The following is a 111,742-nucleotide window of genomic DNA, read 5'->3' on the forward strand; positions in this document are numbered from 1 at the left end:
TGGGATTCCTCGGCGGCACGCTGTACGAGTGCGAAGGCCCTGGTCTTCCCGAGGGCCTCGGCGAGCAGGGTGGTCACGCGTTCGCTGAAGACGAGCCCGTCGGTGAACTCGAGGTTGACCCGCATCCGCCCGGGGTGGACGTCGAGGCGCCCGGCGAGGTCGGCCGCTCCGCTGACCGCGGAAACCGCGAGCCGCTCGAGCTCGCGCAGGGTCTGCCACTCGGCGTGCCAGGCTCCGCTCGGGCGCTGGTCCTCGGCGAGCAGGCTGCCGTAGAGCGACGCCAGCAGAGCAGGGGTCTGGCGCGCTGCGGCCGTGACGAGCACGGCCGTCACCGGGTTGCGCTTGTGCGGCATCGCGCTGGAGCCGCCCTGTCCCGCACCGAGCCGCTCGTTCACCTCGGCGATCTCGGTGCGGGACAGCACGGACACGTCGAGGGCGAACGCCCCGGCGACCCCGGTCACCGCGGCGAGCGCGGATCCGAGTTCCACGACCGGCAGGCGGTCGGTGTGCCAGCTGAGCAGCGGGCGGCGCAGCCCGAGCCGGGCGGCGAACCGGTCCGTGACGACCTCGACGGCCGGGGTGCCCGACGTGGATGCCGCCGGCCCGGCGACCCCGGAGCGGGCGTTGGCGATGGCGGTGAGCACGGCGAGGTTCCCGACAGCGCCGCCGAGCTGCGCTGGCAGCCCCGCGCGCACCCGGGCGAGCGCGGTCGCGGCCGTGAGCACGGCGTCGAGCCAGCCGGCCGCCACGAAGCCGAAGCTCGTGGGCGAGGCCTGCTGGCCCAGGGTGCGGCCGGCCATGATCGTGTCCCGGTGCTGCCCCGCGAGCACGGCGAGCGCGGCGGCGAATTCCCCGAGCCGGTCGGCGAGCTCGCCGCAGACCCGGTCGGCGACGAGCATCGCCGCCGTGTCGAGGACGTCCTGGCTCGTGGCGCCGACATGGATGTGGTCGGAGGCCCCTGCACGCACGCGTTCCGCGGCGAGCCCGAGGTGCTTCACGAGCGGGATCACGGGGTTGCCGCCGCCGCGTCCCTCCCGCGCGATCGCACCGAGGTCGAGCGCACCGGCGTCGGCGAGAGTGTCGCAGACGCCGAGCATCCACTCGGGGGCGAGTGCTGCGTCGACGAGCGCCCTGGTCAGGGCGAGCTCGGTGTCGACCATCGCCTGCAGCCAGGCCGCGTCGCTCGTGAGCGCCCGCGCCCTGCTGCCGTGGTCGAGCGGAGCCAGCAGCCCGACGTCGAGAATGGGCTCAGGCATCGAAGACTCAGGCAGCACTGACTCAGGCATCGAAATCCAGGAACACGGTCTCGTTCTCGCCCTGCAGGCGGATGTCGAACCGGTACGAGGCAGCGCCCGTCGGCCCGGTCCCTTCCTGCACGCAGACGAGGGTGTGCCGCCGGTCCGCCGGGACCGCGGCGAGCACGGCATCCGTGGCATTCAGCTCCGCATTCCCGGGGAAGTAGGCCCGGGTGAAGAGGTGGTGGATGAGCCCCCTGGCGAACACGGTGACGAGCACGTACGGCGCACCGCCCGCGACCGGGCCGGGCTCGACCGTCGTGAAGGTGTAGTGACCGCCGAAGTCGACGGCCGCCCTGCCGAAGCCCGTGAAGCCGAAGCCGTCGCGGGCGAGGGAGCCCCGTTCGGTCCGCAAGGCGCCGGTCTCGTCGGCCTGCCAGATTTCGAGGATGGCATCGGGCACCGGTTCCCCTGCGCCGTCGAAGACGGTTCCGTGCAGCCGGATCGCGTGCGGGTGGTGGCCGGGCACGAGCTCGGCTCCCCCGTCGTACGGCAACGCGAACCCGTAGAACGGGCCCACGGTCTGCGCGGGGGTCTGCACGTACCGGGCGGCAGGCGACTCAGTCATGGGCTTCTTCACTTTCCATCCAGGTGGATTTCGGACCGGTGAGCACGATGTCCCACCGGTAGCCGAGCGAGAACTCCGGCACGCTTAGGTCGTGGTCGTACACGCCGATCAGCCGGGCGCGCGCTGCGGGGTCTGTGATCGACTGGTAGATCGGGTCGAGCGCGAAGAGCGGGTCGCCCGGAAAGTACATCTGGGTGATCAGGCGCTGGGTGAACGCGGTACCGAAGAGGGAGAAGTGGATGTGTGCCGGCCGCCACGCGTTCAGGTGGTTCCGCCACGGGTAGGGTCCCGGCTTGATCGTGGTGAAGGAGTATTCGCCGTTGTCCCCCGTGATGACCCGGCCGACGCCGGTGAAGTTGGGGTCGAGCGGGGCGGGATGCTGGTCGCGCTTGTGCACGTAGCGTCCGCCGGCGTTGGCCTGCCAGACCTCGACGAGCTGGTGCCGCACCGGGCGGCCCTCGCCGTCGAGCACCCGCCCGGACACCGTCATCCGCTCGCCGAGAGGTTCGGCGTTGTGCTGGATGGTCAGGTCGCTCTCGAGGGGGCTGACGTCGCTGTGCCCGAAGGCGGGCGAGTGCCGTTCGATCTCCTCGGGGTCCGCCCGCACGAGCTCGTGGGTCGGGTGCCGCAGGATCGAACTGCGATAGGGAGGGTAGTCGCGACGCGGGTGCAGTTCCGGGGCGTTGCCCTCCGCGACGCGGGCCCTGGCTTCCGCCTCGATGGCCTGCATCTCTGCGGAGATCTCGTGTTGTGACGTGGTATCGGTCATGTCGCTGATTCCTCTCGGGAGTATGGGGTCGGGAGTGCGGGGCTAGAACGGGAGTCCGGAATACTGTTCGGCGAGCTCGCGCTGGGCGTGCACCGAGCCCGTGACGTAGTCGAGACGGCCGAGCTGGCTCTGGTAGTCGAACTCCATCGTCTGCAGGTCGGTGCGGTTGCGGTGCAGCAGGTCGGTCATCCACTGCGAGAACTGCTGCACGCGCCACTGGCGGCGGAGCGCCGCCTCGCCGTAACCGGAGAGGAGGGCGTCGTCGTCCGCGTAGTGGGCGGCGAGGGCGGCGGCGAGCATGGTGACGTCGGCGATGGCGGAGTTGAGGCCCTTCGCCCCGGTCGGCGGCACGATGTGTCCGGCGTCCCCCGCGAGGAAGAGACTGCCGTACGCGAGGCGGGACGCCACGAAGCTGCGCATGGGCGTGATCGACTTGTCGGTGATCTCGCCCTCCTGGAGGGTCCAGCCCGGCACGCCGAGCCGGGCGTGCAGGTTCTCCCAGATCCGTTCGTCCGGCCACTGGTCGAGCGAGTCCGCGGTGTCGACCTGCAGGTAGAGCCGGGAGACGTGCGGCGAACGCATCGAGTGCATTGCGAAGCCGTCTTCGTGCAGCGCATAGATGAGCTCGTCGGTCGACGGAGCCACGTTCGCGAGGATCCCGAGCCAGGCGTACGGGTAACTCCGGTCGTAGAGCGTGATGGCTTCGCGGGGGATGCTCGCGCGGCAGACGCCGTGGAAGCCGTCGGCGCCGACGACGAAGTCCGCCGTGATCTCGTGGGCCTCGCCCGCGTGGGTGAACGTCACCCGCGGCGCGCTCGACTCGAGGTCGTGCACGGCGACATCCGCCGCCTCATAGTAGATCGTCGAGCCGGCGGCGTTGTGCGCCGCGATGAGGTCCTTGACGACTTCCTGCTGGCCGTACACCGTGACGCTGCGGCCGATGAGCTCCTGGAAGTCGACGTGGTGGCGTTCGCCCCGGAACTGCAGGTAGATGCCGTCGTGCTCGAGGCCCTCGGTCCTGATCCGCTCGCCGAGCCCCAGGCGGGTGAGGGTCTCGACGGCGCTCTGCTCGAGTACGCCGGCCCGGATCCGGGCGAGCACGTAGTCCTGCGAACGGTTCTCGACCACGATCGAGTCGATTCCGGCGTCCCGCAGCGCCCAGCTGAGGAGAAGACCGGCGGGGCCTGCGCCGATGATGGCGACGCGGGTGTTTTCTGGGGACACGGGGTTCTCCTAGCGACGATGACAGGTGATCGCACCATCTTGCGGAGTCAGCAACCCTCCAGCGCAGCCGTTTCCACTGAGTGAAAGATCGCGGGCTGGACTCACGGCAAGCAGATCTTTCTAAGAAAGCTCTCACACGCGTCTCGCGTCTGCCTCATCGAGGACAGGCACACTGTCGGATGATGACCCCGACGCCCGGTGACGGCACACTGGCTGTGGAGCCTTCCCCCGCTGAATAGGAGCAGATCAATGCGCGAGCCCATCCCAGCACCTGACAGTCGTCGGCGGCGGACGCGTGCCGGCCTCGCCGGGGCTGCACTCATCGTCGTCGTCGCCACCGCCGGCCTTGCCGCAGCCATGGTGAGCTCCCTCGCGCTCGCGGACCAGGCGGGGACGCCGCTCACCGTTCCCGGGGTCACGGTCGGAACCCAGCCGCCCGCCACGGGCGACGCCCCGGTCGTCGCGCCGAGCGCGGTCTCCACCGGCGCGCCGTCGGTGGGCACGGTCCCGGCCACGATACCGACCACCGCACCCGTGCCCGAGCTGGTGCCTGCCCCGACGCCGGTTGTCGTCGACGACCACGGCGGTAACCGATCGGGAGGAAGCGGTGGCAGCGGCAGCAGTGGGAGCAGCGGTAAGGACTGAACCGCCCGAACGCTAAGAGAGCTCTCACCGGCGTCTCCTTCCGGGCTTAGAACCACACCGCAGAGTGGAAGCACTCAGTGACATCCGCTGAAGCGCCGGTCCCGGCGCCGTCGAAAGGACATCTCATGGCCCACCTGACAAAGAAGAGTTCCCTCGCACTCGCCACCCTCGGCCTCGCCGGGCTCCTGTCTGCGGGTATCGCCACCGCACAGGCAGACACCGGCAGGCACGGCGACGTCATCCCGACGCCGACCAGCAGTTCCAGCACGACCACACCCGGCACCATCGTCGGCACCGACGACCCGGCGACCCACGACCTCGGCGACGATCACTCGACCGACCCCGCCACGCCGACACCGACGACCCCCGCCGTCACGACCGACGACAACGGAGCCGACGATCCCGCCACCCACGATGTCGGCGACGACCACTCCGCCGCCCCGGCCGTGCCCGCCACGCCTGCGACTCCGGTCCGCACCGATGACCACGGCGTCGACGACCCCGCAACCCACGACGTCGGCGACGACCACGGAACGGACACCTCCGGCTCAGGCAACTCCGGCCACGACAACTCCGGCCACGACAGCACCGGGCACGACAACTCCGGGCACGGCAGCAACGGCTAGAACTCCCCGAACACCGATATCCGCCCGGGCTCGTCGCCGGGGACGGGAAATGGGCTGCCGGCTCAGCGCGATCAGCGCAGCCGGTAGCCCATTCCCCTGACCGTTTCGATGCGCGAGGCGCCGAACTTGGCCCGGAGATAGCCGACGTAGACGTCGACAACGTTCGAACCGGGATCGAAGTCGTACCCCCAGACCCGGCTGAGCAGCTGCTCCCGACTGAGCACCTGGTCGGGGTTGCGCAGGAATTCCTCGGCCAGAGCGAATTCCCTGGCCGACAGGTCCACCTGGTGATCACCGACGATCGCCCGGCGGCTACGCAGGTCGAGCTGGAGCCCAGGGACGCCCAGGACGGGTTCGAGGACTCTGGCGGCATCTGCCAGACGCAGGCGCACGCGGGCGAGCAGCTCATCGAACCGGAACGGCTTGGCCATGTAGTCGTCGGCACCGCCCTGAAGGCTGGCCAGGGTGTCTTCTGCAGAGTCCCGCGCCGTCAGCACGATCACCGGTAGCGCAGAGTCCTCCGCGCGCAGTCTGCGGAGTACTTCGTAACCGTCGATGCCCGGAAGGCCGATGTCGAGCACCATCAGGTCGAATCCGCCGGTGAGGGCGAAGTCGAGTGCGTCAGGTCCGGTGCGCACGACCGACGTCGCGTACCCGGCCGCCGAGAGGCCCTTGTCGACGAAGGTCGCGATCCGCGCTTCGTCCTCTGCGATCAGGATGCGGCTCATGGGGTGACCTCCGTGGTCTCTGGCGCTTCGACGCTTCGGGGCGGGAGCGGGATATCGAGCGTGAAGGTCGCGCCCTGTCCCTGCTGCGACGTCACCAGGACCGAACCGCCGTGGGCGTCGGCGATCGCCGCGACGATCGCGAGGCCGAGTCCGGAACCGGTCTCTCCCCGTCCGACCGCTCCACGCGTGAATCGTTCAAAAATGTGTTCCTGCGCCTCGATACTGATCCCTGGACCGTCGTCCCTGACCCAGAGCCGCAGCCGGGATGAGCCGTCCGCCGCCCGGTCGACCGCGCTGCCGATGTCGACCGTTCCTCCGGGCGAACCGTGACTGACAGCGTTTGCCGCGAGCTGGAGCAGGGCCTGGGTGAGCTTGTCGGCGTCGACGGTAGCCATGACAGCGGCACTCCGGCTCGACACCCAGTGGTGGTCGGAGAGCGCAGCTGCCTTGGCGCGCACGAGTTCGGTGAGGGCCGCGATGTCGGCAGGCGCCAGGTTCAGGCTCACCGGCCTGTGCACTTCTGCGAGCGCGGAGATGTCCCTGACCAGGCCGTTCATCCGGTCGAGCTCGTCGATCGCCAGTGCCCTCGTCGCTGCAACGTCGGCGGGGTCGGATTCGTTCATGAGTTCCAGGTGCCCGCGCACGATGGTGATCGGAGTCTTGAGCTCGTGGCCGATGTCGTCGAGCAGGCGACGCTGGCTGGTGATCGAGTGATCGAGCCTGTCGAGCATGCCATTGACGGTTTCGGTCAGGAGTGAGACATCGTCCCGGCCATAGGCCGGTATGCGCTCACTCATGTCGGACGCGGTGATCCGCGCGGCCGCCTCACGCAGGGCACGGATGGGACGCAGCAGACGTCCGGATACCAGCCAGCCGACGAGGCCGAGCAGGACCAGGGTCAGCGCGGCGACTCCCAGGTAGGTGCGGAAGGCATCCGTGACGGGCCGCAGCTCGGCGTCGAGATCGAAGGCGGCGCTGAACACCCCGGCGGCGGGGTCCGTGCCGACGGTGACGGGTGCCGCGACGTAGCGCACAGCCCGTCCGTTCCCGACCGCGGTGCCGAGCACGACTGCTCCGCCCGACGTCTCGGCTGTGATCCGCGTGACGAACCCGGCGTCGTCTTCGAGGCGGAAGGCGACGTCCCCAGCGGGGGCGAAGGCCGCAGCACCGTCGATGACGGCGAGTGTGGACTCATTCGTTCCCGGCCGCACCCGCTGCACGACGGCACCGAGCACGCCGGCCACCGTGGTCAGCCCGGAGTCCCCTGCGATGAAACGGGCGTCCTCGACCGTCACCTTCAGTGAGGCGTCAAGAGCATCCAGGGTTCGTTCGCGCTGCACCAGATACGCGGTCGTCCCCGCGGTGGCCATGCCGAACGCTGTGACGACCAGGATGGCGGCCAGGATGCGCACCCGGACCGACAGCAGGGGTCGCCATCGACCACGGGGAACGAGCTCCTCAACGGGCATTCCCCCATTATCGACTGCCGCAACCATCGAGCGGGCATCCCCGCGCGATCAGTCCGCAATCAGTCCGCAGCTGATCCGCACTCAGCCGGCGGCGCGGCGGTACCCGAGCGCCCTGCCGACCCCGTGGGCCGCGACGCGCACGGCCTGTTCCTGCTCGGGGCTCGACCGGGGCGTTGTGCGGGTGACGATAGACACGGCCGCAACCACCTGGCCGGTGCGGTCCCGGATCGGCGCCGCGATCGAACTCGAACCGGCTGTCATCTCCTCGGACATGCGGGCGATGCCCTGGGCGCGGATGCCGGCCAGGCGCCGCCGCAATTCCTCGGGGTCGGTCACCGTCTGTGGCAGGAACCGCGGCAACGGCCCGGCCAGGTAGGTCTGGATCACCTCGTTCGGAGCGAAGGCCAGCAGCACGAGTCCGACCCCGGTCGCGTGCAGCGGGAGGCGGCCGCCCACCCGGGAGATCACCCGCACGGCCTGGTGCCCGGACAGCTTCTCGAGGTAGAGGGCGTCGCTCCCATCGAGGACGGCGAGGTGCACGTGCTCGTGGGTCGACTCGTACAGGTCTTCCAGATAGGGCAGGGCGATCGTGCGCAGGTTCCGCGCCGTCGGGGTCTGCACCCCGACCTCCCAGAGCCGCATCCCGAGCGCGTAGCGTCCGTCTTCCTGGCGGGCAAGGCCTCCCCAGCTCGTCCATTCGCCGACGAGGCGATGCACCGTCGTCAGCGGGATCCCGGTGCGCTGCGCGATCGCGGTGAGGGTGAGCGAACTCGCCGGCGGCGCGGTGAACGCGTCGAGAATGGCGAAGAGCCGGGCGGCCACGCCGCGGTCATCGACCGGGAACGCCGCAGCGTCCTCGGTTCCCCTCGACTGTGCGGGCTTCCCTGACATCAGCACCACGCTACTCGCCCGCGCACCGGCGGGCAGCATATTGTGGGGCCATGGCGAATTCCCGCTCCGGCGACTCCCTGCTGTCCCGGCTCGTGACGATTCTCGACGCCTTCGATTCCCATCGCTCGTCCATGACGATCTCCGCGTTATCGCGCCGGGTGGGCATCCCACTCGCCACGACCCACCGGCTCGTCGTGCAGCTCCTCGACGAACGGCTCCTCGAGCGCGACGCGGACGGAGGAGTTCGCCTCGGCATCCGGTTGTGGGAGCTGGCCTCGCGGGGCTCGCGCACCACCGACCTGCGCGAGATCGCGCTTCCCTTCATGGAGGACGTGCACGCCGTCGTGCAGCAGCACACGACCCTGAGCCTGCTCGACAGCGAGAACGTGCTCTACATCGAGCGGCTCACGACCCGCGGTTCGGCGGTGAACATCACCCAGATCGTCGGCCGGCTGCCGATCCACGCGTGCTCGTCCGGGCTCGTGCTCCTGGCATACTCCCCGCCGGAGTTCCAGGACGACGTGCTCGGCAGGGAACTCGTGCGCTACACGGAACACACCGTCACCGAACCCGCAGCCCTGCGCCGGCTACTGGCCGGGATCAGGCAGCTCGGCCACGCTTCCGTGCCCGGGATCATCGTGCCGAACACGACCGGGATCGCCGTTCCGGTGTTCGAACGCGGCGATCGGGTGATCGCCGCGCTGAACGTGATCGTCCCCTTCGGCGAGGAGGACCTCCGGGCGACCGTGCCCGCCCTGAAGACCGCGGCGCACGGCATCTCCCGCGCCCTCGGCTCCGACCGGCCGCGCGGCGGCACAAGCCGGATGCCGCGGGCCGTCTGACCGGGACGCCCCGATTCCCCGGCGAATATTCCTCCCATTGAATGGGAGGGGCACGATGAGCGACCCCGACCGTTGGCAGTCTTCAGAAACGCAAATTCTTGTGTCAACGACGACGGGAGTGGGATTCGATGCGAATTCTCCAGGGCAAGCCGCAGGACCGATTCGATGTCGTGGTGGTGGGGTCCGGCGCCGCGGCGCTCACGGCCGCCGCGACGGCGGCCAACGAAGGCAAGAGCGTGCTGGTGGTCGAGAAGTCGGCCCTGCTCGGCGGGACCTCGGCGGTATCGGGCGGGATGCTCTGGGTCGCCGCCAACCATCTCGCCCGCGGCGCGGGCATCGCGGATTCGCCGGAAGACGCCGCACGGTACGTGCGAGCGGTCTCCAGGGGCCGGGGCAGGGACGAGCTCTTCGATGCCGCGATCGACAGCGGCGATGACATGCTGCGCTACGTCGAACGCGAGCTCGGCGTGGCCTTCCTGCTGCTTGATAACTTCCCGGACTACCGGATGGATCTCGACGGCGCCCTCGACGGCGGACGCACCGTCGAACCCGAACTCTTCGACGCCGCTGCCGCGCTCGGCCCCGTGCGGGCACACGTGCGCACCGACGGCCGGGCGCCCTTCACGATGCAGGAATACGAAGCCTGGGGAGCCTTCACCCACTTCCCCTGGCCAGAACTCGCGGCACGGGAAGCGGCGGGCCTCGTCGCCAAGGGGCAGGCGCTCGTCAGCATGCTGCTCGCCTCCTGCCTCGGGAACGACGTGACCCTCTCCGTCGACGCCCGCGCCGAACGCCTCGTCGTCGAGAACGGGCGCGTCACGGGCGTCGTCGTGGACGGACGCACGTTCCACGCGAATGACGGCGTCGTGCTCGCCTGCGGCGGCTTCGAGTGGGACAAGGAACTCGCCGACGGGCTGCTCCAGACCCGGCTGCACGTCGTCTGCTCTCCCCCGTCGAACACCGGAGACGGCCTCCGGATGGCCCAGCGCATCGGTGCACGGACCGGTGGGACCAGGGAAGCCTGGTGGGCGCCGATGTCGGTCATCCCCGGCGATCTCCGCGACGGGGAACAGGTCGGCACCCTGCTCCGCTTCGAACGCCAGGGTCCCGGTTCGATCATGGTCAACCAGCACGGGCGCCGTTTCGCGAACGAATCCCAGGATTACAACGACCTCGCGCGTTCCCTGCACTCGTGGGACCCCGCGGCCAATGCCCCGCTGAACACGCCGTCCCACGTCGTCTTCGACCACGCCTTCCTCGAGCGCTACGGCGTCCTGAGCCACCGCGCCGGCCGGCCGACGCCGGCGTGGCTGCTCGAAGGCGCCACCCTGGCCGACCTCGCCGCGCGCATCGACGTCGACCCGGCCGCCCTCACGGAGACGGTCGGCCGCTTCAACCACTACGCCGAGCTCGGTGAGGACCCAGACTTCGGCAGGGGCCGGAGCCGCTACGACACCTACTGGGGCGATGCGGGGAACGTCTTCCCCAACCCGAGCCTCGGCCCGCTCACCACCGGGCCGTTCTACGCGCTCCCGGTCGTCAACGGCGCCTTCGGCACGAGCGGAGGCGTGTCGACGGATGGCGTCGGTCGCGTCGTCGACGTCGACGGCGCCGTCATCGGTGGACTGTTCGCCGCCGGGAACACCACCGAGAGCGCGTACGGGGCCGGTTACCCCGGCGCAGGCGCGACCCTCGGGCCGCTGATGACGATGGGCTACCTGATCGGCCGCACCCTCGCAGGCAGCCCGATCGGCTACCCCGACCTGGCCGACGCTGCGGCGACGGCGGTCGTCCGATGATCCGCCACGTGGTGCTTTTCCGGTTCGAAGACAGCTTCACTCCCTCGATCGAACACGACTGGCGTGCCGGGCTCGACGGTCTCGTCGGTCACGTGCCGGGGCTCCGGTCGCTGAGCGTCGGCCGCGACCTCTCCGGACAGGCCAGGTCCTGGGACTGCACGATCGTCGCGGACTTCGACACGGCCGCCGACGTGGCCGGGTACGCAGGGCATCCGCTGCACACCCCGCTGATCGCCCTCTCCAGCCCGCACACCCGGCAGATCGCATCCGTCGATTTCGACGTTCCGGAACCGGCCACGACGCACGCGGAGCAGAGGAAGGGGCGGGTGCACGGCAAGATCGCCATCGTCACGGGAGGGAGCGGCGACCTCGGCAGCGCCTGCGTGCGGCTCCTCGCCCGCGAGGGCGCCGTGGTCGTCAGCCTCGACGTCACCCCGCCGGCCGAACCGTGGCACGAGCCGGGAATCACCTCCCTCGAACTCGACATCACCGACCCGGAACAGGTGGAACGCGCCGTGGCCCGGGTACTCGAGACGGTCGGCGTTCCCGACATCCTCGTGAACGCCGCCGGTATCATCGGGCGCGCGGCGCCCTCGCACGAGTCGACCCTCGCCGAGTTCGACCGGATCTTCAACGTGAACGTCAAGGGCACCTGGCTCATGACGAAGTACGTGGTCCCGGCCATGATCGCCGCGTCGCGCGGCAGCATCGTCAACTTCTCGTCGATCCACGGCATCACCGGCGGCAGGAGCGTGCCGCTGTACCACGCCACGAAAGGCGCGGTCCGGCTGCTCACCAAGTCCGACGCCGCGACCTACGGTGAGCACGGCATCCGGGTGAATTCGATCCACCCCGGCTCGATGAACACGAGGATGAGCCGCACGGCCGCCGACATGAGCGCTGTCGGGCCAGAGGCGTACTACCGCCAGCTGGTCGAGGGCAATCCGCTCCGCCGGCAGGGGGAACCCGACGAGATCGCCTACGGCGTGCTCTACCTCGCGAGCGACGAATCCCGCTTCAGCACCGGTTCCGAACTGGTCATCGACGGCGGATACACCGCCGTCTGACCCAGGGCAGACCACCCGCACCACCCGAACCACCCGCCCCAACCCCACCAGGCACCTTGTCAAAGGAGACAGCATGTCCAGCACGGTTCCAGCGTCGACCATCCCCCAGCGGATGCCTCGAAAGGCCGCGGCAGCGGCATTCGTCGGCAGCGCCCTCGAGTACTACGACTTCTTCATCTACGGCGCCGCGGCCGCCCTCGTCTTCAACCACATCTTCTTCTCCGCCGCCGACCCGGCGATCGCGACCATCGCCTCCCTGGCGACATTCGGCGTCGGCTATGTCGCCCGGCCGTTCGGCGGGCGTGATCTTCGGCCACTTCGGCGACCGTATCGGCCGCAAGCGGGTGCTGATCCTCACCCTCGTGATCATGGGGGTCGCGAGCCTCGCGATCGGCTTCCTGCCCACCTACGACCAGATCGGGGCCTTCGCCCCGGCCCTCCTCGTGCTGTGCCGCCTCGCGCAGGGGTTCTCGGCCGGCGGGGAAGCGGCAGGGGCGAGCACCCTCGCCATCGAGCACGCCCCCGAACATCGCAGGGCGTTCTTCTCCGGTTTCACGATGACCGGGTATGCGGCCGGTATGGTGCTCGCCACCATCGTCTTCATTCCCGTCGCGGCCCTACCGGAGGACCAGCTGTATGCCTGGGGCTGGCGGGTGCCGTTCCTGTTGAGCGCGGTCGTGCTCGTCGTCGCATACATCGTGCGGTCCCGTCTCGACGAGACGCCGGTGTTCGCCGAGACGAAGTCCGTCGCCGCCGTCGAGAGGTTCCCGGCCGCGCAGGTGTTCAGGCACCAGTGGCGCGACGTCGTGCGCGTGCTCGTCTGCTCTCTGTTCGCTGTGACGCAGACCGTGTTCACCGTCTTCGGCCTCGCCTATGCGACGAGCCCCGCCGTGGGCATCGATCGCGGCACGATGCTGTGGGTCGCGACCGTGTCCATCGCGGGTTCCCTCGTCACCATCCCGCTGTTCTCGGCTCTGTCGGACCGCATCGGGCGCCGGCCGGTCTGGATCATCGGCACCCTCGGTTCCGCGGCGACCATCTTCCTCTACTTCTGAGCGATCTCGACCGGTTCGATCCCGCTCATCTTCCTCGGCGGCTTCCTGAACATGACGCTGTTCTATTCGATGGTCAACGGGCTCTGGCCGTCGTTCTTCACGGAGATGTTCGCCGCGCCGGTGCGCTACTCCGGCTTTGCGATCGGCACCCAGCTCGGATTCCTGCTCGCCGGCTTCGCTCCGAGCATCTGTTATGCCCTGCTCGGGAGCGGGATCGACGGCTGGGTTCCCGTCGCCGTCTTCACCGCAGCCACCATGGTGCTCTCGGCGATCGCCGCCGTCACCGCGCGGGAGACCTTCCGGGTGCCGACCGCCCTGCTCGGGGCCGACGCGCTGCGCGTCGAGGCACCGGAGCGACCTCGATCGACGGTCGGCGCTGGCTAGTGTCGGCGGGGTGACGTACACTCCCAATATCGAACATTTGTTCGATCATTACGGAGGAGCCACCGAATGCCCCAGATCATCGACATCCGCGTCGACGTCGAGCTTTCGGCCGACGGCGACCCCCGCGCCTTCACCTGGGACCGCTTCGAGCACACCATCATCGGGCAACCGCAGGCGGTGTTCACGCGCACCCGCTGGTGGGAGAACGACGGGGTGCCCACCCGCATCGACACCGAGCTGTGGCGGGTCGACGCGGCCCGCGGGGGCGAGGAACAACACCGGTACGACCTGCGACGCGACGTCGACGGGTCGTGGGTGCTCGCCCTCGACTGGGGATGAACGAGCCGGGCACGGGCCGGTCGCGCACTGCCGGGCCGGGCACCGGCTTCCCGCACCTGCACGTCGCGAGCGCATACTCGACCCACTACGGGGTGACGCTTCCCGAAGCGCTTGCCGGCCAGGCGAGGGCCCAGGGCGCCTCCTTCCTTGCACTCACCGACCGTGACGGGCTCTATGGGGCCGTCAAGCACCTTCGGGCGTGTGGGGCGGAGGGCATCCGCGCCGGCCTCGGGGCCGACCTCGCGGTGCACGACGACGACCGGCTGCCGCTCGGCCGCGTCGTCGTTCTCGCGCACGGAGGCACCAGCGGCCGTGGGTATGCTGCCCTGTGCCGCGCCGTGTCCGCCGCCCACCAGGCCATGTCGACCGGAACAGGGCGCGAGCCGAGCATCGGCCGGTCAGAGCTTGCCGAACTGGCCGGGCTCCGGGCGCTGACCGTTCTGCTCGGGCCGGTCTCAGACGTCGGTGAGGCGATCGGCCGCCGCGCGACGAAGGAAGCCGGCGCCCGGCTCACGGCCTGGCAGGGATCGATGCCCACCGGGTCGGTGTGCCTCGAAGTCGTCTGCCATCTCGCCGAGCCCGGCAGCCGCGGCAGCGTCACTCCCGCGACCCGCATGCTCGCCCTCGCCGAGCAGAACGGCCTGCCCGCCGTGCTCACGAATGCGGTGCGCTACGGCGAGCCGGAGGACGCGGTGACCGCAGACCTTGCCGACGCCGCCCGCACCCTGACCCCGCTCGCCGAGCTCGAGCAGCCGCAGACGAACGGACAGGCCTGGCTCAAACCGGCAGGCGCGATGCGGCAGGTGGCCCGCATGGTCGTCGATGCCGGCCTGCACGACGACGGCGCGCTCAACCGGCTGCTGCGCGATACGGACATGCTCGCCGACCGCTGCACCCTCGACCCGCAGGCCGACATCGGCCTCGGTACCCCGCGGATGCCGGAGGCACGCGTGATCGGGGTCACCGGCGACCCGCTCGCCGAACTCTGGAAACGCGGACGATCCGGCGTCGACGAACGCTACGCGGCATCCGGTCGGACGGCGGTCGAAACGGCGCACGCCCGCCTCGAGTACGAGATGGCGACGGTCGAGCATCTCGGCTTCGCGAGCTATTTCCTCACGGTCGCCCGCGTCGCCGACCTCGTCAGGGGCATGGGCGTTCGTATCCAGGCCCGTGGCTCCGGCGTCGGCTCGGTGCTCAACTACGCCCTGCACACCTCATCGGTCGAGCCGATCGCGAACGGCCTGCTCTGGGAACGGTTCCTCTCCCCGAACGCCAGACCCTGCCCGACATCGACCTGGACGTGGAGTCAGCGCGCCGCCACGATATCTACCGCGCCATTTTCCAGACCTTCGGTGCCGACCGGGTCTCGCTGATGTCGATGACCAACGCCTACCGCGGCCGCGGCGCCGTCAGGGACGCCGGGCTGGCCCTCGGCATGGATGCCGGGCAGGTGTCGGCGATCGCGAAGCAGATGTGGCGGTTCAACGCCCGCGACTTCCGCCGTGCCCTCGAGGAGAAGCCCGAGCTCGAACCGCTCGCCGCCGAAGTGCGCGCCTCGCAGCAGCTCGATCAGCTGGTCGACCTCACCGCACGGCTCGACCGGCTGCCGCGGCACATCTCGGTGCACCCGTGCGGCGTGATCCTCTCCGACGCGAGCCTGCTCGACCGCACCCCGGTGCAGGCGTCGGGAATGGGACTGCCGATGTCGCAGTTCGACAAGCACGACATGGACCCGATGGGCCTGATCAAGCTCGACATCCTGGGCGTTCGGATGCAGTCTGCGATGGCGCATGCCGTCGAGGAGCACCGACGCCTCACCGGAGAGAGCATCGACCTCGACCGGATCCCGCTCGACGACGAGCCGACCTTCGAGCTCATCCGCTCGACGCGCACCCTCGGCATCTTCCAGCTCGAGTCGCCAGGCCAGATGGAGCTCGTCGGCAAGCTGCAGCCCGAGGTCTTCAACGACCTCACCGTGGAGATCTCCCTGTTCCGACCCGGCCCGATGCAGAACAACATGCCCCTGCTCTACCTGCAGGCGCGGCACGGCGAGGTCGTGCCGGACTACATCCACCCGCGTTTCGAACCGATCCTGCGGGAGACCCGCGGCGTCGTCATCTTCCACGAACAGGTGATGCGGCTCTTCGACGAACTCACCGGCTGCGGCCTGGGCAAGGCGGATGTCTTCCGCAGGCACCTGGGGAAACCCGAGCAGCTGCCCCTCATCGAGGCGTACGTCCGTGAGCAGGCCCTGGGCCGCGGATTCCCCCGGCGGTGATCGACCGGATCTGGACCGTGCTCGCCGGATTCGGCAGCTTCGGCTTCGCCAAGGCGCACGGCGCCGCGTTCGCCCTGCCCACCTACCAGTCCGCGTGGCTGAAGACCCATCACCCTGCGGTCTTCCTTGCCGGTCTCCTCACCCACGACCCGGGAATGTGGCCGAAGGACCTGCTCGTGGCCGAAGCCCGGGCGCTCGGGGTGCCCGTGCTTCCGCTCGACGTGCAGCACAGCGTGCTCGACTACCGGGTCGAGGATCTTCCTCCTGGCCACGCCGGGCCTGTCCAGGTCGAACCGGTGACTGCCGGGTCTCCCGGGCCTGCCGGGCCGCGCAGAGGCATCCGCCTGGCGCTGCCAGAGCTTTCGGGCAGCACCGCCGCCGAGAGGGCCCGGATCGTGCGGCACCAGCCGTTCTCCTCGCTCCAGGACTTCCGGGACCGGGTGCGGCCACGGCGGTCGAGCTTCGAGGCGCTCGCACGGGTCGGCGCCCTCGACAGCTTCATCGGCTATGACCGTGAGCGCCGGCATGAGCTGCTCGCGCACATCCAGTCGCTCCGCGGCACGGCCGTCGCCGTGCACGACGACCAACTCGCCTTCGACGTCGACCTGCCGGTCCCCCGGTACACCGGCGACCGGTTCACCGCCGTCACCTCCCTCGAGCTGCGCGGCCGAACCCAGACCGAACTCGAGCTGCGCGACCTGAGCCTCGCCGTGTCCGGGCACCAGCTCGCCCGTTTCTATCCGCTCTTCGCCGAACTCGGCGTCACCCCGGCGTCGGCCCTCGCCGACCTGCCCGGCGGCACCGAGGTGCTCCTCGCCGGCGTGCGGCGGGCGACGAACACCCCGCCGATGCGCGGCGGGCGACGCGTCGTGTTCGTGAGCCTCGACGACGGCACCGGGCCGGTCGCGAACGTGGTCTTCTTCCACGACGCCCAGGAACGCATCGGCGCCCTGGTCTTCCAGACCAGGCACCTGCTCGTCCGCGGCCGCACCAGGCGCTCGGGTGCGAAAGGGGTGTCGGTGACGGGCGACTCGCTCTGGGACCTCGCGGATGCCGCCCGGCTGGTCAAACAACGGCACAGCGCCGAGCGCGCGGCCGAGAACGCTGCGGGCGACGAGGCCCGGGCCGAGGCCCTGGCGGCCGAGCTCGCCGCGGTCGCGCCCACAAACGTGCGCCACCTCTGGTCCGCGCGCTCCGCCTGATCCGACACGCGAACCCGGCCCACGAACCCGGCCCACGGAACGGCCGCGACCCGTCCGGGCAGGCGAATGCCCGGTGCCGCAGGCGCGGCACCGGGCATCCGATGGATCCTTGTACCGGCCGTCCGGCGGTAGATCCGGACGGCCGTTCGACTATCCGGCGGCTACTGGGCCACCTGGCTGGTCGTTTCCACGTTCAGCCACGGGCCGGCGGGAACGGCGGACCGGTCCACGAAACGCCAGTTGACGTGGTCGTTGTCCCCGTCGAGGTCGGTGAAGCCGAGGCATCCGTTGAGGGCGGGCGACACGTCGGTGCCTGCGCCCTGGCTCGGGTCGCCGCTGAACTGCTTGTTCACCGGACGGGCGTCGTTGCTTCCGAACACGTAGGCAGCGTCGTGGTACAGCGAGCCGCTCGAGGGGCCCGCGTCCTCAACCTGTCCGTAGCACGTCTGGCCATTGGGACCGGTGAGCTGGACCCAGTGGTTCTTCATGTACGAGTAGTTCGAGTCACCATGGTGAGCGCTGTACGGGGCCACGTTCGCCCACGGTACGACGGTGTCGCGGTTGGCGAACGCCGTCGCGTCGTTGACGTCGTCGTAAGGAAGATCCAGGTAGAACGGGTTCTCGAGCGGCTTGGGCTGGCTGGTCGGGAAGTAGCCGTTGGCAGCGGTGCGCTTCTCTGTCGTGCACGTGAAGGTCGCAGCGGTCGCGCCGCTGGACGGGCCATCGCACCCGCCGACGGGCGAGCCGCCGCAGCCGGTGTCCGTTGAGGACCCGAGCTGAACGCCGGTGTGGTGAAGCGCCCACTTGCTGTCATAGGTGCTGCAGACCTGGCTGCCGTCGCTGAGGTTCGCGTTGAAGATCTCGCCGACCCAGAAGGTCGTCGACACGATATTGGTGTGCAGCGGGGACGTTCCGATGGCGATGGGGGGCGTCGTCGGAGTAGGCGTCGGCGTCGGCGTAGGAGTAGGCGTCGGCGTCGGCGTAGGCGTGGGCGTAGGCGTCGGAGTCGGAGTCGGAGTCGGAGTCGGGGTGGGCTTCGGCGCAGGCGTCGGAGCCGGCGTGGGCGTCGGCGTCGGCGCAGGCGTCGGCGCAGGCGTCGGAGTCGGAGTCGGAGTCGGAGTCGGAGTCGGAGTTCCGTTGTGGTGGTTCTTACGGTGTGACCACACCCCGGTCACGGCGAGCCAGCCTGACGGTGCGCTCACGGACGATGAACCGGACGACGAGCGGGACGACGAAGACGAGGAGTCGCCGGAGGCGAACGCACAGGAGGCCGTTGTGCCGACGACGATGCACAGGGCCGCCGTTGCGGCCAGGACACCGCCTGCGAGTTTGCGACGCGCGGTTGTACTACGCGGCGAGGACTTCTCGGCGCGACGAAAGAGCTGTTGCATGGAGTTTTTTGCCTTTCAAATGACCGGAACGCGCCGATCACAAATCCATCCACAGAACCTACGACACGCATTTTCGATGGGTTGACTGTAACCCATTCGAAGTACACGGCTCCGGAAAATACCCCCAGTTTTACGGCTGCGCTAGGGGCTTGACAAACAAAAAAACTGAGAGATCGCCGTAATCACGGGGAACTCACGACACATTCATAGCTGAGAAACTCTCAGGAAAGAAAACCCTCAGCGCTGTGTTTAACGGGGCGTCGGAGTCTGAGTCTGCGCCGGTGTCGGTCTCGGTGTCTGAGTCGGCGTCGGATTGGCTTCGATGAAGTCATCTCCACCGTACTTCGCATTCGCGACCGACATCACCGCCGGCCACATCCGGTGCCGGGCGGTCGCGGCCTGGCCGCTGTCGAAGTATGTGGTCCGCTGGTTCGCATCGCCGGTGAGGCTGACCACCGCGACGACGGTTGCGACCTTCGTACTCGACCCGGTCATCCAGGTGTCCTTATTGCCATCCGTCGTACCGGTCTTTCCGATCACGGGCACCTGCGGCGCCATGCCCCGGTTCGACTGCTGCCCTGTCCCGGTCGTCATGACCTTGTGCATGGCGTAGGCCATGCCCGCCGCGACCGTGGGGTTGACGGAAGCCGCGCACTCGCTGGTCGGCACGGGAACCTCAGCGCCGGTCGGGCCAACGATGCGGTCGATCACGACCGGACTGCACGTCACCCCCTGTTCGCGATTCCCGCGAACGCGACGGCCATGCTCAACGGCGCGATCTCATTCGTGCCGATCACCGACGCAGCGCTCTGCAGGAGAGGGGTCGCATCAGCGCGGTGCATCCGGAATGCCTCAGCCGTCTTACGGATTCCGCACAGGTCGAGCTTCTTGGCCATCCCGATGTACCCGGTGTTGATCGAACCCACGGTGGCTTCGAGGGCGCTGTAGTGCGCCCCACTCTCGTTGGCGTCGTTCTTCGGGTTCCACTTCTCCTTGTCGTAGTTCTGCGGGCCGAGGCAGCTGTCCTGGAAGGTGCCCCAATTGGCCTTGCGGCGGGAATCGACGCGTTCGTAGAGAGCGTGACCTTCCGTGAGCCACTCGGCGAGGGTGAACACCTTGTACCCGGAACCCGGCTGGAAGCCACTCGAACCGCCATCGGCATAGTCGGTGTTGTAGTTGATGCTCGTGTAGTTCGCTCCCGTGGCCTCGACGACAGGATCCTGGCTGTAGTCCTTGTTCTGCACCATCGCAAGCACACGACCGGTGCCGACCTGCACGCTCGAGATGACAGCGCCGACATCCCAGCCGGGGAAGGTCGACGGTACATTCTGCTTCATCGTGGCCTCCGCGGCATTCTGAAGGTCCAGATCAATGGTTGTGTAGACGTTGTAGCCACCCCGGCGGAAGTTGAGAAGCCGGGTGTCGGCATCCGCCCCGAACGCCGGGTCGTTCCGAAGCACATGGGTCACGTAGTCGCAGAAATAGGCGCTTCCGCCCGCGGTCTGGCACCCGGTACTGGGCTCGTGGATGCTGGGTTCGACCGGTGCCGCGACCGCCGCCGCATAATCGTCCGGTCCGATCGTGCCGTACTTCAGCATCGTCCCGAGGATATAGTCCCGGCGGTCCCGGTTCGCCGCGTAGCCGTTCGCCGTACCGTTGGAGGCGCTGTTCGGGTCGTCGAGCTGGAACTTGACCGGGTTGTTGATGATGGCGACGAGGCTCGCGGCCTGCGGCAGGCTCACGGCCGCCGCCGTCGTGTTGAAGTAGTACTCGGCGGCCGCCTCGATTCCGTAGACCGTTCCTCCGAAGCCGGTGATATTGAGATACTGGCGAAGGATGTCCTTCTTGGAGTATTTCTTCTCGACGCCGATCGCGAGCCGCATCTCCTTGAGTTTGCGCTCGGCGCTCGTTCGGGTGGCCGTCGTGTAGCAGGAGTCGCGCGCCACGGGGTCGGAGAGTACCTCGCACTTCTGAACGAGGACATTCTTGACATACTGCTGAGTGATGGACGACCCGCCCTGAGTTTCCCCGCCAAGGCTCACCCTGAGTCCGGCCCTGATCGTGCCCTGCATGTCGATGCCGCCGTGTTCATAGAAGCGCGGGTCCTCACTCGAGACCGCGGCATCCGTCACAAAGGGGCTGATCGAGTCCGAGCCGACCTCGATCCGGTTCTGGTCATAGAAGGAGGCAAGCAGGTAGGGAGAGCCATCACCCCGCATCGCGTAGATGTTGCTCTTCTGGGAGAGCCTGTCGATCGACAGGAATTCCGGAAGGCTTTGGAAGGTGTTGATCGTGTCCGTCACGGCGAGTCCCGACAGCGCGACGACGGGCGTCACCGACGCGGCGATCAGGAGTCCGGCAACCCCGCTCATGGCCACAAGCCCGACCAGCCCGCCGATCACACCCCGAGGCGTGCGCCGCTCCTGGAATTCCGTCGTCCGCATCTGAACCCCCCATCACGGTTCATGGAACCCCGGCGCCGACAGAATTGCTAGGGGCGTCTCACGATCGTTATCGGAGCGATCAGGTCTGGGCAACGGATGTCGAGCTGGCCCGCCGGGGAGCTTACCTGGCGGTGAGGATCAGCGCCGGTGCTACCGGGGCCTTGGTCGCCTCGACCTGAAGGCCCACCCAGACGCTCTGCCCTGCGGGAATGGTGCTCGCCCAACCCGCTCCGGTGCACGTGATCGAGGTCCTGACCTTGACCGTGCACGTCATCCCCCACGCGTTGGTCACCGCAGTCACGGTCGGATCGGACCAGGTCACGCTCCAGGCTTTGGCACCGGTCGCACTCTTCACCTGGAAGTCGGCGACGTAGCCGGCGCCCCACGCGCTCTGCAGGTTCCACGTCGTGGTGATCGAGGCCGTGCCGGGGACGGGAATCGGAGTGGCGGTCGGAGTCGGCGTCGGAGTAGCGGTCGGCTTCGGAGTCGCCGTCGGAGTCGGCGTCGCAGTCGGAGTAGCGGTCGGCTTCGGAGTCGGTGTCGGAGTCGGAGTAGCCGTCGGAGTCGGAGTAGCGGTCGGCGTCGGCGTCGCAGTCGGCGGAACGACGATCGGAGTCCCTGCACCGAGCAGCGGCGTGAGGGCCGTGAGCTTTGCCGCCTCCGGGGTGACCCAGTCGTCCTTGACGATGCCGCCGGTGTCGCCGCTGTTCGGGTTGAACGACCAGTACGCGAAGCTCATGCCGTTGCTCGAGAGGTACGGTACGAGCTTGGCAAGCCATTTCTGGTCGGATTCGGTCGCAAGCTTCGTACCGAACTCGCCGAGCAGCACCGGTGCGATCCCGGTCTTGCTGATGTAGCCCCAGTTCTGGTCCCAGACGGTGGCGAGGTTGTCCGGGTAGTTGGCCGCGCTGAACCAATTCTGCGCGTAGACCGTCGCCGGGTAGTCGTGCGGCGAGTACACCACCTGGTTCGCGACGGAGAGGATGACAGGCTTGCCCTTGACACCGCTCAGGCCGCCACCCCACCAGGTGGATCCGCCGGTGGCCTGGTTCTCGATGCCCTCGACGAGGATCAGCAGCCGGGGGTTCACGGCGAGCACGGCGTTCCCACCGCGGGTCGCGGCCGCCTGCCAGTCGATCGCGGGGTTACCGCAGCCCCAGCATGCCTGCCCGTGCGGTTCGTTGTGCAGGTCGAAGCCGATCACGGTCGGATCATTCTTATACCGGGTGGCGAGTGCCTGCCAGTCGCTGATCCACTTGGCTTCACTGTATTGCGCCGTGTACCAGAGCTCCGATTGGGCTCCGGAATCCGGACGGTGCCGGTCGAGGATGACATTGAGTCCGGCGACCTTCGCCCGGGCGATGACCGTGTCCATCAGCCGCTGCGGGGTCAGTCCCGCGAGGGTCGGATTCACCGCGTAGTTGATCGAATTGCTGGGGGCCCCGCCGAGGCACTCGTTCGAAAACGGCAGCCGCAGGGTGTTGAATCCGAGCGACTTGATCTGCGCGAGGCCGGCGTCGAGGCCGATCGTCCAGAGTCCGTGCGGGGCGCAGTTGCTCGTCTCCATTCCGAACCAGGAGATGGCCTTGACGACATACGTCTGGTTGGCGGAGTTCTGGATCGTGCCACCCGCGGTGTGCAGCCAGCCGGACGGCGCACTGACGGAGGATGCCGCGAATGCCGCCGGCTGCGGAGCCGCCGTCACGAGGCCGCCCGTCAGGAGCAGGGCGGCAGCCACGAATGCGACCAGGCGTCCGGTGGCGCCTCCGCGCCGCGGTCGTACCGACGCCGTTGGGGAAATCTGCCTCGTGGCATAGCTGTCGCGAGCACTCATGCTGGTCCCCCAGTATTCCGCGGACGTGGTTCCCGATGGCCACCCCTCGGGGCGGCAAGATCGTCCGTTAGCCCCATCGTAGGGGTTCCCGTGTTTCGGCACGGTAACAAGCTGCGCCGGGCACAGAAAACGGGCCCCGCGACTACCGCGAGGCCCGTTCGATACTGCCGGATCGGATCAGGCGACGGCCGGAACCGCGGTCTTCTTCGAAGCGTGCGGCGTGAGGACGAAGATCGCCCAGCCGAACAGGCCGACGAGGATGCCGAGGCCCATGGCGAAGAAGGAGACGCCGAAGGCGACGATCGAGGTGAAGAGCGAGGCGCGCAGCAGCGACGCGGTCATGACCGTCGGGCGGACCTTGTCGTCCTGGGCGAGCTCGGCGTACGTCTTGCCGCCCGAGGCCTCCATGGCGTGGTGGTTAATGATGTTCGCCTGCGCGAGGGCGGAGAGGGGTTGTCGACGGTCGTTCCGGCGAGGAACGATGCGTCGGCCGCGACAGTAATCTTCTCGCCGGCCAGCTGGCTGCTGACGGTGCCCCAGACGACGCCGCCGACGAGGAGCATAACGAGGCCGCCGATAATGCCGAGGAGGCCGATAATCCGAAGAATACGCGCCTGGCCGGAACCGGCGATCAGGGGCTGGGCAGCCGTTGTCGTAGCGGTTGTCATGAGATACCTTTCCTGGTGTCGCGCCTGTCGTGACACTCGTGTTACCCCCAGTCTGCCAGTAATGAAAGCGCATTCATCACATTTTCTCTGCCGATTGCAACATTGGTGGTAAACGTTTGCACGGTGGCGGAGGAAAGGCGCGGCATCCGTTGGATGCCGCGCCTTTCCCAGCGTCTGAACGCCGGTTTCGCCTAGAAAACGGTCAGGCCCCTCGCGCGGAATTGCTCCCGCACGCGCTCCTGCAGATCGTTGTCGGGGGCGTCACCCCGTGCAGCGGGTACGGGATCTCGAGCCGGTCCCACTTGTCCTCGCCCATCTGGTGGAACGGGAGCACTTCGACGCGCTCGACGTTCGGCCAGCGGGAAATGATTTCCGCGACGGCGTCGACGTTGTCGACGGCATCGGTCAGTCCGGGGACGAGCACGAAGCGGGCCCAGACGGGGATTCCCTTTTCCGCGAGGCGATCGCCGAAATCGAGTGTCGGCTGGAGCTCACGCCCGGTGACCTCTTTGTACGTGTCGTGAAGACCGGACTTGACGTCCAGAAGCACGAGGTCGAGGTTGTCGAGCAGCGTCTCTGACGCGCTCTTCCCGAGGAACCCCGAGGTGTCCAGGGTGGTGTGGATGCCGAGCTTGTGGCATTCCTCGAAGATGCGCTCCACGAAGGCCGGCTGCATGAGCGGCTCACCGCCGGAGATGGTGAGGCCTCCCCGGTTGCGTCGAAGACGCCCTTGTAGCGCTTGAGGCGCGTGACCAGGTCGTCGAGGGTGGTGATCAACCCGTCGCGCATCTTCCAGGTGTCCGGGTTGTGGCAGTACTGGCAACGCAACAGGCACCCGGACAGGAACAGGGTCATCCGCGTTCCGGGACCGTCCACGGCCGTGACGAGTTCCCAGGAATGGACGCTCGCCACCGAGCCGTTGTGAATCGCGGCCATCTCGAGGTGATGGAGTTCGGCAAGTTCAGCTTGTTCGGTGCTGGGAGTCTTGCCGTCCTCCAGCGCGACGAGTGCGATGGCGGGGCCGACGCTGGGTAGGCCGAGGTTTATTGCGGGCATTGTCTCGTCCTACTCAGCGTCGCCGCCATCTGTTATCGGTGGATATTAGTGCTGGTGAATCTTCGGTGCTGGTGAATCCTTAGCGCTGGTGAATCCTTAGCGCTGGTGGAACGTACGGCTGATGACGTCCATCTGCTGTTCGCGCGTGAGGCGCACGAAGTTGACCGCGTAGCCGGAGACGCGAATCGTCAGCTGCGGGTAGTTCTCCGGGTGCAGCATGGCGTCTTCAAGGGTTTCCTTGTTGAGCACGTTGACGTTGATGTGGTAGCCGGTGGCTTCCGTGTACGCGTCAATGAGTCCGACGAGGCTCGTGATCTGCTCGTCCTTGGTGTGACCGAGGCCACTGGGGACGACCGTGTTCGTGAGCGAGATGCCGTCCTGCGCCTGGCTGAACGGCAGCTTGGCGACGCTGAGCGCCGACGCGAGCATGCCGTGCGTGTCGCGGCCGTTCATCGGGTTTGCACCCGGAGCGAACGGCTCACCCTTGCGACGGCCATCGGGCGTGTTGCCGGTTGCCTTGCCGTAGACCACGTTGGACGTGATCGTCAGGATCGACTGGGTGTGGATCGCGTTGCGGTAGGTCGGGTGCTTGCGGATCATGTTCATGAAGCGTTCCATGACGTCGATCGCAATGGAGTCGACCTTGTCGTCGTCGTTACCGAACTTGGGGAATTCGCCCTCGATCGTGTAGTCGATGACGAGTCCGTTGTCGTCGCGGACCGGACGCACCTTGGCGTACTTGATCGCGGACAGGGAGTCGGCGACAACGCTCAGGCCGGCGATGCCACAGGCCATCGTGCGAACGATTTCCTTGTCGTGGAGAGCCATTTCGAGACGCTCGTACGCGTACTTGTCGTGCATGTAGTGGATGCAGTTCAGCGCGGTGACGTAGGTCTCGGCAAGCCACTCGAGCGTGACGAGGTAGTTCGCGAAGACGGTGTCATAGTCGAGGATCGTGTCCAGGTTCGGCGCGGTCGCCGGGGCGACCTGCTTGCCGGAAACCTCGTCCTTGCCGCCGTTGATCGAGTAGAGCAGCGCCTTGACGGCGTTGACGCGAGCACCGAAGAACTGCATCTGCTTGCCGACGCGCATCGGGGAGACGCAGCAGGCGATCGCAGCGTCGTCACCGAGCTCGGCGCGGATGAGGTCGTCGGACTCGTACTGGATCGCCGACGTGTCGATGGAGACCTGGGCGCAGAAGCGCTTGAATCCATCGGGAAGGCCGTCGTTCCAGAGAACGGTGAGGTTCGGCTCCGGTGCTGCGCCGATGTTGTACAACGTCTGGAGGAAACGGAACGCCGTCTTGGTGACGAGCGGGCGACCGTCTTCGCCGATGCCGCCGAGGGACTCGGTGACCCAGGTCGGGTCGCCGGCGAAGATCTCGTCGTATTCCGGGGTACGCAGGAAGCGCACGATGCGGAGCTTGATGACGAGGTCGTCGATGAGCTCCTGGGCGCCCTCTTCGGTGATGGTGCCGTCGGCGAGGTCGCGCTCGATGTACGCGTCGAGGAAGGCCGAGTTACGGCCGAACGACATTGCAGCGCCGTTCTGTTCCTTGACGGCACCGAGGTACGCGAAGTACAGCCACTGGACGGCTTCCTGGGCGGTCTGGGCCGGCTTGGAGATGTCGGAGCCGTAGGACGCGGCCATCTGGACGAGTTCCTTGAGGGCCCGGATCTGCTCCGAGTTTTCCTCGCGGGCGCGGATGATGTCCTCGGTCGAGGGCTCCATGTCGAGCTCGGCGCGGTCGTTCTTCTTGCCGGCGATCAGTGCGTCGACGCCGTAGAGGGCGACACGACGGTAGTCGCCGATGATACGGCCACGGCCGTAGGCATCCGGAAGACCGGTGATCAGGTGGCTGTTGCGGGCACGACGCACACCGGGAGGGTAGACGTCGAACACGGCGGTGTTGTGGGTCTTGCGGTAGTCGGTGAAGATCTTCTCGAGTTCGGGAGAGACGGGGTAGCCGTAGGTCTCGAGGGAGTTGACGACCATGCGCCATCCACCGAACGGCATGATCGCGCGCTTGAGCGGCGCATCCGTCTGGAGGCCGACGATGACTTCATTGTCCTTGTCGATGTAGCCCGGCTTGTGGGCTGTAATGGAGGACGGCGTGAAGGCGTCGATGTCGTAGACGCCCTTACGACGTTCCTCGGGGAACATCGCGGACAACTTGGCCCAGACTCCCGTGGTGCGGGCAGTCGGCCCGGCCAGGAAGGACGCGTCGCCGATATACGGCGTGTAATTGCGCTGAATGAAATCGCGAAGGTTAATCGAATCCTGCCACGGCCCGGAAACGAATTCCGCCTTGCCGTGCTGCATCGAAGTGTCGCCGCTGAGGACGCCCTCTGTAATTGTCATGTGGACTACTCTCCTCGTGGGATTGAGCTTTCCCGCCGCGGAAGATCCCGCGCTCGGGGTAGTGAGCGGGGGGACACGAGGCGCCAGACGTGCACCGATGCACCGTGGTCCGCTCTCTTTTTCCAACACTACTCCCCGGCAAGGGCCGGTCGGGGGTTCTTCCGCCGCGTCTCTCGCCCGCGCGTTTAAAAGGACTCGCCTAGCACAGCCAAACCCCGGTAATCCACTGCGGGGAGTGACGATCCTGAGAATTCTCAAACCTGGCGGCTAGGAGCGTGAGTCAGTAACGCCTATTCGGCTTTGATGCCAATGAATGCCTCCGATGTCGTCGGGTTGGGTTGGGGCGTTGCCGACGCGATCGTCGTGGGCTGGGGCTCTGTATCCGTTCGCGTGCCGATCGAAAATAGGGCCACGGCCGTGTTGACGACGCAGGGCAGGATCGCTGTCGCCCGTCAGGGCGGTCTTGCCTGGTCTTTAGGTTGCCGGGTGGGGAGTGCTTTGCGTGGCGAGGCGGGCTTTGGTTTGCAGGGTGTGGAGTTTCATTAGGTTGTGGCAGGCGGCGATCAGGTCCCACTCGTGGGCTGCTTGCTCCAACCCGCGCAGCAGCAGGAATTTTCCTTGCCTCGTGTGGATTTGACCGAACACGGGCTCCACGATCGCTTTGCGCCTGGCGTAAACGGCGCGGCCTTTCTTCGTCTTCAACTTCCGGGCCATGCGTTCCCGGAGCGTCGCATCGGCGGGGATCCGGCCCCGAGGAACCTCGGGAACACGTTCGCCATGCTTGACCCGGCCGGTCGCGATGAAGAACTCGGTCCCGCCGTCGCTGGCCGTCTCAATGGTCTTGGCGTAGTCCAGGTTCGCGGCTGAACAATACCCGGCATCGGCGAGGACCTGCCGGGGCAGAACGCCCGTCGTGGTGTGGAGTTTCTCGACCAGGGGCACGACCTGTTCAACATCCACGCCAATATTCGTCAGCGTCGTCGCGACGATGATCTGATGATCCGCATCCACGATGGCCTGCGCGTTGTAGGCGTAATGGAAGGACCCGTCAGCGGTCTTCATGATCCGCGCGTCCGGGTCGGTGAAGTTGCGTTGAGCCTTCGGATTCACGACCGCGTTCTCGGCCGCATCCTCACCCTTCGCCGTGACAGCATCGTCGTCATCGCCCTTATCCCGGGCTTTCTTCTCGGCCTCTTTCCGCGCCCGGGCGGCCGCGTCCGCCTCCAAAGCGGCGCGCGCCTCGGCCAGTTTCACGAGGCGTGATTCCCGCCTCGCGAGCTCCGGCGGCAACTCATCACCGCGTTTGTCTTTCCCGAACCGGGCATCCTCGGCCTCATCGATCGCATCGGCGTCCGCCAGGAGGGCGGAGACTTCATCGGCGAGGACTTTCTGCTTCTCCGTCAACCGGGCGTAACTCATCGCTTTGCGCCTGGACGCGTTCGCCCGGACCTTGGTGCCGTCCAACGCGACCTGCCCCAGCGACACCATCCCAGCCGCACGACACAGTTCCAACGCCTGCAAAAACACGTTCCCCAGGCTCGCGAGGTGCCGTTTCCGGAACCGGGCGATCGAGCGAAAATCCGGTGCCTGCTGCGCGGCCAACCAACGAAAAGCGACCACGTCCACACAGACCCGCTCCAACTCCCGTGACGAGCGAACCCCGACGCAATACCCGTAAAGCAGCACGCGGACCATCAGCCGAGGGTCATAAGGCGGCTGGCCCTTCGACTTCGCGTAGGACGCGTAGAACTTCTTCAGGTCAATTTGAGTTTCGACGATGTCGGCGATGAAACGAGAGAGGTGGTTCTGCGGCAGCCACTCATCCAAAGACGGTGGAACCAACATCACGGCCGCCGGCTCGAACGCCCGGAACCGCTTGTTCACGCCGGCGCCAGCCTCGACTCCGTCGTCCATGACCAGGTCAACATGTTCGAGTTCTGTCGCGGGAAACAAACCATCAAAATCGCTCATAAGCAATTTTCCCAGACCAACAACCCCAGCCCAGGAAATCCGTCGGCGTTTTAAACTTCGCCGTTACTGACCCACGCTCCTAGAGCTTCTTTCCGGGGTTCAGCAGGCTGGCGGGGTCGAAAGCGAGCTTGACGCGGCGCTGCAGCTCCCGCACGGCGAGGCCGAGTTCGTCGTCGAGGTGCGCCTGCTTGAGCAGGCCGATCCCGTGTTCCCCCGACGCGGACCCACCCAGCGTGACGGCGAGCTGGATCACCCGTTTGAACGCGCGGTGGGCGGCATCGACCTCCGCGGGCAGGTCGGGGTTGAAGCCGATCACCGGGTGCAGGTTCCCGTCGCCGAGGTGCCCTCCGGTGCTGATCGGAATCAAGAGTTCGCTGGAAATCTCCTGAAGGCCGGAGAGGAGCGCCTGCAGCTGCGACCGCGGAACGGTCACGTCCTCGTTGAGGCTCGCACCGCGCGCGGCCTGCAGGGCCGGCTGGAGGAGGCGTCTCGCGCTCATCAGCTGGTCGAGGTGCGCGGCGTCGTGCGCGATGACGATCTCGCCCGCTCCCCGGCCTCGAGGATGCGCGCGTATTCTGCGACGTCGTCGTCGGCCTGCCCCGCGGCATCCGACTGCACGAGGAGAAGTGCTGCAGCACCCTCCGGGAGCGTGGACGCGGGGTCGAAGGCGTTGATCGCGGTGATGCAGGATCCGTCGAGGAATTCGAGCACGCTCGGACGCCGGTTGTTCGTGACGATCAGTGCGGCGGCGGCGAGGGCCTCCGCGGTGGTCGAGAACGTCGCGGACACGCCGGAGGCCGGGGCAGGGGCAGGCAGCAGCCCGACCGTGATCTCGGTGATGATCCCGAGGGTGCCCTCCGACCCGACGAGGAGCGCCGTCAGGTTGTACCCGGCGACACCCTTGATGGTGCGCTGCCCCGTGTGCACGATGGAGCCGTCCGCGAGGACGACCGTGAGGCGGCGCACGAAGTTACCCGTCACGCCGTATTTGACGCACAGCATCCCGCCGGCGTTGGTGGCCACGTTGCCGCCGATCGTCGAGCCCTTCCACGAGCCGGGGTCCGGCGGGTAGAAGAGGCCGGCGGTCGCGGCGGCCCTGGCCAGGGCGTATGTGCGCACGCCGGCCTCGACCGTCGCGGTCTGGTCTGCCTTGTCGACGGAGACGATCCGGTTCATCCGGGTGAGGTTCACGACAATGGCTCCGGTGATCGCGTTCGCACCGCCGGCGAGTCCGGTGCGGGCACCCTGCGGCACGAGCGCAATGCCGTTGGCCGCTGCGAGGGTGACGACCGCCGCAACCTCGGCGGTGCTTTTGGGGAACACGACGGCGAGGGGCTCCCCCGCAGCGGTGCCGTCCGACTGGTCCGTGAGATACGCATCGGTCGCCTGTCCGGTCACGAGCTGCACGGGCGGCAGTATCGTGGCGAGTTCGTCGAGGATCGTCTGCGGGGAAAGCGTTTCAGTCACGGGGGCCTCTGGGTCAGAGTGGACGAGCCGGCACCGGGCGAAAGGCCTGCGGCCCGGCGGTGGGTGTGCCTCAATCGGGGCGTTTGCCCAGTATATGAGGCGGTATATTCCGCAGCCGACTTGTAGTTATTGATGTATCTATGGCTAGGCTGGGGGTATGCCGACCGAATCAGCCTCCCTCATGCCGGCCGGGGCCTCCGCCGTCGAGCGGGCATACACGCACGTCGCGGACCTGATCATCTCGGGGTCCCTCCCTGCGAGCTCCTTCCTGACCGAGGGGAGATCGCCGGAGCCCTCTCACTCAGCCGCACACCGGTGCGCGAAGCCTTCCTCGCGCTCGAGGCCCGCGGGCTGATCCGGCTCTTCCCGAAGAAGGGCGCCGTCGTCACCGCGCTCGACGAGGCGGAGACCGCCGAGTTGCTCCAGGTGCGCATCATGCTCGAGACGACCGCCGTCCGGCTCCTGGGCGAACGCGAGGGCGGGACAGGCGGGGTGGACACCGACCTCGCCGCCCTGATCGAGATCCAGGCGGATGCCGCTGCGAGCGGTGACCTGCTCACCTTCGCCAGGGCAGACCACCGCTTCCACTCCCGGATCGTGGACGAGAACCGCAACCGGGTGATCGACGGTTTCTACGCCCAGCTCGGCCCGAGGCTCGAACGCCTCACCCACCGGGTCGCTTCCCGGGACCCCCGCAACCTCGAACGCCTTCTCGCCGAGCACCGCACCCTGGCCGGTCACGTGTCCAGCGGAGACACCGCAGCGTACGACCGTGCCCTCCGCGAACATGTCGAGGCCGGGCATTTCTCCACCAGGGTCGCCTGACCGCCACGGTCCCCTGACCACCACCACCGTCCATCCCCGATCGCGTTCCGAAAGTCCGATGATTCCCCGTACCATTCCCGCCTGGCTCCGCGCAGCACCCGCCATCTTCGTCATGGCCTGGGGCGGCAACCACTTCACCCCGCTGCTGCACATGTACGAGGCGCTCGGCCACTACACGACCGTGATGGCGGATGTCTTCCTCGGGGCGTACGTCGTCGGCCTGATTCCCGGGCTCCTCCTCGCCGGGGCGCTCTCGGACCGGTATGGACGCAAGCCCCTCGCGATCGCGGGCGTGATCACGGGACTCGTGGCCAGCATCCTTCTCGGTTTCGGTTTCTCGAGCACGGTCATGCTGTGCCTCGGCCGCTTCCTGGCCGGGCTGAGCGTCGGCGTTGCGATGTCGGTCGGAACGGCGTGGCTCAAGGAACTCTCCGCCGCGCCGTTCGACAAGCGCGCTGACACGGTGGCAGGCGCCCGGCGCCCGGCACTGACCCTCACCCTCGGCTTCGGACTCGGTGCCGGCGTCGCCGGCGCACTCGCCCAGTGGGGCCCGATGCCGACGCTCGCCCCCTACCTCGTCCACATCGTGCTGAGCCTTGCCGTACTGCCCCTGCTCGTCACGACGCCGGAGACCGTGCCGCGCTACCGCGCGCACCGCCCGTTCTGGCGTGACCTTGCGGTTCCTCTCGCCGGGCATCGCCGCTTCCTGCGCGTCATCGCGCCCTCAGCGCCCTGGGTCTTCGGCGCGGCCGGGATCGCGTACGCGATCATGCCGAAGCTCGTCGACACCCAGCTCGGCGAGTTCAACCTCGCATACGCGACCCTGCTCACGGTCGTCACCCTCGGTACGGGGGCCCTGGTCCAGCCGCAGGTCGCCCGGATCAACACACGCACCAACGGGCGAGCGCTCGTCGTCGGCATGGGCATGATGCTCGTCGGCATCCTGCTCTCCATCTGCGCCGCGGCGACCCTGTCCCCGATCGTCGCCCTCGTCACGGCGATCGTGCTCGGCGCCGCGTACGGCGTGTGCGTCGTCGCGGGCCTCGTCGAGGTGCAGCGCATCTCCACCCCTGCCGACCTCGCCGGCATCACGGGCGTGTACTACAGCCTCACCTACCTCGGGTTCCTGCTGCCGGTCCTCTTCGCGGCGCTCAACGCCGTCGCGAGCTACACCCTGCTGATGTCCCTGCTCGGTGTCGTCTGCGCGGCGTCCCTCGCCGTCGTGGCCTGGGGCATCCGCCGCGTCTAGCCCCGCCCGGGTAAAGGGGCGCTGAGGTACGGCGTGAGGACGGCGCGCAGGTAGCGCGTCCCGCCGGTGGAATCTGTAGTGGAATCCGAAGGCCCTCCGGTGTCCGCCCCGTCGAGCTCCTCGAAGGCGAACCAGGACTCGGCGAGGATCCAGAGCGCCCGCACGAGGTCATCGAGCTCCCGATCGCCGAGCGGGCGGATCTCGCCGTGTTCACGCCAGCCCCTGGCGATCTCGCTGAACCTGACGAGGCGCCGGGCGCGCACGAGCCGGTAGTGTTCGGCGAGCACCGGGTCCGCGTGCAGCAGGCCGAAGAGGTCGCGGGCCAGGAACGCGTACTGCCGCGTCAGCGCGACACCGGCACCGAGGCGGTCGAGTACCTGCTCGGGGTCCAGGCGTTCAGGCCCGTCCCCTCCCCCGGCAGCGGATGCCTCCCAGAGAGATTCGTAGGCCGTCACGCGCTGGGCATGCAGCTCGCGCACGATCTCGTCCTTGCCGCCGAACCAGTAGTACAGGTTGCCCGGGCTGATTCCGGCGGCCGCCGCGATCGCGTTGGTGGTCACGGCGGCGGTGCCGCGTTCGTTGAAGAGGCCGAGGGCGACGAAGAGGATCCTGGCCCTGGTCTCCCCCGCCGTCACCGTGGTCGGGACCCGGCTCACGAAAGCACGACTTCCCGCGCGGGGCGTCGAGGGCTCGGCAGGGCCGAGCCGGTCGGATGTCCGATCCGGAAGGTCATGATCGCGTGGCGGCCGGCGGGCAGGAGCGCGGCCAGCGCGTCGCCGAAGTCCGGGTTGAGGCCCGTCGAGCGTTCCCTGTCGATCCGTTCCGGAAGCTGGCAGAGCGGTTGGGCGCTCACCCCGTCGACCGTCATGCTCAGGTGCAGGCGCTGCCAGGCCCTGCCGACGGCGAGACGCTCGCCGGTGTCGAGCGGGTCGCGCACGACGAGCGCTCCGAAGGCCGCGGCCGTGGGGACCTGGCTGTCCCTGGTGCCGGCGAGCCAGCCCGCGTTGTTCTGGGCCGTCGAAACGGGAATGACCTTCGAAACGGCCCTGATGAATTCCGACTGCCCGGACGGGTCGATCGTGATGCCGTCTTTCTTCGACTGGATCTCGTGCCAGTCGGTGCGGTACCAGGCGGCGTCGTCCGCCACCTGTTGCGGGTCTGCGATGATCGCCTCGGTCGCGCGGACGGTCAGGGCACCGAACGCATTCTTCTCCGCGGGGTCCGAGAACCAGACGAGTTCGGCGACGGTCTCGTCGATGAGTCCGCTGAGCCGTGCCAGCTCCGCGGCGCTCACGGGCCGCGTGAGGTCATAGGAGTTGCGGTCGGTGTGTCGGGATGCGATCGCGGTGAACAGCGGTGAGACGGATGCCTCCGCCGCCTGAAGGTCGATCCGTGCGACGTGTGTGGGGTCCGCGGGGTCCGGCAGCAGGGTGACGGCGGCCTTCTTCCCGTTCGCGGGTGCCGCGACGACGATGTTCTCGATCGCGCACCCGAGCGAGACGTCCATCTCCCGGAGCAGCGGGTCCATCGTCCCGAGGTTCCTGGTCGTGTCAGCGAAGACGTCGATCCGGTTGTCGGCGACCCTGAACTGCCAGGGCTGGGCGTTGTGCGCGTTCGCGGCGAGCACGGCGGCCCGAACGAGGCCGAGGGCGTCATGCGCCTCCGGGCCGGCCTGCGCCCATGCGGCGAATGCCTCGCCTGTCCCGCTCGCGAACACGCCACCGTCGACCGCGCGCCAGGTGAGGCCTGCGGCGCCGGCGATCGCGATCGTCCCCAGGCCGATGCCGGCGACCTTGAGGAACGAACGCCGGGTCGACGTCCGCCCCTTCTTGTCGTACCGGCCTTTCGGCTCGTTCCGGTCGTTCCTGGGTGTCCTGTCGGGCGTCATACTCCCATTAGAGTCTTTACTCTAATGTTTGTCGAGCCCGGCGGTCATCAGGCGAGCCCGGCAGTCAGGCGAGTTCGGTGAGTCGTCCGGCCTTGATGTGCAGGCGGCGCTGGGCGCGCCTGGCGACGGCACTGTCGTGCGTGACCACGATCAGGGTGAGGCCCTGTGCCCGCCAGAGCCCCTCGAGCAGGTCCATGATCTCGTCCCTGGTCTCCTCGTCGAGGTTGCCGGTCGGCTCGTCGGCGAGGAGCACGGTCGGGTCCTTGACGAGTGGCCCTCGCGATGCGCGACCCGCTGTTGCTGGCCGCCCGAGAGTTCGGCGGGAAGGTGGCCGAGGCGGTCCCCGAGGCCGACGGCCTCGAGGGCGGCCGCCGAGCGCTCCCGGCGCGCGGCGTTCGTCCCGCCGAGCGGCGCGAGCGCCGTCTCGACATTCTCCTGGGCGGTCAGCGTCGGGATCAGATTGAAGTTCTGGAACACGAAGCCGATCTCGCTGCGCATGCGACCGAGCTGGGAGTCCCCGAGGCTCGACAGGTTCGAACTGCCGAGGTGCTCCGTCTCGAGCACCACGGATCCGGAACTCGGGCGGTCAAGTGCCCCGAGCATCTGCAGGAGGGTCGACTTGCCGCCACCGGTCGGCCCCTGGATCGCGACCATCTGGCCATCGGGGATCGAAACGGTGACGTCCTGCAGCGCGGTCACCGAGCGCTTGCCCTGGTCATACTTTTTGGTGACATTCGTCAGCTGGTACATGGTCTGGTTCCTTTTGGAAGCTGAAAGTGAGAATCGGAGCGAATCGAATCGGGTGACGCAGGCAGTGCTACGCGATGCTGCGCAGGGCTTCCGCCGGCCGGAGCCGGGAGGCTCGCCACCCCCGATCACTCCGGCGAGCAGGCCGCCGAGAACGGCGAGTCCGACCGCGATCAGGATCACGGATACCGTGACGGGCGCCGTCAGGACGATGTTCGACTGGGTGGCCGCCTGGGTTGCGGCACCGAATCCGCCACCGCCAGGGCCGAAGCCTGCGCCTCCCGCACCTCCCGCGCCGCCGGCGGCCCCGGCCCCGCGGCCCACCGCCTGCACGGCCGTCGAGGCCCCTGCGGTCAACGTCGGGGCGATGATGTTGATCACGAGGATCCCGGCGAGCCCGACGGCGATCCCGACGACGCCGCCGATCAGGCCCTGCACGAGCGATTCGCCGCCGACCTGGCGCACGATCCGGCCGTTGGACCACCCGATCGCCTTGAGCGTTCCGAACTCACGGGTGCGCCGGGTGACCCCGGAGATCGTGAAGAGGATCGCGATCAGGAACGCCGCTGCGAGGACGATCAGGGAGAGCCACAACCCGAGGTTGGAGACGAGGCTCGATGCGCTCGCGAGCGACCCGGATACGCTCGACGCGAGGTCCGCCTGGGTCTTGACGGTCGCTGCGGGCAGTGCGGTCCTGATGTCCGCCTGGACCTGGTTGATGTCCGTCGACGACGCCGCCTGCACGTAGATGTTGGAGACCTGGCTCGGCAGGGCCGCGAGGGACTGGGCGACGTCGAGCGGAATGTAGACATTGGCCGCGGTCGCGCTGTCCGAGGTCGTCGCGGAGACCAGCCCGACGATGCTGAAGTCGGTGCCCGCGATAGCGACGGTGCCGCCGACGGCGAGGGAGGCGGTCGTCGCGTAGCTCGCGTCGAGGACGGCGACGTTCGCACCGGCATCCGTGCTCGCGAGCGAGCGCCCGGCTGTGAGCGTCACGGCGGAGAGCGGGCCGACGGCTGCGTCGGCCGGGTTCAGCCCGAGCACGGTGAAGGAGTCGACGCTGAACGAGCTGCCGCCCGCACCGTCGGGGCCACCCGTCGGCGGCGTCTCAGCGCTCTGGCCTGACGGAGCGCCCTGGCCGGTCGATGGCCGGGTGGCGCCCTGGCTGCGGGTCGGGAGGGCGCCGCTGAAGGTGGAGTTGCTCAGCAGGAGCGTCGCAGCGGCCGCACTGACGTTCGGAACCGCGCGCACCGAGTCGAGACCGGTCGAGGCGAAGGTCTCCGTCCCGCGTTCAGCCGTGAGCCTGCTGCGGCTGATCGTCGTGGTTCCGTCCGCTGCGGCACCGTCCGCCGAACCGAAGTCGAAGCGTTGGCGGCGCGCCGTTTCCGGTGCCCGGCGTCGCGGCGGCAGCAGGGGCCTGGCTCACGGTGATGTCGGTGCCGACGCCGTACACGGACTCGAGAACGGATGCCTGGGCGAGCTGGACTCCGCTCGACACCGAGTTGACGATGATGACCAGCGCGATGGCGAGGGCCATGCCGATCGCGACGATGGCGGTCTGCTTGCGACGGCCCGCGAGTTCCCGACGCAGGTAGGTATAGAACATGAGTCTCCGGTTCCGGGGACTCTCCGTGGGGCCCACCGGGATCGAAGTTATGGATCAGGGCTTTCCGGACGCTATCACTTTCCTGTGAATACGCCGTCAAATGACAGTTCTGCCCCATGAACATCGGCTGGGCACTGGTGTTTCCAAGCTGATCAGGATGTCTGCGGGCCACACTCTGCCGCTGGCGTACGCTGGCGGCATGACTGGGAATGGCCTCGGATCCGCAGTGCCCGAAGATGTGAGCTCCTGGGCCGCCCGCCAGCGCTGGTTCGCGGACACGGGCCGCCCGGTGGCGCTGGCGCGCGTGGGCGGCTGGTCGCTGCCCTCCGGCGAGCCGGGGTGCTGATCCGCACCGACTGCGTCGTCGACGCCGGCGACCCTCGCCGGACGGTCTACCAGCTTCCCGTGACCGAGCGGGAGGTGGCTCTCCCTGGCGGCGAGGCGGCCCTCATCACGACCCTTACCGGAGCGGACGGGCGGCGAAAGTTCGTCTATGACGCTCCGGCGGATCCGGCCTATGCGCGGGCGCTGCTCCTGTTGATCCTGCGTCGCGGCACGTCAGGCCCTGGTGCAGACGGATGCTCGGTCGCGGAAGGCGAGACCCTTCCCAACGGCCTCGCCGGCGGTGTACCCGGAGGTGTACCCGGCGACGGAGTCGCGCCGGAGGGTGTCGAGCCGACCGTCGTGTCGAGTCACGTGCTCCGGGGAGAGCAGTCCAACACCTCGATCATCTACGAACTCGCGGGTCCTGACGGTCGCGCACTCACTCCCGTGATCTGCAAGGTCTTCCGGGCGCTCCACCACGGCGACAACCCCGACGTCACCGTGCAGTCCGCACTCGCCCGCGCCGGCTCGCACTTCGTTCCCCTTCCCGTCGGTTGCATCGTCGGGGACTGGGCGGACCCCCGCGCGCCTGGCGGCACCGCGCGCGGCCACCTCGCTTTCGCCCAGGAGTTCCTGCCCGGCGTCGAAGACGCCTGGCGGGTGGTACTCGGTGCGGCACGGAGAAACGAGGACTTCACTGCGCGGGCGCGGAGCCTCGGCGTCGCGACCGCGGCAGTCCACGCCGACCTCGCTGACGCGATGCCGACGGCGGAGCCGACCGCTGAGGTCGTCGGCACGGTCCTCGACGGCCTGCGCGCCCGCGCCCGGCGCGCGATCGCGGAGGTGCCTGCACTCGACCGGTACGCCCCGGCGATCGAGGCGGTGTTCGCCGCAGCGGCCGAGGTGTCCTGGCCGAGGCTGCAGCGCATCCACGGGGACCTGCACCTCGGCCAGGTGCTGCTCGTTCCGGGCAGGGGCTGGGTGCTCGTCGATTTCGAGGGCGAACCGCTCACTCCTCTCGAGGACCGGACCCGTGTCGACGTGCCCTGGCGGGATGTCGCCGGGATGCTGAGGTCGTTCTCCTACGCGGCCGGAACCGTGGCGCGGGAAGCTCCCGAGCGGACCGGTGTCGTCACCGGGTGGGCACAGGCCTGCCGTCGGGCGTTCCTTGCCGGGTACAGCGAACGTTCCGGCAGGAGCCTCGGAGAGCAACGCCCGCTGCTCGGCGCCTTCGAACTCGACAAGGCTCTCTACGAGGTCGTCTACGAAAAACTCAATCGGCCCGACTGGCTGCCGATCCCCCTCGCAGCGATCGACGCCCTGCTCGCCCCCGTTCCCGTCCCCGCCGCCGTTCGCGAAAGCGGGTGAGTCGTCGGTATGCCGAGCTCAGTACGACGTTTCACCCGCTTTCGCGGGCGCGCGGATCAGCTCTTCGACGAACGCTTAAGCTCGGGGAACTGGTCGTCGCGCCATTCCTCCGGAAGCCGGAGCTGCTGCTCTGCGGCATCGTTCTCGCGCGCCCGCAGCTCGACCCTGCGGATCTTGCCTGAGCTCGTCTTGGGCAGTTCGAAGAACTCGATACGACCGCACCCGCATGTACGGCGGCAACCCGTTGCGGGCGTGGCGCAGCACGGCGAGAGCGGTCGCGCTGTCGGGTGCCCAGCCGGCCGCGAGGTGGATGTACGCTTTGGCGATGTTGAGTCGGGTGTCGTCGGGGGCGGGGACGACCGCGGCCTCGGCGACGGCGGGGTGTTCGAGCAGCACGCTTTCGACCTCGAACGGGGAGACCTTGTAATCGGAGGACTTGAAGATGTCATCCGTGCGGCCGATGAAGGTGATGTAGCCGTTGTCGTCCCGGGTGGCGACGTCGCCCGTGTGGAAGTAGCCATCCCGGAGCGCGGCCTGGGTCCTGACCGGGTCGCCGTGGTACCGGGCCATGAGGTTGACGGCGGGCTCGGCGAGGTCGAGGCAGATCTCGCCCTCGTCTGCGACGCCTCCCGTGATCGGATCGACGAGGGTGATCGCGACACCGGGCAGGGGCAGGCCCATGGACCCGGCCTTGAGGACGGACCCCGGCACGTTGCCGACGATGGCCGTCGTCTCGGTCTGGCCGTACCCATCGCGGATCGTGAGCCCCCAGGCACGCTGGATCTGGCTGATCACCTCGGGGTTGAGCGGTTCACCCGCCGAGAGGATCTCGCGGAGGCCGACCGGCTTCTCGCCCACATCGGACTGGATCAGCATCCGCCACACCGTCGGCGGCGCACAGAACGTCGTGACCTTGGCGCGGTGCAGCTGGGCCGTGAGCGCCTGCGGGTCGAACCGGCCGTAGTTGTAGACGAAGACGGTGGCCTCAGCGATCCAGGGCGAGAAGAAGCTGCTCCAGGCGTGCTTGCCCCAGCCCGGTGAGCTGATGGCGAGGTGCACGTCGCCGGGACGAAGCCCGAGCCAGTACATCGTGGAGAGATGGCCCACGGGGTACGAGGTCTGGGTGTGCACGACCATCTTGGGCTTGCTCGTGGTCCCCGAGGTGAAGTAGATGAGCGACGGGTCGTCCGAACCGACGGCCACGGGAACGGGCGCCGTGGACAGCAGGGCGGCGTCGGCGTAGTGAGCCCAGCCGGGAACCGTGCCGCCGACGCAGATGCGCCGGAAATCGCCGTCGATCTCCGCGAACTTGGCGGCGTCACCCGCATTCGCGATGACGCAGTCCACCTCGCCGCGCTGCACGCGGTCGGCGAGGTCGCCGGCGGCGAGCACGGTCGATGTCGGGAGGATCACGGCGCCGATCTTCATGATGCCGAGCATGAGCTCCCAGAGTTCGACCTGGTTGCCGAGCATGAGCATCACGTGATCGCCCTTGCCGACGCCCTGCTGGGTGAGCCACGCCGCGACCTGGTTGGAGCGTGCGGACATCTCCGCGAAAGTGACCTTCAGCTCACGGCCGTCCTCCTCGACGATCCACAGGGCGATGTTGTCGTTGCCGGCCGCGATCACGTCGAACCAGTCGACGGCCCAGTTGAATGACGCGCCGACATCCGGCCAGCGGAATTCCGCGGCGGCACGGGCGTGGCCGTCCCAGAGGCGCAGCAGCTGATCGCGGGCGGCACGAAAATTGGAGGTACTCGTCGGAAAAGTCACTTCTCCATCATCCTCACTCATAAATGCCTGTAACTGCATGCATCCGGAAAACACGTCGCGGCGCGTTCCGGGGGCAACCCACACCCGGATGTGGTTAACCACATGGGTCGCCCCATCCGGGTGACAGGGCCAGCGGTCCCCTCCGGCCTCGGGTAGCTTCGTGCACGTCAACACCGACAGTCTCGACGTGGCGTCTCCGGTTCCAGTGTGGGACGTTCGATTTCACCCCGGGGGCACAGATGGTTACGTTCTTCGTCATTTTCATTCTTGTTGTGGGAATCAACACCTTGCTCTGGACCACGGTCGGTCTCATCCGTGCCGTGGTCGAGAGCAGCCGCCGCCGGTCGCCCGATCGATCGCAGGACCCGCTGATCTCCGCGGACGAGGTCGCGGTCCTGGTCGCCGCCCACGACGAAGAACAAGTGATCGCCGCGACGATCGGTTCCGCAACCGGCCAGGTGCCCGTTGGACACGTCTTCGTCGTTTCGGACGCCTCAGCAGACCGGACCGCGGACCTCGCGAGAGCCAGCGGAGCGAACGTGCTCGAACTCGAGTCGAATCACGGAAAGGCCGGCGCGCTCGTCGCGGCAATCGACCATTTCGAACTGGCACGCCGGTTCCCGGTCGTGGTGCTCCTCGATGCGGACACGGTGCTGGCCCCCGACTACCTGCTGACCGGCCTGCCGTGCTTCCAGGATCCGGGGGTCGTCGCGGTTGCAGCGTGTGCGTCGACGATCGCTGATCCTCCCCCGCGACGATGATGGGCCGATTCCTGGTCGCATACCGGGAACGTTTCTACGTCATGGTGCAGTACCTGCTCAAGTACGGTCAGGCCGCCAGGCTCGCGAACGTGATCTCCATCGTTCCCGGTTTCGCGAGCATGTATCGCAGCCGGGTCCTCGGAAGCATCGACATCGATCCTCCCGGGCTCGCGATCGAGGACTTCAACATGACGTTCGAAGTGCACGCGCGCAAGCTCGGCCGGATCGCATTCCACCCCTCGATCGCGAGGGCCTCGACCCAGGATCCGGACAACCTGCACGATTACACCCGGCAGCTCCGGCGTTGGACCCTGGGGTTCTGGCAGACGCTGCGCCGCCACGGATTCCGGCTCGGCTGGTTCTGGGGTGCGCTGGCGCTCCACGTGTTCGAGCTCGTGACGAGCAGTGTGATGATGCTGCTGTTCCTGCCGCTGCTCGTCGTATCGGTCGGCGCGGTCATCTGGGAGGCGACGTCGACGGACCCGTCCGGCATCGCCACGCGGCTGACGGACGCGATTCCGCCGACCCTGATCCTGCTCGGCGTGCTCGTGCCCGATTACCTGTTGACCGTGCTCGTCGTCGCCGTCACCCGCCGGCCGAGTTATCTGCTGCTCGGGTTCGCCTTCCCACTCGTACGTGTGGTCGACGCGGCGATCTGCCTGGCGACCCTTCCCCAGGCATTCCTGACGCCGTCGAGCGGACGCTGGAGGAGTCCGGAACGCCGAGTCACCGTGGCGCCCGTGGCTCCCGCGCTGCAGGAGAAGCCGGTGCCGCCGGAGACGTCAGCTCGTGAAGAGATGTCCGTGCCCGAAGAGACGTCAGTTCCGCGGAACCGGCCGCTCGTACCCGACAAAGCGAAAGCGGATGCCGGTCCTCGAGACCATCCATTCCGAGGCGTGGGCACGCGTCCACTCCCCGTCAACCGCGGGGGCCCTCGTGTCGCCGGGCACGGCGAGGTCCAGCTCGGTGACCTCGAGTCGTGAGGCGCGGGCCAGGGCTTCGCGGTAGACCTCGCCTCCGCCGATCACCCAGATCGTCGTGGCCGGATCTGTGGCCGAGTCGTCCGCAGCGAGGGCATCGTCCACGGACCCGGCGCGTTCGGCTCCGGCAGCGGCCCAGTCGGCGTCCCTGGTGACGACGATGTTCCGTCGCCCGGGGAGCGGCCGGAATCGTTCGGGGAGGGAATCCCACGTGCGACGACCCATCACGACCGTCGCGGCATCCGTCACGGCCTTGAAATGCGCGAGGTCTTCGGGAAGGTGCCAGGGTATCGAACCGGCGCTGCCGATGATCCCGTCGTGCGCCTGCGCCCAGACCAGTGCGATCACGGGAGTGTGACGGGCGGGATCAGACGGCAACGGGTGCCTTGATCGCGGGGTGGTGCTGGTAGCCGACGACCTCGAGGTCCTCGTACCCGTAGTCGAAGATGCTCGCGCGTTCGCCCGTGATGCGGAGCGTCGGGAGCGGATACGGGGCACGGGTCAGCTGCTCCGTGACCTGGTCACGATGGTTGTCGTAGATGTGGCAGTCCCCGCCGGTCCAGATGAAGTCGCCGACCTCGAGGCCGGCCTGGGCGGCGACGAGGTGGGTCAGCAGCGCATAACTCGCGATGTTGAAGGGGACGCCGAGGAAGAGGTCGGCGCTGCGCTGGTAGAGCTGGCAGGACAGGCGGCCGTCGGCGACGTAGAACTGGAAGAGCGCGTGGCACGGTGCGAGGGCCATCGACGGGATGTCCGCGACGTTCCAGGCCGACACGATCATGCGACGCGAATCCGGGTCTGTCTTCAGGGTCTCGATCACCTGGGCGATCTGCCTCGATGTGACCACCGTCGGGGGTGGGCCAGGAGCGCCATTGCACTCCGTAGACGGGACCGAGTTCTCCGGTTTCCGATGCCCACTCGTCCCAGATGCTGACGCCGTGTTCCCGGAGCCATCCGACGTTGCTCTCGCCGCGCAGGAACCACAGGAGTTCGTAGGCGATCGACTTGAAGTGCACGCGCTTCGTCGTGATGAGCGGGAAGCCCTCACGAAGGTCGAAGCGGAGCTGGGCGCCGAAGATGCTCGTGGTTCCGGTCCCGGTCCGGTCGGCTTTGGCGGTGCCCGTCGCCAGGGTGTGGCGAAGCAGGTCTTCATACGGGGTCGCGAGTGAGGTTGGCATTCGTAGCAGTTTATTTGGTGGCGCAGCTTATTCGGTGCCGAAGCGCCGCACGAAGGCACGCATCAGGTTCGCCGGTTGCGTCACCGTGGCCGCCGCGATGCTCGCGATGACTCCGGTCCAGGCATCCGGCTTGACATATCCGTTGTCGCGGTAGATCCGGAGGCGGGTGAGGATGCTCGCATTGGTGAGCTCCGGGTGGAACTGGGTCGCGTAGACGTTCCGTCCGACCCGGAAGGCCTGGACCGGGCAATCCTCTCCGGTGGCCAGGAGTACGGCGCCGGGCGGGAGGACCGTGCATGCCTCCTTGTGTCCGACGAAGGCCTCGAAGTCGGGCTCGAGGATACCGAACAGGGGGTCGGCGGCTCCCTCCTGCGTCAGCCGCACTCTCGTCGGGCCGGCGTCCTCCGGCCACGTTCCGTCGACGACACCCCCGCCGTGTGTCGTCAGCAGCCCGATGCCGTAACAGGCTCCGAGAAAGGGAAAATCACGGGCGACGACGAGGTCGAGGAGCGACTGGAGTTCCCGCTCGACCCGGAGCTGGACGGCGGACTTCGTCGCCGCGGGGTCGCTGGCGTTGAAGGGGCTGCCACCGACGATGATGCCGGAGTAGTCGTCCAGCCGGATCGGCGGCAGTGGCGCCGCCTCGAGCCTGACCCGGTGCAGGTCCTCCGGGGTGAGGCCGCCGGCGCTCAGGAAACCCTCGTACTCGTCGTCGGCGGCTTCGTCCTCCGGACGGCTGGCCAAGAGCAGGTAGGGCTTCACGCCGCCATGATACGCGGTGCGGCGCCCATTCCGGTGCGCGCTTCCCGATCAGTACAGGAATGACCTCGCGAAGGTGTTCACATCGATGTTGACGCCGTTGAAGACCCGTTCAAAATGCTGCTGAACACCGACTCGGAGATTCCCGGACGCGTTCCAGCCACCGAACGGAATCGGTGCAGGCGAGAGGAGATCGACGGGGTCGTCAGGGAGGCCGGCCACGGCAGTCGAGCCCGGCTGGACGGGCACGGCATCCCAGAGGGCGACGTCCGAGAACTCCGTCGTTCCCGCGCCCATGATGTCGTCCCACATCCGCGCGCCGGTGTAGACGACGGGGCGCACTCCGGTGGATTGGACGCCCGTGATCATGGCGCGGGTGAGCGGCGGGCCGCCCGTTTCGATGTCGAGGGCGAAGAACTGGAGCCGGATGCGGAAGGAGCCCGTCGCCGCGATCCCCTCCCGCCAGCAGCGCGGATCCCTGGTGTACGCGGCGATCGCGAGACCGGCGTCGATGGCCATCGCGAGCTGCGCCTGGGTGCGGGCGAGAGGCGTGCACGTGCCGAACTCGGTGGAGCTGAGGATGTAGAGCCGGAACCCGGCTTCGTATGCCTGCACGAACCAGGCAGGATCGGAAATCGGATTGTCCGAATCCAGCGCCCTGATCGCCGGTGACGGTTGGGCCCGCGACGATTGGGCCGGTACGGTCGGCACCGGAGTGGGGCCGCGGTCGGGGAAACCGCTGGGATGCCGGACGGGGCGGATGCCGCCGGGTCCGGTCGGATCGCACCTGCTACCTGGATGGCCGCGAGGGGAAGGCCCACTGCAAGGATCACCAGCAGCGCGGCCCCGAAAATGGGCGGCGCAACCGGCCCCTTTCCCGGGTGTCTCGTGACGGAAAGCCTGCGCATTCGCTCAGTGTGCACCGGCATCGCGGTGAAGAAAAGGGACCCACCGGGGACTCGTCCAGACTGTCGGACGTGCCCTCGGACCCCGATGGATGTCTGGGGGGCGTACAGTGAGGCAGCACCGCTCAGTCTCAGGTTCCAATGTCGCCCTGATGAAACGGCTGCCGCCGGGGATTCCTTTCCCCAAGCTCTTGATCACATCACTGGGGGAATGGCTTTCATGCGCGACCTTGCACCAACCATTTACCGGCAGCGTCTTGTCATCGAGGCCTACCCCGCCGAACCGATCAGCGCAGTGCAGATCACGGACTACTTGTCAGGGCTTGCCCCGGTGCTCGACATGAAAGGCCTGATCGAACCGGTCACGCATCGCAGCGATCTGTACGGCTGGGCCGGGTGGACTCACTGGGAAACGTCGGGGGCGCATTTCTACGCGTGGGAACAACCGGTGCTCTTCTACAGTGTCGACATCTACACCTGCAAGCCGTTCGACCCCCTCGTGGCCGTCGAATACACCACGCGTTTCTTCGGCAGTGCCAGCGCCGAATACAAGGAGTTTTAGTGCCGACCCGCGACACCGATACCGTGATCGGCGCCGAGGTGTTCAGCCCCCGATACGACCTGAGCGATGCCGAGCTCGAGGACCTCACCGTGCGGCTGCTCGCCGCGCGCACGCGTGACCTCCCGGAGCACTACCGGCTGGTCGCGATCGAGGTCGACGGCCGGAGCCCGTTTTCGAACGTCGGCCGGCACGTGGAACGTGTTGTCTTCGAGGCGACGTTCGGCAACGATGCCGCGCAGATGACGGACGAGTACGGCGCGTACGAGGGCACGAGCACATTCTTCATCTCCATCGACAGGGACACCGGCACGCCGAGCGGGGTGCTGCGGATCATCGAGGATTCCCCGCATGGACTCAAGAGCCTCAACGATGCCGCCCAGGAACCGTTCAATCTGGAACTCGATGAGGCGTTCCGCTTTCACGCGATCACCGATCCGACCGAGATCTGGGACATCGGCACCGTCGCCGTCCTCCCCGACTACCGTCGCGGCGAAGCAGCGGTGAGCGTGCAGCTCTACCGCGCCATGTACCTCTCCGCGCTCGTGCACCGGATCAAGCACATTGTGTCCATCGTCGACGACCGCCCGCTGCGCAAGATGCGGGACTTTCTGGGCATCCCGTTCGTACCGCTCGCCGACACTCCCCCTGGTCCGTACCTCGGCTCGAAGAAGAGCCACGCCGTCTACGGGTACGTGCCGCACTTCCTGCCGAAGGCGCGGGCGCACCGCGACACCATGCGCGGCCTCCTCGTCCGCAACGCCCTGCAGCGCCTTGTCGACGGCACGGAAGACGACTCGATCAGCCTCGACGTCCAGCCCGGCGCCTGAACGTCACTCGGGCGCTGTGCTGCCCGATCCGGAGATGTTGACCAGCCAGCTCACGCCGAACGGGTCCACGAGCATCCCGAAGCTGTCTCCCCACGGCGCCTTCGCAAGCGGCTGGAGTACGGTCCCGCCGGCAGACAGTTTTTCGAAGTAGCCGCTCAGTTCCGCCTCGTCGTCGCCGCTCAGCGAGACCGACATAGTGGTGCCCGGTGTCAGATCCATGCTGTTCGGTGTGTCCGCCGCCATCAGGACCATCCCGCCGTCCGTCGTCAAAGCGGAGTGCATGATCTTGTCGCCCTCCGCAGGATCCTCACTGGCGTGGAGCTCCGCGAAGGTACTGCGCGTGACCGTGCCGCCGAAGACCGACTCGTACAGGTCCATGGCCGCCCTGGCCGAATCACGGAACGAGAGATAGGGGTTGAGCGTTGTCATCTGAGACCTCCAGACCGGGGCGTGCCCGCCGTCGGGCCCGCGCTTCCGAGACATTATCGACCCCGGAACGGCAAAAGACGAGGCGGTGGATCCAGTCCTCGCACCTGTGAATGGCCTCGCGTGAGGCACTAGCCTTGCTGAATGGAACTCCGCCAGCTCGAACATTTCGCGATCGTCGCCGAGGAACGCCACTTCACCCGGGCCGCCGAGATCCTGCAGATCTCACAATCCGGTCTGTCGGCATCCGTTCGGGCGCTCGAAAGCGAGCTCGGGACGTCACTCTTCATCCGCAGCACCCGCAGCGTCGAACTCTCGGTCGCCGGACAGGCCTTCCTGGTCGAGGCGTTGCGCACGCTCGCGAGCGCCACCGCGGCCCAGAACGCCGTTGCGGCTGTGCGCGGCCTCATGCTGGGGAGCCTGACCGTCGGCGCCGAGCCGTGCCTGGGCTCGGTGGACCTTCCGGGAGAGCTCGCCCGCTTCCGCATGACGCATCCAGGGGTCGACGTACGTCTCAGGCACGCCGGATCGCTCGAGCTCATCGAGGGCGTCGCGAACGGCCGCACGGACGTCGCCCTTGTCGTCTCGGTCGGCGACCAGACTCCCGGCGTCCGACTCAGTCCGCTCAGCACGCAGCGGCTCATCGTGCTCTGCCATCCCGATCACGCGTTCGCGGCCAGGGGCTCCGTCGACCTCGCATCCCTGCATGCCGAGTCACTCGTCGGGTTCCCCGCAGGCTGGGGCGCACACGTCCTCGCCCGCCGCGGTTTCGCTGCTGCCGGGTTCGATTACCGGGCCGCGCTCGAGGTCAACGACGTGCATCCGATGCTCGACCTCGTCGGTTACAACCTCGGTGTCGCGATCGTGCCGGAGAGTTTCGCAGCGAAGCGCCCTGACCTCTTGCGAGCCATTCAGATCGAGGATCCGATGCCGCCGTGGACGGCCGCGGTCGCCGTGGCGGACGAGCCCAGCCCGGCCGCCACGGCGTTCCTCACCCAGCTCGCGGGGATCAGCCCAGCAGCGCCAGTTCCTCAGTCGTGAGCGTGATGCCGGCAGCGTGAACCGAATCCCGGATGCTCTCCGGCCGCGAGGCGCCGGGGATTGGGATGACCACAGGGGACTTCGCGAGGTGCCAGGCCAGGCAGACGACCTGCGGGCTGACCCCTCGGTCTGCTGCTACCTGCTGGAACGGCGCGAAGCGTTCGCCGAGCCGGGACGCAGAGGAGATCCCACCGAGCGGGCTCCAGGGGATGAAGGCGATTCCGAGTTCGGTGCAGAGCTCGAGCTCCGGTTCGCTGCTGCGGAACGCAGGAGAGAACTGGTTCTGCACGCTCGCGAGGCGCCCGCCGAGCAGTTCGCGGGCGAGCCGGATCTGATCGACGTTCGCATTGGAGATGCCGGCGAGGCGGATCGTGCCGGCGTCGAGGAGCTCGACGAGCGCCCCGATGGAATCGGCGTACGGCACCGCCGGGTCCGGCCGGTGGAACTGATAGAGGCCGATCGCGTCGCCGCCGAGCCGCGCGAGTGAGGCCTCCGCGGCCTTCTTGAGGTGTTCAGGGCGGCCGTCGACATACCAGGTGCCGTCACCGGGGCGCAGGTGCCCGCCCTTCGTCGCGACGAGCAGGTCGCTGGTGTCCCCGCCCCACGACGCGATCGCTCCTGCGATGAGGGTTTCGTTGTGGCCGACCTCGTCGCGCAGTGCAGGTGGTACGCGTCCGCGGTGTCGAACAGGGTCACGCCCTCGTCGAGGGCCGCGTGGATCGTCGCGACGGACCTGGCCGCATCCGGTCGTCCTTCAATCGACATCGGCATTCCGCCGAGTCCGATCGCGCTCACGGTTCGGTCGGCGATCATTCGGGTTTGCATCATTCGGGTCGGCATGGCTTCCTTCGTTGAGCGGTTGACGGGGCTGGCGGTTCTGCAGTGTTCGTTGCGGGATTCGTTGCGGGATCTGTTGCGGGATCTGTTGCGGGACCTGTTGCGGGGTTGGTCACCAGGCATAGTCCTCAGGGGCCGGCTTGTGCCCGGGGAAGATCTCATCGAGACGGGCCAGAGCTGCGGCATCGAGGGTGACGTCGAGCGCCCGGAGACCGTCGTCGAGCTGGGCCTGGGTGCGCGGCCCGATGATCGGCGCCGTCACTCCCGGCTGGTGCAGGAGCCAGGCCAGGGCCACGTCTCCCGGCTCGTGCCCCAGGTCTGCGGCGAAGTCCTCGAAGGCCTGGATGGCCGGTCGGTGCGCGGCAAGCGTCTCGGCAGAGCGCCCTTCGAGGCGCCGTCTGCCGTCGCGCTCCTTGCCGAGCACTCCCCCGAGGAGGCCGCCCTGCAGCGGGGACCAGGCGATCACACCGAGCCCGTTCGCTCGCGCCGCCGGGAGCACTTCGAGCTCGAGGTCCCGGGTGAGGAGGTTGTAGATCGACTGCTCACTCACCAGGCCGGTGAAGTTGCGACGTCGCGCTTCCGCCTGGGCCGTGGCGATGTGCCAGCCGGCGAAGTTGCTGCTGCCCGCGTAGAGGATCTTTCCCTGGGCGACGGCCGTCTCCATGGCCTGCCAGATCTCGTCCCAGGGCGTCTCCCTGTCGATGTGGTGGAACTGGTAGATGTCGATGTAATCCGTCTGCAGTCGCCGGAGGCTCGCGTCGAGGGCCCGGCGGATGTTGAGGGCCGAGAGCCTGCCGTTGTTCGGCCAGTCCGAGGTCGTCCCGTAGAGCTTGGTGGCGAGCACGGTCCGCTCCCGGCGATCGCCGCCGCGCGCGAACCACCGGCCGACGAGGGACTCGGTGGCCCCGGGCCCGAGGTCGCCGCCATAGACGTTCGCCGTGTCGAAGTAGTTGATTCCCGAGGCGAGCGCCGAGTCCATGATGGAGTGCGCCTCCGGTTCCGGCGTGAGCGGCCCGAAGTTCATGGTGCCGAGGCACAGTCGGGAGACGGAAAGACCAGAGCGACCGAGGTGTGTGTATTCCATGACTTCAGCCTCCTCCAGGACCACTGATCTGTCCAACAGCCGTCATCGCTGTGATTGACCAGTTGGGGTTCTCAATCGCTTACCCGGAAAGCTGGGTACAGTTTCGAGCATGAAACTCACCGATATCGACCCGCCCGGTCGCAGTTTTTCGCGCTGGCTCACCGAGGAGGAGATCGGACGCGTGCTCGCGAGCGATCGCGGCTGGCGACTCGCCGAGGACGGCAGTGTCGTGGCCGGAAAACTCCGGAAGGCCCGGATCGCCGACTCCCTCGGGGACCTCGGTCGCGCCGCCATCGCCAACCGGTGGACCGCGCGGGCCGCGGCCCCCGGAAGCGACGGCAGCGGCCCGACGCACATCATGTGGGGTGTGTTCAATGCCCGCTCCGACACGGAGATCGCCGCGGAGATCGCCGCCGGGATCGCCGCCAGGGGCTGAACCAGCCTGGCGGCGACTCCGCAGCGACTCCTTACGCGGCCAGGGGCAGCGGCTGCGCCGGCGCGGATGCCGCGGCCGCGACGACGAGTGCGCCGTCAGCAACCGAGACTTCGACTCCGGTACTCGCCAGCAGGTCAGAGCCGACGAGGAGGTCGGCGATCTTGTCGTCGAGTTCCCGCTGGATCACGCGGCGGAGCGGCCGGGCACCGTACTCGGGTTCGTAGCCCCGCGTGGCGATCCAGTCGATCGCGTCCTCGCTCACGGTCAGGGCGAAGCCCTGGGCGGCGAGCCGGGTGCGCGTCCCGGCGAGCAGCATCCGCACGATGTCGTGCAGTTGCGGCGCGTCGAGCTTGCGGAACAGCACGATCTCGTCGAGCCGGTTCAGGAACTCCGGACGCATCGCCTCGCGGAGCTTGCCCATCACCCGGTCGCGGAGCGCTTTCTCCGAGCCGAAGCCGTTGTCGGCCCCGCCATCGATCTGGGCGGTGAAGCCGAGGGCGCCGCTCCGGCTGGCGAGGAATTCGGAGCCGAGGTTGGAGGTCATGATGATGACCGTGTTCCGGAAGTCGACGGTGCGACCCTGGCCGTCGGTCAGGCGGCCGTCGTCGAGCACCTGCAACAGCAGGTTGAACACGTCGGGGTGGGCCTTCTCGATCTCGTCGAGCAGGATCACCGAGTACGGGTTCCTGCGCACGCGCTCGGTCAGCTGCCCGGCCTCGTCGTAGCCGACGTAGCCGGGAGGGGACTCGACGAGCCGGCTCACGGTGTGCCGTTCGCCGAACTCGCTCATGTCGAAGCGCACCATCGCGTGCTCGTCGCCGAACAACGATTCAGCGAGGGCCTTGGCGAGCTCTGTCTTACCGACGCCCGTCGGCCCGAGGAACAGGAAGCTGCCGACGGGTCGGCCGGCATCGTTCATGCCCGTGCGATTGCGGCGCACCGCCTTGGCGATGAGCGTGACGGCGTCGTCCTGTCCGACGACGCGTTCGTGCAGCTCGGCCTCGAGCAGGCCGAGGCGGGAACGGTCGTCCGCGGTGAGCCGGGCGACGGGTATGCCCGTCGCGCGGGCAATGACGCGGGCGATCTCGGCCTCGCCGACGACGGCCTCTGCTGCAACGGCCTGGGCGGGGTCTTCCTGGAGCTGCAGCTGTGCCTGGACCGTCTCGATCTCGTCCCGGAGCCGGGAGGCCTCCTCGTACTGTTCGGTGAGGACGGCGGCGCTCTTCGCCTCCTCGAGTGTCACCACGCGCGCACGCAGGGCCTCGAGGGCCTCACGGTCGGGCAGGGAGCCGAGGGTCAGGCGCAGCCGGGCACCGGCCTGGTCGATCAGGTCGATGGCCTTGTCGGGCAGGAACCGGTCGGACACGTAGCGTGCGGAAAGCTCGACGGCGGCACGCAGCGCCTCGTCGGTGTAGCGCACGCCGTGGTGCTCTTCGTAGCGGCCGCGCAGCCCCGCGAGGATGCTCACCGCGTCGTCGATGCTCGGCTCGCCGACCCGCACGGTCTGGAAACGGCGTTCGAGGGCCGGGTCCTTCTCGACCTTGCGGTACTCCTTGAGCGTCGTCGCGCCGATCACGTGCAGCTCACCGCGAGCCAGCCGCGGCTTGAGGATGTTTCCGGCGTCCATGCCGCCGTCGCCGGATCCGCCGGCGCCGACGACCGTGTGCAGCTCGTCGATGAAGATCACGAGCTCGCCGCTGTGCGCGGTGATCTCGTCCATGGTCTTACCGAGGCGTTCCTCGAAGTCGCCGCGGTACCGGGTCCCGGCGACCATCGCCGCGAGGTCGAGTGCCACGACGCGCTTGCCGCGCAGTTGCTCCGGCACGGTTCCCGCCACGATGGCCTGCGCGAGCCCTTCGACGACGGCGGTCTTGCCGACGCCGGCCTCGCCGATCAGAACCGGGTTGTTCTTGGTGCGCCGGGAGAGGATCTCGATCGTCTGTTCGATCTCGTCGGCACGGCCGATCACCGGGTCGAGTTTCCCGTCGCGGGCCCGGGCCGTGAGGTCGGTGCCGTAGGTGTCGAGCATCGGCGTTTCCGAAGCGGATGCCGGGGCAGGGTCCTGGCCCGTCGCATCCGCCTGCGGCTCGCGTGCACCGGCCTGCAGGGATTCCTGGGTGACGCCGGCCGCAGCGAGGACCTGGCCGGCCGGGGAGTCCTCGTTCACCACGAAGGCGAAGAAGAGATGTTCGGGGTCGATGTAGGTCGACCCGAAGGCGCGCGCGATCTGGTGCGCGTCGAGGAGGGCGCGCTGGGCGGAGGGGGTGAGTCCCGGCGTCGCGTCTCCGGTCGGGGCGGAGCGCTCCGGCAGGCGCTGCTCGGCGGCCAGGGCGAGGGCCGCGGGGTCTGTGCCGGTATTCCGGATCGCCTGGGCGGCCGGTTCGCGCAGGACGAGGACCCGGAGAATGTGCAGGACGTCGACGTGGGAGTGCCCGTGCTCGACCGCGTACTGGGCGGCCTCGGCGAGCACCTCGTGGGTGCGGCGGTTGAGCAGCCGGGTGATGTCGATCGGGCGCCCTGTGGGTGCAGCACCCTGCTGGCCCTGCAGGTAGCGGGCGATGAACTCGTCGAACGAACCGTTACCGGAATCCGCGGGACCGAAGAATGTAGGCACGAGACCTCCTGATCTTGAAACTTGAGTGCTATTGACTCAACTCAACGTCAGGCCGTGGGTTTCATTCCCGCCTCATGCTGGGAAACCCCCGGTTACGCGGTCGGCGAACGGAGTGCGAACAGGCCCAGAGGTTCAGGCCCCGAGGATGCCGCGCGCCACGACGACGACGACGGTCACGGCCGCGACGCCCAGCGCGATCAGGACCAGGCCCCGGCCGTGCACGCCGGCGGGCATGACCCGGAGCGCGCGCATCGAGTATGCGAGCCCGACGAGGACAGCGATGACTCCCCAGAACGGGAGCACGAGAGCGAGGACGAATCCGGCGAGGGTGATCCAGAATCCGAGCGAGCGCCCGGGTGTCTTCGTCCAGTCGGCACGCGGCGCGCCGAGGGCGATCAGTCGGTTGTCCTGCATGTTCGCGCGCGGATCGTCCACTGTCAGCCCCCGTTGCTTCGAGTACCAGTCTGCCACGCGGCGGGATCGTTCAGCGCGATCGTTCAGCAGGATCGTTCAGCTGGGCTCAGAGCCACCGAGGCGGGTCGGCCGGAGTCCCGGCGCTCGAACCCACGCCGGAACCGCCACGCCCGGTCGCCCACTGGACGAGGCCAGCGAGGCTGCCGGACACGACGATGGGATGCGCGGAATGGAGGTCGCCGAACCTGCGCTCGTCGTGGGAATCAGTGACGGAGAGCACGAGGTCTCCCCCGTCACCCCGGGTCGCCCAGGCCGAGGTGATCTCGGTGAGCAGGCGATCGAGCACCTCGACCGGCACGTCGGCGAAGGATGCGCCGGTCGCGAGGTCGATCGTGTGCACCCAGAGTTCCTGGTTGCGCATCCACACGGTCTCGGACACGGCAATCTCCCGGCCGCTCGGGGTCCGGACCGGGTGGCTCCACGTCTCGGGGGTGAGCCGGCGCCACGCGGCGTCGAGCTGGATGGTCGCGACGTCGAAGAGGGTCCGCAGGGCGTCGCGGTCGAGCTCGGCCCCGGCGGCGATGTCGCTGTCGCGAGCCGCGTTCGAGACGTACATCGGCGTTTCGACGTCGGTGCGCGCCCAGGTCACGAGTCGTACGATGCCCCTCGCGTTATATGCGACATGGGCGATCACGTGACGGCGGCTCCAGCCGGGCAACAGCGAGTCGCCGTCGAGGTCGACGTTCGACAACCCGTTGAGCTCGTGCGCGAAGAACGCGGTCGCGCGACGAGCGAGCAGGAGTTGCGCGAGCAGCTCGGGATCAGCGGGGAGAGCGGTAGGTGCGGGCATTCCCCCATTCTCGCAGGGAACCGGTCAGATCGAGGGCTGGAATCCGCCCGTCGGACTGAAGGACGCGTCGATCGTGAACGGGTCGCGCACGGAATTCGAGCGATCGGATGCCGCGATGAGAGCCGCGAGTTCCCCGGCCGCCCTGTCGATGCGGTCGGGCAGCGTCTTGACCGTGTCCGCGCCGCTTCCCCAGTCCTCCGATGCGGCGAACACCGCGGTGGTGGCGACGACCGCGTGCAGGTAGGTGAACATCGGGCGGATGGCGTAGTCAAGGGCCAGGGAATGGCGTGCGGTGCCCGCCGTCGCCGCGATGACCGTCGGCATGTCGGTCAGCGACCGGTTGTCGATGACGTCGAAGAACGACTTGAAGAGGCCGCTCGCGCTGGTCGTGAAGATCGGGGTGACGGCGATGAGCCCGTCCGCGCCGGTCACGGCTTCGATCACCGCATCGAGCTTCGGGCTCGGGAACCCGGTGAGCATGTTGTTCATCACGTCGAGGGCGACGTCGCGCAGTTCGAAGATCCTGACCTCGGCGGGGATGCCTTTCTCGGCCAGGCGGGAGGAGGTCGCCTCCGCAAGACGGTCGGCGAGCATCCTCGTCGAGGACGGCTGGCTGAGTCCTGCGGTGACGACGGCGATGGTACGGGTGCGTTCCGTCATGGCTAGGCCACCTCGACCGGAGCGCCGACGGATGCGCCGACGGGAGCCGCGGCCGCCGCAGCAACGAGCGACGCGTGGGTGGGGGCATCCGGAACCGTTGCCGGACGGTTCTTCGCGAACTCGCGGCGCAGCACGGGCACAACCTCTTCACCGAGCAGATCGAGCTGTTCGAGAACGGTCTTGAGCGGCAGTCCGGCGTGGTCCATCAGGAACAGCTGGCGCTGGTAGTCGCCCACGTAGTCCCGGAAGCCGAGAGTGCGGTCGATGACTTCCTGCGGGCTGCCGACGGTGAGCGGCGTCTGCGAGGTGAATTCCTCGAGGCTCGGGCCGTGGCCGTAGACGGGCGCGTTGTCGAAGTACGGGCGGAACTCCTTCACGGCGTCCTGCGAGTTCTTGCGCATGAAGACCTGGCCGCCGAGTCCGACGATCGCCTGCTCGGCGGTGCCGTGGCCGTAGTGCTCGAAGCGCTGGCGATAGAACCCGACCATTTTCGCGGTGTGCGAGGCCGGCCAGAAGATGTGGTTGGCGAAGAAGCCGTCGCCGTAGAATGCGGCCTGCTCCGCGATCTCCGGGGTGCGGATGCTGCCGTGCCAGACGAACGGCGCGACGCCGTCCAGGGGGCGGGGCGTCGACTGGAAGCCCTGCAGCGGGGTGCGGAACTGGCCCTCCCAGTCCACGAATTCCTCGGTCCAGAGCCGGCGCAGGAGCGCGTAGTTCTCGAGCGCGAGGGGAATGCCCTGGCGGATGTCCTGGCCGAACCACGGGTAGACCGGGCCGGTGTTGCCGCGGCCGAGGGTCAGGTCCACCCGGCCGTCGGCGACGTGCTGGAGCATCGCGAAGTCTTCGGCGATCTTGACCGGGTCACTCGTCGTGATCAGGGTCGTCGCCGTGGAGAGGATGATGCGCTCGGTCTTGGCCGCGATGTAGCCGAGCATCGTGGTCGGGCTCGAGGGCACGAAGGGCGGATTGTGGTGCTCACCGGTTGCAAACACGTCGAGTCCGACTTCTTCGACCTTCTGGGCGATCGTCAGGATCGCCTTGATGCGCTCCTGCTCGGTCGGGGTACGGCCGGTGGTCGGGTCGGTTGTCAGGTCCCCGACCGAAAAGATTCCGAACTGCATGGTCAGCCTCTCTGAGTGTTCACTGCATTTTCTCGGGCAGTATTTTCAATGCATTTGCATGGATATCGTACCCAACCTCGATCGGGGGTTTCCTATTCCCGCACGACAGAGACCTCGCCTGAGACACGGTGATACTCAGAAATATCTCATGGATCGCCGATATCCGGCCGTTGACATCTCGGAGTGAATCACATAACGTTCCTCCAAAGCTCCTCCGCCCGATGAAGTGCTTCAGGATCCCCGTCGGCCGTTCGGTAACCCGCCGTACTGCCGCACCCGAGAAACCGCTTCATCACGGAAGGACCACTGATGCGGGAACGACTCCAGGCTTCGCCTCACGTCGGTTCGCGACATCATCCGCTGCGCCACCCATCGGCCCACACCACGCGCTGAGAGCGCTCACCAGGAACGCCCGGCACCACTGCCGGTTGTCCCCGGTTCGCTCGCCGCCGCAGCAGTTCCCCCACACTCACCCCAGAGAAAGAATTGGGTATCCCCATGAACCACGAATCCTCCGACCTGCCGCAGAAGTCCGAACACGCGGAGAACTACGAGCACACCGAGCACACCGAGCGCACCGAGCGCACCGAGAACGTCGCGTACACCGAGAGCCTGAAGCACGCCGACGAACCCGAGCACGGCCAGACCCTGGCACCGTCGGAGGTGGGCAGCATGTTTTCCGAGTACCGGCGTCGCCAGCTGAACATCTTCCGCGAACGCGAATCGACCCTCGAGCTCGACGACACCGCGATCTAGCACACAGCGATCTGGCGGGGCTCAGCAGGCCCGGTCACCGGGCTCCGTGCACCAGGTCCAGGACGGCCCGCAACTCGCTGGCCTCGATCTGGCCCGGGGCGCTCGAGGCTCCGACGGAACCGAAGGTGACACAGGAACCGAAGGTCTCCCCGGCCAGCCTCGACACCACGCCGAGTCCCCCCATGGACATCGCGATCACCGGGCGCCGGGCCTGCTCGGCGACGAACTCGGCGGTCGCGTCCATCAGGGTGAGGACATCGCGCGGGCTCGACGGCATCACCGCGAGCTTGAGCACATCCGCCCCGAGTGCCTGCTGCTCCGCGAAGCGTGCGAGAATCTCGGCCCGCGGCGGCGTGGACTCGAAGTCGTGCGAGGACATCACGACGAGGACGCCCGCCTCGTGGGCCGCGCTCACGATGCGGAGCAGGCACGACCGCTCGGTGAAGAGTTCGACGTCGACCGCATCGACCCCGGCGGCGATCGCCAGCCCGAGCAGGTCGGCGTAGGCCTCCGGGAGGATGTCCCGCTGCCCGCCTTCCCGTTTCGTGCGGAAGGTGAAGATCACCGGGACGCCCTCCGGAAGGGCAGCACGCACGACGGCGATCGCTTCCCGGACGGCCGCTGGGATATCCGATTCGGAGAAGAAGTCGATCCGGAGTTCGACGAGGTCATAGTCCCCGGCGATGAGTCCGGAGGCGGCCGCCGCGAGTTCGGCGATCGTCGCCCCGACCAACGGAACGCAGATCTGCGGCCTGCCCTCGCCGAGCACGATCGAGCGCATCCGCACAGAGGACCGTGCCGTCGCGCCGGTCATGAGGCCTCTCCCCTGCCGGGGAGTGCGCGGGCGCAAGGCCGACGGCCGACCGCATGGCAGCGCGGATGCCCGCCTCACCGTGCAGGGGTTGGTCCTGTTTCCCGCCGGTGAAGATGCGCACCTGGCTGATCGCCTGCTCGACGAGCATGTCGAGCCCGCTGAAGACGACGCCGCCTGCGGCACCCCAACCCTCGGCGATCGGGCTCGGCCACGGGTCGTACGCCACGTCGAAGAGGATGGAACCGGCGTCAAGGGGCCGGAGGTCGAGGCCGTCCGCAACCCCGCCCGGCAGCGTGCTGATGACGAAGGAGAGCGGGCCGGCCGCGTCCAGCTCGTCGAGCCGCCGAACCCGCACGGGGACCCCGAGCTGGTCGCCGAGGGCCGACAGGTCGGTGGCCCTGGCGGGATCCCGCAGGTAGACCGTGATCTCCCCCGCGCCGAGCGCGTGAGCCGCGTAAAGTGCCGAGGCTGCCGTCGCACCACCGCCGAGGATCGCGGCAGAGGAGGGTCGAGCAGAGTCCAGCGTCGAAACCGTACGGACGATGCCGTCGACGTCGGTGTTGAAGCCGTGCAACCGGCGCGTGCCATTGTCGGCCGTGAACAGCACGGTGTTCGCGACGCCGAGGTCGTCGACGAGCGACGAGGTCGTGTCGAGCAGCGGGACGACCTCGCGTTTGAGCGGCATGGTGAGGCTGAGCCCGAGCCAGCTGTCGTCGAGGGAGACGAGCCACGAGGCCAGCTCGCCCGAGCGGACCTCGGCCCGGGAATAGTCGAACGGGAGACCGAGCAGGGTGTACGCCGTCGTGTGCAGCAGGGGCGAGCGCGAATGACCGATGGGAGACCCCAGTACCGCGAGGCGGCGGCGGCCGGCCGGGGAAACGGGTTCAGACACGAGCCCCTCCGATTCGATTCTTCGACAGATCCAGCGATAGCGGCACGTGAGATGCGGCAGGCCGCTGCTCAATGGTAGTGTCCCGAATATGTCACTACACGCAACAAATAGTCGCCGCAATGTCGCGGCCCGTGGGTCGGTGCGCTGATGCTCAGGATCGGAATCCTCGGTGCCGCCGGCATCGCGCCGTCCGCGATCATCCGCCCCGCCCGGCGACGAACCGATGTCGTGATCGCCGCGGTCGCCTCGCGCCGGGCATCCGCTGCCGCCGCCTATGCGCAGGAACACGGCATCGACCGCTCATACGGCGACTACCGCGCACTCCTTGCGGACCCGGAGATCGACCTCGTCTATGTCGCGCTGCCGCCCTCGGAGCACGCCGAGTGGTCGATTGCAGCGCTCGAGGCCGGCAAGGACGTGCTCTGCGAAAAGCCCTTCGCGATGAACGCCGCCCAGGCCGGGCTGATGCGCCAGGCGGCCGCCGAGACGGGGCAGCGTCTCATCGAGGCGTTCCACGACCGCTACCACCCGCTCAGCCTCGAGCTCGACGCCATTGTCGCGTCCGGCCGGCTCGGCGACGTCGTGTCCCTGCGCGGCGAATTCTCCGGCAGCAACCCCTTCGACCCGACGTCGATCCGGCACATCCCGGCCCTCGGCGGTGGTTCGTTGATGGACCTCGGGTGTTACCCGCTGCACTGGGTGCGGGCCCTCACCGGCGAGGAACCCCTCGTCACGAGCGCCGTAGCCACCCTGAACCCGCTGGGGGCCGACATGAGCATGGATGCCGCACTGGTGTTCCCCTCCGGCGTCACCGCCCGGGTCTCCTCGAGCATGATCGCGGGCACTCCCTCGACACCTCGTTCGACATCGTCGGGACAGAGGGCACCGTGCACGTGGACAACATGGTTTTCCCGTCCCGCGGCCACAGCATCCGCGAAGTCAGCCGGGGAATCGAACGCTGGCTCACCGTTCGCGGCAACGAGACCTACGATCACCAGCTCGATGCGGTCGTGCGCGGCCTTGCGAGCGGCGAGCCGCTCCTCACCGAGGGGGACGATTCCGTCGGCAACATGGCGGCCATCGATGCCATCTACGCCGCGGCGGGGATCGAACGCGCCGTCGGGTAGCGGTGCGGCGGGCTCTCGCGGACACAGGACGCGGGGGAAGCGGGTTACCGGAACGCCGCTGCGAGCGCGTGCAGGTCGACCTTCGGGTCCAGTAACCCGTGATAGATCGGCGGGATGGGCTTCTCGACGTCGAAGAGCGTATAGACCGCCTGCATGGCGCCGTGCACGGAGTACTCGACCGTGAAGACGACGTCCTCGGGTAGTGGGGTGAACTGGCCGAGGAAGGCGAAGTTCTCCGCGCCGTCCGGGAGCACCTTCGGCCGGTCCTCCGGCACGCGCCGGCTAAAGAGGGCTGACGCATACGGCATCATGACCGTTGTCACGTCGGTCGACGCGAGCACCTCGTCGAGGATGTCCTCGAAGCCGAGCTGGTGCACGAGCTCCGTCAGGATCTCTTCGCCCGTCGCCTCGGACATCTTCTTGTCAGTGATCGAACCGATTGTGATGAAGGTGTTGTCGTCGAGGTCGAGAGCGGATGTCCCCTCGGCGTTCTCGAGGTGAAGCCGGGTCGCCCGGCGTGGTTCCAGAGCCGCGGCGAAGTCGACGTCGGCACGACCATCGAATCGTATTGGTTGTACGTGGTCCGGCTGACGCCGGACAGGAGGTGGATCCGGTCGAATTCCTGGATGAAGCGCTTGAAGTACCGACGCAGTTCGGCGGCGGAGTGCCAGTTCTGGAAGGCGAACGTCGTGCGCCACATCTGCCAGAAGTTGGTCGCGAAGAAGTGCTCGCCGAAAAGCTCATCGATTCTCGGTGGCGTGCGCCATGGTGCACTCCTCACGGTCGGGGCGACACCCCCGTAGTGGGGAGTATGCCCTAAAACTGAGCGTACTCCGTTATTCGGCGATCACGGCGTTGCGAACGGAGTGCGGATCGCGTCGAGGGTTGTCCCGAGTCCGCGCGCGGCGGCAGCACCCGCGATTTCCCGGCGCCGACGGGTGAACGGGTCAAGTCGGGCGAGCCGCCCCGGATCGGTGAGGTCTCCGACGCAGGCGAGCTTCACGGCGAGGGCGATCGGGTCGGCGAGCAGGAACCGGAACGAGATCTCGTCCGTTTCCTCGAAGCCGTGCCCAAGCGCAGTGACGGCCATCAGCAGCCGGTTGGGTACGAAGCCGCGCAGTCCGGCCAGGCCGGGGCCGGACGACGCGCAGGTGTCGTGCAGCAGGGCGACGACTTTCTCGTCCTCGCGTGCCAGTGCGGCCATCACACGAAGCGGATGCTCGATGGCCGCCTCCCCTGCCTCGTCGCGTTTCCCCGCGCAGGCCGTCCTGGCGAAGCGGAGAGCATCAGCAAGGAGCAGCGACGAATGACTGTCGTCTCCCTGCCGCTGCCCGCGCTGTGAAAAGTGGGTGAGGCTGAGTGTGTTCATGGCGCTGTCCTTGCTGAGCTCGCGAACCGAGGGATTCGCGCGCACGTCGCTGTGCGTCCTTTCACGCTACGGGCTGTCAGTTCCGGCAAAAGGGGGTTGACAGTGCCACCCGGATCTGTGTGGGCGGCCGGGTATTCGCGGATGGGGCCTAACGGCGCGGCGTCCAGCCGAGGGCGGGGGCGATGCGTTCGGCCACGGCCGTGAGAATGCGGTGCAACCCCGCCGGCGGATGGTCGAAGGGAAGGGCGATCACGAGCTCGTCGGAACCACGGAAGGCGACGTCGGCGAGGAGGGCCTCGATGATGTCGTCCGGATCGCCGGAAGGCACCTTGCCGAACTGGAACGGCAGGGCGGCTCCGGGAGTGCCGTGGGCGCGCTGCCGCTCCTCGTCGCGCTCGATCAGCCAGGCGAATTCGTCAGCGTCGTCCCTGCCGAGGATCGGCAGCACCTGACGTCCGACGAGTGCGTAGGACGGTCGCTCGGTGACAGCGGCATGGGCGGCACGGTACGCGGTGATCGACTCGAGCTGGGCTTCCTCGAAGGAAAGCTCGCTCGGTTCCGTGTTGAGGGTCGAGAGCTGCAGGCGGAGGCCCTGCTGGCCGGTGCGCACTGCGCTCGGGGTCGCGCCTGCGCCGTAATAGAGGCGGTCGGAGAGGGTCGGGCTCAGCGGCTGGGCAGTGAGTGGCGTGCCGGCAGGGAAGGCGGGAAAGCTCGCGTCGGCGATGGCGAGGGTGTCGCCGCGGAGTGCCGAACGGAAGGAGGCGAGCCGGGCATCCGCCTCTTCTCGGAGCGAGCCGGTGATGGCACCGTAGACGGGGCCGAAGATGCCTTCTGACTGGGCGTAGCCGGAGCTCAAGCCGACCTCGAGGCGTCCATCGGTGAGGAGGTCGGCGGTGGCCGCCTCCTCGGCGAGTCGCACCGGGTTCTCGAACCGCAACGGGGTCACGGAGGTGCCGAGCCTGATGCCCTCGGTGTGCTGGGCGACGACCGAGAGGAAGGTGAGCGGCGAGGAGAGGTACTTCTCGAGGTGCCGGTGTCGCACCCAGCCGGTGTCGAAACCGAGTTCGTCGGCGTGCCGAAACAGGTCGATTCCGTCCTGCAGGCCCTGCGACGTGGCGCCGGCGACACCGCCGTGTTCGACGAACGCGAGGAAGCCGAGACGGAACGGGGACGGCGTGGGCGCTGATGCTGGAACTGAGGCTGGGGAGGTCATGTCCGGCAATCTAGCGTCCGGCAACACGGTGAGGGAATCGGGCAGGTCATGAAAGGTAAAGCGGCGTCACAGAGCCGCTTCGAGGCTCTCCCGCCTGCTGCGAATCAAGGGCAGGGCGCGTGTGACCGCGAGATCGATGCGCTCCTGCAGGTCGAGGCTCGAGACCCGGTAGTTGGTGAAGTCGGAATCCTTCGCGTAGACGCCGATCGGGAGGGTGAGCGCCTGGAAGAATCCGAACAGCGGGCGGAGCTGGTGCTCGATGATCAGGGCGTGGCGGTCGCTCCCCCGGTGGCCGCGAGCAGCACCGGCTTGTCGACGAGGGCGTACTGGTCGACGAAGTCGAAGAGGTGCTTGAACAGTCCGGTGAACGACGCCCGGTAGACCGGGCTCGCCACGATGAGCAGGTCGGCGCCCTCGATCCGGTCGAGTTCGGCCTCGATCGTTGCGGGCAGCTGGTCGCGTCGCAACGCGCCGGCGAACTGCTCGCCGATCTCGTGCACGCCGATGAGATGCGCGGCGATAGGGAGTTCCCGGCCGACGGAGGCGAGGATTTCCTTGAGGAGAACCGTCGTCTTCGAGGGCGCGTGCAGGCTGCCGGACACGGCGACGACGCGGAGGGGCCTGGCCGGCGTCTCGGTCGGCGTCTCGGTCGGCGTCTCGGTCGGCGTCTCGGTCGGCGTCTCGGTCACGTGTGATTCGGTCATGGTTGTCCTTCAGTCGGTGCGGGTGGTGGGGGCGGTCGCGGCGGCGAGCGCCGGCAATGGCGCGGTCGGCAGTGGAGAACCGAGGTGACCGCGGAGAGTGGTGGCCTCGTACTCGTCCCTGATGAGCCCGCGACTGCGGAGTTCGGGCACGACGAGACGGGCGAAGGTCTCGAACTGTTCGTGCAGGAAGGCGTTCAGTACGTTGAAGCCGTCGACCGCACTCGCCCGGAACCAGGTTTCGAGGTGGTCGGCGATATCGGCGGGCGACCCGACCACGATCGGGGACCTGATCAGGTGGGCGACGAGGAGGTGCCGATAGGTGACCGGCCGCTTGCCGCCGATCGTGCGACCGGAGCGGCGGGTGACCACGTCGACGAGACGGGCGCCCGCCGCGGTGAAACGGCTCGCGGTGCCGGGGGTGACGGCCTCGTCGAAGCGTCTCTCGACGAGCGGAAGCCCGATGACCTGGCGCAGGTGCCGGATGTTCCGGTTGGCGGGCAGGTCGAGGTCCGCCGCTTCCGGGGTGCCGTCGTCGACAGGGAACAGGTCCACGAGCCGGTCGTAGACGGCCCAGGCATCCGCTCGCGTCTCGCCGACGATCGGAAGGACGAGGGCGACGATGGTCAGGGCGGATGCCGCACGGCCGGCCGCCTCGACCCTGGCCTTGGTGTCGTGATAGAACTCGGCGGCGTCGCCCAGGCTCGTCGGTGCGACCACGTAGATGTCGGCTTGCTCGGCCGCGAACTGCTGGGCGCGACGCGAGGTGCCGGCGTGGACGAGCGGGACATGGCCTTGGACGGGTCGTTGCACATTGAGGGGACCGGCCACCGCGAAGGCCGGTCCGACGTGCTCAAGGGGCGTGACCCTGGACCGGTCGATGATGGCGGCGCTCGCGACGTTCCTGGTGAAGGCGTTCTCGCCCCAGGTGTCCCAGAGGCCGCGGAGCACGGTGACGTATTCGTCTGCGACGTCGAAGCGGTCGAGGTGGGTGCGGGCTCCGGGCGGCCCGAAATTCGCCTCGACCTTGGCATCGGATCCGACGGTGAGGTTCAGCCCGAAGCGCCCTCCGCTGAGCCGGTCGATCGACGCAGCGGCCCTGGCCGTCGCGTATGGCTCGGAGTGGGCGGTCTCCACTGTTCCGACCAGACCGATCCGTCGCGTGATCGCCGCGAGGTAAGCCGCTGTGCTCATCGAGTCGACGCGGGAGAGCAGGTGCGGGTCCGAGAACTCGAGCTCCGGATCCGTCGCGAGCCAGTCACCGAGGAACAGGTAGTCGAAGCCGGCCTTCTCCGCGGCGAGCGCGAGGCGCTTGAGCGCGCGGGGATCGGTCGAAGGGTCGTTGTGCGCACCGGGATACCTCCAACCGGACGGGAAGGACCCCAGGGTGCGCACCATCGCACCGAGCACGAGGTGGCCGTCGCGCTCCGACCAGTCGGCGTCGAACGCCGGGGAGGTGTGATTCGTCATGGGTCGACGCTAGGCCGGGTCGATTCGGGCCGGGGTCCTGGCCGACACATCCCGTCGCGGACGGAAACATGTCGTAAAGAATGCGTGATCGCTGGCATTATCGCGCGCCAGTGCCTAGCGTCGACGGGTCGTGACGCGACGGCAGGATTCGAACCTGCGATTACCGGAATATGAAACCGGTCCCTTCGTCCTCTCGGGCACGCCGCGGTGCAATTCAGGTGGTGAGCTCGTCCTTTCTGTCGAAGGGGGCGACGCCGTCATCAACGAGACGCAGGACATAGGGCGACGAGGTCGCAAGCAGAGTCTCATCGGCCGGCACCGGGCAACTCGCCAGGAACGCCCACAGCGCCCGGATCATCGGGTGCTCGCGGCCAGGTCGGCCGGCAGCCGAGTGCGCCCCGGGTCGCCCACGAGGCTGTCGAGGTGGACCAGGAGCGCCCTGGCGACCTTGTCGTTCTCGCGAAAGGAGATCGCATTCGTGCGCGGGCGGGAGAAGGCGCCGACGAACGGCGAGTTCGTGTACGGCCCGATGGCGAATCGTCGCGGGTGGTGGTCTCCGTCCGGCGTCAGGACCCGGGTGTCGGCCTGGCGCACCGCGAGACGTCCCGTGCTCCCGGTGAAGCCGGCATCCGTCGCCTGCTCCTCGACACCGGCGCCGGAGTCGAGGAGCGACCTGAGCAGCGGGTTGTCGCTCGCGGAGACCACGGTGTCGGGAAGTCGCGCGTCGACGAGTGCGGTCGCCGTGACGACCCGGTCGAGGTTCGCGCTTCCGGCCCGGAACAGGCCCGTCACCTCGTCGGTCTCGACCCAGAGGTCGCCACCGAGGAATTCGACGATGCCGGCTTCGGAGAGCGCGAGGAGTTCCTCGAGCCGGTGGCCAGGTGGACCGCTCGCGATGAAACTGAAGTAGCCGAGCCACCAGCCGTGGATGTCACGCACCCGTGACTGCGCGCTCCATTTCGGTGAATCGATGATGTCCGAAAGCGCGAAGAGGCTCCGGAGCAGGGCGATGAACAGGGCGAAGGTCGCGCTGTGCTCCGGCGTGGTGCGGAGGGTGAGATCGCGGCGGATATAGTCGCGCAGGGCATCCTGGAGCTCGGCGACCGACTCGAACCGAAGGCCGTCGAGGGGACGGTCGAAGTCGGGCAGGAACAGCCGGTCGATCGGGTCGGTGACGGTTGACTCGACGAGGGCGCGGAAGCGTGCCGCATCCTGCTCGATGAGGAACGTGTCGGCACCCCACTCGGTGAGCGGATGACTCGCCGCACGTTCCCCTGACCGTTCCGGCCGTGCGGCGGCGACCGGCAGCGCCCTCGGGTCGATCGCGTCGAAACGGTCGGAGAAGTCCGCCCAGGACGCGGACACCCGCTCGGGGTGTCCGGTGAAAAGCTCCCGGTAGTATCCCCAGACCATTTCCTGCGCTATCAGTGGCCAGACATCGCTCGTGAAGTCGAGGCTCGAGCTGTCCCTGTCGAGGGCCGCGGCAACGTCGGGCGTGAAGAACCGGGGAACCGGTGGCTCCCCGACGATGGTCGAGCTGATCTTGGAGTGGTACGGCACTCCCCTGCGCGACCCGATCAGTACCCGGGGTTCGAGCCCGGACGGCGCGTAGTGCAGCCGCCCATCGGGCAGCCGGGTGAAGCGGCCGCCCCTGCCCTCGGTCAGGAGCACGGTGAGGTCCACCGCGGCCAGGCCGAAGCCGCGCACGATGACCCGCTCGCCTGGCTCGAGCGCGCTCGTGTCGGCATCCGCCGTGAAGGCGGGCGGCAGGTAGTAGCGGTCATGACGGCGGGCGAATTCGGTGAGGGCCGCGTGCTCTGGGGACGGGTCGGCACCGTTGTGACCGAGGGAGTAGAGCACGAGATCGACGTTCAGGGTGACCCCGGTCGAGAGGACCACGATCTGGCCGGCGGCGTCGTCGATGTCGTCGACCCGGATGGCGGTGGCCCGGTGGGACTCGACGGTCACGTTCGGCCCCAGTGCGGCGGCGGCCTCCTCATGGAACCAGGCGAGATAGAGGCTCTGCAGGCGACGGGTCGGGAAGCTCGCCCCGGTGAGGCCGGCGATCTCGGCGGCGAGGACCGCATCGATCTCGCCGGCACCGTCCTTTCCGGCACCGTCCTTTCCGGCACCGTCGATCGCGGGGATCTCGATCGTTCCGGCCCTGACGCCGGCGGCCCACTCGATCAGGGATGGTCCGGGCAGAATCGGGCCCTCGATGACCGACGTCTCGTCGGTGAACATCGTGACGTCCTCGGCGAGGGAATTCAGTTTGAGCAGCGGGGATTGGTCGTGCCGCCAGATCCGGCCGGCTCCGGGTGGGAACGGGTCGATCACGTGCACGACCAGGGGCCGGTCCCTCCCCCACGTTTCGTCGAGGTTTGCCGCGAGGCGTTCGAGCACGCCGGATCCGCGGGGCCCGCCGCCGATGATCGCGATGGCCGGGGCGCGGTCGGGTCCCGTGGGGTCAGTGCCTCTGGAGTCGCTCATGACACAAGAGTCGTCTCGACGGCGACAAATCCCGCCCAATGTGTCGCGCCGTGACGAGGTGACGAATTGTGAAGCGGATGCGTTGGCGCCGCTTCGGAGACCCCCTTAGGTTTCAACTCCAGCGGGGTCGTCCCGCTTCCTGGCTCCCCATCGCTTCCCACCGCCACCCACGAGAAAGGAAGGCACCCCGTGAGCATCGAATTTGCCGGCACCACCACCACGCGAGACACCTTCGTCTACGTCGCCGCCGACGACCCGCTCGCCCAGCCGCTGCTGACGGACCTCGCCGCGGAGTACCACTCCCGGTACGGCTCATACTTCGGCGAGAGTGCTTCCACCGAGATCTCCCGGTACCCGGTCGACGCCTTCGCGGCGCCCGACGGAGCCTTCGTCGTGCTGGTGCGCGACGGCATCCCGATCGCCGGTGGCGCGTTCAAACGGTTCGACGAGCGCACCGCAGAGCTCAAGCGCATCTGGACCGCCGCGACCCATCGGCGTCAGGGCCTGGCCCGGCTCGTCGTCGCCGAACTCGAAGCCGAGTCCGCCAGGCGCGGCTACGACCGGGTGTTCCTGACGACAGGCCCCCGCCAGCCCGAAGCGAAGAACCTCTACCTCGTCACCGGCTACACGCCGCTCTTCGACACCGCGCTCACCCCCGATGAGGTGGTCATCCACGCCTTCGCGAAGAGCCTCGACGCCCAGGAACTCGACGTTGCCGGCATCACGGCGGCGCACCATGCAGCCATCCGGCGCGAACACGCTGACAACCCGCGCTTCGTCGCACTGATCCCCGAAAGCGACTGAGACCATGACGGACACCGTGAAGGAACACCGGTCGGCGGCGCCGACCGAGGACTCGTCCGCTTCTCGCCGAGACGTGAACCAGGTCGTGAACCGGAAGTCGCCCGATTTCGCCGCCCTCAAGGTCGTGCACACCCGCCACGTTGTGCGCTGGATCTTCGGCGCCCTCGTGCTCTTCGTCGTGCTGCAGTTCCTCTGGAGCCTCGCCACGAACGACAAATACGGCTGGCCGATCTTCGCGACCTACTTCTTCGCACCGGCGATTATCAAGGGCATCCAGCTGACACTCGCCCTCACGGTCGTCTCCGGGACGATCGGGTTCGTCCTCGGCACACTGCTCGCCCTCGCCCGGCTGTCGAAGTCGCCGATCCTGAACAGCGTGTCCTGGTCGTTCATCTGGTTCTTCCGCTCGGTTCCGCTGCTCGTCCAGTTGCTCGTCTGGTACAACCTCGGCTACCTGTACCCGCGCCTCGGGCTCGGCGTCCCGTTCACCGACAACTACTTCTGGAGCTTCGACACCGTGACCCTGGTCAGCCAGTTCGCTGCCGCGGTGCTCGGACTCTCGCTCAACCAGGCGGCGTACTCCGCCGAGATCATCCGCGGCGGCATCCTCTCGGTCGACCAGGGCCAGCTGGAAGCCGCTGCCGCCCTCGGACTCCCCCGGCACGTACGGGTGTTGCGGATCATCCTGCCGCAGGCCGCCCGGGCGATTCTCCCGAACGCCTTCAACGAGATCATCGGCCTGATCAAGGGCACCTCGATCGTGTCGGTCATCGCCCTCGGCGAACTCTTCTACGTAACCCAGGTGATCTACAACCGCAACCAGCAGGTGATCCCGCTGCTGCTGGTCTCGGTGGTCTGGTACATCATCTTCACCACCGTGCTGAGCGTCGCCCAGTTCTATGTGGAGCGCCACTTCGCCAGAGGTGCCCTCAGAGTGGTTCCGCCGACGCCCATCCAGGCGGCACGCGGCTGGGTGAAGACCCAATGGGCGCGGCACGACGAGAAACCCGAAACACCCGAAGCACCCACCACCCGGATCGGCGGAAACGGATCATGAGCATCGCAGTAACCCAGGCCTCCGGCACGCTGACCGCACCGGCGACCCGCGGCCTCGTCGAAATTCGCGGCGTCTCCAAGAGCTACGCCGGCCACGAAGTCCTGCACGACGTGAACCTGACCGTGCAGCCCGGGGAGGTCGTCGCGATCCTCGGGCCGTCGGGGTCCGGCAAGTCCACCCTGCTCCGCACAATCAACCACCTCGAGAGCGTCGACAGGGGCTGGGTCACCGTGGACGGCGAGCTCATCGGGTACGAGCAGCGCGGTGACCGGCTCTTCGAGCTGAAGGAACGCGAGATCCTGAAGCGGCGCACCAACGTTGGCGTCGTCTTCCAGAATTTCAACCTCTTCCCGCACCTCACGGCCGCAGAGAACATCGCCGTCGCTCCCGTCGCTCTCGGGCGCCTGGGCAAGTCGGATGCCCGCGAACTCGCCCTCGGACTCCTCGCGAAGGTGGGCCTCGCCGACAAGCCGGACGCCTATCCCCGCCAACTCTCCGGCGGCCAGCAGCAGCGCGTCGCGATAGCGCGGGCCCTGGCCCTGCAGCCCAAGGTGCTGCTCTTCGACGAACCGACATCGGCGCTCGATCCCGAGCTCGTCGGAGAGGTCCTGGACGTGATCCGAGACCTGGCCAAACTCGGCACGACGCTCATCATCGTGACCCACGAGATCGGATTCGCCCGCGAGGTCGCCGACCGGATCGTGTTCATCGACGCCGGGCACGTCCTCGAAGTCGGTCCCCCCGAGCAGGTCTTCGGTTCGCCGAAGCACCCGCGCACCAAAGAATTCCTGGGTCGCGTGCTCTAAACGCGTTCCGGGCCAATCAGCCACCACCCACCCTGCACAGCAGCATTCACAAACAGAACCCCACAGAAATAGAGGCACACAATGGCAATTAAGAAGAAAACCGCGGTCATCATCGGAGGCATCGCCGCCGTTGCTCTCGTCGCAGGCGGCATCACCGCGGCCGTCCTGGCCGGCACCGGCAACAGCTCGGCCCAGGCCGCAGGCGCGGCCTCTCCCTCGGCGTCCGCCGCACCTGTGACGTTCAACCTCGGCCCGAAGCAGGACCGGATCCGTCTCGACAAGGTGCCCGAGGCCATCGCGGCCATCAAGAAGAGCGGTTTCACCCCGATCGAGGCCGGCAAGCTCACGGTCGTCGTCAGCCCGTACGTCGCTCCCTTGGCCTGTTCGCGACCGACGACACGACCCTGATCGGCAACGAAACCGACATCGCCCAGCTCATCGCCGATGGTCTCGGCCTCGAGCTCAACCTGCAGCCGGCAGCGTGGGCGGACTGGCCCCTCGGCATCCAGTCCGGCAAGTACGACCTGATCACGTCCAACGTCACGGTGACCGAGGCCCGCAAGGACCTCTACGACTTCGCGAGCTACCGCGAGGACCTCCTCTGCTTCTACGTGAAGAGCGACTCGAAGATCTCGTCCATCAAGGAAGCCAAGGACGTCGCCGGCCTCAAGGTCATCGTCGGCTCCGGGACCAACCAGGAGAAGATCCTCCAGGGCTGGGACAAGGAGAACATCGCCAAGGGCCTCGCCCCCGTCGAGTACCAGTACTTCGACGACACCGCAGCCGCGAACCTCGCCCTGCAGTCCGGGCGCGCCGATGCCAACTTCGGACCGAACGCGACCTCTGCCTACGCAGCAGCCCAGAACGGTGAGACCAGGCTCGTCGGCACCTTCAACGGCGGCTACCCGGCGCACGCCAACATCGCTGCGGGCACCAAGAAGGGCAACGGCCTCATCGAGGGCGTCAGCATCGTGCTCAACAAGGCGATCACGGGCGGTCAATACGGCGACGTTCTCGCCCGCTGGGGCCTCACGTCCGAGGGCGTCACCGAGTCCCTCGTGAACCCGGCAGGACTTCCGCGCGAGTAGCGCGAGTAGCCACCACTCAGTGACCGGAAGAGCCGGGTCGGGAGAGACACTTCTCCCGGCCCGGCTCTTCCGGTTTCACGCCTGTCTCCTGCCCGCCCCCTGCCTAGGATGTCTCCATGGTGTTCATTCAGGACCTGCACCTTCGCGACGGTCGCACGCTCCGCGTGCACGACAGCGCCGCCGACCACGAACTCGACTCGGCCTTCACCGTGCTCTGGCAGCACGGTTCACCCCAGACGGGAGCCCTGCTCGAGCCGTTGCTGTCCGCGGCGGCCGCTCGCGGCATCCGTCTCATCTCGTATGGCCGGCCCGGCTACGGCGGTTCGTCTGCGCTGCCGGGTCGTGACGTGGCCGCCGCGGCCACCGACGTCGAACAGCTTGCCGACGCGCTCGGCATCGCCCGATTCGCCGTCATGGGCGCGTCCGGCGGCGGTCCGCACGCCCTCGCTTGCGCCGCCCTGCTGCCGGAGCGAGTCTCGGCAGTGGGCTGCCTCGCGAGTCTGGCCCCGCTCGACGCCGACGGTATCGACTGGTTCGCCGGCATGGCCACGGACGGAGCCTCCCTCCGCGCGGCACTGCTCGGTCGCGCGGAGCGCACAACGTACGAGGAAACCGTGGACTTCGACCCGGACAGCTTCATCGAGGCGGACTACGACGCACTGGCGGGCCCGTGGGCCTCCCTGGGCACCGATGTCGGCCTGGCTTCGGAAGCGGGGCCGGAGGGCCTGATCGATGATGATCTCGCCTTCGTGGCCCCGTGGGGCTTCCCCGTTTCCGCGGTCTCCGCCCCGGTCCTGCTCCTCCAGGGCGTCAGGGATCGGGTGGTCCCGCCATCTCACGCCGACTGGCTGAGTCGGCGCCTTCCCCGAGCCGAGCTCCGGCTGCGCCCCGACGACGGCCACATTTCCGTGCTCGAGGCGTGTCCAGCGGTCATGGACTGGTTGTACGCGCGGCCGTGATCGCGGCCCCGAGCGCCTCGGCAATCACGCGATCCGCCGAGTCCCGGTGAATCGAATGCCCTGCACCCGCAACGAACGCGTAGCTGAGGTTCGCGTGCCGGGCTGCGAGGCGCTCGCCCTGTTCGGGAAGCACCGATGCGCTGCCCGACGCGGGGTCCGCGCCGAGGAGCCTGACCGGCACCCGGACGTCGTCGAGGTGCGGTTCGAGATCCCAGGGGCTGGTGTCGCTCAGCACGCGCTCGACCGTGAACGGGCTGACCACACGTGCGGCCTCCACCTTCTGGTGCGCGTCTTCCGCGTGCCAGCCCGGGTTCTGGCTGAGTATTCCCGCCGTTGTCGGATCGGTGATCTCCGCGATCGTTTCGGCGAGGAGCGGTGCGACCGAGTCCGGTCCGAGGGTGAGCGGTGGGTCGAGAAGCAAAACGCTCCGAGTCCAGTCGTCGCTGCCCGCCGCGGCGAGGAGCGCGACAGCGCCGCCGAGCGAGTGCCCGATGACCAGGTCCCAGGGCTTCCCCGGCGCCGGGCGGAGCCGCAGCGTGTCGGCGACGAATCCCTCCAGCGGATACGAGGTCGTGCGCGGGGCCCGACCGTGGCCACGCTGGTCGGGAGCGACCACGAACCATCCCTCCGCAGCGAGTCCGCTCGCGACTCGCCACCAGACCGCTCCCGCGGACGTGAGTCCGTGAAGCAGCAGCACGCTCCGCGACGCGGCGGGATCGCCCCAGGTCAGCACGGGCAATTCGACGGAGATTCCGGTATATGTGGCGGTCACGATGTCCTTGCGGGATCGGAAATGAAACGGGGAGGATGGAGCCGAGAATACGGCAGCGCCGTGACACTGCAAATCCGGCCCGTAACAATTAGAGTCGTGTGGGGGAATCGGCACAGGAAACGAAGCGGAGCAGGTGTGAGCACTGGAATTGTGGTCATTGACATCCAGAAGGACTACTTCCCCGGGGGCGCATATCCCCTCTCCGGGAGTGAGTCCGCCGCGGTGGTTGCCCGGGGCGTCCTCGACTCTGCCCGTGCAACCGGCACGACCGTCATACACTTCCAGCACATCGCCACCGAAGCGGATGCGACGTTCTTCGTCCCGGGGACCACAGGCGTCGAGATCTACCCGCTCGTGGCACCGGTGACACCGGAGCGCCACTTCACCAAGGGCTCCGCGAACGCCTTTGTGGACACCGGCCTCGAACGGCTGTTGCGCGCTGAGAACATCGACCACCTTGTCGTCATGGGCATGATGAGCAGCATGTGCATCGATGCGACCTCGAGGGCCGCCCTCGACCTCGGCTTCGCCGTCACCATCGTGCACAACGCCTGCGCGGCGCCTGCCTTCGAGTTCCAGGGCACTGAGGTTCCGGGGGCATCCGTTCATGCCGCCTTCATGGCCGCACTCCGCGATGCCGGTGCCGATGTGCTCGCCGCAGCCGACCTCGACCTCGAGTCGCTCCCGGTCCGCTGACGGAGGCCGTGCCCCGTCACGGTTGGTCACGTCACGGTTGGTCAGTCGCGGTTGGGTGGTCCGGTGAGGACCTGGTGGGCGCGGTGCCTGTTCGGTGGCCGCCAGAGTCGTTGCGGGTCGATCAACCCGGGGGCCCGCACCTGCGGTGAGCCTTTCACCATTCGGATCTCCCACCCGGAGGTATCGATGCTGTGGTGGTGGAACCAGCACAGTAGGACCCCGTTGTCGACGGTCGTGGGCCCGTCCTGCGCCCAGGGCTTCACATGGTGCACTTCGGCCCAGTGCGCCGGGGCCTTGCACCCGGGAATGATGCACCCGCCGTCCCGGGCGGTGATCGCCCGGCGTTGGGGCCGGTTGAAGTAGCGTCGTTCCGGCCCGAGCTTGAGCACTTGGTTGTTCGCCCCGAACAGGACCCCTTGGAAGCCGCCGTCACAGATGCGCTGGTGCACCGTCTTCAACGACACGGGGGCCTCGACCCCGTCGACCCACCCCACCCCGACCCCCGAGGCGAGGTCCGCAGCGTTGACGTGCACCATCACCGTCGGCGCCGACCCGCCCATGCTGGGCGTGTCCTCGTCGCGGGCGGCGTGTTCGAACAGGGCCCGGAGGATGTCGGCGCGTTTCTCCCCGCCCGTGCGGGTATCCGCCCGGCGCTCCCGGAGCTCTGCCTCGATCACGTCCAGATCCGGGCCCGTGTCGCTCTCGCCGTCCGCGGTCTCGGCGCCGGGGATCAGCTGCCCCGAGTCCATGAGGGCCTGTTCCTCGGCGGTGGGGAACGCCGGGCGGGCGTGGAAGCTGAGGAAGGCGTCGAAGAGGGTGTTCATCACCCCGTAGAGTTCCGGCGTGACTCCGCCCTTGACGGGGTAGAGCCCGTTCTTGAGTTGTCCGAAGCCGATGTTGGACTTCGCCTCGAACAGGTCCTCGGTCGGGAGGACCCCGTCGGGGTCCAGGGCCGCCTGCCACTGCGCGACCATGCCCCGGATCAGGTCCGTGGTCACCGGCACACCGGCCCCGGCCAAATCCTCGGTCTCCGGGGTGATCAGCCCGGCCGCAGAGGCGACCAGGGCCCGCTCCGCCGTCAACAGGTCATCCGGCGCCACCCGGTGACTGATCACCTGCAGCCCGGCCACGATCAACTCCGCCGTCTCCACCCCGATCTGCCCCGCTGCCAGGGCGGCCCCGACGGTCGGGAACAAGGGCGGTAACCAGCTGCTCCCGCCGCACGGCCGCGGCAACACCGCGTCGCCGAGCTTCGTGCGGCGTTTGACCTCCCGGGCCGAGACCCGTGTCACCCGGGTGAGGACATCCCACGGGCCCGTGCAGCCCATCCGCCAGGCCAGGCCCTCCCGGCCGAGGACCCGGGCCCGCCGGTCCGCATCCGTCGCCGTGTTCACCCGGGCCGCGTCCACCGTGCGCCCGATGGCCTCCACTTCCTTCAGAGCAGTGACCGCTTCCGCATCACTGAGCAACCCCACCGGAATCGCAGCCAGAGCCTCCGCGAGAGCCGCCCGGGCTCCGGCGAGCCTTGCGACAGCATCCGCATGCACCGACGGCACCGAACCGGCCAGACCCTCCGCGCCCTCGAAACCCTCGGCAACCGCAACCGGATGGGCCGACTCCGCCGATGGGGCCAGCTGGTCGCCCGCTGCGGTGGGCTGGTGCCCCGCAGCCCCGGAACCGGGTGACTGCGGGGTGTGTGACTGGGGATCGGAAGCTCCTGCCATACCCCGATTCTACCCCGAATCGAACACGAATGCGAGACTTACTCACATAATTTTGGGCCTTTCAGCCCAACTTTCATACCTGAGACGGCCTTACGATTCCAGTGAGATAGGAATCGTTCGATCATGGCCGAACAGCTTGGGTTCAGGGGCAATTCAGATTTGGTCATCTCACTGAAATCGTAAGGCCGACCTGAGAACGAGTGCTCCGACCCCGTGGTGGCTAACTCAGGAGATCCGCCCGGGCGAGCAGCACCGGCCCGCGGACCAGTGCTGCCGATCCCGCCCGGCCCAAACAATCTCCTGAATTTGCAACCACCGCTGCCCGAATCTCCTGGGGCTACTGAGTGAGGCCCAGCGTCTCGCGCAGGGTCGCGCCGGCTTCATACTCGGTGCGGTAGACGCCGCGCTCCTGAAGCTCCGGGATGACCCGGTCGACGAACTCGTCGAGGCCCGTCGGATTCGTGTGGCCGACGATGACGAAGCCGTCTGAAGCTTCCTCCTGAACGTGCCGGTTGATCTGCTCGGCGACGTGCACCGGCGTGCCGACGAAGGTGTGCTTCGCGGCGAAGCGGATGACCAGGTCGCGGATGCTCAGCCCTTCGGCCTCAGCAAGGCCGCGCCAGGACTTCGCGACCGCAACCGGGTCCGCGACATGGCGCACCCGGCCGCGGGTGACGCCCTCGTCGGCGAGGACGGGGTCGGTCTCCGGCAGTGGGCCATCCGGGTCGTAGCCGCCCAGGTCGGTGCCCCAGAGCTGCTCGAGGAACGAGATCGCGGTCTGCGGGCTCACCTGCAGGAGCGCTACTTCGCGGGAGCGTTCCCGCGCTTCGGCCGCGGTGTCGCCGAGGATGAAGGTCGCCGCCGGCAGAATCTTGAGGGAGTCGGGGTGGCGGCCGACGGCCGGAAGGCGGCCCTTCACATCGCGGAAGAACCGCTGGCCGTCCTCGAATTCGGAGTGCAGGGAGAAGATCACTTCCGCGTTCGCCGACGCGAAATCACGGCCGTCGGCAGAGTCTCCGGCCTGCACGATCACCGGGTGGCCCTGTGGGCTGCGCGGGAGGGTACCGAAGCCCTTCACGTCGAACTGCTGGCCGTGGTGGTCGACCGCCGTGAGCGCATCGGCGGAGAGGAACTCCCCGTGTCCTTGTTCGCGGCGAGGGCCCCGGGCGCCCAGCCATCCCACAGTGCGCGCGCGACGGCGACGAACTCCTCGGCGCGCACGTAGCGGTCCTTCGGGTCGAGGAAGCCGCCGCGACGGAAGTTCTCGCCGTGGAAGGCGTCGGAGGTCGTGACGATGTTCCAGCCGGCCCGCCCCCGCTCAGCAGGTCGAGACTCGCGAGCTGCCTGGCGAGTTCGTACGGTTCGTTGAAGGTCGAGCTGAGGGTGCCGACGAGGCCGATGTGTTCGGTCACGGCGGCGATCCCGGCCAGGATCGCGAGGGTGTTGGGTCGACCCACGACGTCGAGGTCATGGATGAGCCCCTTCTGTTCCCGCAGCCTGAGCCCCTCGGCGAGGAAGAGGAAGTCGAACTTGCCGCGCTCGGCATTCTGCGCGAAGTGCCGGAAGGAGGAGAACGCGATCTGGCTCTCGGCCTTGCCGTCGCTCCAGACCGAGGTGTTGTTCACCCCGGGGAAGTGCGCGGCGAGGTGCACCTGCCGAATCGGACGCCCGGCGGGATCCTGGGCGATCGGGTGGACGGTCGTGCTGGCGGTCGTGGTCATCAGCGGATGCTTCCGGTCAGGTCGAGTTCGAAGGTGGAGTCTGCGGCGGGGTCGCCTTCGGTGTCTGCCGTAGCGGTGCCGCGAGCGTCGGCGTCGGCAGGGGTCGCGTAGCGGCTCTCCGGGCGACCGAATCCGAGCCGGGCGCGGAGCGTGGCCACCCCGTCGGGCCGGTCGAGGACACCCGCGGAACGCAGTAGCGGAACGACGCTCTCGGTGATCGCCGAGAGGTCTTCCGGAAGCCGTGCCGGGCGCAGCCGAACAGCCGGTCGATGCCGAGCTTGTGCCAGTGCAGGAGCTGGGTGGCGACGGCTTCGGCGGTGTCGGCGAGGATGAGCGTGTCGGAGGTCCAGGGTTCCCCGTGGGTGGCGTTGAGCCGGGCAAGGGTCGCCTGGGCCGCATCCGCCGTCTCCGCGATCAGGACCGAGATCTCGGTCCAGACCCGCAGGGGTTCGTCTGCCCCGCGCGACACGTCGTGGGCCGCCGTCTCGAGCTGCCCAAGGATGGCCTCGAGGTGCGCGTCGTCGTGCGGGGTAACGCCGACGATGTCGGCGCCGGCCACGGCGAGTTCGTACGGGACCTTCTGGTGGGCGAGCGCGTAGACGAGCGGCTGGCCCTGCGGCGGGCGCGGGGTGATCGAGGGCCCCTTGACGGTGAACCGGTCGCCCTCGAAGTCGATGTAGTGCAGCTTGTCGCGGTCGACGAACCGGCCCGTCTCCACATCGCGGATCACGGCGTCGTCCTCCCAGCTGTCCCAGAGCCGCCGGGCGACCTCGACGGTGTCGCGCGCCTCGCCGAAGAGGTCCTCGATCAGGGCGGTCTGGGCCGGGTCTGCGCCCAGGACGACGAGGGCTGGGTCGAGGGCGGGCAGCGTGCGGCGTCCGACGTGCGCGGCCTCATGGGCACGCCCGGAGACCTGCACGCGCCAGCCGGCCCGGCCTTCGCTCACGTAGTCGAGGGTCTGCACCCCCGTTGCCACGTGGAACGGTTCCGTGTGCGTCGTGGTGATCGTCGGCACGAGGCCGATCGTGCTCGTGTGCGGCGCAATCGATGTCGCGAGCAGAAGCGCGTCGAGTCGACCGCGCACCTCGTCGCGGCGGGGGTCGATTCCGCCGAAGCCCGAGCTCTGGAGGCCGAAGGAATCCTCGATCGTGACCAGGTCGATGCCGGCAGCCTCGGCGGCACGCACGAGGGCGACCCAGTAGTCGAGGTGGAACAGGTCTGCGGGGCGGGCGTCCGGCTCGCGCCAGGCCGACGGGTGCCAGCCGGCGCCGTCGAGTGCGATTCCCAGGTACAGCGACGATGTCATCGGGAGTGTCCTTTTCTCTGCGCGAGACACGGTCGTCTGCGCGGACACCCACGATATGCACGGCACTGTTCCGCCAGGCCGCAGGCAGGTCACACAAAGTCATGCGTGAAACCTGCGGTAACAATTGTCAGATGCCGAGGAGTTTTGCCTTCGCCGCCGAGAACTCCGCGTCGGTGATCACGCCGGCCGTCTTGAGGGTCGCGAGCCGTTCGATCTGGGCGGACAGGCTGTCGTCGGCGGCGACTGCCGGTTGCGGCGCCTGCGCATACTCCTGCGGTGGTGGAGCGTACTGCGGCTGTTGCGGTTGTTGCTGGACAGCCTGCTGGTCGGCTGCGGATTGGGCCCTGGCCTGTTGCCGACGGCTCACTCCGCCGGAAACTGCGGTCGCCGTGCCTGCGATGACCGCGGTGCGTGCCATCGTCCCCATCAGCCCGGGTCGCCCACCTCGACGCATCATGGTGTTCCTTTCGTCGTGTTCCGAAATGTGTTGCGTGGCCTGTTGGGGTCAGTCGGTGTCGGCCCCGGGTTCTTCCAGCGCCATCAGCACCTCGTCCACGACGGATTCGGGTACGTGCACGTCTTCGAGAAGGACTCCTCCGGAGTCCAGGATCGCATCGCGCAGCGGCCTGAACCAGGTGTGTTCGAAGACCAGGATGGCCGCCGAGCTGTTGTTCTCGAGGTCCGTCGACAGCTCGTCAACATCGTCGTCGGAGAGTCGGCACGGTCTCTCCTCGCTCGTCGTCACGACCTCGTCGTCGAGACGCTCCATCAGGACACTGGGGACACTAATCCGGTCCGATGCGGGCATCAAGGTGCCCGCGAAAGGAGACCTTTCCGGCGGACTCTGGTCGCGCTATGGTCGGGCTGCCGGCGAGATAGCCCGGCACTGGAGCGGATCTCGTGCTCGGTTCGCCCTGCCTGTTCCACCCGGCCTGGAACCGCAAGAACCCCTGGCATCGCAAGGACACAGAAGAGCACCTGAGGCAAGGAGCAGTTCATGTTTGCGAATTTCTGGGACGTCGTGTGGTTCTTCTTTTGGAGTTTCGCGTTCATCGCGTATCTCATGGTGTTGTTCTCGATCGTCGGCGACATTTTCCGGGATCACAAGCTCACCGGTTTGGCCAAGGCCGTCTGGCTGATCTTCCTCGTTTTCGTTCCCTTCCTGACGGCCCTGGTCTACCTGATCGCCCGCGGCCCGGACATGGCAAGACGACAGGCGGAACGCGTGCAGCAGGCGCAGGCATATACGGATGACTACGTGAGGTCCGTCGCCTCGTCCGCCAGCCCCTCCGCGGAAATCGCGAAGGCGAAAGAACTCTTCGACAGCGGCTCGATCACGGCCACGGAGTTCGAGGCGCTCAAGGCCAAGGCGCTCAGGTAGCGCGCTGCGAAGGGCGTGAGCCTCCAGCGCTTCCGGTAGCGGCTTCTAGACTGGGCAGATGGACGCCTCGAGCCTCGTGAATGCACCACCGATTTTGACCCTCACCATTAATCCCGCCCTCGACGTCAGCACCTCGACGGCCCATGTGACCGGGGAGCACAAGCTCCGGTGCGGGAGCACGCGCATCGACCCGGGGGGCGGCGGCGTGAACGTGGCCAGGGTCATCCGTCGCCTCGGCGGCACCGCTCTGTCCCTGTATGCGGCAGGCGGGCCAACGGGAGAGGCCTATCGCCAGCTCATCGCAGCGGAAGGACTCCCCACCGTTCTGGTGCCGATCAAGGAAAGCACGCGCCAGAGCTTCACCGTCGACGAAACCGATACCGGCAAGCAGTTCCGCTTCGTGCTCCAGGGACCCGAGTTGTCCGAGGCCGAGTGGACCACGTGCCTCGACACCCTCGCCGCGTCGATGCCCCGCGGCGGATATGTCATCGCGAGCGGCAGCCTGCCCCCGGGAGTCCCCGACGACTTCTACGCACGGGTCGCCCGCCTGGCCAGAACCAATGGAGCGCGGTGCATCGTGGATGCCTCCGGTCCGGCCCTCAGCGGAGCGCTCGCGGAAGGGGTCTTCCTGGTCAAGCCCAGCCTCCGCGAACTCGAGGCTCACGCCGGCGTGAAGCTCGAGACTCCGGAGAGCCAGGCGGAGGCCGCGTCGGCGCTCGTCGCCAGCGGCGCAGCAGAGTACGTGGCGCTCACCCTCGGCGGAGAGGGCGCCCTGCTTGCATCGAAGACCGGGGTCATCCGCTCTGAGGTTCCGAAGGTGACCGTGATCAGCACCGTCGGGGCCGGCGACAGCTTTCTCGGCGCCTTCGTGCTGCGCCTCGCCCAGGGCAGAACCGTCGAGGAGGCCTTCCGTGCGGGAGTCGCCGCCGGGAGTGCAACGGCCTCGACACCCGCAACCGAACTGTGCCACCGCGAGGACGTCGAACGACTCGAGGCCGAGCTCGCCGCGCGGGCCTGAGCCGGCGCGGCGGCAGACGGCCTACGCGAAGAAGATCGGGTCGAACTCGCGGAGAGTGTTGCCGTTCTTGGGTGCTTCCGTGAGGAACACGTTGAAGCCGTAGGGCAACGGCGCGTCGTCGTCGTCGATGAACCACAGGTCGGTGACGCGGTAGGCCACGCCACCGGTGTAGATCCCGTCGCCGATTTCCGGAAGAGTGTCGCCATCGGCGATCTCGAGGAATTCCTTGTTCGGCAGCACATAGGTGGTCGGTACAGTCTGTTCTTCATCCATGGTTCGAGCTTACCGGGACCGGATTTGGGGACGACAGCGGGGTGATGTACGAGTAGCCGGTGCTGGTGTTCTTGGTCATCGAGAGCACGAGTTCCATGTGCGGTTCGAGGGCGGTGACCTTGTCGAGCGGCGACCCCACGATGAGCTGGAAGCCGAGTCCCTTCCACGCGGCCACAGCACGGCCGGCGAACTCGGAGTCCGATTTCACGAAACCCTCGTCGAGGAAGACCGGTGCGAACCGCGGGCGGGTGCGGCTCTCGTCGCCGAGCTGGAAGCGCAGCGCGGCCCCGACGACGAACGCCACGAGTTCCTGGGACTCTCCACCGCTCTTGCCGCCGAGCGAGGAGTATGTGCTCACCTCGACGCCGTCGGGCGTCGACCGTACCGCGGTGATCTCCACGTGCTTGCGCACGTCGAGGAGCAGGTCCCGCTGCGACTCCGTGCGCGTCCCTGGTTCCGGCCGGCGAATCTGGGCCATGAAATTGTGGAGACGGGTGAACCGGGCCTCGGTTTCCTCGTCGGTGAAGTCCTCGGTCGCTCCGGACGCGAGGACCTTGAGCTCCTTGCGGAACGCGGTGGCGTCGTCGCGGTGCAGGCGGCGCAGTGCGATCTTCAGTCGATCGCGGCCGGCCCCGAACGGCAGGGTTGCAAGGATCTCGTTGATCGGTCTGAGCCGGTCCTCGATCTCCTCGATGGCAGTGTTGAACGCCGCGGTGAGAGGCACGAGGTCTTGTCCGCTCCACGCCGACAGCCGTCGCTTCCATTCCTGGCGCCGCTCGTGCAGGCCGAGCGTGTAGACGGCGTCGAGGATGTCCCGGTAGCTCGTGTACGACTCGAGCGAGGTGCCGATGTTCGGGTCTGGCCACCTGCCCTGGAACGTCTCGAAGATGCGGACCAGTGAATCCCGGGCGCTCGTGGCGTTCTCCCTGTCGTGCGCGGACTGCTCGGTGAGGCGCTCGCGCAGCCGTCGGACGCCGCCCTCGAGTGCGGCGAGGTCGCCCTGGTCTCCGACGAGGGCGAACTGGTCGGTCAGGTGCGCGAAGTGCTCCTCGGAGAGGGTGGCCGCCTGGTCACGTTCGATCCGGTCGAGCATGCCGGAGACGGCGTCCTGACGGTCGACGATCCGCGCCTGTTCGGCGGCAAGACGCTCGGCGGTCCCATCGGCCGCGTGTTTGAGCTTCTGGGCGGCCTCGAGTTCGGAGGAGAAGCGTCCTTCCTCGGCTTTGAGGGCGCGGAGGATGTCGCTGCCCGCGAGGACGCGCTCCGATTCGGCTTCCTTCTCGGCGATCCTGGCCTCGGCGCCGGCCACATCGATCGACAGCCAGGTGGTGTCCACGACGTACTGGTGGGCGCTTCGCCTGCTGCGGAGGTCGGCGATGCGGTTCCCCACTTCGGCGGCGTCACGGGAGAGTGCCTCGGCCGCGCCGGCCAGTTCGGCGCGTTCGGCCACGATCTCGGCGAGTCGACCGGCGTTCGAGAAGCCGACGATCGGCGCCTGGCCCTTGTTCCAGCCGTGTGCCCCGCGCTTGCCGTTTCGGGTCTGGCCGCTCGGGGTGACCCGCGGGCCGTCGCCGGCCAGGTCGGTGGCCTCGGCCACGCAGAGCGCGTCGAGGCTCGGTGCGCTGACCCGGTCCTGGACCCAGCCGCTGAAGGGTGAATCCTGATAGACGAGCTTGCCGGACACGTAGCGGGGGTCGCCGGTACGAGGTCGGTGCGCCCGGAGTGCGACGCCCTCGAAGTGGATGCGCACCGGGATCTGAATCGGTTCGATGGCCGCGCTGAGGGCGCGCAACCGCGTCTCGTCGACGAGCATGACGCGCACGACGGACGACAGGGTGACTTCGGCGGCCTGGCGCCAGGATTCCTCGCCGGCGGCGAGGTCGACGAGTTCGGCGACGAAGGGCAACTCGTCCGCGGGGATCCCCGCGGCCTCCGCGATCATCACCCGGGCATTGTGCAGGTGCTGGGGAATCAGGTTCTCGCGGCCCGCGAGGAAGTCGTGCTCCTGGCCCAGGGTCCTGAGCTGTTCCTCGACGGGGAAGGCGTTCCGTTGCAGGGTCGTGCGCTCGGCCTCGAGGTCACGCTCGGCCCCGGAAAACCCGGCGAGGAAGCGTTCCGCGTCGTTCTGCGCGAGGGTGAATTCGGCCGGCGAGACGATCGCCGGGGCGAGGACGGCGGTGCGGTCGTCGAACTTCGCACGCTCAGCCGCTACGTCGTCGCGCTGGTCCCGGAGCTGGCCGATCTCGTTCTGCAGGCTGACGAGGACGTCGCCGCCGTTGTCACGCTGCTGGTGCTGCACCTCGGCGACGCGGGACTTGAGCTCGGTCTCGGCGTTCCTGGCCCGGGTGAGCTCGACCTGGTTGTCCCGGCGGCCGATGCGATTGGTGTCTGCGGCACCCTCGAGCAGTCCCTGCTCGGTGAGGAGCTGCCAGAGCACGAACGGGGTGTCGCCGGTGCGATGGACCCCGAAGGTGTCGATCAGGTCGGCCTTCTCCGCAGCTGTCTCGTACTCCCGGTGCAGGTCGGGAATTCGTTCGAGGACCTTCGCCTTCTGGGCCTCGGTCAGCATGGCCCCGTAGGACCTCTCGAGGTCCTCGAAATGATCGACGGCCTTGTCTGCCGCCGCATAGGTGGCCGGCTCTTCGAGGACCATCGACTTGTAGAGCCCGTCGACCGTCTTGACCTGCTGTCCGGCCTGGATCCGCGCGAGGAGCCGCAGCGCCTTGCCGCCCTCGCCGTTGGCGCCGATTCCGAGCCGGGTGTAGAGGGTCTGGGCGAATGCCGCGTAGGTGTCGAAGACATCCAGTTCGGGGAACCGGGTCCGGAGCGCCCGCTTGTCGAAGCGCGCCTCGGTGACGTCGGCGAGGTCACGCAGGTCGAGGAGGCCGTCCTGGGTGGCCATCTTCATGGTGATGTCGGCGAATTTGGTCGCGCCCCGTGGCACGAAATAGGCGCGCAGCACCGTGAACCGGCGGCCGTTGTCGTCGACGAAGGTCATCGCGACCGCGCCCCAGGTCGCGTCGTGCGCGCCGCGGAGGACCTGGTCCTGCATCTCCCCTGTGCCGGCCTCACGGTTGGAGTCGGTCTTGCCCCTGAGGTAGGTCATCAGGTTGCGCTGGTCGAGGCTCCGTGCCCTGCCGGACCCCGCGTCGTTGGACGCACCGTTGAACGGTGTGTCCGAGGGCATCATCAGCGCGAGGTAGGCGTCGAGGAGGCTGCTCTTGCCGGTTCCGGATGCCCCGGAGAGCAGGGTCGCCGAGGGGGCGAAGGTGATCTCGTGGTGGCCCTGGAAGCCGCCCCAGTTGACCATCTGGAACAGTTCGGCGCGCCACTGCGTCGTGCCCTCAGTGGATCCGTCGATGTAGAAGAGTGGGGAATCGCTCATGAGATCGCCTCCAGTTCGGGGTCGCGGTCGCCCGGATCAAGCGCACCCTTGTCGGGGAGCCCGGGTGCGGGCACGACCGCGGCGGGCGCACCGGCTGCGTTCTGCTCGACGAGCCATTCGTGCAGTTCGGCGAGCCGTTCGAGCGGAAGCAGAACTTCGATCACGGCCGAGATGCGGAATCGGTCCGGATCGCTCGTCTTGAGCAGCACCCGCGCCTTGGCGAGGCTGTCGACGGCGGCGCTCGCCTTGCGGGCGTCGCCGTACCGGTCCATCGAGAACTCGGGGCGGAAGTGCGCCACATTCTCCACGAGATTGTCGCGGTCGACGAGCACGATGTCCTGGCCGTTTGCGCGTTCGCTGCGGAACCGCTGGCGCAGCAGCACGAGCAGGATCGTTTCCTCGCGCGTGTATGCGACGTCGTGCAGAAGGGTCGGGAACCGGTCTCCCGCCTCCGAGACGGCCTGCCGTTTGAACGCGACCTGGTAGTGCAGGTCGATGTGCAGGTCGAGGAACATGTCGTTGAGGCGCGACTTGAGCAGCCGCTGCGAGTCGAGCAGGGTGCGCCATTCCGCGGGCTGAAGCGCTGCTGACACGTAGCGGTGCTTCATCAGGAGCACCAGGGTGCGGCGCTGTTCCACGGTGAGGCCGCCCTCGTCGCCCTCGAAGAGGGAGAAGCTCGCGGGCTCGTCGTCGATGGCGGCGTCGATCCCTGCGCCGGCGTCACCGTCCAGGCCGTCGTCGTCGCGGTCGAGGTCGTCGCGGCCGTCCTGGTCGTCCTGGTCGTCTGTCCACTCGTCAGTCATGATCGGATCCATAGTTCAGGGCGGCCAGGGCCGCCGTTTCGTCGTCGTTCAGGATGATGCGGGGAACCGAGAAGGTGCGCCGGCTGCCGTCGGGCCGGACGGTCTCGAAGCTCTCGACCTGGTGCGCGCGGCCGAGCGCGTCGACCTGGGTCGCGATCTGCAGCATGCCGAGAATCTCGACCAGGCGCCGCAACGCCGGTTCGAGGCCGTTGAACGCCGCACCGACGGATGCCGCGTCTCCCGTTCCGCGGAACGTCACGAGGGCGTCACGCATCCGTTCGAGCATCGGGCCGCCCTGCCTGCGCATCTCGTCGAGGCTCGGCGGTTCGGGGGCGTACTCGGACACGTCCTCGAGGTCCGGCGGCGGCCTGTGGTTCAGCGGATCGTAGAACCGTTCGCGGAGGTGCTCGACGTCGAGAATGCCGGGCATGAGTTCTGCCGTGACCGTCGACCGGGGTCCGGCGGTCTCCATCCAGACCGCGAGTTCCTTGTTGATCTCCCGCAGGAGGCGCTCGAGTTCGCGGTCCTTGACGACGTCGTGGTTCACAATGTGCTCGCGGAGAGTGGTCGTGAGGCCGTTCCGCTGGGTCAGCACGTCGTCGATGCCTTTGCGGATCAGCCCGACGGTGCCGAGGAAGGTGCGTCGCTCCGCGGTGGTCAGCCGGGCGGCGAAGGGATGGTCGAGGATCGCCTCGAGGTCGTTCTTGACGTCGGAGAGGAGTGCGTCGTCGCGCAGCAGAGTGAAGGCGCCCTCGAAGGCGCGACCTTCCGCGGTCGCCGACATCAGGGCATCGGTCTTGGCGAGGTATTCGTCGAGGACCTCGCCGATGGGGCGTTCCTCGCCGCGGAAGTCGCTCACGATCTGGCGGTGCATGGCCGCGACGGATTCCTCGACGCGTTTGAAGTCGCTCGGCAGCTGCATGATCAGGTCGACGAGGTTCGCGTAGCCTTCGTGCATCTGTTCGTCGGTCGCGGTGGCGATCTCGCCGCCGCCCTGGAGTCGGTCGCGCTCCGCGGTCTTCTCGGCGATCTCCTGGTCGAGACGGCGGATCCGCGCTTCCCGGTCGGGGGTGGCCTGGGTGGCGCGGTGGCGGACGCTGTCGACGATGGTCGTGAGGCGGGACTCGCTGATCAGGGCGCGGTCCTGGGAGAGGCTGTCGACGAGGAGGAGTGCCTCGAGGGCGTGCGAGGTGAGGGAGTACTGCTCCTCACCGCCCTCCCCGGTCTCGCGGTAGAGCCAGAGGTCATTCATCCACTGGACGCAGAGGGCGCGGCCGTTCTTGCCCGGCACCTCGCTCCCGACGGACCGGAGGTCGGCGAGGTAGGCGTCGACCTGCGAGTGCAGGCGGTCGGCCTGAACGCTCCGCCGGTCACGGCTGAACGCCGACTTGAAGACGGCGAGGACAAACGGCGCCCACTTGCGATCGAGCAAGCGCAGGGTGGGTTTGTCGAAGGCTTCGCGCACGCGCGCCAGTTCACCCGCAATTTCGCTCACAGTGGTAGTTCCCTTCCCGGACCCCTTCAACCGTAACGGGCGCGAGATTCGATTCTGTCCAGGGTCCGGTCGCACGGGCTGGCGCTGGGCAGGAACGGGACGGGCACGGGGGCCGGTCAGGAGCTTAGGTTCGAGCCGCCCCAGTGCTCTCCCGGGCGCCCGCGTCGGCGGAGGCGCACCGTCAGGTGCAGCTCGTTCCGGTGCGCGAGGATCAGGGCGATGACCACCGCGGCGAGCGCGGGCACGAGGCCGGACACGAGCATCCCGGTGTCCGGGCCGAAGGACTCGACGATCCAGCCCATCAGGGGTCCTCCGATTGCCTGGCCGCCGAGCAGCACGAGCACCCAGACCGACATGACCCGCCCGCGCACCCGCACGTTGGACGACATCTGCACGAGTGGGTTGCCCGCGGTGAAGAAGAACTGGTTCGCGATGCCCGTGACGATGAGGGCGGCCCCGAAGCTGATCTCGGTGGGCATCAGGCCGGAACTCGCCTGGATCAGGGCCCAGACTCCGCCGCTGACGATGACCGTCCGCAAGCGGATGTTGGCCCGACGTGTCGAGGCAAGCGCACCCGCGACCGCGCCGACGGCGATCAGGGTGTTGAACAGGCCGTAGCCGCCTGCGCCCACCTTGTAGACGTGGTCGGCGTATGCGGCCAGGAGCACGGGCATGTTGAGGGAGAAGACGGAGAGGAAGGCGAGCATCACGATCGGCCAGAGGATGGTCGGCTTCGAGACGACATAGCGCAGGCCCTCGATGAGCTGCCCCTTCTGCCGCGGAGCCGTCGGGGTGCGGTACAGCGCGGAGGCGTCGAGCCTGGTCAGGGCGAGGACGGTCAGCAGGCACGCGGCGGCGTTGATGCCGAAGGACCAGCCGGACCCGACCGCGACGATCAGGGCACCGCTGATGGCCGGCCCGATCAGCGCGCCGAGCTGGAAGACCGTCGAGTTCACCGTGATCGCGTTGCGGAGGTAGCGCGGGCCGACGATCTCGTTCACGAAGACCTGACGGGTGGGGTTGTCGATCACGGTGACGAGCCCGACCAGGAAGGCGATCGCCCAGACCTGCCAGACCTGCACGGTGTTGGTGAGGGTGAGCACCGCGAGGACAGCGCTGAGCAGGGCGGCCGCTGACTGGGTGAGCATGAGCAGCATCCGCTTCGAATAACGGTCGACGATCACGCCGCCGAAGAGGCCGAAGGCGAGCATCGGAGCGAACTGCATCGTGACGGTCACCCCGACGGCCGCGACGCTGCCGGTCAGTTGCAGCACGAGCCAGTCCTGGGCGATGCGCTGCATCCAGGTGCCGGTCATGGCCACCGCGTTGGACGCCGTGAACAGGCGGAAGTTCGGAACGCTCAGGGAGTCGAGGGTCTGGCGCCACGGGCGGGGGCCTTCGTTCACCGGAATGGGAGTGGTGGGCGGGAAAAGATCCGCGGGTGAAGTCAAGAAATGCCCTGCGTCTACCCACGATCGAAAATCGATCGGGTCTGCTCCACGCTACGCTCCCCAGCGACGCCCGCGCTCCACGACCGGTCGCGCCCGCGCCGAATGCACGGTCAGGCGGGGAGCAGCCCGCTTGCGTCGACGAGGAGAGCCGCCGCCTTGTCCCAGAGCAGGGAGTGTCCGCGTTCACACGCCCCGTCGAGCTGGGTGCCGCTGAGCGCGCGGAACAACGGCTCGTCCCGGCGGATGAAGCCGATCACCTGGTCGCGGAACCGGATCTCCTGCAGGCTGTCATCCTCGCACCGCACGACGACGAGGCGAATCGTCCTGATCGCGTCGTCCCGGGAAATCAGGCGAAGCGACAGGGAGGCGACAGCTGGCGTGCGGCGGCGGGTGGTTTGGACTGCGGGGTGCGACATCGGATCTCCGGCTCTCACGACGGTCGGCCGGGGCTACCGGTGACCCCGGGCAGCTCATGGAACCTCTCGACTCGTGGCTGACATTAACGCCACCGCCTGCCGGAATCGGATAGTCCCCTTTTAGGAGGACCCTCCCATGCGAAGAATCCAAGGCGCCGGGATCGGTCAGACGGTCACGCCGTTCATGGCTCCGGCGGTCAGCTCGACCGAGCGCAGCCGAGCCTCGATGTCCCGCGAGGCGTGCGCGATGATCAGTTCGTCGGCGTGGGTCGAGGCGACGAAGTCGTCGAGGAAGACCCGCACGTCTGCGGGATCGCCGACGGCCGAGTAGCGCATCATATTCGCGATCTGACGCCCTTCCGCAGTGATGAGGAAGGCGTCGACCTGCTGGTCGGTGTACTCCGGCGACGCCGGACCGCGCGTGAGCATGCCGCGCACCCGGTTCCGCCGGGTCTCCTCGAACTGTCGGACGGCATCCGCCCGGTCGTCTGCGGCGATCACGTTCACACCGACGATCACGTGCGGCTCGGCGAGCTGCGCCGAGGGCCTGAAGTCGCGCCGGTACAGGGCGATGGCCTCGTGCAGGGCGTCCGGCGCGAAGTGGGAGGCGAAGGCGTACGGCAGGCCGAGCGCCGCGGCCAGGCCTGCTCCGAAGAGCGAGGAGCCGAGGATGTAGAGCGGCACGTTGGTGCCGGCACCGGGGATGGCCTGCACCCCCGGCACGATTGACTCGCCGCGCAGGTAGGCCTGGAGCTCCATCACGTCCTGGGGGAACTGGTCGGAGGCGCGGGGGTCGCGACGCATCGCCCGCGCGGTGGTCTGGTCGCTGCCCGGGGCGCGGCCGAGGCCCAGGTCGATCCGCCCCGGGTACAGGCTGGCGAGGGTGCCGAACTGTTCTGCGACTGGTGAGCGGAGAGTGGTTGGGCAGCATCACGCCGCCGGAGCCGAGCCGGATGGTCGACGTCTGGCCCGCGACATGGCCGACGAGGACGCTCGTGGCCGAGGACGCGATCGTCGGCATGTTGTGGTGTTCGGCGTACCAGACACGGGTATAGCCGTGCTTCTCGGCGGTCTGCGCAAGGCGGACGCTTCCCGCGAAGCTCTCCCTGGCAGTCTGCCCGGGTGCAATCGGAGCGAGGTCAAGAATGGACAGGGCAACAGTCATACCGTGGACAACCACGCACGGGTGCGAAACGTTACCCGTGCCATCGTGCAGACTTGCATAATGCCGAAATCTCCCCTGGCCGTCGAGCCCAGAACACTCAACACGGATGTCGCGCCGCGCCATTCGGCGGTCGAGGACGTTCTCGGAATCCTCACCGGCACCCTCCTCGCGTCGTTCGGGCTGTTCCTGCTCAAGGCGAGCGCGGCGGTGACCGGCGGCACGGCGGGACTCGCGCTCCTGCTGAGCTACGCGGCTCCCGTGCCGTTCGGTGTGTTCTTCTTCGCGATCAACGTGCCGTTCTTCGCCCTCGCTCTCTGGAAGAAGGGCTGGAACTTCACGCTGCGCACCGTCATCGCGGTCGCGCTCGTCTCCGCGTTCTCGTCCCTGCACCCGTACGCCCTCGGGATCGAGCACCTCAATCCGGTCTACGGCGTGTTGTTCGGCAACCTCGTGATCGGGGTGGGGCTGATCGTGTTGTTCCGCCACAAGGCCAGCCTGGGTGGGTTCAACATCCTCGCCCTGCTCCTGCAGGAGCGCCTCGGCTGGCGTGCCGGGTATGTGCAGATGGTGTTCGACGTGACCGTCGTCGTCGCCGCGATCACGGTCGTCGCACCGCTGAACGTCGCCCTCTCGGCGGCGGGCGCGATCGTGCTCAACCTCGTGCTCGCGCTCAACCACCGGCCGGGACGCTACCTCGGCACCTGAGCCGCGGCATCCGCTGCGGGCGGTCTCGGGCTTGCCGGGCCACTCGGGCCACTCGGCGAGGCGCGGCTCTATTCGCCTTCGCCCGTGGCCTGCTCCGGCTCGCCGATCGTGCGCACGACCCTGGCCGGGTTGCCGACGGCGATGACCCCGGCCGGCACGTCCTTGGTCACGACGGACCCGGCACCGATCACGCTGCCGTCACCGATCGTGACCCCGGGGCATACGACGACGTTGCCGCCGAGCCAGACGTCGTTGCCGATGTGGATCGGCAGAACGCGCTCGTAGCCCGCGCGGCGCTCGTCGACGTCGAGAGCGTGGATCGGCGTGTAGAGGCGGGCGCTCGGCCCGATCAGCACGTTGTTCCCGATCGTGATCTCGCCGCCGCCCAGGGTGAGGAAGTCCCCGTTGATGAAGGTGTCCCTGCCGATGTGCAGGCGGGATCCGTAGTCGAGGTACATCGGCGGCCGGAAGTCGAGGTTCTCCCCCGCCGTGCCGAGCATGCCCGTCAGCAGCGCGTATGCGGCCTCCCTGTCCTCGTCGTAGAGGGCCGTGATCCGACGGCAGGTGCGCTGGGTGCTGTTCGTCATTTCGGCGAGCTCGGGGCCGGACCGGTAGCGGTACCAGTCCCCCGCGACCATCTTGTCGAATTCGGAGCGGTCGGGATCGGGGGTCGGTCGTTCGGTGAGGTCCACGTGGACAATCCTAAACCGCATCCCGGGTATTTGTTTGTGATAACAACAAACGGGTGGCGGGTACGATCCGCCTCAGAGCAGCGGCAGCACCTGCTCGCGCACCTGCCTGCGCAGGATCTTGCCGAGCATCGACCGCGGCATGTCGTCGATCTGCACGATGCGGCGCGGGATCTTGTATGCGGCGAGCAGTTCACGGCAGTGCGCGCGCAGGGCCTCCTGGTCGAGCGTCGCGCCGGGCTCGAGCTCCACGGCTGCGACGACCATCTCCCCGCCGCGCTCGAGCGGCTTGCCGAAGACCGCGGCGTCCTTTATGGACGCGTGCAGCCGCAGCGCCGTCTCCACCTCGGTGGGTGAGACGTTGAACCCGCCGGTGATGACGAGCTCCTTGGCCCGGTCGACGATTGTCGTGAAGCCGTCGGCGTCCACGGTGACGATATCGCCGGTGCGCAGCCAGCCGCCCGGCAAGAGCGCCTTCTTGGTTTCGTCCGGGTTGTTCCAGTACCCCTGAAAGACCTGAGGACCCTTGAGTAACAGCTCCCCCGGCTGCCCCTGGGCTACTTCGATGCTCGGGTCGTCGAGATCGACGACCTTCATCAGGGTCGAGGGGAACGGCACCCCGATAGTTCCGGGACGGCGGGTGGAGTAGAACGGGTTGCCGAGGGCGACCGGGGAGGATTCGGTCATCCCATAGCCCTCGACAAGAAGGCCGCCGGAGACCGATTCCCAGAGCTCGACGACGTGCGCGGGCAGGTTCATAGCGCCGGAGATGCAGTATTTGCAGGAGCGCAGCGAGACGCCCTGTTCCTGCGCGGCCCGGGCGGTGCGCTCGTAGATGGGCGGAACGGCGCAGTAGACGGTCGCGGGCGACTTCTTCATCGCGGCGAGGATCAGCCCGGGCTCGAACTTCGGGAACAGCACGAGCAGCGCCTGCTTGCGGATGCCGTAAGTCAGGTAGAGCGTCATGCCGAAGGCGTGGAACATCGGCAGGATCGCGTAGAAGATCTCCTTGCGATACTCGGCTCCGTGCATCCACGCCTCGCCCTGGAGCGCGTTCGAATACAGGTTGAAGTGGGTGAGCATCGCACCCTTGGGACGGCCCGTGGTGCCGGAGGTGTACTGGATGGCGGCAAGGTCGTCGACCGACGGATGCGGGTGCTCCGGGTCGATGCGACCGTGCGTGAGTAGTTCCTTCCAGGCGATCGTGCCGGGCGCGGAACCAGTGAGGGCCTCGCGGGACTCCCGCAGGCTCTTGACCGGCAGGTACAGGGCCAGGCGCTTGATCGTCGGGAACGCCATCAGCAGGTTGACAGAGACGATGTGGTCGATCTCGATGTCGGCAGGGAAGGCGCGGATCGCCGCGACCGTCTTGTCCCAGGCGATCACGATGCGGGCCTGGTGGTCCTCGAACTGGTGGCGGAGTTCCCGCGAGGTGTAGAGCGGGTTGTGCTCGACCACGACCGCGCCGAGGCGCAGCACCGCGTAGAACGCGACGACGTGCTGGGGGCAGTTCGGCAGCAGGAGCGCGACCCGGTCTCCGGCGCGGACGCCGAGGTGCCGGAGGCCCTCCGCCGCGCGGTCGATCTGCTCACCGAGCTCGGTGTAGGTCGTCCGCCGTCCGAAGAACTCGAGGGCCGGGTGGCTGCCTGCCTCGGCGACGGACCGTTCGAGCATGGCGACGAGCGACTCCGTCGGAAGGTCGATTTCGGCAGGAACCCCCGGTTGGTAGTTCTTTACCCAGGGCTGTTGCTCAGTGTTGGCCATGCTCCCATCCTCCCGCGAACGGCTCCCCGGCCGCGCGCGACACGGCACACCCCGCCTTTGGTCGCTAGAGCCTCGCCATCTCGGCGTCGATGCCCTCGATCACCCGATCGAATTCGGTGGTGTCGATCCCGTCGCCGTTGTTGTTGAACGCCACGTGGTGGGCCGACTTCCAGGCGCAGTCCACGGATTGCGCCTTGGCCCAGAATGCGTCCCAGTTGTGCAACTTCCACTCGTCGCGGTGATAGCCCCGATTGATGAGCCTTTGCCGCATCTCTTCACCGTCCACGTGCACGTGAACGACGATCTTCTCGGCCTCTGGCCAGTAATACCTCGCATGCACTTCGGTGAGGAAGTCTTCGTTCGAAAAGTACTTGCCGAACGGCGCGTCGAGGACCACCGAGTTCCCTAGGGCCAGGTTGTCGCGGCAGAGCTTGAGGATCGTCTCGTACTCCAGCGGCATGATGACCGTCTGGTAGTACTCGTTGTTGTCTCGCTCGTTCTTGTCGAATCCACGCAATTCCAGCAGGAGCTCGGTGAAACCGGTTGTCGCGGTGTCCTTGTCGATGTACGCCGCGTGGTTCTGTCGGGCGATGAATTTGCTCACGCTCGATTTGCCGGAGCCTGCGGGTCCGACGACAAAGAATACTTTGGGCTTCATGGTCTGCAACTGTCTCTTCTTCAGTGAATTGATGTGCTCATCGGCCTGGATTGTGGGGCCCGGCGCTTGGCCGGGCCCCACAGGGCGACGGTCAGGCGGTGATGCGCGGGCGGCGGTCCTTGACGAAGAACCCGTAGGAGAGTGCACCGACCAGCAGCATGATCCCACCGATCACGAATACGAGGGTGTAGTTGCCCCCGGTCGCGTTCAGGATGTAGCCGGTGACGATGGGGGCCAGTGCGGCGCCCAGGAATCCACCGAAGTTCTGGATGGCGCCGAGCGATGCCACCTGGTTCTTCTCTGCGAGGTCGGCGGCCAGCGTCCAGATGACTCCGATGGGGACCTGCGCTGCGAAGTACCCGATACAGAGAAGAGTGATCGCGAGCGGCGTGTTGTCGACGTATGCGACCGGCAGGACCGCGACGGCTGCCAGGAGGGCACCACCGACGATCGGGATCTTGCGCGCCCTGATGGTGGGTATGCCCCTCTTGATGGCCTTTCCTGAGATGATACCGCCGGCCAGGACGCCGATGATGCCGCAGAGGAAGGGCAGCGCGGCGAGCCAGCCGGTCTGGCTGAGGCTGAACCCGCGCGCGGTCTGCAGGTAGCTCGGGAGCCAGGTCAGGTAGACCCAGACCGTGTAGAAGATACCGAAGGCTCCGATGATCATGAACCAGGTGTTGCGGTGCTTGAGAAGGTCGCCCCAACCAACCTGCTTGTCCTTGGGGTGGTTCTCCTCGTGGAGCGCCGCACCCTTGATGCGGATCTCTTCCATTGCCGTCGGGTCACGGTAGATCTTGATCCAGATTGCGGCGACCACGATGCCGAGTGCGCCGACCATCACGAACATGCCTCGCCAGCTCATCGTCAGGAGCAGGAACGTCAGCAGCGGCGGCGCGATCGCGTTGGCGATCTGCGAGCCGGTATTCACAATCGACACGGGAAGGGCGCGCTCGGTTTTGTTGAACCAGCGGTCGGAGACCTTCAGTCCCGACGTGAAGAACGGGGATTCCGAGATGCCCAGGGCCATTCGCATCACGTAGATGAACGTGAACGAGTTCGCCAGGGCAGTGGCCATGGATACAACCGACCAGGCGATCGCCGCCCATGCGTACATGCGCTTCGGACCGAACTTATCGACGAGGTAGCCGGCAGGCAGGTTCGCAATGGCATACGGCCACGCGAATGCGGAGAGCAGAAGTCCCATTTCGATGGCGTTCAGGTGGAACTCCGCAGCGATAGTGGTGTTCGCGATGCTGAGCGTGCCCCGGTCGAGGTAATTGACGATGCCACCGAGAACGAGCAGGGCGATGAAGAACCAGCGGATCTTGACGCTTTTCGGTTCTACCAGTGCGGATGAATCAGCCTCCATAGACAACTTGGTCATGGGGTTCACTCCTTTGTGATCTGACCAACGATTATCGTCGGCCTTCTTGGTGATTGAGGGGGTTACTTGCGGGCTTCGCTGATCGCGGCAAGGAAGGTTTCGGCGGCGCTGGTGACCTTCGAGTAGTCGCCATCGGCCTGGGCGGCTTTCGTCACGAAGCTCCCGACGCCCACTGCGGTGACACCAGCGTCGAACCAGGCCTTGACGATTGTCCTTGGTGACTCCGCCGGCAGGCAGTATGGGTGCCTGAGGCAGAGGCGCAAGGATCGTTTGCACATATTGAGGTCCGGCGATCTCGGCAGGGAAGAGTTTGACGATGTCTGCGCCGGCCTCGAGAGTGTCGAGGATCTCAGTCGGGGTGAACGCGCCACTGATCGTCACCGCCTGATATCGATTGGCGAGGGCGATCATCTTCGGGTTGAGCTGTGGGCTCACCAGGAACTGGGCACCGGCGGAAATGGACGCGTATGCGGACTCGGCGTCGATCACGGTTCCGGCACCGATTGCCACGCCCTGGTGCGCGTACTTCGCCGACAGTCTCTCGATTACTCCCAGGGCTCCGGGCACCGAAAGTGTGATCTCGAGTGCGCGGAATCCGCCTGCGATGGCGGCCTCCGATACTGCGAACGCTTCCTCGGCATCATTGAGGCGCACGATGAGGACGGCGCCGGTCTGGACGATGGCTTCTAAAGTTGCATATTTCTTTAACATTGTTTAACAGAGTACCCCAAATGTGCAAACGTGTGACACATATGTGAAATTAAGTTAAGCTGAGGGGTGTACCCACCAGAAAGGCAGGACCATGAGCGCCTCTCTTATGCCACTGATCCCCGAGCAGCGCCAACAGGAGATACTTCGCGTTCTGCGCGCCCAGGGTGTTCTCGGTATCCGAAACCTCACCGACCTCCTGAATGTGTCGCACATGACTGTGCGCCGGGACATTGCCGCCCTGGAGGAGAGCGGCCTCGTCACATCGGTGCAGGGAGGTGTGCGTCTCGCCGATTGGACAAGCAGAGAGCCGCCGCGCGAGCGAGTTTCTCGCGCGCAATTGGAACTCCCCGGAAACAGGCCGTCGCCGAACTCGGCGCCGGTTTCGTCGAGGATGGAATGGTCATCTTCCTGGACGCCGGTACGACCTGCCAATCCATTGTCCCGTTCCTCCGGGAGCGCAAGAACGTGACCGTCGTGACAAATGACTTCTACGTCGTGACCAGTTTGTTCGACTACCCCAATATCGAGACGATCCACACCGGTGGCCTCGTCGATGCCTCCAGCGGCTCGAGTTGCGGGCGTCTGGCCGCCCAGACGCTCTCCTCGATCAACCTCGACCTGTTCTTCCTGAGTACGGGAACGTGGAGCCTTCCCCGCGGCGTCACTACTCCCTCGCTCGACAAGGTCGAGATCAAGTTGGCGGCTCTCAAGGCCGCGTCGGCGTGTTTCCTGCTGGCCGACAGCACCAAGTTCTGCACTGTCTCGAAGTTCCTGGTCGCCCCGCTCGAAAGGCTCGATGCGATCGTCACCGACGAGGAGCTTCCGGTCGACGCTCAGGATCAGATCAGAGGCCTGGGCGTCAATCTCCACCTTGCATCCGTTGAGCACTCGCTTTCAGCAGCGCAAGACTGACGCTGGGCTCCTGACCGCCGAGGTCAGCACGAAGGACGACCCTAAAGTTGGGCGCGCCCGAAACGGCGGCTTAGGTCTGCCGAAACGGGCGCGGCGGCGGCGAAGCCTGAGCCTGAGTCGACTACTCCCCGAGCACCTGCACGCGGTGCCGGTACTCCTCGGCGTCGAGTTCGCCGCGCGCGAAGCGCTCGTCCAGAAGGAGGCGTGCTGCGCTGCGTCTGGTCGAAACCGGCCCGGAAGGGACGTTGCCCTGCGGCCCTTCCGCACGGGTCCCGCTCCCGCTGCTGAAGACCCGGATGGTCACGATGGTGAGCAGGACTACGCCCAGGATCAGGACCAGCCCGACCGGCCACACCCACCACATGAATCCCATGCCGTACCCGTTGCCCCACATCATTCTGTTCTCCTTCGTTATACCGTCACGCTACTCGCCATACCCGTGGGGGTACGAGGGGCAGCGGCCGGCAGGGTCAGTCCGCGGAAACCGCGGAGGCGGAGGCTGTTGCTCACCACGAAGACCGAGGACAGCGCCATCGCGGCGCCCGGCGATCACGGGGTTGAGCAGGCCGAATGCATGGCGAGTGGAATGCGCGGCCACGTTGTAGACGAAGGCCCAGAACAGGTTCGCCTTGATCGTGGCGAGCGTGCGCCGGGACAGCCGGATGGCATCCGCTGCCGCGACGAGGTCGCTCCGGATGAGGGTGAGGTCGCTCGCCTCGATCGCGACGTCGGTGCCGGTGCCCATGGCGATGCCGAGGTCGGCGGTGGCGAGCGCGACGGCGTCGTTCACGCCGTCGCCGACCATGGCAACGACCCGTCCCTCGGCTTGCAGGGCGCGGATGGCCTCGGCCTTTTCGGCGGGGAGCACGCCGGCGCGCACGTCGTCGATGCCGACGAGGGTGCCTACGTTCCGGGCAACGGTGTCGTTGTCCCCTGTCAGGAGCACCGGGGTGAGGCCGAGGCGGCGGAATTCGGCGATTGCGGCGGCGCTCGTGTCCTTGACGGCGTCGGCGACGGTGAGGATGCCGCGGGCCACTCCGTCCCAGGCCACGGCGACCGGGGTCTCGCCTCTGTCCTCGCCAGCGGCGAGCGCCGCCTCGAGGTCGGGCGTGAAGACGATGCCCCACTGCTCGGTGAGCCAACGCGGCCGGCCGACGGCGACGAGGCGACCGTCGACGACGGCCTGTACTCCGAGGCCGTCCGCGGAGGCGAACGATTCGGCCGCCGGGAGGGTACCGACCCGTTCCCTCGCCCCGGTCACGATGGACTTCGCGATCGGATGCTCGGACCCGGCCTCTGCGGCCCCGGCGAACCGGAGCAGTTCGGCGGCCTCGAGCCCTGAGGCGGGGACGGCCTGAACCAGGGACATCCGCCCGGTGGTCACGGTGCCGGTCTTGTCGAGCACGATGGTGTCGACGCGCCGGGTGGATTCGAGCACCTGCGGGCCCTTGATCAGGATGCCGAGCTGTGCGCCGCGGCCGGTGCCGACCAGCAGTGCCGTCGGTGTGGCCAGCCCGAGCGCGCAGGGGCAGGCGATGATGAGTGTCGCGACGGCGGCGGTGAAGGCGACGACGGGGGTTGCACCGACCAGAAGCCAGACCGCGAGGGTCGCGAGGGAGAGACCGAGGACGATCGGCACGAACACCCCGGAGACCCGGTCGGCGAGGCGCTGCACGTCGGCCTTTCCGGTCTGGGCCTGCTCGACGAGGCGCCCGAGCTGGGCGAGTTCGGTGTCTGCGCCGATCCGGGTGGCCCGGACCACGAGCCGTCCGCCCGAGTTGAGGGTCGCCCCGACGACGACGGCGCCCGGACCGACTTCGACCGGCACGGCTTCGCCGGTGAGCATGCTCGCGTCGATGGCGGACACGCCCTCGACCACGACGCCATCCGTGGAGATCTTCTCGCCGGGCCGCACCACGAACTGGTCGCCGACGACGAGGGATGATGTGGGCACGATGACCTCGACGCCGTCACGGAGCACGGCGGTCTCCTTGGCGCCCAGTTCGAGGAGGGCGGTGAGCGCCGCCCCGGACTGCTTCTTCGCGCGCGCCTCGAAGTACCGGCCCGCGAGGAGGAAGACCGTGACCGCGGATGCGACCTCGAGGTAGATCTCGTTCGCTCCGCCGCCGGCCTGGGCGGTGAGGCTGAACGTCATCCGCATGCCCGGCATGCCGGCGGTGCCGAAGAAGAGCGCGTAGAGCGACCAGCCGAGTGAGGCGATGATGCCCATGCTGATCAGGGTGTCCATGGTCGTCGCGCCGTGCCGGAGGTTCATCCACATGGCGCGGTGGAAGGGCCAGGCGCCCCAGACGGCGACGGGCGCCGCGAGGGTCAGGGCGAGCCACTGCCAGTTGGTGAACTGCAGGGCGGGAATCATCGACATCGCGGCGACGGGGATCGCGAGCGCCGTCGACACGAGGAGGCGGTGACGCAGGCTCGCCACCTCGAGCTCCTGCGCCGTGGGAGCGGGTGCGCTGCCAGAGGTCCCGGCGGTCGGCTCCGGCGGGCGCGGGCGCTCTGCGGTATAACCGGTGTCCTCGATCACGGCGATGGCCTGGTCGACGGTGGTGCCCTCTGGCAGGGAGACGCTCGCCTTTTCGGTGGCGTAGTTGACGGATGCCTCGACTCCCGGCATCCGAGTTCAGCTTCTTCTCGATGCGGGTCGCGCAGGAGGCACACGTCATCCCGCCCACGAGAAGGTCGACGCGTTCGGTGGTCATCGTGACTCAGCGACCAGTTCGTAACCCGCTTCGTCGACGGCGGCTGCGACGGCAGCACGGTCGACTGGGGCGCCGGTTACCGTCAGGACGGACGTGCCGCCCGGAACGAGGGTGATCGCGACGTTCTCGGGGCCGGCGAGCTTGCCGACCTCCTTCGTCACGGCCGCTACACAGTGCGCGCAGGTCATCCCCGTCACCTGGTATTCGCTGATGCCGAGGTCGTTTTCCGTCTGTCCGATCATGGAATGCACTTCTTTCTGGTTCCTTGTAGTGAATGGGTGAGCCGTGGCTCAGGACCGCACGAGCCGTGCGATGGCGTCGAAGGCCTCTTTGACCTTGGCGTCGGCCTCGTCGCCGCCCTTGACGGCGGCCTCGACCACGCAGTGGCTGAGGTGGTCGTTGAGCAGGCCGAGAGCGACCGCCTGCAGGGCGCTCGTCATCGCCGACACCTGGGTGAGGATGTCGATGCAGTACTTGTCGTCTGCGACCATGCCCTGCAGACCGCGGGCCTGGCCCTCGATCCGGCGGAGCCGTTTCAGGTAGGCGTCCTTGTTGGACATGTAGCCATGCGGACCGCTGTGCGGGTCTGCACTCGCTTCGGCGGCGATCGTTGCGGTCGCACCTGCTGCGGTCGCACCGACCGCGGTCGCACCGACCTCCGTAGAACTGATATCCGTCATCGCGCTGTCCTCCTCGTCGGATCCTTATACCCCCTATGGTACACCCGATACCCCCTATGGTACATATTCGGCCCGATTCGTCCCGATGGCCCGGTCTCCCTAATAGGGGGTGAGCTTCGACCGACTACCTTTGATAACATGACGCCTCCTGATACAACAGCGCCGAGCGAGGCAGCAACTGCCCTCGTCGCGAAGACCTTCTCCGAGCTCGGCCTGACCGATGCCGTGCTCAAAGCCCTCAAGGACGTCGGGTACGAAACTCCCTCGGCCATCCAGGCCGCGACCATTCCCCCTTGCTCGCCGGCCGCGACGTCGTCGGCCTCGCCCAGACCGGGACCGGAAAGACGGCAGCGTTCGCGCTGCCGATCCTGTCCCGCCTCGACATGGCGCAGAAGAACCCGCAGGCCCTCGTCCTCTCCCCCACCCGCGAGCTCGCACTCCAGGTCTGCGAGGCCTTCGAAAGCTACGCCTCGCACATGCGCGGCGTGCACGTCCTCCCCGTTTACGGCGGACAGGGTTATGGCGTCCAGCTCTCCGCGCTCCGTCGCGGCGTCCACGTTGTCGTCGGTACTCCCGGTCGCATCATGGACCACCTCGCCAAGGGAACCCTCGACCTGTCCGAGCTGAAGTACCTCGTGCTCGACGAGGCCGACGAGATGCTCAAGATGGGCTTCGCCGAAGACGTCGAGACGATCCTCGCCGACACCCCGGAAGACAAGCAGGTCGCGCTGTTCTCTGCGACCATGCCCGCGTCCATCCGGCGCATCGCCAAGAAGTACCTGCACGACGCCGAAGAGATCACGGTCAAGACCAAGACCACGACCTCGGCGAACACGACCCAGCGTTACCTGATGGTCTCGTACCCGCAGAAGGTCGACGCGCTCACCCGCATCCTCGAGGTGGAGAACTTCGAGGGCATGATCGTCTTCACCCGCACCAAGAACGAGACAGAGACCCTCGCCGAGAAGCTTCGCGCGCGCGGCTACTCGGCGAGCGCCATCAACGGTGACGTCGTGCAGGCTCAGCGTGAACGCACGGTCGAGCAGCTGAAGTCGGGCAAGCTCGACATCCTCGTCGCAACGGATGTCGCCGCTCGCGGCCTCGACGTCGAGCGCATCAGCCACGTCATCAACTACGACATCCCGATCGACACCGAGTCCTACGTGCACCGCATCGGCCGCACCGGCCGCGCCGGGCGGAGCGGTGCCGCGATCAGCTTCGTCACACCCCGTGAGCGTCACCTGCTCAACGCCATCGAGAAGGCAACCCGCCAGCCGCTCACCCAGATGCAGCTGCCGAGTGTCGAGGACGTCAACATCACCCGCCTGGCGCGCTTCGACGACGCGATCACCGAGGCGCTGGGCCAGACCGCCCGCGTCGACCGGTTCCGCGACATCATCGCCCACTACGTCGAGCAGTACGACGTGCCGGAGGCCGACGTCGCCGCAGCTCTCGCGGTCGTCGCCCAGGGTGAGACCCCGCTGCTCCTCTCCGAGCAGGATGCCCGCAACCAGCGTCGCGACGAACGCGAACGCAACGAACGCGAACGCTCCGAGCGCAACGACAGCGGCAGCTATGCGCCCCGCAACGATCGCAACAACCGCGACAGCCGTGGCGGACGCGACGACCGTGGCGGACGCGACGATCGCTGGGACCGCGACGACCGCCCGCGCAAGAGCGAGCGCCCCGAACCGCGCCCCCGCGACAGCACCATCCCGCTCGTCTCCTACCGGATCGAGGTCGGCAAGCGCCAGAAGGTCGAGCCGCGCCAGATCGTCGGCGCGATCGCGAACGAGGGCGGCCTGAGCCGCGAGGACTTCGGGCACATCCAGATCAACCCGGACTACTCGCTCGTCGAGCTGCCAGAGAACCTGTCCCAGGACGTCCTCGATCGTCTCGTGGGAACCCGGATCAGCGGCAAGCTCATCGAGATCCAGCCGGACAACAGCGGCCCGGTGCGCCGCGAGGACCGCGCCCCGCGCCACCCCCGCCGCGACTAGCGCTCGGAGGCCGTCGGCGCGGTGATGGAACATCTGCGACACGAGCGGTGTTCTATCCACTGACCCGCGGGCGACGTGAGAACGCAGCCGGCGGTCACCCCAACGTATGTGGAGGAATCATGAGTACAGAACAAGCGATCCTGGCCGGAGGGTGTTTCTGGGGAGCGCAGCAGTTGCTGCGCCGGCGCCCCGGCATCATCTCCTCGCGGGTCGGCTACTCGGGAGGCGACACCCCGAACGCGACCTATCGTCATCACGGTGACCACGCCGAATCCGTCGAGATCGTCTTCGATCCCGCGGTGATCAGCTACCGCGAGCTGCTGGAGTTCTTCTTCCAGATCCACGACCCGTCGACGAAGAACCGGCAGGGCAACGACGTCGGTCGCAGCTATCGCTCGGCCATCTACTACACGACGCCCGAGCAGGAACGGGTCGCCCGCGACACGATCGCGGACGTCGACGCCTCCGGCCTGTGGCCGGGCAAGGTCGTCACCGAGGTCGAGCCTGCGTTGGCGATTATCTGGGAAGCCGAAGACGAGCACCAGGACTACCTGGAGAAGTACCCCGCCGGGTACACCTGCCACTATGTCCGGCCGGGCTGGCGCCTGCCCGCCCGCACGGAGACATCCGTCTAAGAACTGCACTCGCGGCCCCGGTGATCTGATCGCCGGGGCCGCGCTCGTCTCAGGCACCTCCCGTCCACTGCCGGGGTCGGGAGCGGCCCACACCTCTGCGGCTACAGGTCCGGCCGAACGGTCCGGCCGAGGTCCCACGGCTCGGCCCAGCTGAGCTCATCGAACATCCGCGACAGCACGATCGCCGTGAACCCCCAGATCAGCCGGCCGCCGACGGTGAAGGCCGGCGAACGGTACGCGGCTCCCCCGACGGTGTGAGCCGTGCTCACCCGGTTGGCGGGGTCGAGCAGGTCTGCGACTGGCACCCGGAAGACGTCGACCGTCTCCAGGTGATCGACGGCTGCCACCTCCGACTCGCGCGTCCACCAGGCCGGCACCGGGGTCACGAGGTGGTTGCTCACCGGCACGGGCAGTGCCGGAAGGGTGCCGAGCGGCTCGAGGCCCTCCGGGTCGAGGCCGGTCTCCTCGACGGCCTCCCGCAGAGCGGCCGCGATCGGGCCGGCATCGGAGGCTTCGAGCCGTCCGCCCGGGAAGGCGATCTGCCCCGGGTGGCTCCCGAGCGTTGCAGCACGACGCAGCAGCAACACGTCGAGGTCCCGTGGGACCTGCGCTCGCGCGCGTCCCTGCACCGGTGACTGGGCAGGCGAAGAGTCGAGCACCCCGAAGAGGACGAGCACCGCAGCGTGCCTTGCCTGCGCCGCATCCGGCAGGGAACGCGTCACCCCGGTGTGCCAGTCCAGGCCGCGCTCGCACAGAGCCGCGAGCTGCGCCCGGGGATCGTCCGTTACGTCGAGCATGACCCCAGCCTAGAGAATCGCGACGAAGGTCCTCCAAGGTGACACAACGGATGCCCCCGCCTCAATCCGCTGAACACGATGCAATATCCAATGCTAAGTTGTTGTGCATCGCGAGTGCTGGGGGCCGCATGTCATCCGATACTGTCTTTGTCTGGGTCTGCGTCGCTGTGGGCTGGCTGATGATCCTGGGCTCACTACTCGTCACGCGGACCCGAGGGGCGCAGGACCGGCGCTTTCTGCAGTTCTGGCACACCACCGGTTTGCCGATCGGCACTGAACGGATGGCGGCCACCGTCCGCCGCCGGATTCGCACCTCAGGAACCGTCGTCCTCGTCGGTGCGCTGACCGGTCTGCTCGCGGCATCCGTGATCCTCCTTCTGCGACCGGAACTCGCCTCGCCCCCGTTCGTCTGGCTGGTCGCCCTGCCGGCGACCCTGATAGGAGCGTCCACACTCGACCTGGGTCTCACCGTTCGACAGTCGCGATTCCTGCCCTCCATGAATGGCACTCGACCGGATCGGTCGCCCGCGGTCGTTCTCGCCGATTACGTCAGCCCTGGACGGTTGCGCGCGGCCCCCTTGCTGGTGATCGTCGCGGCCGTTCTCGCGGGCACAGCCCTCTGGCTGGGGTCCGTCGGCGTTCTCGATCTCGCCGTCTTCCTGCAGAGCGCCGCGCTTCCGGTTCTTGCCGTTGCGGGCTCCAGCCTCGAGGCCGGCAGGTTCGCATCACGGCGGATCCTCCGCCAGGCCCAGTCGGCGGGTACCGACCTCGAGCAGGCCTGGGACGACGCCTTCCGCGCCGAGACCTTGCGCAGCGCGAGCATGTTTCAGACCATGATCGCGTGGCTGGCCGTTGGAGCCGTCGGCCTGGGAATCCTCAACGGCTGGGACGCGGGGACGGGAACGACCTGGAGCACCGGACTCGGGTCCCAGCTCTTCACCTGGGGCTATCTCGCGACGATCATCTGGTTCGGTCACAGCAGTGCAACCGGGTACTCTCGCGGGCGCCTCTGGCCGAATATCGTCCAACCGGGCCCCCGGCAGACCAGACGGCCTAACCTCCCCAGCCCAACCGGGTCGGCTACACTCGCGGCATGCCGGTCAGAACCGTAGCCCACTCCGCCCGCGACCTCATCGGCCGCAACCGCACCGTCGACCGCGTCTACCGCACCTCCGTCGGTGTCATCGGCGGGGGAACCGTCGTGCTGGGTATCGTGCTCATCCCTCTCCCCGGGCCCGGCGCGTTGATCAGCCTCGGCGGCCTCGCGCTGCTCGGCACCGAGTTCGACGGCGCGAAGAAGGTCAGCCGCCGGGCAAACGACCTCGCCAGGCGGGGTGCCTCCAAGGTCTCACAGCTGCGTCAGGACCGCAGGGACGCCCGCCAGGACTGACCGGAATCCGCGACGAACGTCACTCGCGAGCGATCGTGCCCTGCGGGTCAACGGATACCGCGATCGCCGTGACGCTCCGCTCCAGGAACGACACGATCTCCTCTGAGGGCATCTCGGTGTCGAGCGCGAGGTCGACGAGGATGTCCTCGGCGAATCCGACCCAGGAGCGCAGGGCGAGACGAAGCAACTCCGAGTCCGCGACTCCGAGTTCCAGGAAGACCGTGATCACGCGATCGGCCTGGGCCGCCCGTGCTTCTTCCAGCACCTCGCGCACCTCGGTGTCGCCGCTCGCGACACCGCGCACGAGGGAGAAGAATGTCCCGCGGTACTCGCGGACAAAACCGACGATCCGCGTCAGGGTGTCGCGGAGTCGTTCGAGGGGCGGCAGTTCCGGGGCAGGCTCTGTGGCGTCCAGCATGGCGTCGCGGGCTGTGCGCACCACTTCACGGTGCAGGCCCTTCTTCGAGGTGAAGTAGTGGAACAGCAATCCGCGGGAAACGCCGGCCCGCGCGGAGAGGTAGTCGATGGTGAGGGATTCCAGCGGCTGGTCCGCGAGGGACTTCACTCCGAGCGCGACCAGCTGGGCCCGGCGCTCGTCCGGAGTCAGCCGCGTTCGCCGCTCCGTTTCCATGGTTAGAGCATATCCGCGTTCGGCAGCGGGCCGTCCACGGCACCCCCGAACCGGGCACTCCCACGCGAGTGCCCGGTTAGCAGATCGCAAAAAGCGTTGCCAAACCGTGATGTTTCGCAAATCCGGCTATTAGTACACTCGTCAACAGCGCTTATTGGTTGGCGAGTCAATAACGACCTGCCGGACTGTTTGCCCAGATCAAGGAGGATCTATGAAGTTCACCAAGCTCACCGGCACCCACGCCGGACGGATCGTGCTCGCTGCGGTTCCCGTGGCCCTGCTGTCCACCGTCCTCATGGCGGGGGTGGCCAACGGCGCCGTCCCCGTCTCGTTCGCCGTGTCGGGAGGCCAGTTCAAGATCAGCGCTTCCCAGCTCGATGGGACGGGCTTCTCTCAGTACGGAGGCGTCGCCCAGGAAGGCAAGACCGGCACGTACCACCCCGTCGCGATCGCGAACATCGCGACCGCGAGTCTGGCCGACCTGTGCCAGTCCGTGGTCGCCGTGACCCCGCTCGGCAAGGTCGGCCTGCTCATCGGTGCGGGCGGCGGCGGCAAGCCGGCCACCGCGACCGACCTGCAGATCGGCATGACCGACCTCAAGGGTGACGCGACCTTCGGCAACATCCGCATCGGCGTGGACGCCGCCGCGGTGAAGACGGCGGCCAAGGGCACCACGGGCGACTTCGCCCAGGACGCCGACACGATCAAGGTCGCCGGGCTTCAGCAGACGGCATGGAGCACCCAGGCCTCGGTGTTCACCCTGAACGGCATGCACCTGCAGCTGACCAACGGAACTGAGTGCTTCTAATCGAAGCACCCCGTCACCACGGAGGAGACCGGATGAAAACCAGCACGTGGGCCACATTCACTGCCTGGTGCCGTCAGAGACCGTTCGTCGGTGGCATCCTCGTCGTGCTGGCCGGAGTGGAGATGTTCTTCTCCGGCCAGCTCGACGTCGGCACGATCCACGTGCAGGTCGGGATCGAAGGCATGCAGGCGATGATCATCCCGATCATCGTGGTGCTGCTCGGTATCCTCGCGATCGCGATGCCCACGCACCGGATCTTTTACGGGGTGATCACACTGGTGTTCTCGATCTATTCGCTGGTCGGCGTCAACCTCGGCGGATTCTTCATCGGGATGGTCCTGAGCGCGATCGGCGGCATTCTGGTCGTCGCCTGGATGCCGAAGCCGGCCAGGGCGGGAACCGCCGTCGAGCTGTTTGCGAGCCCGGTCGAGGAGCCCGACATCCAGTTGGGTGAGCTCTTCGAAGAACGCTCGCGTCCGCGGCGTGCCCTGTGATGCGCGACCGCGGGCGCACCCGCGATCTGCGACCGCGCGTCGTCGGCGTCTGGCTCGTGCTGTCGCTGTCGGCGATCGGGGCGGCAGCGATGCCGTCGCCGGGTCAGGCCGTGCCGTGCGATTTGCTCCTCGTGGACTGCGGCGTCCCGACGCCGACGCCGAGCACGACCGCTGACCCAACCGTGGCGGATGCGACCCCCAGCACCGTCCCGACAGCTCCGGTCGATCCGGCTCCCGTCGTTGCCCCGATCCCGGTCCCCACCACCGGTCCGACCGTGGGCGTCACGGCTCCGGGCCCGAACACCCCGGCCGCGGCGGCGGTTGTCGCCGTGGCAGACCCGAATGCACCCGTGTTCGGCAACCCGGCGGCTCAACTCGGCGCATCCTCGATGACCATCACCGGGCTCGCCTCAGTGACGGTCGTGACCGTGTCGCACGCCGACGGCACCACCGTGCCCGCGCTCAGGATCGTGGCCGATGACATTGTTCTGACGGACGCCGTCATCGACGTGCGGTCGACATCCGGCTCCGGCCTCGTGACGAGCTCCCCGCGGATGGAATTGCACGGCAACGTGCAGGTCTACCTGGACTCGATCACCACGACCCTGCCCGACGGAACCAGCGTCAGCTTCGGAGCGGCCACTCCCCCGCCGGGCGGGCTACCGTCGACACTCGGCTCCGTGACACTCGGGCTCGTCGGGACCCTTGCGGATTCCATCGGCTACAGCCAGGTGCACCAGAGCGTGAGCTGACCGCATGGCAGGACGCGGGGCCGGTCGCTTCAGGCGACCGGCCCCGCGCTGGCGGATCAGGCGCTCTCCCGGTGATGCTTACGACGGCAGCGGGGATTCGTAGGCGCGCAACCACCGGGTCAGGATCGCCTCGAGCCGGTCACGATCGTCGTCGGAGAGCTGGTCGACCAGGCGTCGCTCATTGTCCATGTGGTCTGCGAACGCGGCATCGATGACGTCGAGGCCGCGGGGGTGAGCGCGACGACCCGGCGCCGACCGTCTCCGGCGACGTGCCTGCGCACGATCAGTCCGGCCGCCGCCAGCCGGTCGAGTCGCTTGGTCATCGCGCCCGTCGTCACCATCGTATGGTCGGCGAGTTCACGAGGCGCTCGTTCGTAGGGACTGCCGGCGCGACGCAAGGCAGCGAGCACATCGAATTCCCCTCCCCGAGATCGTGGGCGCGATAGACACTCGCGAGCTCCCCGGTAAGGTGGGCGGCGAGCCGGTGCAGACGCCCGATGACGGCTTGCGGGGCGACGTCGAGATCCGGGCGTTCACGTCGCCATTCAGCCTGGATGCGTGCGACCCGATCCGATGCGTCTTCCGTCATACTGCCACTATACCTTCCATGGAAGTTATAGTAGCTTCCATGGAAACTAAATGGCGCTGGCTGCTCGTCACCGCGATCGCCCCGATCGCCTGGGGATCGAACTACTTCGTCACCCGGCAGTTCCTGCCCCTCGACTATCCGCTATGGGGCAGCACGCTGCGCGCCCTGCCTGCGGGCCTCCTCCTGCTGGCGCTGGCGCGGTCCGTTCCCCGCGGCGCCTGGTGGTGGAAGTCCCTGGTACTCGGGGCTCTGAATGTCGGAGCGTTCTTCGTCCTCATCTACATTGCCTCCCACCTCTTGCCCTCGAGCGTGGCGGCCACGATCATGGCCAGCTCGGCCGGGGTACTCCTGCTCCTGGCCTGGCCGATGCTGTCCGAACACCCGACCTGGACGGCCGCGCTCGGCGCGGGTGCCGGATTCGCCGGCGTGTGCGTCCTGCTCCTCGACGGCGGCAGCGCAGTGAATCCCGTGGGGGTACTCGCCTCGGTGGTCGCCATGCTGATGTCGTCGGTCGGCTACATCCTGGCCAGGAAATGGGCGGCCCGGGAGTCCACCATCGCGATGACCTCCTGGCAGCTGGTCGCCGGCGGACTCCTGCTCCTGCCGTTCGCGGCGTTCGTCGAAGGCCCGCCGCCCGCCCTCGACGGTCCGGCCCTGGCCGGCTTCGCGTACGTCACGGTGATCGCAACAGCCGTCGCGTTCGTCGCCTGGTTCTCGGGTCTCCGGCACCTGCCGGCGGCGACGGTCGGGTTGGTCGGTCTCCTCAATCCCGTCACCGGGGTGCTCCTGGGCACGCTTGTCGCCGCCGAGCCCTTCGGTGCGCGCCAGCTGATCGGTGCGGGTCTCGTTGTCGCGGGCGTCCTGATCGGCCAACGCCGGCGACGGGTGCCGACCGGACCCTCGCGCTCTGGGCGCATGCGCTGTGGCTCCTGCTCCCGTTGGCGGCCTGGGTCGCCCTGATCGCCATGCCCGTGCGCAGCATGATGGCCGGGGGCTGGCCGGACGGGTTGCGCGGAGACCAGTCGACCGCGGTCTGGCTCTTCCTCGGCAGTTACGGCGTGATCGCGGGCGGCCTCCTTGCGACCATGCTCGCCTCCCTGATCAAGAAGTCGTTCTACCTGGCCTGGGTGTGGGTCCATCCCGAGGCGGCCTCCGGCGGTTCAGCGCAGGGATTCTGGCGGTGGATGCCATACCGCTGGCGCTTCGACCTCTGGTTCGCCGGCCTCGGCGGCCTCGGCGGCGGTTTCCTCGGGGCATGCTGGATCGCCCTCGCCTTCGAGGAGCAGCCGTTCTTCCAGGCCACTGTCCTCAGTGGAGCGGTCCTCTTCCTCGTCGGGGGCGCGCTGAGCCTCAACTACTGGCGCGCCGGCGAACCGCTCGGCGCCGGGGAGTCCCAGAGGTGAGCCTCGGCTCGGCCGGCAGTCAGTGCGCCTCGGGTTCCTGCGGCGCGGCATCCGCCCGCAGGGTGCTGACGGTGTCGGCCGGATCGCGCTGGCGTCGGCTGGCGAACAAGAACGGGATGCCGATCAGCTCAATGAGGCCTCCGATCACGAGCGACGTTCCGTAGCCCCAGAGGTCGGCGGCGCGGCCGAGTGCCGGCTGGACGAAGACCCCGCCGAGGCTGCCGAACAGTGAGTCGAACGACAGCACCGTCGCGCGCTGCTTCGACGGGATCATGTCATTGAGGTACGCCTGCCGCACCGGGCCGGCGACGGCGAAGACGAACCCCCAGAGCACCAGCAGCACGATCGCGAGCCAGAAGAGGCTGGTGAGCCCGAGAGCGATGAGCACGACGATGCTCGTGACGGATGCCCCGATCACCGTGGTCGTCCGCCGGTGGAATACTCCCCGGATACGCGGGGCCAGCACCCCGCCCGCGACCTGCGCGAGCGAGAGCACGGCCGCGGCGAGACCGGCGATCGAGTACGCGGACGGGTCGCCGGAGAGCACCAGCAGGTAGGGCTGCAGGGCGTAGAACGCATAGACCCCGACCCCGGAGGCGAAGGGCGCGGACAGGATCACCCACCGGACGGAGCGCCTCCGGAGGCCGTGCTCGATCGACTCGGCGAGAACGGTCCTGGTCGCCTTCAGCGGTCCCTGGGATCGATCCGGAGTGAATCCGAGGTCCTTCATCACGACCGCCGCGAACACGAGCATCACGACGAGCACCCCGGCGCGCAGCAGGAAAGGAACGCCGAGATTGGTCGCCTGGGCGATCACGCCGCCGAGGACCGACCCGGCGAACATCGCAATGCCGGTCACGACGAGTCCCCTGCCGAAGACCGCCTCGAGGCCGTCGGTGTACCCGCTGAAGGTCAGAGCATCGACGAGCCAGGCATCCACAGCACCGGAGAAGAACGTGAAGCCGAGCCCGAGCAGCACGGACACGAGCGCCCACCAGCCGAAGGGCGCGTGCCAGAGCCACAGCAACCAGTACAGCGCGGTGGTGGCCGAGAGCGTGATCGTGCCCAGCAGGTAGGACGCCTTCCGCCCGACCGTGTCCGCGACGACCCCGGTCGGGATCTCGAAGAGCACCATCCCGGCGGTGAAGAATGCGTTCGCGGCGAAGGCCTCGAAGTTCGACAGTCCGGCGTCGAGCAGGAACAGCGTGTTGATGCCCCAGATGAAGGACGCGGCCAGGGTGTTGCCGAGCAGGAGGATCAGGTAGATCCTCTGCACGCGCCGCGCCGCGGGGTTCATGGTCGACCTGGTTCCTCCGAGTTCTGCCTCAGGGTTCTGCCTCAGGGTTCTGCCTCAGGGCTCTGCCTCAGGGCTCTGCCTCAGGGCTCTGCCTCAGGGGCGTCCGGCCCCTGCCCGATGCTCAGCCACGCGTCCGGTCCCGCGCGCTGGGCGCGAGCGGCGCCGTCCTCGGTTGCTGCGCGGGCGTTCTTCAGTTCCTCAAGCTGGCGTTCGACGGATGCCTGACGCACTCCCGCGGACAGCTGCCGGTCGAGGTCCGCGTCCGCGGGCGCCGTGAGATCGTTCAGGACGCCCCGGGCGAGCAGTTCATCGGTCGCGGCAGCACGCGCCTGCATCTGCGCAACCCGGTCCCTGGCCCGATCGAGGTTGGCGCCGACATCACCCAGATTGGAACCGATGCCGGCCGCCGCCTCATTCGCCCGCGCCTGGGCCTCGGAAGCTGCATAGGTGGCCTTGAGAGTCTCCTTCTCGGTCCGGAACGCGGTGACCCGTTCGGCGAGTCGCCGCTCGTTGTCCTGCAACTGCCCCTGCTGCCGTTCGAGCGAGGCGTATTGCTCACGAATGGCACCGACCTGGGTCTCGAGGTAGGAACGGCGTTCGAGAGCGGTCCGGGCGAGATCCTCGCGTCCCTGGTCCAGGGCCTCCTGGGCCTGGTCGGCCAACCGCTGGTATCGGGCTCCCATCTCCTGCCCCTGCAGCTCGATCCGTTTCTTCGCCGTCGTCACCTCGGCGAGTCCCTGCCGCACCTGCTGGAGCATCTTCAGCTGCTGTTCATAGCTGTCGTCGAGGGCCTCTCCTGGGTCTTCAAGCCGGTCGAGGGCGCGTGACGTCTTGCTCCGGAAGATGATGCGCAGCCGTGACGTGGCGCTCATGATTCGCTCCCTCTCGTGGTGTCGCGGTGATCGTGCAGGTTGAGTGCGTGCAGTTCCTGGACTCCGGCTTCCAGGGCCGAGACCTCGCGGTCGACCTCCGAACGCAGCGCCAGCAGGACATCATCGGTGAGGTCCCCGCGGCCGCCTGCAACGGTCGCCCGCAGCCGACGAACGAGTCCGGCGACGTCGTCCACCCGTCGTCTGGCCATCGGAAGTTCCTCTGCGAGGACGACGGCATCGGCCTCACTCGTCAACAGCACCAGTTGCGCGTCGAGGGCAGCGCCTTCATCCTGGATCCGGTGAAACAGGCGGGGAAGCTCGCCCCGCGGCCCGTCACTGCCCAGCGCGAGATCGACTGCGGCCTGACCGCTTCCCAGAGTGTCTCTCAGTCGGATGCGCAGTCCCAGGACCTCGCGCTGCGGTCCCCGGCTCAGGGCGGCCCGGGTGCGAAGCGCCGCACCGGCCACGGCACGGCTGCGACGAATGCGTTTGTACAGCATCCGCGCCACCACGATCGTCGCGCCTGCGGAGACGACGAGGATCGCTGCCAATGCCAGAATCACCGCGGCCACTGCTGTCATGCCGGCCACCCTGCCCTTCATGTCCATCCCACGAGCGAGACCCCGTGCTTCACCGAACAAAATACGCTCGCGTCCGCCGAATTGTCTGTAGGCGGTGCGAATTCTGCCGATGCTGGTCCCGCCCGGCTTGGACCCCAAACGGGGGACACGATGTGCGAGGATAGGTCTGGGACGATCAGCTCGGACGTACGCCCGAGGCGCAGAATTGGAATCCCATCGACGAGTGGGGCGCCTCGATCGCCCTGCACGATCTGCCGGCCCTGTCGGCCCTGCGCACGGGCGCGCCGGTAGCAGAAACCCTGATCGGATTGTTCGTTCCCGGCGATGACACCGACCCGGCTCGTCTGGCCTGGCTCAGGATCTCGGGGATTCCGGCCGTCGACGAGGCCGGTGCGACCGTGGGCGCCTTCGCCCTCCTGGACGTCCGCGAGGACCGACCGGAGGACCCTGCAGGCATCGTTGGCCGGCCTGGGCGACCCGTACGTCCTCGTCCACGCGGTGCGC

The 111,742-nt window shown here is 67.8% G+C and carries 106 protein-coding genes, 1 tRNA gene and 16 pseudogenes (2 of these 123 cut by a window edge); 47 read left to right on the plus strand and 76 right to left on the minus strand.

Annotated features, from left to right (window positions below; genetic code table 11):
• The 4 genes in view from RGU41_RS08675 to RGU41_RS08690 are tightly spaced (at most 42 nt apart) and all read right to left on the minus strand, a layout consistent with a single transcriptional unit that may run on beyond the window.
• Positions 1–1,256, minus strand: the 5' portion of a protein-coding gene (locus RGU41_RS08675; RefSeq protein ID WP_322136021.1) for a lyase family protein. It extends 70 nt beyond the left edge of the window; only the first 1,256 of its 1,326 coding nucleotides appear in the window; it begins with the start codon at positions 1,254–1,256; the stop codon falls past the left edge of the window.
• Positions 1,257–1,278: 22 nt separating this feature from the next.
• Positions 1,279–1,863 carry a protocatechuate 3,4-dioxygenase subunit alpha gene (pcaG, locus tag RGU41_RS08680; protein WP_322136022.1) on the minus strand — a complete coding sequence of 195 codons (585 nt, stop codon included), beginning with the start codon at positions 1,861–1,863 and terminating at the stop codon, positions 1,279–1,281.
• A complete protein-coding gene (gene pcaH / locus RGU41_RS08685) occupies positions 1,856–2,632 on the minus strand; it encodes a protocatechuate 3,4-dioxygenase subunit beta (protein ID WP_134448883.1) in 777 nt (258 codons plus the stop codon). The genes pcaG and pcaH overlap by 8 nt, the downstream gene beginning before the upstream one ends.
• Before the next feature lie 42 nt (positions 2,633–2,674).
• The gene (locus RGU41_RS08690) at positions 2,675–3,856 is read right to left on the minus strand and encodes a 4-hydroxybenzoate 3-monooxygenase (RefSeq protein ID WP_134448882.1); all 1,182 of its coding nucleotides are present in this window, start codon (positions 3,854–3,856) and stop codon (positions 2,675–2,677) included.
• Positions 3,857–4,105: 249 nt separating this feature from the next.
• Here RGU41_RS08690 and RGU41_RS08695 point away from each other — a divergent pair, with 249 nt between their 5' ends.
• Together RGU41_RS08695 and RGU41_RS08700 are read left to right on the plus strand one after the other, a co-directional pair.
• The gene (locus RGU41_RS08695) at positions 4,106–4,501 is read left to right on the plus strand and encodes a hypothetical protein (protein ID WP_166790688.1); all 396 of its coding nucleotides are present in this window, start codon (positions 4,106–4,108) and stop codon (positions 4,499–4,501) included.
• Between the two features lie 125 nt (positions 4,502–4,626).
• Positions 4,627–5,127: a hypothetical protein gene (locus RGU41_RS08700; protein ID WP_322136023.1), complete on the plus strand. Its 501-nt coding sequence runs from the start codon at positions 4,627–4,629 to the stop codon at positions 5,125–5,127.
• Between the two features lie 71 nt (positions 5,128–5,198).
• Here the strand turns inward: RGU41_RS08700 and RGU41_RS08705 are convergent, their stop codons facing one another.
• From RGU41_RS08705 to RGU41_RS08715, 3 genes are all read right to left on the minus strand, one after another.
• Positions 5,199–5,855: a response regulator transcription factor gene (locus tag RGU41_RS08705; RefSeq protein ID WP_322136024.1), complete on the minus strand. Its 657-nt coding sequence runs from the start codon at positions 5,853–5,855 to the stop codon at positions 5,199–5,201.
• A complete protein-coding gene (locus RGU41_RS08710; protein WP_166790687.1) occupies positions 5,852–7,324 on the minus strand; it encodes a sensor histidine kinase in 1,473 nt (490 codons plus the stop codon). The genes RGU41_RS08705 and RGU41_RS08710 overlap by 4 nt, the downstream gene beginning before the upstream one ends.
• Before the next feature lie 81 nt (positions 7,325–7,405).
• Positions 7,406–8,215 carry an IclR family transcriptional regulator gene (locus RGU41_RS08715; RefSeq protein WP_322136025.1) on the minus strand — a complete coding sequence of 270 codons (810 nt, stop codon included), beginning with the start codon at positions 8,213–8,215 and terminating at the stop codon, positions 7,406–7,408.
• 50 nt (positions 8,216–8,265) lie between these two features.
• Between RGU41_RS08715 and RGU41_RS08720 the strand changes: the two genes are divergently transcribed.
• From RGU41_RS08720 to RGU41_RS08760, 9 genes and pseudogenes are all read left to right on the plus strand, one after another.
• On the plus strand, positions 8,266–9,057 hold the full coding sequence (locus RGU41_RS08720) for an IclR family transcriptional regulator (protein ID WP_322136026.1): 792 nt from the start codon (positions 8,266–8,268) through the stop codon (positions 9,055–9,057).
• Between the two features lie 128 nt (positions 9,058–9,185).
• Positions 9,186–10,856: an FAD-dependent oxidoreductase gene (locus RGU41_RS08725; protein ID WP_322136027.1), complete on the plus strand. Its 1,671-nt coding sequence runs from the start codon at positions 9,186–9,188 to the stop codon at positions 10,854–10,856.
• The gene (locus tag RGU41_RS08730) at positions 10,853–11,923 is read left to right on the plus strand and encodes an SDR family oxidoreductase (RefSeq protein ID WP_134448874.1); all 1,071 of its coding nucleotides are present in this window, start codon (positions 10,853–10,855) and stop codon (positions 11,921–11,923) included. Before RGU41_RS08725 ends, RGU41_RS08730 begins: the two co-directional genes overlap by 4 nt.
• A gap of 278 nt (positions 11,924–12,201) precedes the next feature.
• Positions 12,202–12,978, plus strand: coding sequence for an MFS transporter (locus tag RGU41_RS08735; RefSeq protein WP_322136028.1), 777 nt, complete (start codon positions 12,202–12,204; stop codon positions 12,976–12,978).
• Between the two features lie 51 nt (positions 12,979–13,029).
• Positions 13,030–13,362, plus strand: coding sequence for a hypothetical protein (locus RGU41_RS08740; protein ID WP_322136029.1), 333 nt, complete (start codon positions 13,030–13,032; stop codon positions 13,360–13,362).
• Between the two features lie 66 nt (positions 13,363–13,428).
• Positions 13,429–13,701: a hypothetical protein gene (locus tag RGU41_RS08745; RefSeq protein WP_134448872.1), complete on the plus strand. Its 273-nt coding sequence runs from the start codon at positions 13,429–13,431 to the stop codon at positions 13,699–13,701.
• A pseudogene (locus RGU41_RS08750) lies at positions 13,698–15,409 on the plus strand (PHP domain-containing protein); the annotation flags it as partial. The gene RGU41_RS08745 and the pseudogene RGU41_RS08750, both read left to right, overlap by 4 nt.
• 78 nt (positions 15,410–15,487) lie before the next feature.
• A complete protein-coding gene (locus RGU41_RS08755) occupies positions 15,488–15,982 on the plus strand; it encodes a hypothetical protein (RefSeq protein WP_322137326.1) in 495 nt (164 codons plus the stop codon).
• Positions 15,979–17,184, plus strand: a complete 1,206-nt coding sequence (locus RGU41_RS08760; RefSeq protein ID WP_322136030.1) for a hypothetical protein — start codon at positions 15,979–15,981, stop codon at positions 17,182–17,184. The genes RGU41_RS08755 and RGU41_RS08760 overlap by 4 nt, the downstream gene beginning before the upstream one ends.
• 161 nt (positions 17,185–17,345) lie before the next feature.
• On the opposite strand, the gene RGU41_RS08765 is transcribed toward RGU41_RS08760, so the two are convergent.
• The 10 genes and pseudogenes from RGU41_RS08765 to RGU41_RS08810 form a co-directional block, all read right to left on the minus strand.
• On the minus strand, positions 17,346–18,575 hold the full coding sequence (locus RGU41_RS08765; RefSeq protein ID WP_322136031.1) for a hypothetical protein: 1,230 nt from the start codon (positions 18,573–18,575) through the stop codon (positions 17,346–17,348).
• Positions 18,576–18,824: 249 nt separating this feature from the next.
• Positions 18,825–19,286 (minus strand): hypothetical protein, encoded by a 462-nt coding sequence (locus RGU41_RS08770; protein WP_322136032.1) that lies wholly within the window; start codon positions 19,284–19,286, stop codon positions 18,825–18,827.
• Between the two features lie 14 nt (positions 19,287–19,300).
• A complete protein-coding gene (locus RGU41_RS08775; protein ID WP_322136033.1) occupies positions 19,301–21,019 on the minus strand; it encodes a transglycosylase domain-containing protein in 1,719 nt (572 codons plus the stop codon).
• Between the two features lie 121 nt (positions 21,020–21,140).
• The gene (locus tag RGU41_RS08780; protein WP_322136034.1) at positions 21,141–22,757 is read right to left on the minus strand and encodes a cellulase family glycosylhydrolase; all 1,617 of its coding nucleotides are present in this window, start codon (positions 22,755–22,757) and stop codon (positions 21,141–21,143) included.
• A 273-nt stretch (positions 22,758–23,030) separates the two neighbouring features.
• The gene (locus tag RGU41_RS08785) at positions 23,031–23,261 is read right to left on the minus strand and encodes a hypothetical protein (RefSeq protein ID WP_322136035.1); all 231 of its coding nucleotides are present in this window, start codon (positions 23,259–23,261) and stop codon (positions 23,031–23,033) included.
• 462 nt (positions 23,262–23,723) lie between these two features.
• Positions 23,724–24,197 carry a radical SAM protein gene (locus tag RGU41_RS20810; protein ID WP_416173144.1) on the minus strand — a complete coding sequence of 158 codons (474 nt, stop codon included), beginning with the start codon at positions 24,195–24,197 and terminating at the stop codon, positions 23,724–23,726.
• A 140-nt stretch (positions 24,198–24,337) separates the two neighbouring features.
• Positions 24,338–24,577, minus strand: a pseudogene (locus tag RGU41_RS20815) (pyruvate formate-lyase 1-activating enzyme); the annotation flags it as partial.
• Between the two features lie 96 nt (positions 24,578–24,673).
• Complete coding sequence (pflB, locus tag RGU41_RS08795) at positions 24,674–26,938, minus strand: formate C-acetyltransferase (protein WP_134448867.1); 2,265 nt, start codon at positions 26,936–26,938, stop codon at positions 24,674–24,676.
• Positions 26,939–27,412: 474 nt separating this feature from the next.
• Positions 27,413–28,852 (minus strand): IS1182 family transposase, encoded by a 1,440-nt coding sequence (locus RGU41_RS08800; RefSeq protein ID WP_322135178.1) that lies wholly within the window; start codon positions 28,850–28,852, stop codon positions 27,413–27,415.
• 136 nt (positions 28,853–28,988) lie between these two features.
• Positions 28,989–30,376: pseudogene (locus RGU41_RS08810) on the minus strand (FAD-binding oxidoreductase).
• Positions 30,377–30,508: 132 nt separating this feature from the next.
• On the opposite strand from RGU41_RS08810, the gene RGU41_RS08815 reads away from it, so the two are divergent.
• Together RGU41_RS08815 and RGU41_RS08820 are read left to right on the plus strand one after the other, a co-directional pair.
• On the plus strand, positions 30,509–31,201 hold the full coding sequence (locus RGU41_RS08815; protein WP_322136037.1) for a GntR family transcriptional regulator: 693 nt from the start codon (positions 30,509–30,511) through the stop codon (positions 31,199–31,201).
• Between the two features lie 58 nt (positions 31,202–31,259).
• On the plus strand, positions 31,260–32,450 hold the full coding sequence (locus tag RGU41_RS08820) for an MFS transporter (protein ID WP_134448864.1): 1,191 nt from the start codon (positions 31,260–31,262) through the stop codon (positions 32,448–32,450).
• On the opposite strand, the gene RGU41_RS08825 is transcribed toward RGU41_RS08820, so the two are convergent.
• From RGU41_RS08825 to RGU41_RS08845, 5 genes and pseudogenes are all read right to left on the minus strand, one after another.
• On the minus strand, positions 32,447–33,106 hold the full coding sequence (locus RGU41_RS08825) for a TetR/AcrR family transcriptional regulator (RefSeq protein WP_322136038.1): 660 nt from the start codon (positions 33,104–33,106) through the stop codon (positions 32,447–32,449). The two genes, RGU41_RS08820 and RGU41_RS08825, sit on opposite strands and share 4 nt — an antisense overlap.
• Complete coding sequence (locus RGU41_RS08830) at positions 33,103–34,338, minus strand: Acg family FMN-binding oxidoreductase (RefSeq protein ID WP_166791025.1); 1,236 nt, start codon at positions 34,336–34,338, stop codon at positions 33,103–33,105. Before RGU41_RS08830 ends, RGU41_RS08825 begins: the two co-directional genes overlap by 4 nt.
• Positions 34,339–34,402: 64 nt before the next feature.
• Positions 34,403–35,088: pseudogene (locus tag RGU41_RS08835) on the minus strand (ABC transporter ATP-binding protein).
• Between the two features lie 186 nt (positions 35,089–35,274).
• A pseudogene (locus tag RGU41_RS08840) lies at positions 35,275–36,336 on the minus strand (ABC transporter permease); the annotation flags it as partial.
• A gap of 40 nt (positions 36,337–36,376) precedes the next feature.
• Positions 36,377–36,691, minus strand: a complete 315-nt coding sequence (locus RGU41_RS08845) for a hypothetical protein (protein ID WP_322136039.1) — start codon at positions 36,689–36,691, stop codon at positions 36,377–36,379.
• A 199-nt stretch (positions 36,692–36,890) separates the two neighbouring features.
• Between RGU41_RS08845 and RGU41_RS08850 the strand changes: the two genes are divergently transcribed.
• Both RGU41_RS08850 and RGU41_RS08855 read left to right on the plus strand, forming a co-directional pair.
• Positions 36,891–37,037: a maltokinase N-terminal cap-like domain-containing protein gene (locus RGU41_RS08850; protein WP_322136040.1), complete on the plus strand. Its 147-nt coding sequence runs from the start codon at positions 36,891–36,893 to the stop codon at positions 37,035–37,037.
• Complete coding sequence (locus tag RGU41_RS08855) at positions 37,031–38,383, plus strand: maltokinase N-terminal cap-like domain-containing protein (protein ID WP_322136041.1); 1,353 nt, start codon at positions 37,031–37,033, stop codon at positions 38,381–38,383. Before RGU41_RS08850 ends, RGU41_RS08855 begins: the two co-directional genes overlap by 7 nt.
• A gap of 56 nt (positions 38,384–38,439) precedes the next feature.
• Here the strand turns inward: RGU41_RS08855 and RGU41_RS08860 are convergent.
• Positions 38,440–40,177: pseudogene (locus tag RGU41_RS08860) on the minus strand (AMP-binding protein).
• A 251-nt stretch (positions 40,178–40,428) separates the two neighbouring features.
• Between RGU41_RS08860 and RGU41_RS08865 the strand changes: the two are divergent.
• Together RGU41_RS08865 and RGU41_RS08870 are read left to right on the plus strand one after the other, a co-directional pair.
• The gene (locus tag RGU41_RS08865) at positions 40,429–40,917 is read left to right on the plus strand and encodes a glycosyltransferase family 2 protein (protein WP_322136042.1); all 489 of its coding nucleotides are present in this window, start codon (positions 40,429–40,431) and stop codon (positions 40,915–40,917) included.
• Positions 40,918–41,036: 119 nt separating this feature from the next.
• A pseudogene (locus RGU41_RS08870) lies at positions 41,037–41,312 on the plus strand (glycosyltransferase family 2 protein); the annotation flags it as partial.
• Between the two features lie 423 nt (positions 41,313–41,735).
• On the opposite strand, the gene RGU41_RS08875 reads toward RGU41_RS08870, so the two are convergent.
• From RGU41_RS08875 to RGU41_RS08890, 4 genes and pseudogenes are all read right to left on the minus strand, one after another.
• Positions 41,736–42,275, minus strand: a complete 540-nt coding sequence (locus tag RGU41_RS08875) for a dihydrofolate reductase (RefSeq protein WP_277871718.1) — start codon at positions 42,273–42,275, stop codon at positions 41,736–41,738.
• Positions 42,265–43,075: pseudogene (locus RGU41_RS08880) on the minus strand (thymidylate synthase). Before RGU41_RS08880 ends, RGU41_RS08875 begins: the two are co-directional and overlap by 11 nt.
• 27 nt (positions 43,076–43,102) lie before the next feature.
• Complete coding sequence (locus RGU41_RS08885) at positions 43,103–43,837, minus strand: glutamine amidotransferase (RefSeq protein WP_134448857.1); 735 nt, start codon at positions 43,835–43,837, stop codon at positions 43,103–43,105.
• Positions 43,838–43,885: 48 nt separating this feature from the next.
• Positions 43,886–44,449, minus strand: coding sequence for a hypothetical protein (locus tag RGU41_RS08890; RefSeq protein ID WP_322136043.1), 564 nt, complete (start codon positions 44,447–44,449; stop codon positions 43,886–43,888).
• Positions 44,450–44,959: 510 nt separating this feature from the next.
• Between RGU41_RS08890 and RGU41_RS08895 the strand changes: the two genes are divergently transcribed.
• Both RGU41_RS08895 and RGU41_RS08900 read left to right on the plus strand, forming a co-directional pair.
• Positions 44,960–45,301 carry an S-adenosylmethionine decarboxylase gene (locus RGU41_RS08895; RefSeq protein ID WP_198413440.1) on the plus strand — a complete coding sequence of 114 codons (342 nt, stop codon included), beginning with the start codon at positions 44,960–44,962 and terminating at the stop codon, positions 45,299–45,301.
• Positions 45,301–46,128: a hypothetical protein gene (locus RGU41_RS08900; protein WP_134560002.1), complete on the plus strand. Its 828-nt coding sequence runs from the start codon at positions 45,301–45,303 to the stop codon at positions 46,126–46,128. The genes RGU41_RS08895 and RGU41_RS08900 overlap by 1 nt, the downstream gene beginning before the upstream one ends.
• A gap of 3 nt (positions 46,129–46,131) precedes the next feature.
• Here the strand turns inward: RGU41_RS08900 and RGU41_RS08905 are convergent, their stop codons facing one another.
• Positions 46,132–46,557 carry a VOC family protein gene (locus RGU41_RS08905; protein WP_134448853.1) on the minus strand — a complete coding sequence of 142 codons (426 nt, stop codon included), beginning with the start codon at positions 46,555–46,557 and terminating at the stop codon, positions 46,132–46,134.
• A gap of 141 nt (positions 46,558–46,698) precedes the next feature.
• Between RGU41_RS08905 and RGU41_RS08910 the strand changes: the two genes are divergently transcribed.
• Positions 46,699–47,595, plus strand: coding sequence for a LysR family transcriptional regulator (locus tag RGU41_RS08910; RefSeq protein ID WP_322136044.1), 897 nt, complete (start codon positions 46,699–46,701; stop codon positions 47,593–47,595).
• Here RGU41_RS08910 and RGU41_RS08915 read toward each other — a convergent pair.
• Together RGU41_RS08915 and RGU41_RS08920 are read right to left on the minus strand one after the other, a co-directional pair.
• A pseudogene (locus tag RGU41_RS08915) lies at positions 47,564–48,420 on the minus strand (aldo/keto reductase). The gene RGU41_RS08910 and the pseudogene RGU41_RS08915 sit on opposite strands and share 32 nt — an antisense overlap.
• Before the next feature lie 124 nt (positions 48,421–48,544).
• Positions 48,545–49,516, minus strand: coding sequence for an aldo/keto reductase (locus RGU41_RS08920; protein WP_134448851.1), 972 nt, complete (start codon positions 49,514–49,516; stop codon positions 48,545–48,547).
• 109 nt (positions 49,517–49,625) lie between these two features.
• Between RGU41_RS08920 and RGU41_RS08925 the strand changes: the two genes are divergently transcribed.
• The gene (locus RGU41_RS08925; protein WP_134448850.1) at positions 49,626–49,952 is read left to right on the plus strand and encodes a hypothetical protein; all 327 of its coding nucleotides are present in this window, start codon (positions 49,626–49,628) and stop codon (positions 49,950–49,952) included.
• A 31-nt stretch (positions 49,953–49,983) separates the two neighbouring features.
• Here RGU41_RS08925 and RGU41_RS08930 read toward each other — a convergent pair whose 3' ends face one another.
• The 5 genes from RGU41_RS08930 to RGU41_RS08950 form a co-directional block, all read right to left on the minus strand.
• Positions 49,984–52,566: an ATP-dependent Clp protease ATP-binding subunit gene (locus RGU41_RS08930; RefSeq protein WP_322136045.1), complete on the minus strand. Its 2,583-nt coding sequence runs from the start codon at positions 52,564–52,566 to the stop codon at positions 49,984–49,986.
• Between the two features lie 132 nt (positions 52,567–52,698).
• The gene (locus tag RGU41_RS08935; protein WP_322136046.1) at positions 52,699–52,980 is read right to left on the minus strand and encodes a hypothetical protein; all 282 of its coding nucleotides are present in this window, start codon (positions 52,978–52,980) and stop codon (positions 52,699–52,701) included.
• Between the two features lie 106 nt (positions 52,981–53,086).
• Complete coding sequence (locus tag RGU41_RS08940) at positions 53,087–53,830, minus strand: maleylpyruvate isomerase family mycothiol-dependent enzyme (protein WP_134559994.1); 744 nt, start codon at positions 53,828–53,830, stop codon at positions 53,087–53,089.
• A gap of 24 nt (positions 53,831–53,854) precedes the next feature.
• Complete coding sequence (locus tag RGU41_RS08945) at positions 53,855–54,490, minus strand: FMN reductase (RefSeq protein ID WP_134448846.1); 636 nt, start codon at positions 54,488–54,490, stop codon at positions 53,855–53,857.
• Positions 54,491–54,492: 2 nt separating this feature from the next.
• Positions 54,493–55,611: an LLM class flavin-dependent oxidoreductase gene (locus tag RGU41_RS08950; protein ID WP_134448845.1), complete on the minus strand. Its 1,119-nt coding sequence runs from the start codon at positions 55,609–55,611 to the stop codon at positions 54,493–54,495.
• Positions 55,612–56,109: 498 nt separating this feature from the next.
• Here RGU41_RS08950 and RGU41_RS08955 point away from each other — a divergent pair, with 498 nt between their 5' ends.
• Positions 56,110–56,367, plus strand: a complete 258-nt coding sequence (locus RGU41_RS08955) for a hypothetical protein (protein ID WP_134448844.1) — start codon at positions 56,110–56,112, stop codon at positions 56,365–56,367.
• 34 nt (positions 56,368–56,401) lie between these two features.
• Here the strand turns inward: RGU41_RS08955 and aroD are convergent, their stop codons facing one another.
• Together aroD and RGU41_RS08965 are read right to left on the minus strand one after the other, a co-directional pair.
• Positions 56,402–57,148, minus strand: coding sequence for a type I 3-dehydroquinate dehydratase (gene aroD, locus RGU41_RS08960; RefSeq protein ID WP_322136047.1), 747 nt, complete (start codon positions 57,146–57,148; stop codon positions 56,402–56,404).
• Positions 57,036–58,073 carry a shikimate dehydrogenase gene (locus RGU41_RS08965; RefSeq protein ID WP_322136048.1) on the minus strand — a complete coding sequence of 346 codons (1,038 nt, stop codon included), beginning with the start codon at positions 58,071–58,073 and terminating at the stop codon, positions 57,036–57,038. The genes aroD and RGU41_RS08965 overlap by 113 nt, the downstream gene beginning before the upstream one ends.
• A gap of 147 nt (positions 58,074–58,220) precedes the next feature.
• On the opposite strand from RGU41_RS08965, the pseudogene RGU41_RS20820 reads away from it, so the two are divergent.
• A pseudogene (locus RGU41_RS20820) lies at positions 58,221–58,886 on the plus strand (Gfo/Idh/MocA family protein); the annotation flags it as partial.
• Between the two features lie 80 nt (positions 58,887–58,966).
• Positions 58,967–59,200, plus strand: a complete 234-nt coding sequence (locus tag RGU41_RS08975; protein ID WP_322136050.1) for a hypothetical protein — start codon at positions 58,967–58,969, stop codon at positions 59,198–59,200.
• A 44-nt stretch (positions 59,201–59,244) separates the two neighbouring features.
• On the opposite strand, the gene RGU41_RS20825 is transcribed toward RGU41_RS08975, so the two are convergent.
• Together RGU41_RS20825 and RGU41_RS20830 are read right to left on the minus strand one after the other, a co-directional pair.
• Positions 59,245–59,646: an oleate hydratase gene (locus RGU41_RS20825; protein ID WP_369125149.1), complete on the minus strand. Its 402-nt coding sequence runs from the start codon at positions 59,644–59,646 to the stop codon at positions 59,245–59,247.
• On the minus strand, positions 59,586–59,900 hold the full coding sequence (locus RGU41_RS20830) for an oleate hydratase (protein ID WP_347233218.1): 315 nt from the start codon (positions 59,898–59,900) through the stop codon (positions 59,586–59,588). Before RGU41_RS20830 ends, RGU41_RS20825 begins: the two co-directional genes overlap by 61 nt.
• On the opposite strand from RGU41_RS20830, the gene RGU41_RS08985 reads away from it, so the two are divergent.
• Complete coding sequence (locus RGU41_RS08985; protein WP_322137415.1) at positions 59,827–60,003, plus strand: hypothetical protein; 177 nt, start codon at positions 59,827–59,829, stop codon at positions 60,001–60,003. The genes RGU41_RS20830 and RGU41_RS08985 overlap by 74 nt on opposite strands.
• A 44-nt stretch (positions 60,004–60,047) precedes the next feature.
• Here the strand turns inward: RGU41_RS08985 and RGU41_RS08990 are convergent, their stop codons facing one another.
• The 7 genes from RGU41_RS08990 to RGU41_RS09020 form a co-directional block, all read right to left on the minus strand.
• Positions 60,048–60,569 carry a phosphohydrolase gene (locus RGU41_RS08990; protein ID WP_134448838.1) on the minus strand — a complete coding sequence of 174 codons (522 nt, stop codon included), beginning with the start codon at positions 60,567–60,569 and terminating at the stop codon, positions 60,048–60,050.
• Positions 60,570–60,717: 148 nt separating this feature from the next.
• On the minus strand, positions 60,718–61,782 hold the full coding sequence (locus tag RGU41_RS08995) for an LLM class flavin-dependent oxidoreductase (protein WP_322136052.1): 1,065 nt from the start codon (positions 61,780–61,782) through the stop codon (positions 60,718–60,720).
• Between the two features lie 263 nt (positions 61,783–62,045).
• Entirely contained in the window at positions 62,046–62,486 is a 441-nt protein-coding gene (locus RGU41_RS09000) for an NAD(P)H-dependent oxidoreductase (RefSeq protein ID WP_322136053.1), read from the minus strand.
• Positions 62,487–62,495: 9 nt separating this feature from the next.
• A complete protein-coding gene (locus tag RGU41_RS09005) occupies positions 62,496–63,953 on the minus strand; it encodes an NtaA/DmoA family FMN-dependent monooxygenase (RefSeq protein WP_134448835.1) in 1,458 nt (485 codons plus the stop codon).
• A gap of 133 nt (positions 63,954–64,086) precedes the next feature.
• A tRNA-Met gene (locus RGU41_RS09010) sits at positions 64,087–64,160 on the minus strand.
• Positions 64,161–64,167: 7 nt separating this feature from the next.
• The gene (locus tag RGU41_RS09015; RefSeq protein ID WP_322136054.1) at positions 64,168–64,311 is read right to left on the minus strand and encodes a hypothetical protein; all 144 of its coding nucleotides are present in this window, start codon (positions 64,309–64,311) and stop codon (positions 64,168–64,170) included.
• Entirely contained in the window at positions 64,308–66,443 is a 2,136-nt protein-coding gene (locus RGU41_RS09020) for an FAD/NAD(P)-binding protein (RefSeq protein ID WP_322136055.1), read from the minus strand. The genes RGU41_RS09015 and RGU41_RS09020 overlap by 4 nt, the downstream gene beginning before the upstream one ends.
• 189 nt (positions 66,444–66,632) lie before the next feature.
• On the opposite strand from RGU41_RS09020, the gene RGU41_RS09025 reads away from it, so the two are divergent.
• The 6 genes from RGU41_RS09025 to RGU41_RS09050 all read left to right on the plus strand — a co-directional run bounded on the left by RGU41_RS09025 (position 66,633) and on the right by RGU41_RS09050 (position 71,157).
• Entirely contained in the window at positions 66,633–67,247 is a 615-nt protein-coding gene (locus RGU41_RS09025; protein ID WP_322136056.1) for a GNAT family N-acetyltransferase, read from the plus strand.
• Between the two features lie 4 nt (positions 67,248–67,251).
• Positions 67,252–68,304 carry an amino acid ABC transporter permease gene (locus RGU41_RS09030; protein WP_322136057.1) on the plus strand — a complete coding sequence of 351 codons (1,053 nt, stop codon included), beginning with the start codon at positions 67,252–67,254 and terminating at the stop codon, positions 68,302–68,304.
• On the plus strand, positions 68,301–69,110 hold the full coding sequence (locus tag RGU41_RS09035) for an amino acid ABC transporter ATP-binding protein (RefSeq protein WP_322136058.1): 810 nt from the start codon (positions 68,301–68,303) through the stop codon (positions 69,108–69,110). The genes RGU41_RS09030 and RGU41_RS09035 overlap by 4 nt, the downstream gene beginning before the upstream one ends.
• Positions 69,111–69,191: 81 nt before the next feature.
• Complete coding sequence (locus RGU41_RS09040; protein WP_322136059.1) at positions 69,192–69,518, plus strand: hypothetical protein; 327 nt, start codon at positions 69,192–69,194, stop codon at positions 69,516–69,518.
• 29 nt (positions 69,519–69,547) lie between these two features.
• Entirely contained in the window at positions 69,548–70,198 is a 651-nt protein-coding gene (locus tag RGU41_RS09045) for a transporter substrate-binding domain-containing protein (RefSeq protein WP_322137328.1), read from the plus strand.
• A 116-nt stretch (positions 70,199–70,314) separates the two neighbouring features.
• Complete coding sequence (locus RGU41_RS09050) at positions 70,315–71,157, plus strand: alpha/beta fold hydrolase (protein ID WP_134559972.1); 843 nt, start codon at positions 70,315–70,317, stop codon at positions 71,155–71,157.
• Here the strand turns inward: RGU41_RS09050 and RGU41_RS09055 are convergent.
• Positions 71,129–71,929 carry an alpha/beta hydrolase gene (locus RGU41_RS09055; RefSeq protein ID WP_322136060.1) on the minus strand — a complete coding sequence of 267 codons (801 nt, stop codon included), beginning with the start codon at positions 71,927–71,929 and terminating at the stop codon, positions 71,129–71,131. The genes RGU41_RS09050 and RGU41_RS09055 overlap by 29 nt on opposite strands.
• Positions 71,930–72,064: 135 nt before the next feature.
• On the opposite strand from RGU41_RS09055, the gene RGU41_RS09060 reads away from it, so the two are divergent.
• On the plus strand, positions 72,065–72,625 hold the full coding sequence (locus RGU41_RS09060) for a cysteine hydrolase family protein (RefSeq protein WP_198413439.1): 561 nt from the start codon (positions 72,065–72,067) through the stop codon (positions 72,623–72,625).
• A gap of 41 nt (positions 72,626–72,666) precedes the next feature.
• Here the strand turns inward: RGU41_RS09060 and RGU41_RS09065 are convergent, their stop codons facing one another.
• The 6 genes from RGU41_RS09065 to RGU41_RS09095 form a co-directional block, all read right to left on the minus strand.
• Positions 72,667–74,349 carry an HNH endonuclease signature motif containing protein gene (locus RGU41_RS09065; protein WP_322136061.1) on the minus strand — a complete coding sequence of 561 codons (1,683 nt, stop codon included), beginning with the start codon at positions 74,347–74,349 and terminating at the stop codon, positions 72,667–72,669.
• A 337-nt stretch (positions 74,350–74,686) separates the two neighbouring features.
• Positions 74,687–75,427 (minus strand): LLM class flavin-dependent oxidoreductase, encoded by a 741-nt coding sequence (locus RGU41_RS09070; RefSeq protein ID WP_322136062.1) that lies wholly within the window; start codon positions 75,425–75,427, stop codon positions 74,687–74,689.
• Positions 75,345–76,070 (minus strand): LLM class flavin-dependent oxidoreductase, encoded by a 726-nt coding sequence (locus RGU41_RS20835; protein ID WP_416173145.1) that lies wholly within the window; start codon positions 76,068–76,070, stop codon positions 75,345–75,347. Before RGU41_RS20835 ends, RGU41_RS09070 begins: the two co-directional genes overlap by 83 nt.
• Positions 76,071–76,086: 16 nt before the next feature.
• Complete coding sequence (locus RGU41_RS09085; protein WP_322136063.1) at positions 76,087–77,376, minus strand: LLM class flavin-dependent oxidoreductase; 1,290 nt, start codon at positions 77,374–77,376, stop codon at positions 76,087–76,089.
• Between the two features lie 127 nt (positions 77,377–77,503).
• Complete coding sequence (locus tag RGU41_RS09090; RefSeq protein ID WP_134561317.1) at positions 77,504–77,833, minus strand: SHOCT domain-containing protein; 330 nt, start codon at positions 77,831–77,833, stop codon at positions 77,504–77,506.
• Positions 77,834–77,881: 48 nt separating this feature from the next.
• Positions 77,882–78,145 carry a hypothetical protein gene (locus RGU41_RS09095; protein ID WP_134450261.1) on the minus strand — a complete coding sequence of 88 codons (264 nt, stop codon included), beginning with the start codon at positions 78,143–78,145 and terminating at the stop codon, positions 77,882–77,884.
• 228 nt (positions 78,146–78,373) lie between these two features.
• On the opposite strand from RGU41_RS09095, the gene RGU41_RS09100 reads away from it, so the two are divergent.
• Together RGU41_RS09100 and RGU41_RS09105 are read left to right on the plus strand one after the other, a co-directional pair.
• The gene (locus tag RGU41_RS09100) at positions 78,374–78,757 is read left to right on the plus strand and encodes an SHOCT domain-containing protein (RefSeq protein ID WP_134450260.1); all 384 of its coding nucleotides are present in this window, start codon (positions 78,374–78,376) and stop codon (positions 78,755–78,757) included.
• 58 nt (positions 78,758–78,815) lie between these two features.
• Positions 78,816–79,775 (plus strand): 1-phosphofructokinase family hexose kinase, encoded by a 960-nt coding sequence (locus RGU41_RS09105; RefSeq protein WP_134450259.1) that lies wholly within the window; start codon positions 78,816–78,818, stop codon positions 79,773–79,775.
• Positions 79,776–79,796: 21 nt separating this feature from the next.
• Here RGU41_RS09105 and RGU41_RS09110 read toward each other — a convergent pair whose 3' ends face one another.
• The 7 genes and pseudogenes from RGU41_RS09110 to RGU41_RS09140 form a co-directional block, all read right to left on the minus strand.
• Complete coding sequence (locus RGU41_RS09110) at positions 79,797–80,048, minus strand: hypothetical protein (RefSeq protein ID WP_134450258.1); 252 nt, start codon at positions 80,046–80,048, stop codon at positions 79,797–79,799.
• On the minus strand, positions 80,041–83,433 hold the full coding sequence (locus RGU41_RS09115) for an ATP-binding protein (protein WP_322136064.1): 3,393 nt from the start codon (positions 83,431–83,433) through the stop codon (positions 80,041–80,043). Before RGU41_RS09115 ends, RGU41_RS09110 begins: the two co-directional genes overlap by 8 nt.
• Positions 83,430–84,236, minus strand: coding sequence for a DUF4194 domain-containing protein (locus RGU41_RS09120; RefSeq protein ID WP_134558507.1), 807 nt, complete (start codon positions 84,234–84,236; stop codon positions 83,430–83,432). The genes RGU41_RS09115 and RGU41_RS09120 overlap by 4 nt, the downstream gene beginning before the upstream one ends.
• Positions 84,229–85,731: a DUF3375 domain-containing protein gene (locus tag RGU41_RS09125; RefSeq protein WP_322136065.1), complete on the minus strand. Its 1,503-nt coding sequence runs from the start codon at positions 85,729–85,731 to the stop codon at positions 84,229–84,231. Before RGU41_RS09125 ends, RGU41_RS09120 begins: the two co-directional genes overlap by 8 nt.
• Before the next feature lie 116 nt (positions 85,732–85,847).
• Entirely contained in the window at positions 85,848–87,143 is a 1,296-nt protein-coding gene (locus RGU41_RS09130; protein WP_370294748.1) for an MFS transporter, read from the minus strand.
• Between the two features lie 149 nt (positions 87,144–87,292).
• Positions 87,293–87,598, minus strand: coding sequence for a hypothetical protein (locus RGU41_RS09135; RefSeq protein WP_134450254.1), 306 nt, complete (start codon positions 87,596–87,598; stop codon positions 87,293–87,295).
• A 165-nt stretch (positions 87,599–87,763) separates the two neighbouring features.
• Positions 87,764–88,763 (minus strand): annotated as a pseudogene (locus tag RGU41_RS09140) (LLM class flavin-dependent oxidoreductase).
• Between the two features lie 60 nt (positions 88,764–88,823).
• On the opposite strand from RGU41_RS09140, the gene RGU41_RS09145 reads away from it, so the two are divergent.
• On the plus strand, positions 88,824–89,468 hold the full coding sequence (locus RGU41_RS09145; protein WP_134450252.1) for a YitT family protein: 645 nt from the start codon (positions 88,824–88,826) through the stop codon (positions 89,466–89,468).
• 68 nt (positions 89,469–89,536) lie between these two features.
• Here RGU41_RS09145 and RGU41_RS09150 read toward each other — a convergent pair whose 3' ends face one another.
• The 6 genes and pseudogenes from RGU41_RS09150 to RGU41_RS09175 form a co-directional block, all read right to left on the minus strand.
• Positions 89,537–90,160: a sugar O-acetyltransferase gene (locus tag RGU41_RS09150; RefSeq protein ID WP_322136066.1), complete on the minus strand. Its 624-nt coding sequence runs from the start codon at positions 90,158–90,160 to the stop codon at positions 89,537–89,539.
• Between the two features lie 72 nt (positions 90,161–90,232).
• A complete protein-coding gene (locus RGU41_RS09155; protein ID WP_322136067.1) occupies positions 90,233–91,921 on the minus strand; it encodes a long-chain-fatty-acid--CoA ligase in 1,689 nt (562 codons plus the stop codon).
• Between the two features lie 64 nt (positions 91,922–91,985).
• Complete coding sequence (locus RGU41_RS09160) at positions 91,986–92,579, minus strand: ATP-binding protein (RefSeq protein ID WP_322137330.1); 594 nt, start codon at positions 92,577–92,579, stop codon at positions 91,986–91,988.
• A gap of 91 nt (positions 92,580–92,670) precedes the next feature.
• Positions 92,671–93,966, minus strand: a complete 1,296-nt coding sequence (locus RGU41_RS09165) for an MFS transporter (protein WP_134450249.1) — start codon at positions 93,964–93,966, stop codon at positions 92,671–92,673.
• Between the two features lie 62 nt (positions 93,967–94,028).
• Positions 94,029–94,244: a hypothetical protein gene (locus RGU41_RS09170; protein WP_322137416.1), complete on the minus strand. Its 216-nt coding sequence runs from the start codon at positions 94,242–94,244 to the stop codon at positions 94,029–94,031.
• Positions 94,231–94,677: pseudogene (locus RGU41_RS09175) on the minus strand (bifunctional 4-hydroxy-2-oxoglutarate aldolase/2-dehydro-3-deoxy-phosphogluconate aldolase); the annotation flags it as partial. The pseudogene RGU41_RS09175 and the gene RGU41_RS09170, both read right to left, overlap by 14 nt.
• Positions 94,678–94,783: 106 nt before the next feature.
• Between RGU41_RS09175 and RGU41_RS20840 the strand changes: the two are divergent.
• Positions 94,784–94,909 (plus strand): annotated as a pseudogene (locus tag RGU41_RS20840) (DeoR family transcriptional regulator); the annotation flags it as partial.
• A 59-nt stretch (positions 94,910–94,968) separates the two neighbouring features.
• Positions 94,969–95,589 carry a DeoR/GlpR family DNA-binding transcription regulator gene (locus RGU41_RS09180; RefSeq protein ID WP_322136068.1) on the plus strand — a complete coding sequence of 207 codons (621 nt, stop codon included), beginning with the start codon at positions 94,969–94,971 and terminating at the stop codon, positions 95,587–95,589.
• Positions 95,590–95,710: 121 nt separating this feature from the next.
• Here RGU41_RS09180 and RGU41_RS09185 read toward each other — a convergent pair whose 3' ends face one another.
• From RGU41_RS09185 to RGU41_RS09200, 4 genes and pseudogenes are all read right to left on the minus strand, one after another.
• Positions 95,711–95,986: an SHOCT domain-containing protein gene (locus tag RGU41_RS09185; protein ID WP_322136069.1), complete on the minus strand. Its 276-nt coding sequence runs from the start codon at positions 95,984–95,986 to the stop codon at positions 95,711–95,713.
• A 14-nt stretch (positions 95,987–96,000) separates the two neighbouring features.
• A pseudogene (locus RGU41_RS09190) lies at positions 96,001–98,309 on the minus strand (heavy metal translocating P-type ATPase).
• On the minus strand, positions 98,306–98,551 hold the full coding sequence (locus tag RGU41_RS09195; RefSeq protein ID WP_134450244.1) for a heavy-metal-associated domain-containing protein: 246 nt from the start codon (positions 98,549–98,551) through the stop codon (positions 98,306–98,308). The pseudogene RGU41_RS09190 and the gene RGU41_RS09195 overlap by 4 nt, the downstream one beginning before the upstream one ends.
• A gap of 48 nt (positions 98,552–98,599) precedes the next feature.
• A complete protein-coding gene (locus RGU41_RS09200; RefSeq protein WP_134450243.1) occupies positions 98,600–98,989 on the minus strand; it encodes a metal-sensitive transcriptional regulator in 390 nt (129 codons plus the stop codon).
• 138 nt (positions 98,990–99,127) lie between these two features.
• Here RGU41_RS09200 and RGU41_RS09205 point away from each other — a divergent pair.
• Both RGU41_RS09205 and msrA read left to right on the plus strand, forming a co-directional pair.
• Positions 99,128–100,989 (plus strand): annotated as a pseudogene (locus RGU41_RS09205) (DEAD/DEAH box helicase).
• Positions 100,990–101,108: 119 nt separating this feature from the next.
• Entirely contained in the window at positions 101,109–101,624 is a 516-nt protein-coding gene (gene msrA / locus RGU41_RS09210) for a peptide-methionine (S)-S-oxide reductase MsrA (RefSeq protein ID WP_322136070.1), read from the plus strand.
• A gap of 101 nt (positions 101,625–101,725) precedes the next feature.
• Here msrA and RGU41_RS09215 read toward each other — a convergent pair whose 3' ends face one another.
• Positions 101,726–102,421, minus strand: a complete 696-nt coding sequence (locus tag RGU41_RS09215) for a CoA pyrophosphatase (protein ID WP_322136071.1) — start codon at positions 102,419–102,421, stop codon at positions 101,726–101,728.
• 128 nt (positions 102,422–102,549) lie between these two features.
• Here RGU41_RS09215 and RGU41_RS09220 point away from each other — a divergent pair, with 128 nt between their 5' ends.
• Positions 102,550–103,533, plus strand: a complete 984-nt coding sequence (locus RGU41_RS09220) for a hypothetical protein (RefSeq protein WP_322136072.1) — start codon at positions 102,550–102,552, stop codon at positions 103,531–103,533.
• A complete protein-coding gene (locus tag RGU41_RS09225; protein WP_134561327.1) occupies positions 103,515–103,811 on the plus strand; it encodes a PGPGW domain-containing protein in 297 nt (98 codons plus the stop codon). The genes RGU41_RS09220 and RGU41_RS09225 overlap by 19 nt, the downstream gene beginning before the upstream one ends.
• A gap of 19 nt (positions 103,812–103,830) precedes the next feature.
• Here the strand turns inward: RGU41_RS09225 and RGU41_RS09230 are convergent, their stop codons facing one another.
• The gene (locus RGU41_RS09230) at positions 103,831–104,442 is read right to left on the minus strand and encodes a TetR/AcrR family transcriptional regulator (RefSeq protein ID WP_322136073.1); all 612 of its coding nucleotides are present in this window, start codon (positions 104,440–104,442) and stop codon (positions 103,831–103,833) included.
• Between the two features lie 211 nt (positions 104,443–104,653).
• Here RGU41_RS09230 and RGU41_RS09235 point away from each other — a divergent pair, with 211 nt between their 5' ends.
• From RGU41_RS09235 to RGU41_RS09245, 3 genes are read left to right on the plus strand one after another with little or no spacing between them, the layout of a single operon-like run.
• The gene (locus RGU41_RS09235) at positions 104,654–105,250 is read left to right on the plus strand and encodes a DUF6230 family protein (protein WP_134450236.1); all 597 of its coding nucleotides are present in this window, start codon (positions 104,654–104,656) and stop codon (positions 105,248–105,250) included.
• Between the two features lie 32 nt (positions 105,251–105,282).
• Positions 105,283–105,744: a DUF6114 domain-containing protein gene (locus tag RGU41_RS09240; protein WP_174774589.1), complete on the plus strand. Its 462-nt coding sequence runs from the start codon at positions 105,283–105,285 to the stop codon at positions 105,742–105,744.
• Positions 105,741–106,496 (plus strand): hypothetical protein, encoded by a 756-nt coding sequence (locus RGU41_RS09245; RefSeq protein WP_322136074.1) that lies wholly within the window; start codon positions 105,741–105,743, stop codon positions 106,494–106,496. Before RGU41_RS09240 ends, RGU41_RS09245 begins: the two co-directional genes overlap by 4 nt.
• A 119-nt stretch (positions 106,497–106,615) precedes the next feature.
• Here RGU41_RS09245 and RGU41_RS09250 read toward each other — a convergent pair whose 3' ends face one another.
• On the minus strand, positions 106,616–106,906 hold the full coding sequence (locus tag RGU41_RS09250; RefSeq protein WP_322136075.1) for a MarR family winged helix-turn-helix transcriptional regulator: 291 nt from the start codon (positions 106,904–106,906) through the stop codon (positions 106,616–106,618).
• A gap of 218 nt (positions 106,907–107,124) precedes the next feature.
• Between RGU41_RS09250 and RGU41_RS09255 the strand changes: the two genes are divergently transcribed.
• Both RGU41_RS09255 and RGU41_RS09260 read left to right on the plus strand, forming a co-directional pair.
• On the plus strand, positions 107,125–108,045 hold the full coding sequence (locus RGU41_RS09255) for a DMT family transporter (protein WP_322136076.1): 921 nt from the start codon (positions 107,125–107,127) through the stop codon (positions 108,043–108,045).
• On the plus strand, positions 108,024–108,488 hold the full coding sequence (locus tag RGU41_RS09260) for a hypothetical protein (RefSeq protein WP_322136077.1): 465 nt from the start codon (positions 108,024–108,026) through the stop codon (positions 108,486–108,488). Before RGU41_RS09255 ends, RGU41_RS09260 begins: the two co-directional genes overlap by 22 nt.
• A 19-nt stretch (positions 108,489–108,507) precedes the next feature.
• Here the strand turns inward: RGU41_RS09260 and RGU41_RS09265 are convergent, their stop codons facing one another.
• From RGU41_RS09265 to RGU41_RS09275, 3 genes are all read right to left on the minus strand, one after another.
• A complete protein-coding gene (locus RGU41_RS09265) occupies positions 108,508–109,785 on the minus strand; it encodes an MFS transporter (RefSeq protein WP_322136078.1) in 1,278 nt (425 codons plus the stop codon).
• An 80-nt stretch (positions 109,786–109,865) separates the two neighbouring features.
• Positions 109,866–110,657, minus strand: a complete 792-nt coding sequence (locus RGU41_RS09270) for a PspA/IM30 family protein (RefSeq protein WP_134558521.1) — start codon at positions 110,655–110,657, stop codon at positions 109,866–109,868.
• Entirely contained in the window at positions 110,654–111,238 is a 585-nt protein-coding gene (locus RGU41_RS09275; protein ID WP_322136079.1) for a hypothetical protein, read from the minus strand. The genes RGU41_RS09270 and RGU41_RS09275 overlap by 4 nt, the downstream gene beginning before the upstream one ends.
• 324 nt (positions 111,239–111,562) lie before the next feature.
• Here RGU41_RS09275 and RGU41_RS09280 point away from each other — a divergent pair.
• Positions 111,563–111,742, plus strand: a pseudogene (locus tag RGU41_RS09280) (PAS domain S-box protein) (its annotated part continues 1,065 nt past the right edge of the window); the annotation flags it as partial.

The sequence above is a fragment of the Cryobacterium sp. 10C3 genome, from assembly GCF_034314285.1.
In the GTDB taxonomy this organism is placed as follows: Bacteria; Actinomycetota; Actinomycetes; order Actinomycetales; family Microbacteriaceae; genus Cryobacterium; species Cryobacterium glucosi.

Bases quoted from the DNA above. Each gene is read 5' to 3' on its own strand.
- pcaG (WP_322136022.1), bottom strand. From the start codon at position 1,863: ATGACTGAGTCGCCTGCCGCCCGGTACGTGCAGACCCCCGCGCAGACC.
- pcaH (WP_134448883.1), bottom strand. From the start codon at position 2,632: ATGACCGATACCACGTCACAACACGAGATCTCCGCAGAGATGCAGGCC.
- RGU41_RS08695 (WP_166790688.1), top strand. From the start codon at position 4,106: ATGCGCGAGCCCATCCCAGCACCTGACAGTCGTCGGCGGCGGACGCGT.
- RGU41_RS08700 (WP_322136023.1), top strand. From the start codon at position 4,627: ATGGCCCACCTGACAAAGAAGAGTTCCCTCGCACTCGCCACCCTCGGC.
- RGU41_RS08705 (WP_322136024.1), bottom strand. From the start codon at position 5,855: ATGAGCCGCATCCTGATCGCAGAGGACGAAGCGCGGATCGCGACCTTC.
- RGU41_RS08710 (WP_166790687.1), bottom strand. From the start codon at position 7,324: ATGCCCGTTGAGGAGCTCGTTCCCCGTGGTCGATGGCGACCCCTGCTG.
- RGU41_RS08715 (WP_322136025.1), bottom strand. From the start codon at position 8,215: ATGTCAGGGAAGCCCGCACAGTCGAGGGGAACCGAGGACGCTGCGGCG.
- RGU41_RS08720 (WP_322136026.1), top strand. From the start codon at position 8,266: ATGGCGAATTCCCGCTCCGGCGACTCCCTGCTGTCCCGGCTCGTGACG.
- RGU41_RS08725 (WP_322136027.1), top strand. From the start codon at position 9,186: ATGCGAATTCTCCAGGGCAAGCCGCAGGACCGATTCGATGTCGTGGTG.
- RGU41_RS08730 (WP_134448874.1), top strand. From the start codon at position 10,853: ATGATCCGCCACGTGGTGCTTTTCCGGTTCGAAGACAGCTTCACTCCC.
- RGU41_RS08735 (WP_322136028.1), top strand. From the start codon at position 12,202: ATGTCGCCCGGCCGTTCGGCGGGCGTGATCTTCGGCCACTTCGGCGAC.
- RGU41_RS08740 (WP_322136029.1), top strand. From the start codon at position 13,030: ATGACGCTGTTCTATTCGATGGTCAACGGGCTCTGGCCGTCGTTCTTC.
- RGU41_RS08745 (WP_134448872.1), top strand. From the start codon at position 13,429: ATGCCCCAGATCATCGACATCCGCGTCGACGTCGAGCTTTCGGCCGAC.
- RGU41_RS08755 (WP_322137326.1), top strand. From the start codon at position 15,488: ATGGCGCATGCCGTCGAGGAGCACCGACGCCTCACCGGAGAGAGCATC.
- RGU41_RS08765 (WP_322136031.1), bottom strand. From the start codon at position 18,575: ATGCAACAGCTCTTTCGTCGCGCCGAGAAGTCCTCGCCGCGTAGTACA.
- RGU41_RS08775 (WP_322136033.1), bottom strand. From the start codon at position 21,019: ATGCGGACGACGGAATTCCAGGAGCGGCGCACGCCTCGGGGTGTGATC.
- RGU41_RS08785 (WP_322136035.1), bottom strand. From the start codon at position 23,261: ATGGAGGCCTCGGGCGGCAAGACGTACGCCGAGCTCGCCCAGGACGAC.
- RGU41_RS20810 (WP_416173144.1), bottom strand. From the start codon at position 24,197: ATGCAGCCGGCCTTCGTGGAGCGCATCTTCGAGGAATGCCACAAGCTC.
- pflB (WP_134448867.1), bottom strand. From the start codon at position 26,938: ATGACAATTACAGAGGGCGTCCTCAGCGGCGACACTTCGATGCAGCAC.
- RGU41_RS08800 (WP_322135178.1), bottom strand. From the start codon at position 28,852: ATGGACGACGGAGTCGAGGCTGGCGCCGGCGTGAACAAGCGGTTCCGG.
- RGU41_RS08815 (WP_322136037.1), top strand. From the start codon at position 30,509: ATGTATCTATGGCTAGGCTGGGGGTATGCCGACCGAATCAGCCTCCCT.
- RGU41_RS08820 (WP_134448864.1), top strand. From the start codon at position 31,260: ATGATTCCCCGTACCATTCCCGCCTGGCTCCGCGCAGCACCCGCCATC.
- RGU41_RS08830 (WP_166791025.1), bottom strand. From the start codon at position 34,338: ATGACGCCCGACAGGACACCCAGGAACGACCGGAACGAGCCGAAAGGC.
- RGU41_RS08845 (WP_322136039.1), bottom strand. From the start codon at position 36,691: ATGTTCTATACCTACCTGCGTCGGGAACTCGCGGGCCGTCGCAAGCAG.
- RGU41_RS08850 (WP_322136040.1), top strand. From the start codon at position 36,891: ATGACTGGGAATGGCCTCGGATCCGCAGTGCCCGAAGATGTGAGCTCC.
- RGU41_RS08895 (WP_198413440.1), top strand. From the start codon at position 44,960: ATGCGCGACCTTGCACCAACCATTTACCGGCAGCGTCTTGTCATCGAG.
- RGU41_RS08905 (WP_134448853.1), bottom strand. From the start codon at position 46,557: ATGACAACGCTCAACCCCTATCTCTCGTTCCGTGATTCGGCCAGGGCG.
- RGU41_RS08910 (WP_322136044.1), top strand. From the start codon at position 46,699: ATGGAACTCCGCCAGCTCGAACATTTCGCGATCGTCGCCGAGGAACGC.
- RGU41_RS08920 (WP_134448851.1), bottom strand. From the start codon at position 49,516: ATGGAATACACACACCTCGGTCGCTCTGGTCTTTCCGTCTCCCGACTG.
- RGU41_RS08925 (WP_134448850.1), top strand. From the start codon at position 49,626: ATGAAACTCACCGATATCGACCCGCCCGGTCGCAGTTTTTCGCGCTGG.
- RGU41_RS08935 (WP_322136046.1), bottom strand. From the start codon at position 52,980: ATGCAGGACAACCGACTGATCGCCCTCGGCGCGCCGCGTGCCGACTGG.
- RGU41_RS08940 (WP_134559994.1), bottom strand. From the start codon at position 53,830: ATGCCCGCACCTACCGCTCTCCCCGCTGATCCCGAGCTGCTCGCGCAA.
- RGU41_RS08945 (WP_134448846.1), bottom strand. From the start codon at position 54,490: ATGACGGAACGCACCCGTACCATCGCCGTCGTCACCGCAGGACTCAGC.
- RGU41_RS08950 (WP_134448845.1), bottom strand. From the start codon at position 55,611: ATGCAGTTCGGAATCTTTTCGGTCGGGGACCTGACAACCGACCCGACC.
- RGU41_RS08955 (WP_134448844.1), top strand. From the start codon at position 56,110: ATGAACCACGAATCCTCCGACCTGCCGCAGAAGTCCGAACACGCGGAG.
- aroD (WP_322136047.1), bottom strand. From the start codon at position 57,148: ATGCGCTCGATCGTGCTCGGCGAGGGCAGGCCGCAGATCTGCGTTCCG.
- RGU41_RS08985 (WP_322137415.1), top strand. From the start codon at position 59,827: ATGAAGCGCTTGAAGTACCGACGCAGTTCGGCGGCGGAGTGCCAGTTC.
- RGU41_RS20830 (WP_347233218.1), bottom strand. From the start codon at position 59,900: ATGTGGCGCACGACGTTCGCCTTCCAGAACTGGCACTCCGCCGCCGAA.
- RGU41_RS08990 (WP_134448838.1), bottom strand. From the start codon at position 60,569: ATGAACACACTCAGCCTCACCCACTTTTCACAGCGCGGGCAGCGGCAG.
- RGU41_RS08995 (WP_322136052.1), bottom strand. From the start codon at position 61,782: ATGACCTCCCCAGCCTCAGTTCCAGCATCAGCGCCCACGCCGTCCCCG.
- RGU41_RS09000 (WP_322136053.1), bottom strand. From the start codon at position 62,486: ATGACCGAATCACACGTGACCGAGACGCCGACCGAGACGCCGACCGAG.
- RGU41_RS09005 (WP_134448835.1), bottom strand. From the start codon at position 63,953: ATGACGAATCACACCTCCCCGGCGTTCGACGCCGACTGGTCGGAGCGC.
- RGU41_RS09015 (WP_322136054.1), bottom strand. From the start codon at position 64,311: ATGATCCGGGCGCTGTGGGCGTTCCTGGCGAGTTGCCCGGTGCCGGCC.
- RGU41_RS09020 (WP_322136055.1), bottom strand. From the start codon at position 66,443: ATGAGCGACTCCAGAGGCACTGACCCCACGGGACCCGACCGCGCCCCG.
- RGU41_RS09030 (WP_322136057.1), top strand. From the start codon at position 67,252: ATGACGGACACCGTGAAGGAACACCGGTCGGCGGCGCCGACCGAGGAC.
- RGU41_RS09035 (WP_322136058.1), top strand. From the start codon at position 68,301: ATGAGCATCGCAGTAACCCAGGCCTCCGGCACGCTGACCGCACCGGCG.
- RGU41_RS09040 (WP_322136059.1), top strand. From the start codon at position 69,192: ATGGCAATTAAGAAGAAAACCGCGGTCATCATCGGAGGCATCGCCGCC.
- RGU41_RS09050 (WP_134559972.1), top strand. From the start codon at position 70,315: ATGGTGTTCATTCAGGACCTGCACCTTCGCGACGGTCGCACGCTCCGC.
- RGU41_RS09065 (WP_322136061.1), bottom strand. From the start codon at position 74,349: ATGGCAGGAGCTTCCGATCCCCAGTCACACACCCCGCAGTCACCCGGT.
- RGU41_RS20835 (WP_416173145.1), bottom strand. From the start codon at position 76,070: ATGACCACGACCGCCAGCACGACCGTCCACCCGATCGCCCAGGATCCC.
- RGU41_RS09085 (WP_322136063.1), bottom strand. From the start codon at position 77,376: ATGACATCGTCGCTGTACCTGGGAATCGCACTCGACGGCGCCGGCTGG.
- RGU41_RS09090 (WP_134561317.1), bottom strand. From the start codon at position 77,833: ATGATGCGTCGAGGTGGGCGACCCGGGCTGATGGGGACGATGGCACGC.
- RGU41_RS09095 (WP_134450261.1), bottom strand. From the start codon at position 78,145: ATGGAGCGTCTCGACGACGAGGTCGTGACGACGAGCGAGGAGAGACCG.
- RGU41_RS09100 (WP_134450260.1), top strand. From the start codon at position 78,374: ATGTTTGCGAATTTCTGGGACGTCGTGTGGTTCTTCTTTTGGAGTTTC.
- RGU41_RS09105 (WP_134450259.1), top strand. From the start codon at position 78,816: ATGGACGCCTCGAGCCTCGTGAATGCACCACCGATTTTGACCCTCACC.
- RGU41_RS09110 (WP_134450258.1), bottom strand. From the start codon at position 80,048: ATGGATGAAGAACAGACTGTACCGACCACCTATGTGCTGCCGAACAAG.
- RGU41_RS09115 (WP_322136064.1), bottom strand. From the start codon at position 83,433: ATGAGCGATTCCCCACTCTTCTACATCGACGGATCCACTGAGGGCACG.
- RGU41_RS09120 (WP_134558507.1), bottom strand. From the start codon at position 84,236: ATGACTGACGAGTGGACAGACGACCAGGACGACCAGGACGGCCGCGAC.
- RGU41_RS09135 (WP_134450254.1), bottom strand. From the start codon at position 87,598: ATGTCGCACCCCGCAGTCCAAACCACCCGCCGCCGCACGCCAGCTGTC.
- RGU41_RS09145 (WP_134450252.1), top strand. From the start codon at position 88,824: ATGCCGAAATCTCCCCTGGCCGTCGAGCCCAGAACACTCAACACGGAT.
- RGU41_RS09155 (WP_322136067.1), bottom strand. From the start codon at position 91,921: ATGGCCAACACTGAGCAACAGCCCTGGGTAAAGAACTACCAACCGGGG.
- RGU41_RS09160 (WP_322137330.1), bottom strand. From the start codon at position 92,579: ATGAAGCCCAAAGTATTCTTTGTCGTCGGACCCGCAGGCTCCGGCAAA.
- RGU41_RS09165 (WP_134450249.1), bottom strand. From the start codon at position 93,966: ATGACCAAGTTGTCTATGGAGGCTGATTCATCCGCACTGGTAGAACCG.
- RGU41_RS09170 (WP_322137416.1), bottom strand. From the start codon at position 94,244: ATGTGCAAACGATCCTTGCGCCTCTGCCTCAGGCACCCATACTGCCTG.
- RGU41_RS09185 (WP_322136069.1), bottom strand. From the start codon at position 95,986: ATGATGTGGGGCAACGGGTACGGCATGGGATTCATGTGGTGGGTGTGG.
- RGU41_RS09195 (WP_134450244.1), bottom strand. From the start codon at position 98,551: ATGATCGGACAGACGGAAAACGACCTCGGCATCAGCGAATACCAGGTG.
- RGU41_RS09200 (WP_134450243.1), bottom strand. From the start codon at position 98,989: ATGACGGATATCAGTTCTACGGAGGTCGGTGCGACCGCGGTCGGTGCG.
- msrA (WP_322136070.1), top strand. From the start codon at position 101,109: ATGAGTACAGAACAAGCGATCCTGGCCGGAGGGTGTTTCTGGGGAGCG.
- RGU41_RS09215 (WP_322136071.1), bottom strand. From the start codon at position 102,421: ATGCTCGACGTAACGGACGATCCCCGGGCGCAGCTCGCGGCTCTGTGC.
- RGU41_RS09220 (WP_322136072.1), top strand. From the start codon at position 102,550: ATGTCATCCGATACTGTCTTTGTCTGGGTCTGCGTCGCTGTGGGCTGG.
- RGU41_RS09225 (WP_134561327.1), top strand. From the start codon at position 103,515: ATGCCGGTCAGAACCGTAGCCCACTCCGCCCGCGACCTCATCGGCCGC.
- RGU41_RS09230 (WP_322136073.1), bottom strand. From the start codon at position 104,442: ATGGAAACGGAGCGGCGAACGCGGCTGACTCCGGACGAGCGCCGGGCC.
- RGU41_RS09235 (WP_134450236.1), top strand. From the start codon at position 104,654: ATGAAGTTCACCAAGCTCACCGGCACCCACGCCGGACGGATCGTGCTC.
- RGU41_RS09240 (WP_174774589.1), top strand. From the start codon at position 105,283: ATGAAAACCAGCACGTGGGCCACATTCACTGCCTGGTGCCGTCAGAGA.
- RGU41_RS09255 (WP_322136076.1), top strand. From the start codon at position 107,125: ATGGAAACTAAATGGCGCTGGCTGCTCGTCACCGCGATCGCCCCGATC.
- RGU41_RS09265 (WP_322136078.1), bottom strand. From the start codon at position 109,785: ATGAACCCCGCGGCGCGGCGCGTGCAGAGGATCTACCTGATCCTCCTG.
- RGU41_RS09270 (WP_134558521.1), bottom strand. From the start codon at position 110,657: ATGAGCGCCACGTCACGGCTGCGCATCATCTTCCGGAGCAAGACGTCA.
- RGU41_RS09275 (WP_322136079.1), bottom strand. From the start codon at position 111,238: ATGACAGCAGTGGCCGCGGTGATTCTGGCATTGGCAGCGATCCTCGTC.